Source organism: Paraburkholderia monticola, assembly GCF_001580545.1.
Lineage (GTDB): Bacteria > Pseudomonadota > Gammaproteobacteria > Burkholderiales > Burkholderiaceae > Paraburkholderia > Paraburkholderia monticola.
The window spans coordinates 57,488-172,060 of record NZ_LRBG01000039.1; the positions used below are offsets into that span (position 1 = coordinate 57,488).

A 114,573-nucleotide genomic window follows, 5' to 3' on the forward strand; every position below is an offset into this window, starting at 1 on the left:
CCGGGCCGTACGAGTGATCGACCCGCTCGACTTCCTGCTCGATGATCGGTCCTTCGTCGAGATCGTCGGTGACGAAATGCGCGGTCGCGCCGATCACTTTGACGCCGCGCGCGTGGGCCTGATGATAGGGTCTGGCGCCCTTGAAACCGGGCAGAAACGAATGGTGGATATTGATCGCGCGCGCGGCGAGCGCGCGGCTCGTTTCCGCGGACAGGATCTGCATGTAGCGCGCGAGAATCAGCAGCTCCGCGCCGGACGTGTCGAATAGTTCGAGCAGCCGGGCTTCCTGTTGCGGCTTCGTGTCGGCGGTGATCGGCAGATGATGGAATGGCAATCCGTGCTGCCGCGCTAGCGGTTCGAGGTCGCCATGATTCGAGCCGATGCCCACGATGTCCATCTTCAGCTCGCCCATGCGCCACCGAAACAGCAGATCGGCGAGACAGTGTTCGAGTTTGGACACCATGATCAGGACTTTCGGCCGGCTCGCGAGATCGTGGATGGCCCAAGTCATCCGGAAGCGCTCCGCGATCGGCGCGAACTCCTGCTTCAGCGTGGCGATCTGCAGCGCGTCGTCGCGTTCGACGTGGTGAAACACGCAGCGCACGAAAAAGCGTTCGCTGAGCTCGTCGTCGAAGACGGTGAGTTCGTCGACATAGCAACGATGCCGCTCGAGAAAGCCCGCGACGGCGGCGACCTGGCCCGCCGCGCTCGGACATGCGAGGGTGAGAACCAGTTGAGCAGGGCGGGAAATGGCGGACATATCTTCTCCACAGGGACGATCGGGCGATGCCGCGGGACGCGGCGCGCATCGTCGCAGTAGAGCAAATGGCGTGACCGAGCGGATAGAAGCTAACCGCCGTTGCGCTGGAACGGGAACGCCAGGCGGATCGGCAGGCCCGATCCGTCCTAGTCCGCGGGTGTCGCCGCTAATCTGCGTTTGAGCGTCTCGATCAACGCGCGTACTTTCGCCGGCGGGTGACTGGTCGGCGGAAACACGGCCTGAATGCTGGCCGGCGCGGTCGCCCAGTCGGGCAGCAGCCGGATCAGTCTTCCCGCGGCGACGTCGTCGCTGATCGAAAAATCCGTCAATAGACCGAAGCCGCCGCCGGCAAGCGTGGCGGCGCGGCAGGCATCGGCGGTGTTGACGCGCAAGGCCGACGCGCCGCGCACGCTGGCCGTATCGCCATCGATCTGTCGCAGATCGAGCGTCAACGGATGCGGCAGCACCGACAACGCGCAATAGGGCAGCGATTCCAACGCGGCGGGCGTGCGCGGCACGCCCCACGTCTGAACGAACCCGGGACTCGCGACGATCCATTTGACGAAGCTGCCGAGCTTCACCGCGCGATAGTTCGAATCCGCGAGACGTCCGAGCCGGATCGCGATGTCGATACCGTCGGCAATCAGATCGACGTACCGGTCACTGCTGAGCAGTTCGATGTCGAGTTGTGGATGCGTGCGGCGCAATTCGACCAGCGCGGGAGCGACCACGAGCGTGCCGTAGTCGTTCGGCGCACTGACGCGCAAGGTGCCGCTGACTGGCGACGTTTCTCCGCCGAGCGCGTTCAGCGCGTCTTCCGTGGCGCGCAGGATCTTCACGCTCGCCTCGTAGAAGGCCCGGCCCGCTTCGGTGACGCCGAGCCGCCGCGTGGTGCGCACGAGCAGGCTCGCGCCGACCTCGGCCTCGAGCCGCTGCATGTGCGTACTGACCATCGTCTTGGCGAGTCCGAGCCGCGTGGCCGCGGCGCTCAGCGAGCCCGCGTCGATGACCGCGACGAAGATCGCGAGGCGGTTCAGGTTCACGTTGCGCACGTCGGCCATGTTCGATTGTCCATCTTCGCTTGACTGTGTTTCCCGGATTATCGGGCTTCCGCGCAGTGCCGCCTACGCCTTATTCTCGGCCTGTCACTCATCGCAAACGGAGCCCGCCATGCCCACCGCCAGACCCGCCGAGCCTATCAAGCTGTATACGACGCTGCTGTCAGGCCACGGTCATCGCGTGAAGCTGTTTCTCACCCTGCTGGATCTGCCGTTCGAAGTCATCGAGTTGGACATGCAGGCCGGAGAGAACCGCAAGCCCGAGTATCTCGCGCTGAACCCGTTCGGCCAGGTGCCGACGATCCAGGACGGCGAACTGACGCTGTTCGATTCGAATGCGATTCTGGTCTATCTGGCGAAGCGCTATGGCGATGCGTCGTGGTGCCCGGACGATCCGCTCGGCGCGGCGGCGGTGCAGCGCTGGCTGTCGCTCGCGGCTGGCCAGATCGCCTACGGTCCGTGCGCGGCGCGGCTCGTCACGGTGTTCGGCGCGCCGCTCGATCACGAGCAAGCCAGGAAGATCGCCGTCAAGCTGTTCGACGTGATCGACGAGGAACTGGCCGGCAAGCCGTTCGTGGCCGGCGCGCACGTGACGATCGCCGATATCGCAGCGCACACGTATATCGCTCACGCGCCCGAGGGCGGCGTGTCGTTGCAGCCTTATCCGAACATTCGGGCCTGGCTCCGTCGCGTGGAGGCATTGCCGCGTTTCATCGCGATGCCGTCGACGAAGGTTGGCTTGCTGGCAGCGTGATTCGAGTTTGAAGCTGCCAGATTTTGCATTGGAGTCCGATCATGTCCGAGTTCGTTTTACTGAACAGTTGGGGGACCGACGTCTCGCCGTTTCACGCCGGCGAGCAGGCCGTGCAGCAGCGCGCGGGTGTGCGTGACGTGGCGGAATCGATGGGGCGTCGCGGGATTCGCCGCTTCATGCCGGAGCAGCATCGCGAATTTTTCTCGGCGCAGCCGTTCGTCGTGATCGGCGGCGTCGATGCGAGCGGTCAGCCGTGGGCGACGCTGCGCGCGGGTGCGCCGGGTTTTGTCTCGTCACCGGATGCCCGAACGCTGCGCATCGCAGGCGGCGCATTGGCCGGCGATCCGCTCGCCGCCGCGTGGCATGAAGGCTCGCTGCTCGGCGGGCTGGGAATCGAGCCGCGCACACGGCGTCGCAATCGGGTCAACGGCGTCGTGCGGTCCGTGGAGGGCGAGACGTTGCAGGTCGAAGTCATGCAGAGCTTCGGCAATTGCCCGAAGTACATCCAGAGCCGCACGCCGTCTTTCGTCGAGCGGGATGGGGACGCGGCGCGCGCGCAGCCCGAGATCGCCGCGCAACTGAGCAGTGCCGATCGCGAATTGCTCGCGAGCGCGGACACCTTCTTTATCGCCAGTGCGAATCTCAGCGAGGAGGCGGGGGTGGGGAAGGGCGTCGACGTCTCGCATCGCGGCGGCGCGCCGGGCTTCGTGCGCGTGGACGACGCGACTACGCTGACCACACCCGACTACAGCGGCAACCGTCTTTTCAACACGCTCGGCAACCTCACGCATGATCCACGCGCGGGTCTGCTGTTCATCGACTTCGCAAACGGCGATCTGCTTTATCTTGCGGTGCGAGCGGAGATCATCTGGGAAGGCGATGAACTCGCGTCGTTCGCCGGCGCGCAACGGCTCGTGCGATTTCACGTACATGAAGTGCGGCGCGGCCGGGGCGCGCTGCCGTTCCGCTGGTCGGACGCCGAACTGGCGCCGCAGTTTCTGCCGAAGCTTCGCGAAAGCGCATGAGCCGATGCGCATGCGTGCGATTTAGCGGGTTACGGGCGCCGCGCTACTGCGCATTCCTGCCGAGCCGATAAGACACACCGAGCCGGGTGGCCAACTGCCACACATACACGCGGGAGTAAGAAATGCCGAACTGACGGCTGATCAGCTCGCGCATGCGAGTGTTGCTCCAGCCGTCGGCGTCAAAGCCGTAATCGCGTGGCGAGGCCTTCAGCGCCTGCGCGAGCCAGTCCAGATCCGCCACCGCCAGCGCGGAATGGCGGCCGCCGACGCTCATGTTTCTGAGCGCTTCGAGCCCGCCTTGCTCCAGCAACTTGCGATATCGCTCGACCGTGGTCTTGGCCATACCCATCTCTTTCGCGACTTCGGCCGCCGCGGCGCCGTCGAGCAGCTTCTTTCCGGCCGCGAGACGGCGGGCGACGGTCGGTAAATCGTCATTGGGTCGATGCATCGCAGAACTCCGCCGTTGGCCTGGCTCACCGGATTGCAATCGGTCACTGGGGTAGACACAGAAAGAGGGCGTGCTACTTACAAATAATCGAAAAATCGCCGTCTGTGTCCAAAAGAATAAAAAATCAATCGCGTCTTTCCTCTGATAGAAACGACGTGACCGTGCCTAAGTCCGTCTCTCGTCCTTCCGTTTCTAAAAAATCAAAGTTCTCCTTGCGATTGAATTTAACGTTTGCTAACCTGATTGAACTGATTTAAACATAAGTATCAATCGACCGGCCGGTGCTACGATGACCCGGCAGGACCCCGCCAGAGCGCGCGTGTCAAGGCGTCTGGCGCTTTCCAGCGTGGCATTCCTGATCGTTTAAAAGCACGGTTTCCTGTTTTGCGAATGTTATTCGAATGCATTTTTCGATGCAGGGTGACATATTCTCCGGCAACCTGCGAAAACGGTGCGGACGCTTGAAAACCATTTCAGTACGGGTTTTTATCGCGATTATAGGTAATCCGGGCCTTTGTGCAGGAGGTGGCTGTGAATGCCCAGTCCAGTAATCGTCCGCTTAATTTGGCTGTGCCGTTCATCAATATCCTGAATTGCTTTACACCGAGCATGTTTTTGATCCGATACGCATAAATCAATAAAAGTGAGAGCGCTTGCATTCCCTGCAATGGGCCCGCGTGGGAGATGCAAGCGGACGGTAGGGAGAACGACATGAACACGGATAGGACCCACGATATTGCCACGATGCTGTTGCGTGCCGCGAGGCGCAAACGGCTCGTGTCCTATCAGGAACTGCACGCGCTTTTCGGTCGCGACGAACCGTTGCACAGCCGCTATCGCGCGTTGGAGGACGCGGCGCGCTCGTTGAGCGATTGCGCGTCGCTCGACTATGGCTGCCTGATGAGCCTCGATAACGGGCTGCCGGGCGATGACTTCTTTAATCGCTTCAGGCACGGCAGACCGCGTGAATACGAAAAAGTGATGGGCTTCGGCTCGGCGGGACGCTCGACGACCAAGAAACGACTGATCGCGGATGCGGAGCGTCGCCGCGTGTTCGAGCACGCCTCGCAGATGACCGTAAGCGTGAACGCAAATGGTTCGTCGGGCGCCTATGCCGCGTCGAAATGCACCTAGCCGATGCACGGTCGCTCGACGACGATACATTCGCCGCTCCGCGGAAGTGCGAGAGAAAATCGGCGCAGATCGGTAATAACGATATCGACGTTTGTCACAAAGCTTTTTCGTACCGGACCGAAGAGAGATTTACCAATTAGCTAATTTCGGCATGTCACGTACATGAATAAGCGGATATGCTCAATGGATCTAATTTCCAGGTCTTTCGATCGAGGACTTCATAAAAACGGAATGAAAATGAAAGCTTGTTTTTTATCATTGAAGCTGGCAGCACCAGTGTCAGCTGCCACCGCGAAAAGAAGCGACTTCCGGCAATGCGCGACCGCGATCGGGAATCGTCGGGCGTCGCCGGTGGCAGGCGGCTGGCGCGCCGCAGGCTGGACCGTGGCGGACGGTGAGACCCACAGCAGGGGCCGATTTTGACGAATTCATCATTTGACATAATACAAATTATCACCAAATCTGATGGGCTTCGAGATCGGCCGAGATTGCCGCTTTGCGTATAACTCGAGCCAAATCGACACCGCGCGCAGCGTACTTCGATCGGCCCAAAAATATCGATCGAACCGGTCTTAAAAAATCAGCGTAAGATTTGTTGATCCCGCTCAATCCCCTGATCGCTGTTCGTACGCTGGCGCACATTGCTTGCGGGCCGTAAAGCATATTTTTCATTGTGGTTGTGTAACAAAAAACAAATGGAAAATCGGGCTATGGACACCCTGTCAGACGTGCGTGGGAATACTGAAGCGAAGCGAATTCGACTCGACAAGAGCGTCGCTTTGAAATCTTTTGATGACGTCATTCCACTGGAGACGATCGCCGAAATCAATCAGTCACTCGACCAGTTGTTCGCCAGCGGGCCGCAGCGTTCGCAGTCCGGCGAGAAGATCGCTGAGATACTGCGTCGCGGTCAGGCCTTTCGCGAACTCGAGCAGTCGATCTGCGCCAATACGCGGGCGATGGCCGCGAACATTGGCCTGACAAATCTGCCGAAGGAGCCGTTCCACGTACTGCGCTGCGCGAGCAAGGGGACGCTGGCGGAGAGCCACTGCCGCCATTTCGACTCGCATCTGCTGACGCTGCTGATTCCGCTTCAGCTCGCCCCCGACGGCGTGCACAACGGCGACCTCGTGATGTATCGGAAGAAGCGCCTGTCCGTGAGCACGACGTCCAACCTGATCTGCAAGATGCGTCACGGCTTCCTGCACAGCCTGCCGCTCAGTTGGCGCAGTTGGCATACCTTGCACGATCTGCGGGTCGGCAATTGCAAGCGCATTCCGGTCAAACCCGGCAGCGTGTACGAATTCAACGGCTTTGCCATTCAGCATGGCAACCTCGACGTACAGAACGGGCAACGGCGCACCCTGCTGATTCACTACTACGACCCCGGTCACTCGCTCGGTCTGAGCGACGTGCTGCGACGCGGACGCATCGGCTGAAGTCCGCCTCGCAAGCCTGAAGCCGCCCGTTCTCCACCGGCGGTTCCGCAGACGCACATGGCAAGGCCTCCTGACACGAACAGGAGGCCTTGTTTTCTATCGCCATGCACCATGTCATCCGGATTTCACTTTGCTTTTGATCCGGCATAGACTGAATTCAGACTTTTTCCGTTAGCCGCTTTCTCCGCACTTGCCATGGGCGTTGCCGTGCGGGGCGACGGATGTCGTTTGTCGTGCTCCGCGAGCCGAGGTCAGCCGAGCCGGTTCGCGCCTGATCACCATTCGAAAGGAACAACTCATCATGGCGACTACCGGTTACATGGCACGCAAAAGCATTGCCGATATCGTCGGCAGCGCTGACGTCGACGAAGGTCACAGGCTGTCGAAAACGCTCGGCGCGACGAGTATCACCGCGATGGGCATCGGCGCGATCATCGGCGCCGGCATCTTCGTGCTGACGGGCACCGCCGCCGCGCAGTTCGCGGGACCGGCCATCACGCTGTCGTTCGTGCTCGGCGGCATTGCGTGCGCTTTCGTCGGCCTGTGCTATTCGGAGCTGGCGGCGATGCTGCCCGTGTGCGGCAGCAGCTACACCTACACCTATGCGACCCTCGGCGAGATCTTCGCGTGGATCATCGGCTGGGACCTGATCCTCGAATACGCGATGGGCGCGGCGACGGTCGCGGTCGGCTGGTCCGGCTACATCGTGAGCCTGTTGCGCAACGTCGGCATCGAGATTCCCCCCACCCTCTCCGCCGCACCCGGCACCGTCGTCAAACTGGCCGACGGCTCGACGGTCACGGGCGTCGTCAACCTGCCAGCAATTCTGATCATCGCGATCCTGACCACCTTGCTCGTGATGGGCACGAAAGAATCGGCGCGGCTCAACAACATCATGGTCGCGGTCAAGCTGATCGTGGTCGTCGCGTTCATCGCCATCGGCGTCTTTTTCCTCAAGCCGGAACACTGGCATCCGTTCATTCCCGCGAACACGGGCCAGTTCGGCAGTTTCGGCATGAGCGGCATCCTGCGCGGCTCGGCCGTGGTGTTCTTCGCGTTCATCGGCTTCGATGCGGTGTCGACCGCCGCGCAGGAAGCGCGAAAGCCGCAGCGCGACATGCCGATCGGCATTCTCGGCTCGCTGATTATCTGTACCGTGCTGTATATCCTCGTCGCGGGCGTGCTGACCGGACTCGTGCCCTACGGCGAGTTGAATGTTCCCGATCCGATCGCCAAGGGCGTCGACGCGATCGGGATGACCTGGTTCTCGGTCCTGATCAAAATCGGCGCGCTGACGGGGCTGACCACCGTGATCCTCGTGCTGCTCTATGGACAAAGCCGCATCTTCTTCACGATGTCGCAGGACGGCCTGTTGCCGCCGATGTTCGCGCGCGTGCATACGCGTCTGCACACGCCGTATCTGAGCCAGATGCTGATCGGCACCGTGGTTGCGATCGTCGCCGCGCTGACGCCGATCGGCGTGCTCGGCGAGATGGTCAGCATCGGCACCTTGTTCGCGTTCATCCTCGTGTGCGGCGCCGTGATCTATCTGCGGCGCAGCGACTCCGACGCGTCGCGTCCGTTCCGCGCGCCCGGCGTGCCGGTCGTGCCGATCCTCGGCATCCTGTTCTGCCTGCTACTGATGGTCGGCTTGCCGCTCGTCACATGGCTGCGGCTCGTCGTGTGGCTCGTGATCGGCATGACGATTTATCTCTCGTACGGACGCAATCATTCGACGTTGCGGCATCCGGAGTTGCGCAAGCGGTGAACGATCGGGGCCGGGCGCTTGATGGATTCCAGCGCCCCGCCCTTTCATTTCGCGCTTGCGGCATCGCTTGCCCGTTGCGTTTATTCACTCAGAACTCGCCCGCCAGACACGGCACCAGATTCCGATCCGGCAGTTCGCCAATTCCCTTCAAGCGCTGCGCCATGAATTCGCGCAGCACCCGCACCTTCGTCGAGAAGCGCCGGTTCGGCAGATAGGCCATATAAATCTGCCGCCCGGTCAGCGCGTTCTCGAGCCGATGGTCGGGCAGTACGACTTCGAGCTCGCCGCTCACGAGCAGATCGCGAATCAGCCAGATCTCGAACTCCGCGATCCCCAGCCCCGCGCGCGTCGTTTCGAGCAGCAGCTCCGAGTGATCGGATTGCAGATTGCCCGACGGCAGAAGCGATTGCACGCCCTGCCCGTTGCTCAGATGCCAACGCGGATCGCCCTCCGGATGCAGATAACGCAGGCAGTTGTGCTGCGCGAGATCGGCCGGCGTCCGCGGCCGGCCGCGTCGCGCGAGATAGGACGGCGCCGCGCACAGGATGCTGTCGTTGCGCGACAGCGGCTGCACGATCAGGTTGTCCAGATAGTTCTCGCCCTCATGGATGTCGAGATCGAACCCGCCCATCACCATGTCGTTGTGGTTGTCGGTCAGCCGCAGATCGAGCTGCACGGCCGGATAGAGCTCGAGGAACGGCGCCACGAGCGGCGCCAGATAGCGGCGGCCGAACGCGACCGGCGCGGTCAGCTTGAGCGGTCCGCTCGGCGCCGAGTCGAGTTCCGCGACAACGCGCAGCGTGTCGTCGAGGTCCGCGATCATCGACACAGCGCGCGCGTGATACAGGCTGCCCGCTTCGGTCAACCCGACATGATGGGTCGAGCGATGCAGCAACGGCACGCCCAGCATGGTTTCCAACGCGGTGATCTTGCGCGCGATCGTCGAGGTCGCCACCTTCAGCTCGCGCGCGGCGGCCGAAAAACTGCCCAGCTCGACGATCCGCACCAGCGCGCGCATGGCGCTCAGATGGTCGAGCCCGGTTTCCTGTGCGTTCTTTGAGGGCATCTTGTGTTGCGTCCAGTGCAAAACCATTTTCGAAATTACGGCTAAATGCTTTTTTTTGCAATAATTAAACTCGCCTTTGTCCGATCCAATTCAAAACGAATGCAATGACCCTCCCATCGCACGTCCCGCTCGTCGTCGCCACCCGTAATGCTCATGTCGAGCGGATCCACTGGGGCTCGGTGGCGGTGGTCGATGCCGCCGGCGCGCTGCTGGCCCACGCCGGCCACCCGCACGCGTGGGTGTTTTCCCGCTCGACGTTGAAGCCGTTCCAGGCGCTGCCCTTCGTGCGCGACGGCGGCCCCGGGCATTTCGGCTTCACCGATGCCGAGCTCGCGCTGACCTGTGCAAGCCACGGCGGCGAAGACATCCATGTCGACACGGTCACGGCGATGCTGGCAAAAATCGGCATGGCCGAGTCCGACCTGCGTTGCGGCGTGCACATGCCGGACCACTACGGCGAGAACGATCTGCCGCCGCGCGGCAGCGTGTTCGATCAGCGTCATCACAACTGTTCGGGCAAACACGCGGGCTTTCTCGGCTATTGCTGCATGCATGGCTATGCGCGCGCCAGCTATCTGGAGCGCGAACATGAGTTGCAGCAGGAGATCGGCCGCGAAGTCGCGCGGCTCGCCGACCTGTCCGCGTCCGAGCTGTGGTTCGGCATCGACGGCTGCAGCGCGCCGAACATCGGCATGCCGCTGTCGCGTCTCGCGATGATGTGGGGCAAGCTCGCCACCGGCGCATCGGGCGCGGGCGCCGCCACCGATGCGGCGCTCTCGCGCGTGTTCGCGGCCATGGCCGCGCATCCGCAAATGGTGTCGGGCACGGGCCGCTGCGATCTCGCGCTCGCCGACGCATCGAACGGCGACTGGGTCGCGAAAGTCGGCGCCGACGGCGTACACACCGTGGGCGTGCGCAGCCTCGGCATCGGCGTCGCGGTGAAGATGGCCGACGGCGACTTCAGCGCGGTCTACGCGACCACGATCGCGGTCCTGCGACAACTCGGCCTGCCGCTCGAAACCGAAGGCACGCCGCTCGCGAAATGGGCCGATCCGGTGCTGCGCAACGTGCGCGGCACGGCGGTCGGCCAACTGAAGGCCACGGTGCAACTGACATGGGCGTGAACGACAGCGCGCAGCTCGCTCGGCCCGCGGCGCTCGTCTCGCTGCGCGGCGTGAACAAATCATTCGGCGCGCAACAGGTGCTGTTCGACGTCGATCTCGACGTCGCGCCGGGGGAAGTGGTCGTCGTCATCGGGCCGTCGGGCTCGGGCAAGTCCACGTTATGCCGTTGCATCAACCGCCTGGAGACGATCGATTCGGGCGAGATCCTGCTCGCGGGCGAACGTCTGCCCGAAGAAGGCCGCGCGCTCGCGGCGATGCGCGCGCAGATCGGCATGGTGTTCCAGTCGTTCAATCTGTTCTCGCATCGCACGGTGCTGCAGAACGTCGCGATGGGGCCGCGCAAGGTGCTGCGCCAGTCGCGCAATGAAGCCGAGGCGCTCGCGCGTCGACTGCTCGCGCGCGTCGGTCTCGCGCACAAGGCCGATGCGGTGCCCGCGGAGCTATCCGGTGGCCAGCAACAGCGCGTCGCCCTCGCTCGCGCGCTGGCGATGCAGCCGAAGGTCATGCTGTTCGACGAACCCACCTCCGCGCTCGATCCCGAGATGGTCAGCGAAGTACTCGCGGTGATGCTCGAACTCGCGCAAAGCGGCATGACGATGGTCGTCGTCACGCATGAAATGGGCTTTGCGCGCCAGGCGGCGGACCGGATCGTGTTCATGGACGGCGGCCGCATCGTCGAAATCGCCGAGCCCGACGCATTTTTTAGCGCGCCTCGCTCGGAACGGGCGCGCGATTTTCTCTCCAGGATACTGGAGCACTGATTCTTATCGCTCGACCCGGCAGGGCCACCCTGCCTCGTATAACAGAGGAGATACCACCATGCGTTTGAAATCGATTGCAGTGCTCGCTTCGTGCCTCGCCGGCACCTTCTTTGCGGCGCTCGCGCCGGCCCACGCGGATACTTTTCCGGCCGACTCGACGATGGCGAAGATCCAGAAGAAAGGCAAGCTCGTGGTGGGCACGTCGCTCAATACCCTGATGTTCTCGGTGCGCAATCCGATGACGGGCCAGACCGAAGGCTTCGAAGGCGACCTCGCGCGGCTGCTCGCGAAGAAGCTGACGGGTTCCGAGGACAACGTCGAATGGGTGAAGACCACCACCGAGAACCGTCTGCCGTTCGTGCAGAACGGCCGCGTCGACGTGGTGATCGCGACGCTGACGATCAACGACGCGCGCAAGAAAGTGATCGGCTTCGCGGGTCCGTACTATGTCGCGGGACAGGACATTTTGACGAAGCGCGCTGATACGTCGATCCACAGCGTGACGGATCTGAACGGCAAGACCGCCTGCGTACTGAACGGCACGACCGTTGAAGACAACGTCAGGAAGCTCGCGCCTCAAGCGAAGTTCGTCACGTTCAACGACACGGCCGCGTGTGTCGAAGGCGTCGCCGACGGCCGCTTCGATGCGTACGTCGACGACGGCGCGACGCTCGCGGGCGAATCGCTGCGTCAGCCGAACAAATTCCGCATCGTCGGCAAGCCGTTCACGCAGGAGCCGTACGGCATGGGCGTCGCGAAGGACGACGCGGCGTTCCGTCAATGGATCGACACGCAACTCGAACAGTCGATCAAGGACGGCACGTGGAACAAGCTGTATGCGAAGAATCTCGAAGGCACGCTCGGCAAGCCGCAAGTGCCGACGATCGAGCGTTGATCTCCTGTTGATTGCATAGCCACTGCCTGCATGGACTTTCTGCATCCCCTGCTGCCGTTCGCGTGGCGCTTCATCGAAGCGATGGGCGTCACGATCGAGCTGACCGCGCTGTCGTTCGCGATGGCATTCGCGCTCGGCATCGCACTGACCGTGATGGCCGTGTGCCCGCTCACGCCATTGCGCTGGTTCGCCGCGACGTACGTCGAAATCATGCGCATGACGCCGCTGCTCGCGCTCCTGCTGCTGTTCGTGTTCGGCTTGCCGAAGCTCGGCTTCATGTACTCGTTGACCGCGTCGTCGGTGCTGGTGCTCGGCTTCTATACCGCGGCGTGGGTCGCGGAAGTCCTCAAGGCGGGGGTCAACGCGGTGCCGGCCGGTCAGGTCGAGGCGGCGCGCAGCATCGGCATGCGATTCGGCCAGGTGCTGGCGAACGTGGTGATTCCGCAGGCGATGCGCACCGTCATTCCGCCGCTCGGCAATCTGTTCGTCAATCAGATCAAGGCGTCGTCGATCGCCGCGGCGATCGGCGTGTTCGACATCACCTATACGGCGCAGCGCATCAACTTCGAAACCGCGCAGGCGGTGCCGACGTTCGCGGCCGCGATGGTCGCGTATATGGCGCTGACGATTCCCCTCGGCCTCATGATGCGACGGCTCGAACGAAAAATGGCGGTGGCCCGATGAGTCGTACACCTACGTTGTACGAACCGGCCGGGCCGCTTGGCCGCAAGCGGCAGCGGATCTTTTCGAGCGTCAGTGCGCTGGCCGTGGTCGGCCTGCTGATCGCGATCGGCATGCGCCTGCAAACGAGCGGACAGTTCGACGCCGACAAGTGGGCGATCTTCCTGCATTGGGGCACCGCGAAGTTTCTGTTCGACGGACTGGTCTCGACGATCATGGCGGCGGCCTGCTCGGCGCTGGCCGCGTTCGCGCTGGCGCTGCCGCTCGCGCTAGGGCGGCTGTCGACGCGTGCATGGCTTAGCCGGCTCGCGGGTGCCTACATCGAATTTTTCCGCGCGATTCCGCTGCTGCTGCTGATCCTGTTCATGGTGATCGAACTGCCGGCGCTTGGCTTCGACTGGCCGGCGCTCGGTTTCCTCGTGTTCGCGATGGCGCTGCATCATTCGGCGCTGACGGCCGAGGTCGTGCGCGCCGGCATTCTGTCACTGCCGCGCGGACAGCGCGAGGCGGCGCTCGCGCTCGGCATGCGGCCGTCGCAGGCGATGCTGCACGTGGTGCTGCCGCAGGCGCTGCGCAGCATGCTGCCGGCGCTGATCAGCTCGTTGCTCGCAATCGTGCAGGACACCTCGCTCGGCTATGTGATCCCCTATGACGAGTTGCTGCATCGCTCTCAGGACGTGTCGAGTTACGCGCCGCAGTCGCTGCTGCAGGCAGCCTTTATCGTCACGATGATGTATGGCGTGATCAGCGCGGTGCTGCTTTATCTGAAGCGCTGGGTGGTGCGGCGGCAGCGGCGGGCTGTAGCACGCAGCGCGGCGAAGCGTGCTGGCGCCGGTTCTGCTGATGCCGCGGAAGATTTGCGTCGTTCACAATTAGTTGTAAAAACAGACAGACTGAATTGATGGCGACGGCGAGTCCATTACACTCGCCGCGGCCAAGAATAAATTGACAAGCCACCCAGACGCGGTAGGATCAACGGAAATCTTTTCCGCGCCTTAACGCGCCCACGCGTTCCAAATAGTTAAATCGACAGCAAACCGTTAAACCGACCACCGATCTCACGCGCAAAAAAGACTGCCTTTATCAAAGGAGTTTCTCTTGCTTTGCTCCGCATTCCGCCTGCGTAGTCGTGCCGTATCGCTTCTGATCACCGGTTTGCCCCTCCTGCTTGCCGCCTGCAACGACCGGCAGGCAACCCCCACCGCCGCGTCGATGCCACCGGTACCCGTGCTGGTCGAAACGGTTTCCACCACCCCTGTCGCCGATGTCGTCGAGTTGCCGGGCCGCATCGAGGCCGTGCGCACCGCTGAGATTCGCGCGCGTGTCGATGGCATCGTCCAGCGCACGCTGTATCAGGAAGGCACGGACCTGCCGGCCAACGCCCCGCTCTTCCAGATCGACGCGAGCGACTATCGCGCGCAGTTGCAGCAGGCGCAGGCCGCGCTCTCGCGCGCGACCGCCGTGCGCGACAACGCGGCGTCGGTCGTGGATCGATTCAAGCCGCTGGTCGGCCGTCACGCGGTCAGCGCGCAGGAATACGACGCCGCGCTCGCCACCATGCAGCAGGCCCAGGCCAACGTCTCCGATGCGCAGGCCGCCGTGTCGCTCGCGCAACTGCGGCTCGATCGTTGCATCGTGCGCACGCCGATCGCCGGGCGCGCGGGCCGCGCGCTCGTCACCGAAGGCGCGCTCGTCAGCGCGGGCGCGGCCACCCTGCTCACCCAGGTCAACCAGTTGACACCGATCAACGCGGTGTTCACGCAGTCGAACACCGCGATGCTCGACGTCGAGCAGCAGATCCAGTCGGGCGCGCGCAAGCCGACCAGCATGAAGCACGTCGAGGTGCAATTGATCCTCGCGAACGGCCAGCTCTACAACGAGCCCGGCTTTCTGGACTTCGCCGATCTGGTCGTCGATCCGTCCACCGGTACGCAGACGGTGCGCGCGCAGTTCGCGAACCCGGACCGCACGCTATTGCCGGGGCAGTTCGTGCGCGGGCGCATCATCGCGGCGGGCAATCTGCAAGGCATCCGCATTCCCGAGCGCGCGGTGCAGCTCGATAACGGCATCGCGAGCGTCGCGCTGGTCGCCGACGACGGCACCGTGATCCGTCGCAACATCGATCTCGGTGAACAGGGCGAAGGACGCTGGACCGTGCGCGATGGCCTGAAGCCGGGCGAGCGGCTGATCGTCGATGGATGGCAGAAGGTGCAGCCGGGTCAGCGTGTCGACCCGCAGCCCGCGCCCGCTGCGTCGCCGACGGCGCAGTCGAACGCGTCGCCCGCCCCCGCTTCGACCGCGCACTGACGGGCTCGCCGATGAATCGATTCTTCGTTGCACGGCCGGTTTTCGCGTGGGTCATCGCCCTTTTCATCGTGCTGTTCGGCGCGATCGCGCTCGCGCTGCTGCCGGTCGAGCAGTACCCCGACGTCGCGCCGCCGTCGCTCAGCATCACCGCGGCCTTTAGCGGCGCCGACGCGAGCACGCTCGAGCGCACCGTCACCTCGATCATCGAAGACGAGATGAACGGCATCGAGAATTTTCTCTACATGTCGTCGGTCAGCCGCTCGAACGGCACGATGCAGATCACCGTGGTGCTGAAGCCCGGCACCAATCTCGACATCGCGCGCACCCAGGTGCAGGACCGTCTGAGCCGCGTCGAGCCGCGCCTGCCGCTCGAAGTCCGGCAGGTCGGCGTGCGCGTGACGAAGGCATCGTCGGGCTTTCTGATGCTGCTCGCGCTGCAGGCGACCGACGGCACCACCAGCGCCGTCGCGATGGGCAACTTCGCGTCGAACAACATCGTCAACGAGTTGCGCCGGATCGACGGCGTCGGCGACGTGCAGTTGTTCGGCTCGTCGTACGCGATGCGGATCTGGCTCGATCCGCGCAAGCTTGCGGGCTTCGGCCTGTCGGCCAGCGAGGTGCTGCAGGCGATCCAGGAGCAGAACAGCCAGACCGCGGGCGGCGGCCTCGGTGACCAGCCGATCGCGCCACACTCCGAATTCAGCGCGCAAATCGTCACGCAAAGCCGTTTCTCGACGCCCGAGCAGTTCCGCGAAATCATCGTGCGCGCGAATCCGGATGGCTCGACGGTGCGGGTGGGCGACGTCGCGCGCGTCGAGCTCGGCAACGACAGCTATGGCAATCGCCTGAGCGTCAACGGCAAGGCGTCGGCCGGTATCGCGATCCAGCTCGCGAGCGGTGCGAACGCGCTCGCGGTCGCCAACGCCGTGCGCCAGCGCATGACCGAATTGCAGCCGATCTTCCCGCGCGGCGTGACGTGGGCCGTGCCATTCGACACCACGCCGTTCATCACGACCTCGGTACACGGCGTGATCCGCACGATGGTCGAGGCGCTGCTGCTCGTGACCGTCGTGGTGTTCCTGTTCCTGCAGGACTGGCGCGCGACCGTGATCCCGACGATCGTCGTGCCGATCGCGCTGATCGGCACCTGCGCGGGGCTCTATCTGTTCGGGCTGTCGATCAACATTCTGTCGCTGTTCGGCATGGTGGTCGCGATCGGTATCCTCAACGACGACGCGATCGTCGTCGTCGAAAACGTCGCGCGCATCATGCGCGAGGAAGGGCTCAGCGCGCCGCGCGCGACCGTGAAAGCGGTCGGGCAGATATCGGGCGCGGCGATCGCGAGTACGCTCGTGCTCGTCGCGGTGTTCATTCCGATGGCGTTTTTTCCGGGCTCGACGGGCGGCATCTACCGGCAGTTCTCGGTCACGCTCGCGGTGTCGATCTTGCTGTCGACGCTGCTGGCGCTGACGCTCGGCGCCGCGTTGTGCGCGGCCTTGTTGCGCAGAGAGGCGGCCGCCAATGAGCGGCCGAAGAATGCGGCGTCGCGACTATTGCACCGCGTGTTCGACGGCTTCAATCGCGGGCTCGACGCGGGCACCACGCGCTACATCGGCGGTGTCGACTCGATGTTGCGCTCGCCTTTGCGCTGGATCCTGGTGTTCGTCGCGGCCTGCGCGATCACCGTGTTTTTCTTCATGCGGCTGCCAACCGGTTTTCTGCCGACCGAGGACCAGGGGCATATTTTCATCACGTACACCGGTGCGCCGGGTTCGACCGAGCAGCGCACGCAACATGCGATCGACCAGGTCGAGGCGTTCTTGCGGCAGCAGCCGCAGGTGCGCAACGTCGCGTCTGTGACGGGTTTCAGCTTCTTCGGCCAGGGGCAATCGGCGGCACTGTCGTTCGTCGATCTGAAGCCCTGGGACGAGCGCTCGGGCGAGGCGAATTCGGCGAGCGCGCTGGTGCGTCGCGCGAATGGCGCGTTCCGGCAGATTCCCGAAGCGATCATCTTCGCGCTCGACCCACCGCCGATCCCGTCGCTCGGCAATGCGACCGGCTTCACGATGAAGATCCAGGATCGCAGCGGCGTCGGCGGCGAAGCGCTGCAACAGGCGGCTCGGCGCATGATGATCGAGGCGTCGCAGAGTCCTGTGCTCGCGGGCGTGCGCGCCGAGGGCATGCCGGAGGCGCCGCAACTCTACGTCGAAATCGACCGCGTGAAGGCGCGCGCGCTGGGTCTGCAGATCGGTCAGGTCAACCAGGCGCTCGCGCTGACGTTCGGCTCGAACTACGTGAACGACTTCGTGTTCGAGGGCAATGTGCTGCGCGTGCTGTTGCAGGCGGACGCCGAGCAACGGATGCGCGCCGAGGATGTGACCTCGCTGCGCTTGCGCAACAACCGCGGCGAGATGGTGCCGTTCTCGTCGTTCACCCGCGTGCGCTGGATTTCCGGGCCGCAGCAGCTCGAACGCTATAACGGCTTTCCGTCGGCGACACTGTCGGGTCAGGCCGCGCCCGGCCGTTCGAGCGGCGCGGCGATCGCCGAGATGGAGCGCATCGCCTCGCACGTGTTGACCGGCAACCTGACCTACGAATGGACCGGCACCGCGTTCGAGGAAAAACAGGCGGCCGGCCAGATCGGCATGCTGCTGGGCTTGTCGCTCGTGGTCGTGTTCCTGCTGCTCGCGGCGCTGTACGAAAGCTGGGCGATTCCGGTGGCGGTGTTGCTGATCATCCCGTTCGGCGTGATCGGCGCGGTGGTGCTGACGATGCTGCGTGGACTGTCCGCGGACGTGTACTTCAACATCGGCCTCGTGACGATCATCGGCCTCGCCGCGAAGAACGCGATTCTGATCGTCGAGTTCGCGATCAAGGAGGAATCCGAAGGAAAAGACGCGCTGGCGGCTGCGAAAAACGGCGCGCAGCAGCGCCTGCGCCCTATTCTGATGACGAGCGTCACGTTCGTGCTGGGGATGCTGCCGCTCGTGCTCGCGACCGGCGCGGGCGCGGCGAGCCGGCGCGCGGTCGGCACCGGCGTGATGGGCAGCATGCTGACCGCGACGATGTTCGGCATCTTCTTTACGCCGCTATTCTATGTGGCCGCGCGCCGCTGGCTGAGCCGCAAGAAACGCAGCATCGATCTCGACGATGACGATCTGCCGACGGAGCTGGGTGGAGGACAGCGCGATGCCTAAGTGCCTTCATCAGTGCCTTCATCAGCGCCTGCTGTTACCCCTGCTCTGCTGCTCGCTCGCCGCGTGCAATTTCGCGCCGAAGTATCAGCAGCCCTCTCTGCCGATCGCCGATCACTTCGACATGACCGAGGCAGCCACGTCGGGCACCGCGCATCTGGCAGGCGAAGTCGACTGGCAGACGTTCTTCGCCGATCCGCAACTGAAGCTGCTGATCGAGACGGCGCTCGAGCGCAACCGCGATCTCGCCGCGTCGATCGCACGGATCGAGCAGGCGCGTGCGTTCTATCGCATCCAGAATGCCGCGCGTTTGCCGCAGGTCAATGCGAACGGCAGCGCGACCCGCACCAAGGCGCCGCTCGGTTCGTTCGATCCCGAGTTCGACAACACCGACATCTCGGTCCAGTTCAACCAGTACAACGTGCAGGCCGCGGTGACGTCGTTCGAACTCGACTTCTGGGGGCGCGTACGCAACTCCAGCGAAGCGGCACGGCGCCGGTATCTGGCGAGCGTCGAGGCACAGCACGCGTTCCGCTTGTCGCTGATCGGCAATGTCGCGTCGAACTACTACGCGATCCGCTCGGGCGAGGAAGGAATCGAGCTGGCGCAACAGACGCTCGAGAGCCGCCGCTACGCGCTCGACGTCGCGAAGCTGCGGCTCGACGCGGGCGTCACCTCGTCGGTCGACTACGACCAGGCCGCCATTCTCGTCACGCAGGCGCAGACGCAACTGGCGGAACTGCAACGGACCACCGCGCAGCAGCGTCATCTGCTCGAGGTGCTGATTGGCGGGCCGCTTGCCGAGTCGCTACCGCACGCGCCGCCGATCGCCGACGCCGCGCAGTTCCGCGAGCTCGATGCGGGCTTGCCGTCCGCGTTGCTGATCGACCGGCCGGACATCCAGCAGGCCGAGCAGCAGCTGCGCGCGGCCGATGCCGACATCGGCGTCGCGCGCGCGGACTTCTTTCCGCGCATCGCGTTGACGGGTAGCTTCGGGTATGTGTCGCCGGAACTGAGCGATCTGTTCGTACCGGCCAAGCAGGCGTGGTCGTTCGGCGCGCTGGTCGGCATGCCGATCTTCGACGCGGGACAGCGCCAGGCGCAACTATCGGCGGCGCGAGCGCGGCGCGACGAGCTGGTCGCGGATTATCAGCGCACCGTGCAGAACGCGTTCCGTGAGGTGTCCGATGCGTTGGTCGCGCGGCAACGCTACAAGGAGCAGATTGCGGCGCAGGAAGATGCGGTGCAAGCGCAGCGGCTACTCGCCGAAACGGCTCAGTTGCGCTACGACAATGGAATCTCGATCTATCTCGAGGTAGTGGATGCGCGACGCAATCAATTTGCCGCCGAGCAGCAACTGATCCAGCTTCGGGCGACGGCGTTGCAGAATGGGGTGTCGCTCTACGTCGCGTTGGGAGGCGGACCCGACGAGCCGCCGAACGTATCGCACAGCACGTCTCACGCGGATGGGGTCCAGCCGTCCAACTGAGGCACGCGCGCTACTTCAGCGCGCCGTGCCCGCCGCCGGCATTGCACCGGCGGGGTCTACTCATCAGCCGAGCGTCACTTCTACCGACGCTTCCGCCCCGTCGCGCACCACGGTGACGGACACGCTGTCGTCCGCCTGAGCGATCATGCGGCGCAGTTGCTCGACGCCGCGGACCACTTTGCCGTCGACGGCAACGATGATGTCGCCTGCCTGAATGCCGGCTTCCGCGGCCGGACCGGTGGCCTGCTGCACCACCACGCCGCCGGGCAACTGCGCTTCCTGCTGCTCGTCCTGGGTCAGCGGACGCACGGCGACGCCAAGACGCGGACGGTTTTGCTGCTGCGGCTGTTCCTGCTGCTGTTCGCGCGGCTCGGCCGACGCCAGGTCCGACGCCTGCTGCGTGCCCACCGTCACCGACAGCTTGCGTTCGCCGCCGTTGCGCCACACGCTGATCGTCGCTGCGCTGCCAGGCGACAGCTGGGCGACCTGCCCGACCAACTCCATGGCATTACCGATGTGCTTGCCGTTCACGCCGACGATCACGTCGCCCTTGCGCAGGCCAGCCGCCTGGGCGGGGCCATTCGGATCGACCGAACCGACCAGTGCGCCGCCCGTCGAGTCGAGGCCGAGCGCCTTCGCCTTGTCGGCGCTGAGCGGCTGTACGCCCACGCCGATGCGGCCGCGGGTCACGTGACCGGTGCTCACGAGCTGGTCTTTCACATGCATCGCTGCGTCGATCGGAATCGCGAACGACAGGCCCTGGAAGCCGCCGGTGCGCGAGTAGATCATCGAGTTGATGCCGATCACTTCGCCGTTCAGATTGAACAGCGGACCACCCGAGTTGCCTGGATTGACGGGCACGTCGGTCTGGATGAACGGGATCGGGCTGTCGTCGGACATCGAGCGCGATTTCGCGCTGATGATCCCCGAGGTCACCGTGCTGTCGAAACCGTACGGCGAGCCGATCGCCACGACCCATTCGCCGACCTTGCTGCTGTCCGGGTTGCCGATCTTCACGGTCGGCAGATTCGTCGCGTCGATCTTCACGACGGCCACGTCGGTCGCCTTGTCCTTGCCGATCACGCGCGCGTGGAATTCGCGGCCGTCGGTCAGCTTCACGCTCACGCTGGTCGCGCCGTCGACGACGTGATTGTTGGTCAGGATGTAACCGTCCTGGCTGATGATGAAGCCCGAGCCCAGCGCTTCGCCGCCGCTCTTGCGTTGACCGTTTTCGTCGACGGTCGCGGCTTCTTTCACGCCGATATGCACGACCGCCGGACCATAGCGCGACACGATGCCCGAGAAGTCCGGTGCCGACGAGCGCGAGCCGACGATATCGGCCGCCGCGTGCAGCGACGACGTCGGGCCCTGCGTGGTGTTCACGGACGCATCGGCAGTGCGATGGCTGAGCGCATATGCGCCGCCGAATGCGAGGACGACGCAGATCGCAGCGCTACCGCGCCAATAATTTTTGGTGGTCATAGTCAGGGAATGTTGCGGAGGGTTACGTGGTGGATGCGTAATTTAGGCGCCTCCACTTAAAGCAGGCTTAAAGATGGTGTTCGATCGGAATCAGCGCGCGAGCCTTGATTTATGGACCAGTTGCGCGTATTGAGCGCTTGGCGAGTATTGCGCGATTGACGCGATCGTTGCACAGGCATCGTTCGTACTTTCAGCGGCGGCGGCGCGGCGCAATGTCGTGCCGGACCAGTAATTTCCCCAGGATTGACCCCGCCGAAACCGGTTCCGATAATAGCCATATGGTGGACTTCGTATCCACAATGTGGACATGAAGTTTTTTCAGCACACTTCGCGAGGAACTTCCCCATGCCCGACGCCGATCAATCCGCCCTGACGCCTTACCAGTTGCCGTTCCCGAAGGAAGCGCAAAAGGAAATCGTCGTGCCTTTCGCGATTCCGACCGACGAACGCGTCTGGGTTCCGCAGGCCGAAAACGTGTCGTTTCGCCCGCTGTGCCTGAATGCGTCGCAGGGATACTGGATGAATCTGCTGCGTGTACGCCGCTCGGGCGTGCTGAGCCGGCATCGTCATCCGCAGGGCGTGCACGGCATGGTGCTCAAGGGCCGCTGGCGTTATCTCGAACACGACTGGGTCGCCACCGAAGGCAGCTACGTCTACGAGCCGCCGGGCGAAACGCATACGCTCTTCGTGCCCGAGGACGTCGAGGAAATGATCACGTACTTCCAGGTCAACGGCGTGATGTTCTATTGCGATCCGTACGGCAACTACACCGGCTACGAAGACGTCTTCACGAAGATCGACATGTGCCGCAAGCACTACGCGACGGTCGGCCTCGGGGAAGACTACGTCGACCAGTTCATCCGCTAGACGAGCGCGCGTGCGCACCAACAGAACAACAACGGCAGCACCATTCCCCATCAGCAGGACACCTTGCGCAGGAGACAAACATGCCTCAGAAGTCGCAGCGTCTGAAACGTATTCAGGTGGTCGCCGTCGTCTTTCTGACGGTTGCTGGCATCGTCAACTATCTCGACCGCAGCACGTTGTCGATCGCGAATCATCTGATCAGCGATGAATTGCATCTGTCCGCTTCGCAGATGGGGCTGCTGCTGTCCGCGTTCTCATTGTCGTATGCGTTCGCGCAACTGCCGGTCGGCGCGCTGCTCGACCGTTTCGGTTCGCGCGTGATGCTCGGGCTCGGCATGCTCGTGTGGTCGGTTGCACAGGTCGCCGGCGGCTTCATCCAGACGCTCAATCACTTTCTGGGCGCGCGCGTCGTGCTCGGTATCGCCGAGGCACCGCTGTTTCCGGCCGGCGCGAAAGTCGTCAGCGAATGGTTCGCGGTGCGCGAGCGCGGCACGCCGATCGGCACGTTCATCTCGTCATCGACCATTGCGCCGATGATCGCACCGCCGCTGCTCACCGTGCTGATGCTTTCCTTCGGATGGCGAACGATGTTCGTGATCATGGGGGTGGTCGGCATCATCGTCGCGCTCGCCTGGTACGTCGTCTATCGCAATCGCAGCGAAATCGCGCTGACCACGGAAGAGACCGCGCACCTGAACGAAGGTTCGACGACCCAGGACAACCCGCAGGGCTTGAGCTGGTCCGAATGGGGCGCCCTCTTCAAGCTGCGCAATACGTGGGGCATGATCTTCGGCTTCATGGGCGTGATCTACATGGTGTGGCTCTATCTGACGTGGCTGCCCGGCTATCTGGAGCGCGAGCGTCATCTGAGCATCGCGCACACCGGCTGGGTCGTCGCGATTCCGTATGTGTTCGGGACGATCGGCATGGCGAGCAGCGGCCTGATCGCCGACTACCTGCTCAAGCGCGGCATGGCGCCGATCCGCAGCCGCAAGTGGCCGCTGTGCATCGGCCTCGTCGGAGCGGCTGCGTTTACGGTGCCGGCCGCGTATACGCCGAGCACGACGCTCGCGGTCGTCTACGTGTCGCTCGCGATGCTGTTCGTGAACCTGTCGAGCGGCAGTGCATGGGCGCTCGTCAGCGTCGCGGCGCCGCGACACCTGGTGGCCTCGCTCGGCAGCATGCAGAACTTCGGCGGCTATCTGGGCGGCTCGTTCGCGCCGGTGATCACCGGCATCGTCGTCGATCGGACGCATTCGTTCGTCAATGCGCTGCTGATCAGCGCGGCCGTCGCGTTCGCGGCGGCGCTGGTCTATCTGTTCGTCGTCAAGGAAGTGGCGCCCGTGCCGCTCGCGAGCGCGATCGAAACCCAACCCACCTGAGGCGGCGTTTCACATGACCTTTCAGAACCAGCTACTCGAAGGCAAAACCGCGCTCGTGACCGGCGGCTTGTCCGGCATCGGCGCGGCGATCGCCAACGCGCTCGCGCAACTCGGCGCGCACACGGTCGCGGCCGGCCTGCCGCTGCCTGAAGGCGCGCCCGATACGCTGAATTGCGAGATCGCCCGCGTCACGCTCGACGTACGCTCGACAGAGGCCGTCACCGCCGCGGTAAGCGCGTTCGAGCGTCTCGACATCGTGATCAATTGCGCGGGTGTGATCAGCCGCGGCGAGGAGCATCGCCTCGACGTGTTCGAACGTGTGATGGATATCAACCTGAACGGCACGATGCGCGTGTGCGCGGCCGCGCGCGACTTGCTGAAGGCATCCACCGGCTGCATCGTCAATACGGCATCGATGCTCAGTTTTTTCGGCGGCGGGCTCGTGCCGGCCTATAGCGCGAGCAAGGGCGCGGTCGCGCAACTGACGAAGTCGCTCGCGCTCGCTTACGCCGCCGACGGCATTCGCGTCAACGCGATCGCGCCGGGCTGGATCGCGACGCCGCTCACCCAGGCGTTGCAGGACGATGACGGCCGCTCGCAGGCCATCATCGAGCGCACGCCGCTGCGTCGCTGGGGCACACCCGAAGAAGTCGCGCAGGTCGCGGTGTTTCTGTGCACCCCGGCGGCTTCGTTCATGACGGGCGCGATCGTGCCGGTCGACGGCGGGTATCTCGTCGCGTGATCGAGCAGGCATAATTGCGCACCCCTACCCTGCCTCTGTGCGATGTCGCGTTCCGCTTCCAAACCCCCTGCTCGCGCCGGCACTGCTGCCGCCAGGCAAGTCGACGCTAAAGCCGACACCAAGGCCGTCGCCGGCGCCGCCGCGTTCTCGAAGTTCATCGCGGTGCTGCAATTGATCGCCGACGCGCAATCGCCGCCCAACGTCGCGAAGCTGAGCGCGGCGAGCGGCTATCCGCGCCCGACCGTGCATCGCATCGTCGCCGCCTTGCAGGCCGAAGGGCTGATCGTCGCGACCGGCAGCGGCAACACGTTTGGCCTCGGCGCGCGCCTGATCAATCTCGCGAGCCATAGCTGGGAGCGCTCGGACTTGCGGCTCGCGGCCGTCGACGCGTTGATGGCACTGCGCGACCTCACCTCGGAGACGATCCACCTCGCGGTGCCGAGCCAGGGCGAGATGGTCTACATCGAGAAGCTGGAGAGCCCGCACGCGGTGCGCATGGCCTCGCGGATCGGCACGCGGGTGTCGCTGACCTCGAGCTCGGTCGGCAAGGCATATCTGGCCACACTTGGCGAGCCGGAGCGCGAGGCGCTGCTGAAGGACGCGCCGCTCGCGCGGTTCACCGAGCACACGCTGACCGATCTGGACGCCGTGCGCCGCGAGCTCGAAGCGACCGTACAACGCGGCTACGCGGAGGATCGCGAGGAGAACGAAGCATCGATCTGCTGCTACGGCGCGGCGATTCGCGGCCCCGACGGTCGCGCGCTCGGCTGCGTGAGCATCAGCATGCCGACCTTCCGCCAACGCGACGATGTGCAAGCCGCTTACATCGAGCCCCTGCTCGCGGCGTGCCGCACGATCGCGGCCCGCCTGGGCCCGGGCAGCGAAAGATAGCGGACGATGGTGCCACATCACGGCCGCGCCCGTCGATAAACTGCTATTCTTGCTGTCGCGCGGCCGCTCTTGCCGCGAGCCGCATGCAAGCGGCAGACCCCGACAGCCTCCCGGCGGCGCTCACGCGCCCGACTTTGCACAGACAGGAATACGCATGTTCGGTTTTCTGCGCGGCTACTTTTCGAACGACCTCGCGATCGACCTCGGCACCTCGAACACGCTGATCTACATGCGCGGCAAGGGCATCGTGCTCGACGAGCCGTCGGTCGTGTCGATTCGCCAGGAAGGCGGCCCGAACGGCAAGAAGATCATTCTCGCCGTCGGCCGCGAAGCGAAGCAGATGCTCGGCAAGGTGCCGGGCAACATCGAGGCGATCCGCCCAATGAAAGACGGCGTGATCGCCGATTTCAACATCACCCAGCAGATGATCAAGCGCTTCATCCAGATGGCGCACGAGTCGCGGCTGTTCGCGCCGTCGCCGCGCATCATCATCTGCGTGCCGTGCGGCTCGACCCAGGTCGAGCGCCGCGCGATCAAGGAGGCCGCGCATAGCGCGGGCGCCTCGCAGGTCTATCTGATCGAGGAGCCGATGGCCGCGGCGACCGGCGCCGGCCTGCCGGTGTCGGAGGCCACGGGCTCGATGGTCGTCGATATCGGCGGCGGCACCACCGAGGTCGGCGTGATCTCGCTCGGCGGCATCGTCTACAAGGGCTCGGTGCGCGTCGGCGGCGACAAGTTCGACGACGCGATCGTCAACTACATCCGCCGCAACTACGGCATGCTGATCGGCGAGCAGACCGCCGAGGCGATCAAGAAGGAAATCGGCTCCGCGTTCCCGGGCTCCGAGGTCATGGAGATGGAAGTGAAAGGCCGCAACATGTCCGAGGGCATTCCACGCAGCTTCACGGTGTCGAGCAACGAGATTCTCGAGGCGTTGACCGATCCGCTGAACCAGATCGTGTCGTCGGTGAAGATCGCGCTCGAACAGACGCCGCCGGAACTCGGCGCGGACATCGCCGAGCGCGGCATCATGCTCGCGGGCGGCGGCGCGCTACTGCGCGACCTCGACCGCCTGCTTGCCGAAGAAACCGGCCTGCCGGTATTCGTCGCCGAGGCGCCGCTGACCTGCGTCGTGCGCGGCTCGGGCATGGCGCTGGAGCGGATCGAGAAGTTCGGCAACTCGTTCTCCTACGACTGAAGCGCGTGCCCTCCACCGAGCGATGACGCCACAGCCCGCCTACGAGCCCCCCGTCGACGAAACCGAATTGCTGCTGAAATGGATTCGCCGCGCGCGCGAGTCGCAGATGAGCCATTACGACATGGCGGACCTGCTGTCGGCGCGCGAGCGCGGCATCGGCTGGCTCGTGACCGTGCTGACCGCGTTCGTCGGCACGGCGGTGTTCGCGTCGTTGAGCACGCCGCCGGTGTCGATCGAGATGCGGATTTTCGTTGGGCTCGTCAGCGTGGCGGCGGTGATTTCGGCCGCCTTGCAGATGTTCCTGCGTTATGCCGAGCGTGCCGAGAAGCATCGCGCGGCCGGTGCGCGCTACGGCGCGGTGCGCCGGCGGCTCGAAGCCGTGTTTGCCGGCGACGCCGACGCGCGCGAAGCGCACTACCTCACCGCGATCCGTACCGAACTCGACCGGCTCGCGGAGGATTCGCCGAATGTGCCGCCGCGTGTCTTCTATCGCACGCAGCGCACGTTGAGGGCGGACAAACCACACCGGCGGGATGTGTAAAACGCGCCGAATGCGGCTTGTCGTTTCAGTTCACAAATCGTCCGCGCTGATCCCCAGCTCCGTCGCCATGCGACGCACGACGACCTGCAGCCGGCTGACTTCATCGGCGAGGCGTTTCTGCTCGGCTTTCAGCGCCTCGAACGCGGACAGCGGCACGCTCTCGTCCTCGCTCGCGGCAGACTGCGCGATCTCGCTCACGCTGACCTCGCCGCACAACAGATGCATCCAGCGCGGCTCGCGTTCGCCCGCCATGCGCGGCAGCCGGACGACGCGAGCCGGATCGTTCGCGGCAAGCTCGTCGAGAAACGCCTCGACCGACGAAATATCGGCGAAACCATGGAAGCGCGCGCTGTTCAGGCGCAATTCGGCGGCCGTTTGCGGGCCGCGCAGCAGCAGCGTGGTCAGCAGCGCGACCGACTGTCCGGGCAGCCCGAGCACGCGGTTCATGTTGTGTTCGAAGCGCGGCACGCGGCTGCTGCTGCCTTCGAACACGAGGCTCAGGCGTTTCAATCCGTCGATGGCGGTCAGCACCTCGGCCTCGGTCGCGTTCATCACCGGCGCGCGGCCGGTCTTCTGATTGCAGCCGAGCGTCAGCGCGTTCAGCGACAGCGGATAGCTGTCGGGCACCGTGTGCTGCTTTTCGACGAGCACGCCGAGAACACGTCCTTCGAGCGTGGTCAGCGCGCGCAGCGGAGGGCGGGAAGGAGCGTCGGGAGTGGAATTCATGGGGATGCGAGGTCTCTTGGAAGATGCGCGCCGTTCGCGGCTGGAAGGCGCGTTCTGTCAGGTGGGCAATATGCTAAACGCCGCCGCTCAAGCCGTCTTCGAATACTTGAACGTGCCCTGCGCGCTCGCGATCAGCAGTTTGCCGTCCACCCATGCTTCGGCGCGCGAAAAGAAAATCGAGCGGCCTGCCCGTTCGAGAAAACCCTTCGCCGTGACCGACGCCCCGAGCCCCTTGTCGAGATAGTTGGTGGTCAGCGACAGCGTGAAGCCATGCCGCGCTGGCTGCCCCGCCGGCGCGTAAAGGCCCGCGTAGCCCGCGGCGGCGTCGAGCAGGGTCGCGATCGCGCCGCCTTGCAGCACGCCCTGACGATTGAGCTTGCTCGCGTCGATCGACATCAGCAGTTCGGCGTAACCGTCGCGCCATTGCGTCAGACGCACACCGAGCGATTCGAGAAACGGGTTGTCGATGGGGAAGTCGGACATGATTCGGGCCTTGCCAGTGTCGGATCGGATCATCAGCATACCCGCGAACGCGCGGCGGCAGCGCCGGGACGCGCACGCGCATGCGGGCAAAATCCGCGGCATCTGCTAGTGTGAGTGAATCAGCATTCCGTTTCGTGGAGAGTCGATGGCGTCCAACCGCCTGACCGATGCGCAGATCGCCGCCGAAGCGACGCGCCGCCTCGCGTGGGACGCCGCCATCCCGCCCGGCGCCGTGCTCGTGAAAGTCGCGCGGGGGCGCATCACGCTGTCGGGCGAGCTTCAGCACGAAGCCCAGCGCACCGCGATGCTCGAAGACGTGAGGCGGCTGTTCGGTGTCACCGGCATCGTGGACCGTACCGTCGTCACGACGGGCTGACGGAGCTGACGGGGCTGACGCAGGCTCAGCCGGCGCCCGCCTCCAGCAGTGCCCGGCAATGCCGCGAGATCTGTCTTTCCTCCTCCGTGTGCAGCACCCTCACCTTGCCGCCCGGCTCGTTCTCGACGAGCCCGAGGAACGCGAGCCCATCGCACACGCGCCGCCGAACCTCCACGCTGTGCTCGCCGATCCCGCCGGTCAACACGAGCAGATCGATGCCGCCGAGCAGTGCCGCGTAGCCGCCGATCGTTTTGCGCACCGCGGTCGCGAACGCATCGAGTGCGAGCGACGCGCGCGCGTCGCCTGCCGCCACGCGCTTTTCGAGCGCCTGCATATCGCTTTCGCCATCCGCATAGCCGGCGAGACCGCTGTGGCGATTGAGCAGCGTTTCGAGCGCATCGGCGTCGAGGCGTTCCGCGCGCATCAGATACAGCAGGACGCCCGGATCGAGGTCGCCGCAGCGCGTGCCCATCGGGATGCCGCCCGTCGGCGTCAAGCCCATCGAGGTATCGACCGAACGACCATCGAGCAGCGCGCACACGCTCGAGCCGTTGCCGAGATGCGCGAACACCGCGCGCGACGGCAACGCGTCGCCGAGTTGCCGCACCAGCGATTCGTACGAGAGCCCGTGAAAGCCATAGCGGATCACGCCGGCGTCCGCATAGCGGTGCGGCAACGCGAACTGCGCGGCGCGCGGCGGCAGCGTCGCGTGAAACGCGGTGTCGAAGCACGCGAAGTGCGGCGCGTCGCCGAAGATCTGCGTCGCCTCGTCGATCAACGCGAGTGCCGGCGGGATATGCAATGGCGCGAAGTGCAGCGCCTCGCGCAACTGCCGCCGCACCGCCTCGGTGATGCGCTGGTGCGTGCGCAGATGCGGGCCGCCATGCACGACCCGATGCCCCACCGCCGAGGGGCGCGCATGATGCTGTCGCGCGAGCACCTGCGAGAGCTTCTGCAAGGCGTCGGTCTGCGATTCGAGCAGATGCTCCTGCTGCAACAGCACGCGGCCGTCGGCCGCTTTGATCCGCAGCCGGCCGTCGTCGCGGCCGATGCCTTCGGCCGCGCCTTCGAGCAGCAGCGTTTCGTCGCCGTCCCGTTGTGCAAAGAGCCCGAACTTCAGCGACGACGAGCCGCTATTGAGCACCAGAATCGTCCGTTCCTGATCGTCGTTTTGCATGACGTCCTCGCTCAGCCTTTCCAGGTCCAGTTGCGGATTTCCTCCTTGTCGATCCCTTCCTCGTGCGCATACGCGAGATGCTCGATGATCTGCCCGCGCAGCCACTCCTTCGTGTGATCGCCGACGCCGCTCAACGAAGGCACGCGGTCGATCGCATCGATCGCCAGCGTGAAGCGATCGACCCCGTTGATGATCGCGAGTTCGAGCGGCGTGTTGATATTGCCCTTCTCGCGATACCCATGCACGTGGATGTTCTCGTGATTCTGACGGTTGTACGTGAGCTTGTGCACGAGCGTCGCATACGAATGGAAGTTGAAAATCACCGGCTTGCTGGTCGTGAACAGCGAGTCGAAATCGCGGTCGGACAGTCCATGCGGATGCGCATGCTCGGGCATCAGGCGGAACAGATCGACCACGTTGACGAAGCGGATCTTCAGCGTCGCAAAGCGCTCCTTCAGGATCTGCGCGGCGGCGAGCGCTTCCATCGTCGCGATGTCGCCCGCGCACGCGATCACGACGTCCGGCTCGACGCCCTGGTCGGTCGAGGCCCAGTCCCAGATGCCGATGCCCTTCGTGCAATGCGTGACGGCCGCGTCCATGTCGAGATAGGTCAGATGCGGCTGCTTGTCGGAGACGATCACGTTCACGTAGTCGCGCGTGCGCAGGCAGTGATCGGCAACGCTCAACAGACAGTTCGCGTCGGGCGGCAGATAGATGCGCACGACGTCCGGACTCTTGTTCGTGACCACGTCGAGAAAACCCGGGTCCTGGTGCGTGAAGCCGTTGTGATCCTGGCGCCACACGAGCGAGGTGATCAGCAGATTGATCGACGGCACCGGTTGCCGCCAGCCGAGATCGCGCTTGGCCTTTTCGAGCCACTTCGCGTGCTGGTTGAACATCGAGTCGATCACGTGCACGAACGCCTCGTAGGTCGCGAAGAGGCCGTGGCGGCCGGTCAGCACGTAGCCTTCGAACCAGCCTTCGAGCGTGTGCTCGCTGAGCATTTCCATCACGCGGCCAGCGGGCGACAGGTCGCCACCGTCGGCATCGCTCGCTTCGAGCCCGGCGAGCCAGGTCTTGCCCGAGGCTTCATAGACCGCCTGCAGCTTGTTGCTCGCGGTTTCGTCGGGGCCGAACAGCCGGAAGTTCGACATGTTGTTGCGCATCACGTCGCGCAGGAACGTGCCGAGCACGGCGGTCGGCGAGGTATTCTCCGCCGCCGGTTTTTTCACGGCCACCGCGTAGTCGCGAAACGGCGGCATATCGAGCATCTTGCACAGCAGGCCGCCGTTCGCGTGCGGATTCGCACTGATACGGCGCGCGCCTTCGGGCGCGAGCGCGCGCAGTTCGTCGACGAGCCGGCCGTTCGCGTCGAACAACGTGTCGGGGCCGTAGCTGCGCAGCCACTCCTCGACGATCTTCAGGCTCTTGCGGTTGGTCGCCGGATCGAGCACCGGCACCTGATGCGCGCGCCACGAGCCTTCCACCTTGTGACCGTCGACCTCCTTCGGCCCGGTCCAGCCCTTTGGCGAGCGCAGCACGATCATCGGCCAGCGCGGCCGCGTGGTGTCGTTGTTCTGCCGCGCATGTTGCTGGATCGCGCGAATTTCGCCGATGCATTGTTCGAGCGTCGCGGCCATCTGCTGATGCATCGTGGCGGGGTCGTCGCCCTCGACGAAATACGGCTTGTGGCCATAGCCGACCATCAAGGCTTCGAGCTCTTCCCGCGGAATGCGCGCGAGCAGCGTCGGATTGGCGATCTTGTAGCCATTCAGATGCAGCACCGGCAGCACGGCACCGTCGCGGATCGGGTTCAGGAATTTGTTCGAGTGCCAGGAGGTGGCGAGCGGACCGGTTTCCGCTTCGCCGTCGCCGATCATCACGGTGACGATCAGCTCGGGGTTGTCGAACGCGGCGCCGTAGCCGTGCGACAGGCTGTAGCCGAGTTCGCCGCCTTCGTGAATCGAGCCCGGTGTTTCCGGCGTGCAATGCGAACCGATGCCGCCGGGAAACGAGAATTGCCGGAAAAAGCGTCGCATGCCGGCTTCGTCCTCGCTGCGGTCCGGATAGATCTCCGAGTAATGCCCTTCCAGATAGCAGTGCGCGAGGCTCGCGGGTGCGCCGTGGCCGGGACCGGACAGATAGATCATGTCGAGGTCGAGCTTGCGGATCAGCCGGTTCAGATGCACCAGCACGAAACTCTGCCCGGCGTCGGAGCCCCAGTGACCCAGCAACCGGTTCTTGATGTGCTCGGGTTTCAGCGCTTCGCGCAGCAACGGGTTGTCGCGCAGATAGATCATGCCGACCGACAGGTAATTGCAGGCTCGCCAGTAGCGGTCCATGTTGCGCAGTGTGTCGGGGTCCAGAACTTGTGGCGGGGTGGATTGCGAGCTTGATTCGGCCATGGCGTCACTCCTCGAAAAGGACTGTCAGGCTGGTTGGCGGATGATGGTGGTGGCCGCCTCGGTGCACGAGGCGGCATGCTCGGATCGGGCATCGCACGGTCCGTTGCGCTCGAAACGAAGCCGTGCTGCGCGAGTCAAATGTATTAAGCTGCTCAAACCGGGGGCGAACGCTCGTCCCTCACAGTATGTCGCGCCGAATGTGGCATTCGTACTGCACTGCCCGTGCGCTACGTGCTTTCTTTTCGTGTTCCTTTGTCTCAGGTCAATGGCCGCCATGTCGACATCTCCCAGTGCGCTCAAAGTGCTTCTGAACCTGGTCCTTACGCTGGTGTTGCTGTGCGTGGGGCTCGCCATACCGGTCGGCATCTTCGGGCTGCTGGTCAAGCTGTTCGGCCACGGCTAGCGCGGCGGCGCGCGCGTTCGCGTGCGCACGCGAGTGCGGCTGAATGTGTATGCTCGCTGAAAGACCGGGCGCGGCGCTGGCGTCGCACCGCTTTCTCATTACACGGAGCTTGCCTTGACCGACCAGACCAATCACCCGTCCCCTGCACAGCCCGATCCAGAATTGGAGGCGCTCGCGCGGGAAGTGTTCGATCTTGCGCGACGCGGCGATGCGACGATGCTCGCCGCCGTCATCGAAAAAGGCGTGCCGCCGAATCTGCGCAACGAGCGCGGCGACACCTTGTTGATGCTGGCGAGCTACCACGGTCACGTCGACGCGGTGCGCACGCTGCTCGACCAGGGGGCGGATGCGAACCTGCGCAACGACGCGGGACAGACGCCGATCGCGGGCGCCGCGTTCAAGGGCTTCGACGAAGTGATCCAGACGCTGCTTGCGCATGGCGCGGACGTCGAAGGCGCATCGCCCGATGGCCGCACCGCGCTGATGATCGCGGCGATGTTCAACCGCACCGCGATCGTCGATCTGCTGCTCGCGCACGGCGCCGACCCGCATGCGCGCGACGCGAACGGCGTCAGCGCGGCTCAGGCCGCCGCGCGCATGGGCGCGGCTGAGACCCAGGCGCGCCTGAAAGCGCTCGGCGCCTGACGTCACGACTTTTCCGCGAGTTCACGAATGAGGCGGCGCGGCACGCAAGCGCCGCCTACTTCCCCTTCGCGCTGCGCAACAGACTCTCCAGGCTGATCTCCGCCAATTCGCCAATCCGTTCGATCGTCACGTCCGCGGGCGGATTGCTGGCGATTTCCTTCGGATCGAACGCGTAGTGCCCCTGGCGCGGAAACACGGTCGTCAGCTGGGCGCCCCATACCTTCTTCATCGCGCTCAGAATCCGCAGCTTGTCGTCGACCATCACGTAATGGCGCGCCGGATAGCAGTCCATCACCTGATCGAGCATCAGCTCCTTGTGGATGTAGATCAGCACGCGCCCGTCGACTTCGTCCCACAGGCCCGAGCGCGAAATCTTGCGCGGCTGGAACACGACGTCGCCGTCCGACAGGATCACCGTCGGCCCGTACTGGCTGACGTGCCGCAGCGCGTCGAGCGCTGCCGGGTAGAGCCGGTTGGCAAACGGATACTCGATCAGGAACGACGACATCAACAGCAGGCGCGTGTCGCGCGGATGCTCGGTCCGGTAGCGTTGCAACGCGCCGAGGTAGTCGGCGTAACCGAGCTCGACACGCAGGTTCTCGAAGATTTCCCAGTAGCGCGCGCTGTTCTCCTCGCCGAACTGGCCCATCATGTGCGCGCGCAGATCCTGCAGCACGTGATCGTTGTCGAGCAGCGTGTTGTCGCAATCGAACAGAAACACGACGTCGTGCGGCGTGGTGGTGGTGATGGGCATCGCGGCTCCTTGTGATGGGCTACTGCTTACCGCCGTCCGGCGCGGCGGGTTTTTCCGCATGGCCCCCGAAATCGTGCCGCATCGCCGACAGCACGCGGTTCGCGAAATCGGCTTCCCCGCGCGAGCTGAAGCGCGCGAACAGCGCCGCGCTCAGCACCGGTGTCGGCACGCCCTCGTCGATGGCCGCGGCGACGGTCCAGCGTCCTTCGCCCGAATCCGACACGCGGCCCGCGTAGCCTTTCAGTTCGTTGTCGCCTGCAAGCGACCCGGCGATCAGGTCGAGCAGCCACGAGCCGATCACGCTGCCACGGCGCCAGACCTCGGCGATATCCGCCAGGTTCAGATCGTATTGGTAAAGCTCGGGACGGCGCAGCGGCGAGGTCTCCGCGTCGGCTTCGCGCGCCTGCCGCCCGGCATCGGCGTGGCGCAGCACGTTCAGGCCCTCGGCATAAGCGGCCATCAGCCCATACTCGATGCCGTTATGGACCATCTTGACGAAATGTCCCGCGCCTTGCGGGCCGCAATGCAGAAAGCCCTGCTCGGCGGTGCTGGCGCCCGCCGTCCGGCCCGGTGTCGCGCTCGCCGTGCCGGTGCCCGGCGCCAGCGTCGAGAAGATCGGTTCGAGCCGTTTGACCACCTCGGCCTCGCCGCCGATCATCAGGCAGTAGCCGCGCTCGCGCCCCGCGACGCCGCCGCTCGTGCCGACGTCCACGTAATGAAGCTGGCGCGCGCCGAGCTGCTGGCCGCGGCGAATGTCGTCGTGATAGTAGGAGTTGCCGCCGTCGATCACCACGTCGCCCGGTTCGAGCAGCGGCACGAGCTTGTCGAGCGTCGCGTCGACCACGGCGGCGGGCACCATCAGCCACACGGCACGCGGTTTGGTCAGCTGCGCGACGAAGTCTTCGAGCGAACTCGCGCCGGCGATGCCTTCCTGCTTGAGCCTGTCGACCGCCGCCGCCTGCACGTCGTAGACGATGCATTGCTGAGCGCCCTTCGTCAGGCGCCGCACCATGTCGGCGCCCATCCGTCCCAATCCAATCATGCCTAGCTGCATAGCTCCCTCCGAAAGATCGCACTGCGCTGTCCGATTTTCTGGTCGTCGTGTGACGGCGGCGTGGTTGCCCTTAAGCATAGGCGCTGTGTCGTGACCCGCGCCGAATGGGTCGAAACAAGCCGCACTTTTTTGCAGAGGCGCCGCGCGGCTCAAAGTTCCGCGCGGCTGGAGACGTGGCGCGTGGGGACCAATGGGACCCCGCGGCGGCGTTACCCCGTCATTCGCTACGCTCGGGCACGCGCGTGCCGCGCCGCGCGGTCAGCTTCGCGTATTGCGCGGCCGCGAAGCGCTTCACCGCGCGCCACATGACCGGATACTGATAACCGGGCACCGCGAACAGCACGAACGCGCACAGCGCGAGCAGTCCGCAGAACAGGAACGTGCCGCGAAAGCTGAACGCCTGCACGAGCAGCCCCGACAGCACGCCCGAGAGGATCGAGCCGACCCGCGCCGCGTTGAAGAACAGCGCGGTCGCGCGGCCGGGCGAATGCGGCATCAGGTCCTGCACGTAGGTCATGCCGAGGCACGAGGTCACGGCGACCACGAACGCGTTGAGCATCTGCATCGGAATCAGCACGCTGACATTGCCCGCCAGCGACATCGCGACGAAGTACACCGCGTGCACGGCCGCGCACGCGGCGAGCCAGTTCGGCTTGTGCAGCGACGACGACTTCGCGCCCAGCGCGAGCATCATCGGGATTTCGGTCAGCGCGCCGAGTCCGAGCATCACCGACACATCCAGATGCGTGCCCTTCAGCCCATGCACGATGTAGAGCGGCAGCACGATCATCGTCGCGTTCGCGGCGAGGCCGAGCAAGGTCAGCGCGGTCACCGAGCGCATGATGTCGTTCGCCGACGCGGTCGGCAGCGTTTCGTGCGCATCCTCGCCGGGCTGCCTCAGCGGCGGCACCGTGATCGACGCGGACGGCTCCGACGCGGTGTCCTCGACCGTGTGATCGCCGAGATGGCTGCGGGGCTCGCGCATGCGCCAGACGATCAAGCCGCACGTCGCAAAGCTCGCGGCCGCGAACAGGAACAGTCCGACGAAGCTGCTGGCGGCCAGCACCAGCGCGCCGACCGAAGGCCCGAACACCCAGGCGGCCGACAGGATCGTGCGCAGCGTCGCGCTGGCGAACACGCGCTCGGCCGGGTCGGGCACGGGCAGCGCCGCGCGGCTGAACGAGAACACCATCGAAATCGCCGAGCCGCCCGCGCCGATGAACACGATGCCGACCACGAGCAGCAGCCGGTAATCGCGCACCACGCATAGCGACAGGTAGCCGAGCGCGGCGGCGATCAGGGCGGCCAGCAACAACGGTCGATGCTCCCCGCTGCGGTCGCTCCAGCGCCCGGCGAGCGTACTCGCGAGCACGCCGCTCGCGGCGATCAGCGTCATGAATATGCCGAGCCGCAACGGCGTCATGCCGGCGCGTTCGATGCCGAACAGGGACAGATACGGTGCGGTGAAGGACATCGCCACACCGAGCATCAGCGTGGCGGCGGCGAGCGGCTTGAAGCCAGGAATGCGAAGCAGGTCGAAAAAACGCGCAGTTTTCAACACGGGGACGGTGGGTCAGGTGGAGCGGGCCTCGCTGCGCATCGAAGCGCCGCAAGGCACGATAGTCGCCGCGGGTTCGGGGCCGGAACGACGGGGCATTATCGACCCGGAGCGCCGCTCGCGTAAACCCGCGCAGAGCCGTCCCAAATTCGTGTGCGCGTGTCCTGTCGTGACGATGCGTGCCGTTAGCAGCACGCTGCTCGCACGCTCGGCGCTACTTGCCCTCAGTTGCGCGCATTTGCTGCGCCTGAGCCTTGTAGTCGTAGGTCGGATAAAACTCGGTGCGATAGCCGCCCCACGCGGTCGACTCGATCGCGCGATTCACTTCGCGCAGCCGGCTCGCGGGCACGCGCAGTGTCACGACCTGGCCGATGCCCATCATCACGTACCACGACACGACTTCGATGCCGGGCGGCGGGAAGGTCTTGAAGAAGCCCTGCGCGCGTAGTTGATCGTTGATCTGCGGCAGCGGCTTCGATTCGTCGTGGCGCAGGAAGATCGTCAGCAGGAAGGTGTCGTCGGCGGGGGCCGAGGCTGGCGCGGCCGCGGTCGTGGCGGCAGGCGCTGGGTCGGCACCATAGGCGAGCGGCGCGATGGCCAACGATGCGGCCAGCGCGACCCCAGGCACGCCACGACGCAGCGACGCGCTCCACGTCGGGAACCGCTCAGCGCAAAAACCAGCGAATGCGGATGCAATCAGCATGAAACGCCTCCATGACGAATTGAATTCAGCTTCGATGACCGGCGCAGCAAGCCTCGCACCAGTGCGAGCGCCTCACACCACGACGTAACCGCGCTGTTCGAGCGTCCAGCGATGCCAGCGGTTGCCGTACACGCCGCAGCCGAGCGCGAACACGATCGACAGCACGAAGCCGAGCAGATCGGCCGTCTCGCCCCACAGACCGATGCCGAGCAGGATCACGTTGATGCCGAGCATCACGAACGCGGCGAACCACATCCGCTTCGACAGCGCCCAGATAAAGCCGAGCAGGCACGCGCCCCAGCTGAAGCCGGTCGCGACCTCGATAGGGTCCTTGTGTTGCGGATGTTGCAGATAGATTCGTGCGTTCATGGTTTGCCAGGTGCCTTGCGATGACGCGACGCGTCGATCGATCGGTCGAGCACGCGCGCCCCGCTTTTTAACACGCCGCGGCGAAACTACGCGCATCGACCGCGCATCTGCCGCGCATCTGCCACTCCCGGCCGCCGCGCTGACGATCCCCGGCATAGCTGCTACCCTTGGCAAATAACCGATCAGCAGCGGAGCACGCATGACCTCCCCGACAGCTTATTCCCCGCAAGCGCCGACTCGCGCCGAGCTCGACGCGCTGCCCGGCGTCACCGTCGTCGAATTCGGCACCAACTGGTGCGGCATTTGCCAGGGCGCGCAGCCATCGATCAGGCAGGCGCTCGCGCCGCACGCAGGCTTGCGGCATCTGAAGATCGAGGACGGTCCCGGCCGTCCGCTCGGCCGCTCGTTCAAGGTCAAGCTGTGGCCGACGCTCGTGCTGATGCGCGACGGTGCCGAAGTTGCGCGCGTGGTCCGGCCACGCAACGCCGAGGATATCGAGGATGCGTTCGCCTCGCTTTGATTCGCGTTGGGCGTAGCGGCCCGTTCTCCAACGTCGGCCCCCTCTTTTATCGTCTCCATTCGTCATGCGCCAGGTCATCCATCACTTAAGCGTCCAGGCCCGCGGCCGCGGTCTGGTTGAATTTACCGACGACGCGCGCCGCTTCGTCGACGACACGGACATCCGTACCGGCCTGCTGACGGTGTTTTGCCGGCACACGTCGGCGTCGTTGCTGATTCAGGAGAACGCCGATCCATCGGTTCGGCGCGATCTGGAACGTTACTTCGAAGCCGTCGCCCCTGAAGACCGCGAACGCTACGAGCACGACACCGAAGGCCCCGACGACATGCCCGCGCATCTGCGCACGGCGCTCACGCAGGTGCAGCTATCCGTGCCCGTCGAACATGGCCGGATGCTGCTCGGCACGTGGCAGGGGCTGTATCTGTTCGAACATCGGCGCCACCCGCAGCCGCGCGATATCGTGTTGCATCTGCTCGGCGAGTGACGCCGCGCCATCGCCAGTTCGCCCACCGTCACGCCAAGGAATCTGTCACCGCCTTCTCTGTCGCATACCGCATCGAACGGAGCCTACCCAAGGGAGCACAGCTCATGGACACCCGTAGCGAGTTGCAAGCCACCGTCAACGCAATGGTTCAACCCGGCAAGGGCCTACTCGCCGCCGACGAAAGCGGCCCGACCATCGCCAAACGCTTCAAGACGATCGGCCTCGAATCGACTGAGGAAAACCGCCGCGCCTATCGCAACCTGCTGCTGACGACCCCCGGTCTCGGCGAGTTCGTGAGCGGCGTGATTCTCTACGAGGAAACGCTCGGCCAGAAAGCCGACGACGGTACGCCGTTCCCGCAAGTGGCCGCGGCGAACGGTATCGTGCCCGGCATCAAGGTCGACCTCGGCAAGGTGCCGCTCGCGCTCGCTCCCGGCGACGAGATCACTGAAGGCCTCGACGGTCTCGCCAAGCGCTTCGTCGATTACAAGCGGCAAGGCGCGCGTTTCGCGAAGTGGCGCGCGGTCTACAACATCACGTCGAGCCTGCCGAGCCGGCTCGCGATCGAGGCGAACGCCGACTCGCTCGCGCGCTACGCCGCGATCAGCCAGGCGGCCGGCATCGTGCCGATCGTCGAACCCGAGGTGCTGATGGACGGCGACCATACGATCGAGCGCTGCGCCGAAGTGACCGAGGCCGTATTGCACGAGGTGTTTCATGCGCTGCATCGGCATCGCGTGGTGCTCGAACATATCGTGCTGAAACCGAGCATGGTGCTGCCCGGCTCCGAGCATCAGCAGCCGTCGAGCACCGCGCATATCGCGGCGGCGACCGTGCGCGTGCTCAAGCGCACGGTGCCGTCGTCGGTGCCCGGCCTCGTGTTCCTGTCGGGCGGACAATCGCCCGAGGAAGCCACCGTCAATCTCAGTGCGATGAACCGGCTCGGCGCGCTGCCATGGAACCTGAGCTTTTCGTACGGGCGCGCGTTGCAGGAGCCGCCGTTGCAGGCGTGGCGCGGCCAGCCGGGCAACGTGAAGGAAGCGCAACAGGCGTTGCTCAAGCGCGCGCGTCTGAATGGCGCGGCCGCGCTCGGCAAGTACGACGCGACGATGGAAAAGGATTGACCCAGGACTAGATCGCGATCCGCCGGCAGCCGCGTTCCTCGACGTGCGCTGCCCGGCGGATCTGTCCGCACGGCGCTTCCACGGTTTCCTCAGCGCTGCTGGCTCAGGACTCCACCCCACCCAACGCCTGCCGCTGCGACTGCGCCACGAACGCCTGCGCGTCGCGCGCGGCCTGCACCACTGCCGCCATGCCGAAGAACTCGTGCGTCGCGCCGCGATAGTTGCGATGCTCGACCGGCACGCCCGCGCCGTGCAGCTTCTCCGCGAGCTTCTCGCCGTCCGAGCGCAGCGGATCGATGCCCGCGGTCACGATCGCCGTCGGCGGCAAGCGCGCGAGGTGCGCGCTGACGACGTCGATCAGCGGACTCGTCAGATCGCTGTCGCCATTGATGACGTTCTGCAAGAACCACAGCATCATCGCCTTGTTCAGCGGCTTCGCATTGCGGTTCTCCTCGTACGAGATCGACACGATGTTGTTGCTCGCGACCGGATAGATCAGCGCCTGATGCAAGGGCATGCGCACGCCCTCGTCGCGCGCGCGGATCGATACGTTGATCGCCAGATTGCCGCCGGCGCTCTCGCCCATCACGGCGAGTCGCTGCGCGTCGCCGCCGAGCGCCACCGCGTTGTCGATCAGCCAGCGCCATGCGGCGAACGCGTCGTCGTGCGCGGCGGGCAAGCGATGCTCGGGCGCCTGACGATAATGCGCGGACACGACGATGGCCCGCGTTCGCGCGGCCATCGCGCGCGGCGTCGCGTCGTAGGTGTCGAGATCGGCGAGCACCCAGCCGCCGCCATGGAAATACAGAATCACCGGAAACGGACCGTCGCCTCGCGGCGCATACACGCGTGCCGGATTGGTGCCGGCATGCCCGTCGCCCCCGCACGGAATCACGATGTCCTCGGTACTCACCGCATTGGGCTCGGCTACAAGACGCGCGCCGAACGCTGGATCGTCGATCAGCCGGTTGACCGCGTCGGACGCCAGCGGCTGCTGTCTCGCTTCGGTGACCGAACAATCTTCGATCGGTTTGGGGTGAAGGCTTTTCAGTGCATCGAGCACGGCCTTCATATCGGCATCGGCGTGACCCGTGGGGTCGAGGCCGATCATGCCCTTCAGTGTATCGGCGAGTGTCATCTGAGCGCTCCTGATGGATAGCCGTTGGGTTCGTGATTCGACACGAAGCACGGACCCATCGGAGGCTTCGATCGCGGAACGCTCGACAGCCATGCCTGTTGTCGGCACGAGCAAGGGCTATACCCACGCCAGCGGCCTGCAAAAAAAGGCTGGAGCCGACGCGCCGGACGATGCCCAACGCGCGGCTCCAGCCGCCTTGCTGCGTCGATACCCTGCGCTTACTGCCCCTTCGTGTCGCTGCTCGCGTTCGCGCCCGGCATGTTGGTCGTGTCGGTCATGGGCTTCTTCGCCTTCGAATGCTTCTTCATGTGATGCTGGGCGGAAGATGCGGCCGCGTCGCCTCCCTCGCGCGTCGAGGTTGCGGCGTTGGTGTTCGGGTCGTTGCCGGCCGGGCCACCGCCGCCCCCGCCGCCAGCGCCCTGGGCCATCGCGAGCGACGAAGCCGCGAGCAAGGTGGAAACGAGCACTGCGTGTCTGATCTTCATGGCGATTCTCCTGGGTGTCGAGAGTGTCGGAAGGACGCGGGCGCAGGATGGCCGCGCGCCGATACCTCGCACTCTATTCAGCAAGGGGTGTGCCGCAGCACAGCAAGACAGGAGAAGCTCGTGGACGCGAAACGCAATGGGGTCGCGGCTTCAGCTGCCGCAAGCCACCAGCGCATGCAGTTCGTCGATATTGAATGGCTTCGCGAGAATCGCGATGCCGAGCCGTCGCGCGCGATCGAGTTCGTCGGCGTAACCGGTCATCAGCGCGATCTTCTGCGACGGCCAGGCGCTGCGGACCTTTTCCGCGAGATCGATACCGTTCAACCGACCCGGCATCTGAATGTCCGACAGCACGAGCTCGAAGCGCTCGCCGGCGCTCAGCACGTCGAGCGCCTGGTCGGCGGTCGGCTCGTGGCGCACCTCGCAGCCGAAGGTTTCGAGCACCGCGGTCACACCGGCCGCCACCTCCTCGTTGTCCTCGACCAGCAGGACGGCCCCGGCCGTCGTCGGCAGCGGCTCGCGCGCGTCGGCGCCGGCCAGCGCGGCGCGCTCGCGATAGCGCGGCAGAAAGATCCGCACCGTCGTGCCGCTGCCCGGCACACTGTCGATCTTCGCGGTGCCGCCGGCCTGCTCGCACATCGCCAGCACCTGGGCGAGACCGAGGCCCGTGCCCGAGCCGCGCAGCTTGGTCGTGAAGAGCGGCTCGAACGCGCGTCGCGCGACGGCGTCGGACATGCCCTCGCCGTCGTCGGAACAGGCGATCAGCACGTACTCGCCGTCCGGCAGCAGCGTATCGCTGCCCACCAGCCGATTGTTCTGGCAACGGATCACGAAGTGCCCGCCGCGCGGCATCGCGTCGCGCGCGTTCATCGCAATGTTCGTGATCGCGAACTCGAGATCGGTCGGATCGGCGAACACTTGCCATAGGCCCTCCGGCATCCGCAACGACAGTTCGATCTGCTCGCCGAGCGTCGCGTCGATCAGCGGCGCGGCGCCCGGCAACCAGCGCGCGAGTTCGACGGGCTCCTGCTTCTGCGGCTGCTTGCGCGCGACGCTCAACAGACGCCGAGTCAGCGCTTCGGCCGTGGCGGTGGCGCGCTCGACCGCGAGCATTTCCTTCTCGAGATCGTTGTAATGCTTCAGCCGCGCGAGCTCGACGTTGGCCGACACCACCATCAGCAGGTTGTTGAAATCATGTGCGACATGGGCGACCAGATTGCCGAGCGCGCCCATGCGCTGCAGCTGCCGGCTCGACGCCTCGACCGACAGCCGCATCGCGACCTCGCCCTGCCAGCGCTCCCACGCGCGCCGCTCCGCTTCGAGCTGACGCAGCGAATACAGCACCAGCGCCCAGATCGCGATGCAAGGTAAGGCCGTCAGCGCGGCGATCGTGAGGAAGTGGGTGCGCCACGCGGCCACGATCGACGCTGTCGCGTACGCGCTCATCACATACAACGGATAGTCGCCGACGCGCCGGAACGCGAGCAGCCGCTCGACGCCGTCGACGCTCGAATTCAGACGCACATGGCCAAACAGCTGCTTGTCGCGCAATGCCGACATGAACGCGCTGTGCACCGAGAGCCGCGCGCCGGACGGCCACGACGGATAGCGCACCAGCAGATTGCCGTCCTGCCGGTACAGTGCGAGCGCGAGCGACGGGTCGCCGTCGGTCAGCTCGCGATAAAAGCGCGAAAAGTATTCGTTGCGCAGCGCCACCGTGACCACGCCGAGAAACTGGCCATTCGCGCCCGAGCGGCCGATCGCGGTGGTGAACACGTCGGTCTTCGACAGCGCGCCGAACATCGGCATCGAGAAATACGGCTGCGGGCGCATCGCCTTGGCGGCGAGAAAGTCGTCGCGCTGGCCGATCGACACGGCTGGCGTCGGATAGGCGACGCTCGTGGCGAGCAGCTCACCGTTGATGCCGAGCAACGCGATCGACGCCACCTGCGGAAAATCGCCGCCGATGTTCTGCAGACGCTCGTGCAATTCGGCCGCGCGCGCGCGGATCTGCGCGTCGTCCGAATCGCCGAGCAGCTCGATCACGCGCGAGGCCATCTGCCGGTTCAGGTCCAGCACCTTGACGGCCTGCTCCTCGGCCACGCGCGCGAGGCGGTCGATCATATCGTTCGCATCGGCGATACGGCGCTGGTAGTCGAAGTAGCCGTAGCCCACGAGGCAGGCCAGCGGAAACACGATCGACACGGCCAGCACGATCAGCAGCATGCGCCGCGTCGCCGCGAAGTTGCGCGACGGCATCGGCACATCGACTGCGACACGTTCTGCTCGCTGCACGGTCACCTGCTCCATCAAATTTGCATACGGCCAGGGAAGGTATGCCTGCGAATACGCACGCTGCTGTTCGCGAGCTAATTCCCCTGCCTCGAAATTTACAGCAACTCGACCTATCTTCCCAAGCAGGTTCGCAACATCAGTTCGGCTACGCGGGCGGGCACAGCGATTGCTGCCTGATTGCTGGCTGATGGTGTGCCCATCTCCGTCACCGCTCGCGAGGCGTTCCCGTGCGCGTGCGAGCCCTTCCTTTCGCGAGGCTTCACCATGTCCACGCTTGCCCGCCGCGTCGCGCGGCTATCGGAATTGCCGGCGGACCGCGCCGTGCGCGTGACCGTGGACGACACGCCGATCCTGCTCGTGCGCGATGGCGACACCGTCCATGCGTATTCACCCGATTGCCCGCATGCGGGCGGTCCGCTCGAAGAAGGTGCGCTGTGCCACGGCCGCATTATCTGTCCGTGGCACAAGGGCACGTTCGACGTCGCGACCGGCAACGTGCTGGAGCCGCCCGCGCTGCTGCCGCTCGATCGGTACCCGGTCACGCTCGCCGGCGACGAGGTGCTGGTGTCGGCGGAAAAGATCGCTCGACCGGAACCGGCGACGCACACGCCATCCGATGCTGCCACCGCGCAAGCAAAGCACTACGTGGTGATCGGCGCGGGCGCCGCGGGTGCCGCGGCCTGCGTCACGTTGCGCGAGTGCGGCTTCGACGGCCGCATCACGCTGATCGGCGACGAAGCGCACGCGCCCTACGACCGCACGTCGCTGAGCAAATTCGTGCCGTCGTTTGAAATGACGCCCGCCGACGTGCCCCCGCTGTTGCCGCCCGACTGGTGGCAGACGCACGGCATCGAGCGGATCGTCGCGAAGGTCGCGCGGCTCGACGTGCCTGCGCGCACGATCCATTTCGAGGCCGGCGCTGGCGGCGGCGAGCCAGGCATCGAGCCGCTCACCTACGACACCGGGCTGCTCGCGACCGGCAGCACGCCGAAAGTGCCCGACCTTCCCGGCTGCGAACTCGGCGGCGTGCACGTGCTGCGACAACTCGACGATGCCGCCGCGCTGATCGAGGCGCTCGGCGAGGACGCGTCGCAAACGCGCGTTGCGATTCTCGGCAGCAGCTTCATCGGCCTCGAAGTCGCGTCGGCACTGCGCCAGCACGGCGTGCCCGTCACCGTGATTTCGCCGGACCAGGTACCGTTTGCAAAGCAGTTCGGCGAACGCGCGGGCCAGATGTTTCGCGCGCTGCACGAAAGCAACGGCGTGCAGTTTCATCTCGGCGCGAAGGTCGCGTCGATCGAGGGCGAGGAAGGCAACGTCCACACGGTGATGCTCGCGAGCGGCGAGGCCATCGCCGCCGATGTCGTGTTGCTGGGCACGGGGGTCGCGCCGGCCACCGGTTTCGTCGACGGACTGCCGTTGCAGAAGGACGGCGGCGTGGTCGTCAATGCGGGCATGCAGGCCGCGTGCGGTCTGTATGCGGCCGGCGATATCGCGGTGTTCTCGCTGCACGAGAACCAGGAGCCGGTGCGTATCGAACACTGGCGCGTCGCGCAGCAGCACGCGCGCATCGCCGCGCAGAACATGTGCGGCGCGCGCAATCGCTATGTCGATGTGCCGTATTTCTGGACCTATCACTACGGCAAGAACTTCGAGTACCTCGGCCATGCGGGCGAGTGGGACGAGATCGTCGTCGATGGCGATCTCGCGCATCCCCCGTTCATCGCGCTCTATGTGCGCGACGGCAACGTCGACGCGTTGCTCGCCTGCGAGCGCGAAGCGCTGACCGCGCGGTTCTCCGATGCGATGCGCGGCGGGCTGTCGCGCGCCGAGGCGCTCGACATCATCGGCGAGGCGAAGGCCGGGCACGACAAGCCCGCCGGTCAGACAGGCACTGGCGGATAGTCAGCCCTCCTCGTACTGCGGCTCCGCAATCATCGTTCGCGTCGCGTCGATGTGCCGGCATGCAGCGAGCATCTGCTGCAACGAGGTGACCGAGCAGTCCGCTCCCATCGAGCCTTCCGGATCGGCATTCTCATGCTCCGACTCCGCGGGCGTCCATAGCCCGACCACCACCGACACCTTCGGCAATCGCGCGCGAATGCGCCGGATCAGATAGCGCAGATGCGGAGGAATGCCGTCGATCTGCAGATACAGAATGCAGACGATGCCGACATCGTCCGCCTCGAGGCTGTCGATCGACGCGCGCGACACCGCCTCGTGCGGCAGCGAGCGCGCCGCGAAGCCTTGCTTGCCGAGTAGCTGCAACAGGATGGTCGTCGCGAGCGCGTCGAGGGGACCACGGCCCGGCAGGCATAGCACCCGGCTCGTCGGCGCATGCCACGCGACCATTGAGGCAGTGGTGGAAGGTTCGAGGATCGGCGGTTGCTCCGGAGTGTGCGTTTGTCCTGGCGTGACCGAGGTGGGACTGATGCTTTTCTTCGTGGCGTCGAGCGGCTCCGACATCTCTTGCGTGGGCTGCGTTTCGTCGGGCGGCGCAATCGGCCCCATGGCACCCCAGTTTGCCTGCGTCGTCAGCGGCGCAGGCTCGCGATCCTCGTAACCGTCGAGGCCGTCGACCAGATCGTTGGTCGTTGCTTCGATGCGCGCGAGCTGCGCGCTCGTCACGCTGCCGCGCGTCACGTCTTCGGCCGCGAGCCGCAAGCCCTTGATCGCGACATCGTCGTAGTAAGCCGACAACGAGCGATCGCGCAACAGCACTTCGGCCTGCTCGATCGCTTCATCGGGGTCGCCCGCGAGCGCGCGTTGATAGAAGTTTTCGACCGGCGTCAACGCGGGCTGATCACCGAGCAGCACGTCGAGAAACTCGAGACGCCGCACATGCCGGCCGACTACCAGCAAACACAGCGTCAGCGGTGTCGACAGGATCAACCCGATCGGCCCCCAGATCCAGCTCCAGAAGATCGCGGCGACCACCACCGAAAACGGCGACAGTCCGGTGCTGCGTCCGTACAGCAACGGCTCGACCACCTGCCCGACCGCCAGCTCGGCGACCACGAACAGCACCAGCGACCAGATCGCCATCGCCCAGCCCGGACTGACCGCGGCGGCGAGCGCGGTGGGCAGCGTCGCCGCGATCCAGATGCCGACGTAGGGCACGAGCCGCAGCAGCGCCGCGAGCACGCCCCAGAGGATCGGGCTCGGCACGCCGATCAGAAACAGCCCGGCGCCGATCATCACACCGACACCGGCATTCACGCCGAGCTGCGACACGAAATAGCGGCTCAGGCGCCGCGCGGTCTCGTCCATCACGGTGGTCGTGCGGTGCAGGTCGCGCGAGCCGAACAGACGGATCGCGCGATCGCGCAGATCGTCGCGTTGCAGCAGGATCACGATCGTGACGACGAAAACGATGAACGCGGTTTCCAGCGGACTGATGGCCGGCGACAACACCCGCCGCGCGAGCTCGAACGGCGTCGGCACCGGCTCGCGCACTTCCACCGGCACCGCCGCCGACGCGTGCGGGGTCGCCGCGGCGGCCGCGCCGTTCGGCGCGGGAGGTGGCGGCGGCTCGATCGTCGCGCGCTGCAACGCCTGCCCCGCCTCGCTCGCGAAACGGTTCAGCTTGCCGATCGTCAGGCTGTGCACGGCGTCGAGCTTGTGCTCGATGGTCGCCTGATAGCGCGGCATGCCGGCCGCGAGATCGGTCAGCTGGGTGGCGATCACGGCGCACAGCAACGCGATGACCGATACCGAGATCAGCACCGCCGCGCACGCCGACGCGACATGGCCGAGCTTGAGACGAGCCAATGCATCGGCGAGCGGCGCCACGAGAAAGCTCAGCAGGATCGCGAGCGTGATCGGAATCATCACGGCGCTCGCGACGTACAGGCACGCCACCGCGATCACGGCCACGCCGAACGTGACGAGGCCCTCGATACCGAATGCGGCGGACGCCGCCTGAATGCGCGCGGCCGGTCTCGTGCCGCGCGGCTCGGGTATGTCGTTCATTTCAGGAAGCGGAAATCCGGCAAGAGGCAATGGGCGTTTCGCCGCGCGCTGCGCGGCAGCCCATGGCTCGACTCCTCAGTACTGTTGAGCAATAACTACTTCATCGCATCGCCCGATGCCGGTCCGCTCTCGACCGGTGGCGCCTCCTTCTCGATCTCACTGCGGGCCTGCTCCCAGTACTGCTCGGGCGTGCCCTTCGGCTCGGCCGCCTGCTCCCACAGATAGTAGGCGCGCGTGCGGACCTGCTCGTCGATGCTCGGTTCCTGTTCCATTTGTTCACTCCACCCTGGCTGTTTCCGAGAGAGGGAGCAAGCGTTGTACCCGCGTTGCGGCCTGGCTGAGGAACCGATAGGCGTCGCCTACGAGCCTGATGGAACATCCGCTTCGTCGGACGTCAGCTGCTCTTCGAGGCGGTCGAACACACGCTGCGTCGCCCGGCTCGGCGCTTCGAGCGCGAACAGCAGCAGCGAGCGGCCCGTCACCTGGTAGGCGTCGCCCGCGCTGAATTGAGGCAGTTCGGCGCGCACCGGCATGTTGGTGTCGACGAGGCAGGTCCAGCGCTCGGCCTCAGGCGTGTCGGGCAGTGTGAAGTTCACCACGTCGTGATGCGCGTTCAGGACCAGCAGCAAGGTGGCGTCGGACGCGAGACGGCGAATCCCGCTCGCCTGCGCGCGGCCGTCGATCACGAGGCCGAAGCAGCGCATCGCCGGATCGGCCCACTGCTCGGCCGTGATGTCGGTGCCGTCGGGCGACATCCAGCGCGTGTCGGTCACGTCGAGCGTCTCGTTGTATTCGCCCGTCAGAAAGCGCCCGCGCCGCAGCACCGGCAAGCGGTGGCGCAGCGTGGTCAGATTGCGCACGAACTCGATCAGCGCGCGGCCGTCGTCGTCGATCGCATCCCAGTCGACCCAGCTGATCTCGTTGTCCTGGCAATACGCATTGTTGTTGCCCTGCTGCGTACGGCCGAACTCGTCGCCGGCGAGGATCATCGGCGTGCCTTGCGAGAGCAGCAGCGTCGCGAGCAGATTGCGTTTCTGGCGCTCGCGCTGCTGGCGGATGTCGGCGTCGTCGGTCGGTCCTTCGACGCCCATGTTCCACGACCGGTTGTCCGAGTGGCCGTCGCGGTTCTCCTCGCCGTTGGCTTCGTTATGCTTGTCGTTGTAGGAAACGAGATCGTTCAGCGTGAAGCCGTCGTGCGCGGCGATGAAGTTCACGCTTGCCCATGGCCGGCGTCCGCGATGGTTGAACTTGTCGCCCGACCCGGTGAGGCGCGTCGCGAGATCGGCGGCCGTGCCTTCGTCGCCCTTCCAGTACGCGCGCACCGTGTCGCGGAAGCGATCGTTCCACTCGGCCCAGCCCGGCGGAAAACCGCCCACCTGATAGCCGCCTGGCCCGCAATCCCACGGCTCGGCGATCAGCCGCACGCTGGAGAGCACCGGGTCCTGGCGGCAGCTGTCGAGAAAGCCGCCGCCCTCGTCGAAGCCATGATCCTCGCGGCCGAGGATCGTCGCGAGATCGAAGCGGAAGCCGTCCACTTTCATCTCGGTGACCCAGTAGCGCAGGCTGTCGGTCACCATCTGCAGCACGCGCGGATGCGACAGGTTCAGCGTATTGCCGGTGCCGGTATCGTTGATGTAGTAGCGCGGTTCGTCGGGTATCAGCCGGTAGTACGACGCGTTGTCGATGCCCTTGAACGAGATCGTCGGCCCGCGCTCGTTGCCTTCGGCCGTGTGGTTGTACACGACGTCGAGGATCACTTCGAGATCGGCCAGATGAAAGCGATCGACCATCTCCTTGAACTCGCCGACCGACTCGGTCAACGACGCGAAGTACCGCGGATCGGCCGCGAAAAAGCCGATCGTGTTGTAGCCCCAGTAGTTCGTCAGCCCCATGTCGAGCAGATGGCTGTCGTTGACGAAGGTCTGGATCGGCATCAGCTCGACCGAGGTGACGCCGAGGCCGCGGATGTGGTCGAGCACCGCTTGCTGTCCGAGCCCCGCGAACGTGCCGCGCAATCGCTCGGGCACCTGCGGATGGCGTTTCGTGAAGCCGCGCACGTGCGTCTCGTAGAGAATCACGCGTTCCCACGGCAGCGCGTTGCGCTCCGGATGAGTCCACGAAAAATTCGCGTCGACCACCTTGCACTTCGGCACGAAAGGCGCGCTGTCGCGTTCGTCGAACGACAGGTCCGCCTGTTCCGAATCGAGCGTATAGCCGAAGATTTCCGGCGCCCATTTCAGCTCGCCGATGTGCGCCTTCGCGTACGGATCGAGGAGCAGTTTGTTCGGGTTGAAGCGATGCCCGTTTTCAGGCTCGTAAGGACCATGCACGCGATAGCCATAGACGGCGCCCGGTTTCAGATTCGGCACGAACACGTGCCATACCTCGTCGGTGTATTCGGGCAGCTCGATCCGCTCGAGTTCATGCTCGCCGGTTTCATCGAACAGGCAGAGTTCGACCTTCGTCGCGTGCGCGGAGAACAGTGCGAAATTGACGCCGCTGCCGTTCCATGTCGCACCGAGCGGAAAAGGCGTGCCTTCGGCAACGCGAGTCGAGTAGCTGGCGGGGGATGACATAGGTGTTCTCTGTGGACCCAATGAGGTTGGCATTTTCTGCGACGGTCAGGTGCTTTTTTTCAACCGCCTTTCCAGTGTAGGCATTCAAGGCACGCGCGACGGACATTGCGCAGCGGCCAACGCAGGTGGCGGGCTGTAACAGCAACTTACGGGCCTGCCCCGGCGTGCCGGTCCTTCAGACCAAAACCGCGGCACGCGATTTGCAGCACAGGAATGGGCGCACCCGTTGCGCGCCACCGAAACGCCACGACAGCAATCAGGGAGAACACACATGATGCGCAACCTGCAGATCAAACCGCTGGCCGCTTCCGCATCGCTTCTCGCCGCCATCACGCTGAGCTCCGCGCTGGGCACGTGCGGCAACGCGTTCGCGCAAGGCGCGCCGCAGGCGATCACCGAAAAACGCACGGACGTCGTGCAGCTCGCGAGCGGCTATCGCGCCTCGAAGCTATCAGGCGCCGACGTGTACAACCGCAACAAGGACAACATCGGCACGCTTGACGATCTGATCGTGTCGCCGGGCACCGAGCGCACCACGTACGCGATCCTGTCGGTCGGCGGCTTTCTCGGCATGGGCAAGCATCTGGTTGCCGTGCCGTTCAACGACCTGCAGATCGACAACCGACGCGTCGTGCTGCCCGAGGCGACGAAGAAATCGCTCGAGGCGTTGCCGGAGTTCAAGTACGCGCCGGATTGATCGACGCGGCAAGAGACTTGCCCTCGCGTGCTCGGCAACGCAGAGGTTCGCATGGCTAAAGAAATGGAGTGACTAAGGGTGACTAAGCGAACAGAAAGATGGCGCGTAGATGGCAGGCAGATGACAAACAGGCCTGTGGAGCGTTGCGCGCGATTGCTTTGCGCTGCTCCTGCAGAAATGACAAATGACAGGAGGGTTAGCGAGTTTTCGCTAACCGCATGATTCAGAGCATCGGCGATAACAACCGCAACAACCGCAACCGCACTGTCTCAAGACGGGCAAGACGGGCAAGACGGACCCTCCGCATGCAACGCCGCCGCCGATTCAAGCACGCGCAACAGACGTTCCGGCGTCAACGGCTTCGCGCAATGCGCGTCGAAGCCGGCGGCCTTCGCGAGCGCGCGATCCTCACGCGACGCAAACGCGGTGCACGCGACCAGCAGCATGTGTGAAGTCTCCGGATGCGCGCGCAGACGCCGCGCGAGTTCGAGCCCATCGAGTCCCGGCATCTTGATGTCGAGCAGCACGGCGAACGGCTGCCATTCGCGCGCGGTCTCGCACACGGCAAACGGATCGTCGAGCGCACGGCATTCGAAGCCGTCGGCCATCAGCAGCATTTGCAGCGCATCGGCCGCTTCGCGGTAGTCGTCAACCACGAGCACGCGACGATGCGCGGCCATCGCATAGCGAATCGGTCGCCATACGAGCACGTCGTCGCTGCTGTCCATGTCGTCGTTGAACATCGTCATTTTTTCTCGCCCTTATCCATTCGCCCTGAAGGGCATCCCGCGCCACGCGCAAGATTCGAACCCATTGCGTCTGCATAACCGCGGCCAGGTGTTTGTTATTCCCGTATCGCTCGCGCGACGCCGCAGCCAGCACGCTCCGTCGAGCATTCCGGCCATGCAATGGCCTGGAATGCGGGACTCGTTGCGCCCATTCGTCACGGCGTTTGAATGACGGCGCTTGCGATGCGCGCACTGCGCAACATCGATTGGCGCTCTGTCTTTGTGCAGTCCGCCTCGGAGAGGGGCATTGCACACTATCGGTATTTCAACGGATTGAGGGAACCACGCAATGCATGCCGCTAGCGCTCTTGATGGCGCAAATCGATGACGCGGTCATAACCAAAGAATAAGCGACGATGCCGATAAAAAAATGCTCGACATGTTAGGGGTTTGCGCTCAGCGGGTTATCCCGCAGGATTCGCGATGAAGCCTTTCAGCATCGCAAGCGTATCGGCGTCGTCGATCTGTTTGTCCGTACGCCAGCGCAGCATGCGCGGAAAGCGCACCGCCACGCCGGACTTGTGACGCGAACTGGCCTGGATCCCTTCGAAGCCGATCTCGAACACGAGCGTCGGTGTCACGCTGCGCACGGGGCCGAATTTATCGACGGTAGTCTTGCGCACGATCGCATCGACCTGACGCATCTCTTCGTCGGTCAGCCCTGAATAGGCCTTCGCGAATGGCACCAGCGTCCGCACGCCATTGGCTTCGTCCCACACCGCAAATGTGAAATCGGTGTATAGACTCGCGCGCCGACCATGACCGCGCTGCGCGTAAACAAGTACAGCATCTACCGCATAAGGCTCGATCTTCCATTTCCACCACGTGCCCGACGCTTTGGTGCGGCCAACGCCATACATCGACGCGCGCTCCTTGAGCATCAATCCTTCGACGCCGCGCGCGCGGCTCTCCTCGCGCAATGCCGCGAGCGCGCTCCAGTCCGCTCCACTGACGAGCGGCGAGACGCGCAAGAGACCGTGCGCGAACGTGCCGTCCAGCGATGCGGCCAGTGCATCGAGCCGCGCGCGCCGTTCGGCGAGCGGATTCATGCGCAGGTCCTGGCCGTTCGCTTCGAGCAGGTCGTAGGCGAGGAGCGCGGCGGGCGAGTCCGCGAGAATCTTGCGCGTCAGCGTCTTGCGCGCGATGCGCGGTTGCAGTCGCGCGAACGGCAACGGCGCGACCGCGCCCGGTTCCCACGCGAGAATTTCGCCATCGATCACGTAGCCGTCGGGCAATGCTTCGCCGAGTGCCGCGACCTCGGGAAAACGATCGGTAATCAGATCCTCGCCGCGCGACCACAACCAGACGCGGCCGCCGCGTTTGACGAGTTGCGCGCGAATGCCGTCCCACTTCCATTCGATCAACCATAGCGCGGGGTCGCCGAGCGTCGCGGGATCGGTCTGCAAGGGATGCGCGAGAAAGAAGGGATACGGCAGGCCGAGGTCGCTATCGTGTCGAAACGCGTGCTGCTGCGTATCGTCGTCGCTCTGCGGCGCGATCAGCCGCAGATAGCGCGCCGCGTCGGGCTTCTGCTGCGAATCGGTCCAGCCGACCATGCGTTGCGCAATCCGCTTGTGATCGACGCCAGCCACTTCGGCCAGCGCACGCACCACCAGTTGCCGCGCGACGCCGACACGAAAGCCGCCGCCGATCAGCTTGGTCAACAGGAAGCGGCCACCCCAGTCGAGTTCGTCCCAGTAACCGAGCAAACGCGTGCGCAACTCCTCGGGCGGCAGGCCGCGCAACGGCAGCATGCGTTGCTCGATCCATTGCGTGAGGCCCAGCTCCGAAGTGCGTGGCGCGGGCGGCAGGATATGCGCGATGGTCTCGGCCAGATCGCCCACCGCGTGATACGACTCCTCGAATAGCCACTCGGGCAGCCCGGCACGCTCGCGCGCGAGTTCGGTCAGCACACGCGTCGGCACCAGTTGACGCGGCTTGCCGCCCGCGAGGAAATACGACGCCCATGCGGCGTCCTCTGGCTCGGCCGTCGAGAAATAGCTGGTCAGCGCCGCGAGCTTGTCGTGCGTCGATGTGGTGGCATCGAGCGCGGTATAGAGGGCCGCGAAGCGTTTCATTCGGTGCCCATCATGATTCGCTCGCCGCAGGCGTTTCGTCCGCGCCGGCCGCATCGGCTTCGACCGTATCGTCGCCGTATTGCGTGTCGAACGCGCTGGCCTGCAGACCCTGCTCGTTGAGCCAGCGCACCATCGGCTCGATCGAGCCGTGCGTGACGATCACGCGCGCCGCGCCGCTCTCGCGAATCGCCGTTTGCAAACCCGGCCAGTCCGCGTGATCCGATAGCACGAAGCCACGATCGACGCCACGCCTGCGACGCGCGCCACGCAGGCGCATCCAGCCCGACGCGAACGCATCGCTGTAGTCGCCGAAGCGCTTGAGCCACGCGCTGTTCTGCGCGGACGGTGGCGCGACGATCAGCGCCTGATTGAAGATCGCCTTCTCTTTCAAGGCGATCTCGCTGACCAGACCGACGGGCGGCAGATGCACGCCCGCGTCGCGATACGCGCGATTGAGCGGCTCGATCGCGCCGTGGCAGAAGATCGGCCCGATCGCCGGATCGACGCTCGCCAGCACGCGCTGCGCCTTGCCGAACGAGTAGCAGAACAGCACCGACGCGCGCCCTTCGGAAGCATTGTGACGCCACCATGAATCGATCGAGTCGAACACGCTTTGCGGTGCATCCCAGCGATAGATCGGCAGACCGAACGTCGATTCGGTGATGAAGGTATCGCAGCGCACCGGTTCGAAAGCGGCGCAGGTCGGATCGGCTTCGAGCTTGTAGTCGCCCGACGCGACCCACACGCGACCGGCGTGTTCGATGCGGACCTGCGCCGAGCCGAGCACATGCCCGGCCGGATGCAGCGACACGCGCGCCGCGCCGATCGTCAGCGGCTCGCCGTAGTCGAGCGTGTGCAGCGAGATGCCGGGCAGACGCGAGAGCAGCACGTTCGCGCCCGCGCGCGTGGCCAGATAGCGTTGATGACCGAAGCGCGCGTGATCGGAATGCGCATGCGTGATCACCGCGCGTTCGACTGGCCGCCATGGATCGATGTAAAAATCGCCGACCGGGCAATACAGTCCCTCCGGCCGCGCGACCACCAGGTCACTGGGTTGCGGCGCGGCGTCGGTCTGACGTGGCGGGTGATCCATCGGCTGTCCTCAGGAATGAAGCGCGATCCTCCGAAGCCGGCTCAAGCAAACACCATGCCGCGCTCTGGATGGCCTCGTTTCTGCTTACGGTATATAAAGCACACAGGCGTGTCGAGAGCGGCTGCCATCCGGCAGCGCCCGCCGCGCACCGCGAGGTTCCATGCCGATCCTGCTCGACCAGCATGCGTTGTACATCGCCAGACATCCCGGCCGCTTCCTGCTGCAGACGCTGAAGGCGTTTCGCGCGAACCAGGGGCTGCTGCTCGCGGGCGCGGTCGCGTATTACGCGTTGCTGTCGATCGTGCCGCTGCTGATTCTGATCGTCATCGTGCTGTCGCGCGTGGTGCCGCAGGAACTGGTGCTCGCCGCGCTCGCGCATCTGCTGCGCTGGCTTGTGCCCGGGCAATCGGCCGCGCTCGTGAGGGAGCTGTCGAACTTCCTCCAGCATCGCGCGGTAATCGGCTGGGTGCTGGTGCTCACGATGATCTTCTTCAGCTCGCTCGCCTTCACCGTACTCGAAAACGCGATGTCGCTGATCTTCGTGCATCGCGTCGTCGTCAAGCGGCGCCACTTCCTGATCTCGGCGCTGCTGCCGTACTGCTACATCCTGTTTCTCGGCGTCGGCTTGCTGATCGTCACGGTCGTGTCGAGCGCGCTCGATACGATCGGCGCCAACGGGCTCGAACTGTTCGGCCTGCATGTGCCGTTGCAGGGCCTCATGCGTCTGGTGCTATATCTGTTCGGACTCGCCGGCGAAATCTTCGTGCTGACCTCGGTGTATCTGGTGATGCCGGTCGGGCGTCCGTCGCTCAAACACGCACTGATCGGTGGCGTGGTGGCCGGCGTGTTGTGGGAAATCACGCGGCATGTGCTGGTCTGGTATTTCGCCACGCTCTCGCAGGTCAGCATCGTTTATGGCTCGCTGACGATGGCGATCGTGATCCTGCTCAGCTTCGAATGGCTCGCGACGCTGCTGCTATTTGGCGCACAGGTCATATCGCAATACGAGCGCTTCGGCCATGAACCGCTCGACGCGCCGCAGCCGACGATCGAGACGGGGTAGGCATCACGACTCATGACGCGGCAGCCGTTCGTACCAGCACGTGACTGGTAAAATGGCGCGCGCGTTCTCTGCACGCGCTCATTGGGCCTGATTCGTTGCAGGCCACCACGTCGGCCGTCAATCATGCTCACACACGTCCTCGCCGTTTCAGCGGCGCGCTACACCTCGCCATTCGCGACTTTCATCACCTTCGCATCGTCAACCATGGACGCTCTCGCCCATGCTTGATGAAACCCGTATCGCGCGCGCATTGAGCGCGCGCGGCATCACGCCCGATGCGCGTCAGCGCGAGGCCATCGGCGCGCTCGTCGGCTTGCTCGGCGCTCAACAGCGCGCGCGGCATGCATGGTCCACCGCCGCGTTCGCGCCGCAAGGCGTCTACTGTCACGGGCTGCCGGGGCGCGGCAAGAGCCTCGTCGTCGATACGCTGTTCGAGCTCGCGCCGTGCCGCAAGCGGCGCCTGCACTTCCACGAATTCCTGCGCGAGATGAACCGCCGGCTCGTCCACGCACCGCGTGGCGACGACCGGCTCGGCGACGTGTCGCGGCAATGGCTCGATGGGATCGAGCTGCTCTGCTTCGACGAATTCCATGTGCACGATATCGCCGACGCGTTCCTGATGGGCCGCTTTCTCGACACCGCGATCAACCTCGGCACGCGCATCGTGCTGACCTCGAACTACGCACCGGACGATCTGCTGCCCGACCCCGAGTTTCACGAGCGCTTCGTGCCGACCATCACGCAGATCAAACGCTGCTTCACGGTGATCCATTTCGACGGCGCGCGCGATTATCGATTCGGCGGCGAAGCGGCCGAGGTGCCGCGTTTTTTCGCGCCGCTCGATGCATCGAGCGAGGCCGCGCTGCGCGATATCTTCACGAGCCATGAACCTGGCGCGACACTGGCGCCGCTCAAACTGAGCGCGGCCGGCCGCTCGCTCCAAGCGCGCGCGGCCGGCCGCGCGCTGCTGTGGGCGGACTTCGAGCAGCTATGCGTGGCGAGCCGCTCGCACCTCGACTACCTCGATCTCGCCGAGCAATGGCAAGGCTTGATCGTCGATCGTCTGCAGACCGAAGCGCTGAGGCAGTCGCATACGCTGCAACGCCTCGTCTGGCTGATCGACATCTTCTACGATCGCAAGCGTGCCCTCTTCATCGCCTCCGATCAACCGCTCGAGACTGCGTTGATCGGTCTCGAAGGCGCGCACGATCTGTCTCGCACGCTGAGCCGGCTCGCCGAGATGCAGTCGCGCGCCTATCGCAGCACGCTCGAGCAAGGCGCCGGGGACAACGCGCAAGACGGGATCAACGCAGAAGCTCCGTAGTACGGCATCAAGCTCGCGCGCATGTCCGCAAATCTTGCAACGCGACGGTAAGGCGTGCCAACGCATTGTGACCGTTGCACGCGCCATAGCACGGCGCACGGCAACCGGGCGCCCCTGAGCGGGACCGGCCGCTTGCGTGGGAACAGGTTCTGCTACCGCTGAGCGCAGACTTCATTGTTCAGTGGATTGCCCCACTTTCACCAGCCCATGCCCAGAACCGCTTGCGTCGCCGCCGCGTTGTGCGCGGCCTGTCTCACGTCCGCCTGTGTCCATATCGGCCCCTCGCGTCTGAAGGCCGCTCAGGTCGACTATGCGCGCGCGCTCGGCGACGCGAAGAAGCGCGCGATCCTCGCCGCCGTGATCGGTCTGCGCTACGGCGACGCGCCCGCGTTCCTGACCGTCAGCAGCATCATCGCCGCCTACACGTTCGACACCACCGGCGGCGCGATCCTCAACGCCGGCTCGGGCAGCATGCCGAACTACGCGCAGGCGACCGGCAGCGTGTCGTACTCGAACCGGCCGACCTTCACGTTCACGCCGACCACCGGCGAAGCGTTCGCCTCCGCTTATATCCGGCCGCTCGCGCCGGCGCTCGTGCTGCCGCTCGCCGAGGGCGGCGTGCCGATCGACCTGCTGTTGCGCATCACCGCGCAATCGATCGGCGGTCTGCAGAACGGGAATGCGCTCGGCGGCGACAGCAGTGCGGGCGCGCCGGGCTTCTTCGAGTTGCTGCAGGCGTTGCGTCGTCTGCAACTGGCCGGCGAGCTGACCGTCGAGACGCGTCAGCTCGATGCGAAGGCCGATCTCAAAGGCGGCCAAAGCCCGGCCCTGGCGGTGTTCCTGTCGATCGGCGCAACCACGAGCGGCGGCTCGCCGGACACGGCCGCCGATGTCGCACGCGTGCGCAGGCTGCTGCATCTGTCGACGAAGACACGCAGCTACCAGCTCGTGTATGGGCCGTCGTCGACGTATCAGCGGGGAGACCGCATTCCGATGGTGACGCGCTCGGTGCTCGGCATCCTCAGCGATCTCGGCGCGCAGGTTCAGGTGCCGCCCGAGAGCGTCAGCGACGGTGCGACGAAGCCGACCGTCGGTCTGATCGGCGGTGAAACCCGGCCGACGATCATCGTGCACTCGGGCAAGACCGCGCCGGCCGACGCCTATGTGTCGATCGCTTATGGACCGTCGGTGTATTGGGTCGAGCGCAACGACTTCGATTCGAAATACGCGTTTACCGTCGTGCAGAATCTGATGGCGCTCGCGGAATCGGATACGAGCAGCAAGGCGCCGGTCGTGACAATACCGGCGAACTGAGCGTGAATGAAAAGGCCGCCAGTTCGCGGCCATAGCTTATCCGCATTGATTCACTGTGCCTTTAGCGATACCCTTAATTCGTTCGTGGTCGTCGAATGCTGTTCAACCCGGAGGCACCGTTTCGTGAACCGAGCGTGGGCTTTCTCCTGCATCCTCGCCTTCAGCGCGATCCTGGGTGGATGCAACAAGAACGGATCGCAAAACGCTGCGCCAGAACCGGCCTCAGCCGCGAGTGAGGCGGCGGTTGCGGCATCGCAGGCCGCGAGTGCCGCACCCGCCGCATCGGGCGTGCTGGGCAACGTCAGCAAGGCGCAGTTGCCGGCGGAAGCAGCCGAAACACTGCGCCTGATCAAAGCGGGCGGCCCTTTTCCTTTTAGCGAGGACGGTGTCCTGTTCCGCAACAGCGCGGGAATGCTGCCGCAGCATCCGCGCGGCTACTACCACACCTATACGGTTCGCACGCCTGGCTCGACCGATCGCGGGCAGCGCCGCGTCATCTGTGGTGGAGCGCGCAAGCAGGTCAACGATTGCTACTACACCGACGATTACTACGTCAGCTTCAAACGGATTGCGGACTGAATCACGAGCAGGTCTGGCCCAGCCAATGTGGCCATGGGTGATTCATAGGTGTTTGATCACACTGCTCGCCAGTTTGCGCAGTTCGTCGAACTGCGTGGCGAGTTGGAGGCACAGAATAAAGGCCAACGCCGCTGACGGTCCGGGGTAACGTTCCATCCATCGCAGCACAGGCGTGGCGTAGCGCGTGCGAATCGCATCGCGCGTCATGACATAGGTGATGCCGACGCCCACGAGCGCGCCGACTATCAAGTCGGTCGGGTAGTGAAAGCCGAGATAGGCGCGCGGCACGCAAATGACCAGCACCGTATAGAGAATCGCCAGCACACCGATGCGTCGCCACACGAGGAAGATTCCAGTGGCGACCGCCATCCATAGCATCGCGTGATCGCTTGGGAAGGAACTCCAACTCGACAGCTGTGCGTCCTCGATGACCGTACCCGCGAAGTGCAGATGCAGCTCGCTGCTATAGACCGGGCGCACTCTGTACGGCAACAGGTGAGTCAGCAATCTCCCGACGACGAGCGCCAGGATGCCGCTGGCAAGCGTGGCGAGCACCATTTCTCGCCGCCATTCGGTGCGCTCGCCCCGCTGAAACCACATCCACCACAGCAACGGTATGAACACGAGCCCTTTGAACGTATAGAGGTCGGCAATGACCTCTATGGTTTGGGTCGTGAGATGACCGAAGTGGATGGTGGACAGATATGTCTCGATAGCCGAATCGAAGCTATTCATCGTTTTGTAAGAAAATCGTGCTAGTCGGATCGGAAGTCAGGATAGTCCATCGAATGCGCCGCAGTTCACGATGGTTACTTTCACTGACATCTTTTACTGCACCTCTTGCTCGTTAACTTTCGCGGACGGCTCACCGCGGGCCTCCTGCCTGGGCGCCGTATGGCCGGCATTGAGCACGCCTGGCTCGATCGTTTCGGCGATGCGGTGGCATCCCTGGATGGCGAGTCAAACGATGACCGTACGGCTGCGCCCCTCTCTATCGCGTCTATGGTCGGCAACGCGAGCCGAAGAGCCTGCCTGATGCAACGCGTCGTGTGATGCCTTGTCGAGACCGTGTAACTCTCATTCGTCGTGGTCGGCCAACGTCAATGATCGAGCGTCAACGGGGACGCAGTTCATAGAGCCGATGCTCGGGTAAAGTCGCAACGAGTTGCCAACCATCAAGGTCCTCCGGTAGGCGCCGGTACGGGTCGAGCACGGCGAGATAGACCGTCGTGAACCGGCTCTGAAGGTCCGGAAAACGATCCAGTAGTTCAGTCGACCACGCACGCAACATGGCGCCATCTGCTTCGACATTCGGTTTCCGCGTAGAACTGTCGTCCTGGAACTCCCTCAGTGCTACGTTCTCGCTCCGGTAAAGCACGGGTTGCTGGCCCGCTTTGAGATACAAATCCGGCACGAGAACGTCATTCACGGTTGCGAGCGCCACCACCTTGTCCAGATAGGGGTTCCAGCGGTGAGGGTCTTTCCATGGAGACCGGTCGGCGGTGTCCTGCTTGTACTGGAACAGGACGGAACCGGGCTTCAGAGACGCGAACGTCGTGCGGTAAGCCTGAATGACAGGCCTGTCGCCCCGCCAGTCCTCAGTCACGGTCACGATCCGGAAAACAAACACCAGCGTGAGCGCGACGGCACCGATACGTTGAAGACGCGGCGCCACCGAATCCTGTATGCCAACCAGCGCAGTCAGCAAAAACGCGAAGCTGATCCCACATCGCTCGATCACACCGTAGGAAGCAAACGCGTCGAACGGTGCGAGCAGGACTACCACCGGAAGTGAGAACACGGTTATCCGGAACTCTGGCTCGCACGTCCACCATCTCCGAACGAGACCAATGACCACGAACAGGCTCAACGCCGCCACGATCGCCACATCGCCTGCACGATTGCCCACCGAGAAAACATCGATGCAGAAAGCGAGCTTCGCAAGTACGTGGGTAAGTCCGAAGTGGGTCGACCCATGAAGGCCACCGGTGCTGCTGCGGATCAACAGTGCAACGGGAAGCAGCAACGGCACCACGCTCGCGGCCGCGTGGCGAGCCAGTGAACGAATCGAGATCTTCCCCTCTCGAAGAAGACAGCCAAGTTCCCACGTGCCTGTGACCAGAGCGAAAACGGCGAGCGGAAACAGATGGCAAAAATAGATGACAAGGGCACTGCAGCACGAGACCAGGATCCGCGCGAGGATGGCCCTGCGCAACGCCACATGCGCGGCGATCGCCCAGAAGGAAAGGCCAAGACCAAACAGAAAGTTATCGTAGCCGCGTATCAGTATCCAGTTATAGAGCAGCAAGAAGCTGATCAACGGTAACCATGACCAGCGGCCATTGGCAACACGGCTCAGCACCAGACAGCCCGACGTCAATAGCCCGAGTTCGACAAGCGTAAACAGCCAGGCGGCCCATTCTACCGGTATGAACTTCGTGAACCACGGTAGTGCCAGGTCCATGGCAAGGTCTGGCACGACATCCCACTGAACGAAAAAATTTCTGGCATACGATTCGGGGTGCGAAAGGATATCGAGCCGGACGATATTGTAAAAATGTTGCCCAAGAGGAGGATATGGCGTAACGAGAAATGGCACCGATGCAACCACAGTCGCAATAAGCCACACACCCCACAGACGCACTGGCGAAATGCCAGTGTTCGATCGGTTTCTGACAGTCACCCAACACCTCGGAAGGTTGCTTTAGAACCCTCCACGCAAGGTATTCTCGATTTGTTCCGTTTGCCCTGAAGATCCCTTGCTCACGGAAGCTGTCGCGCAGCCGACTCCGTGCACGCTGTCGATCTCTCGGTGCTATATGTCAGTTTTTTGACAGCATACCCGCGCCACATGTAACTATTTGTTCGTCACCTCACATACGCACGAAGACATTCCTTCGGGTCTCGCTCGCCGAGGCACGATCGGGTTTTTGAACACGCGGAGGGAGAATGAAGCAATAAAGCAGACGAAATCGCTTTGTCGCGGTTACCGGTTCCCCGGCTACGTCAGCTTCATACGGCTTGCGGAATGAATCGGTAGCGAACTCGTTTGATCGAGTCCGCTCCGCGATGCGGTCCGAAGGCTACTCGCCCGCCGCGATGGAGACGGATGCCTCGCTCGTCAACATCAGAAACGTCAGTGTTTCGCGCAGGTAGAGTTGCACGGTGCTATCGGTGTGGCTCGTGTAGCCGATGGATAGATCCTGTCCGATATGCAGTTCGTAGTCGCCGCCGCGCGTCGACAGCACGCAGCCGCCCCGCAGCGCGGGCGCCCAGACCAGATCGCCGCTGACGATGCGCTTGATGTGCTCGATCACCGGATAGCCCTGAGCGCTCGCTTCGGCGAGCGCGGTATAGGCGTCCGCGCCCAGCAGCACCGAATACGGACCGTCGACACCCGCGAGCCGCAATTTTTCCAGTGCCTCGCTGATGGCGGTGGGATAGTCGGCGACGTCGGCCGGCAGGCCAGTCGGCTCGTTCGAGCTGCCCTGGCGGATGCCGACGATACCCGCCGCGGTGAAGCCGTCGAAGATCGCACTGTCTTCGGCGATCGCGAGTTCGCTCGCCGCGGTCTTCGCGGGTTGCCAGTCGGCGTCGTTCGAGCCGCGCTCGACGCTGTCGATCGACTCGCGCTGCAGCGTGAACGGCACCGTCAACTGCACGAGTTGCCTCACGTCGTAGAGCTTCGCGGCGACGTTCTTCCTCGGCGCCGCGATGCTGGTCTGATGCCCCGTGCCGATCGCGGACAGCGCGACGCCGCCCCCCTCCTTGACGTCGACCACGCGTCGTCCCGCGACCGAGCGCTTGAAGGTGCGTGCCACTTCGGCTTCGATCTGTTCCCAGGCGTCGTCGGAAATCGGCGCGAGTTCGCGATGCAGGTTATTCATGTTGTGAGGTTCCTTTGAGTGAGCCAATGTTCAGGACGCCGTCGCGGCGCTTGTCCTGGTGGCCGCTGTCGTGATCGCTGTCCTGGCCGGTGCTGTGCGAAGACGCGGCAGGCGCGGCGCACGGTTTGCGCTCCGGCAATTCGTCGAGCAGATCGGCAGATGGCACGAAGAACAGACCGCCCGTCACCGCGCGGCTGAAATCGAGCAGGCGGTCGTAATTGCCCGGCGGCCGGCCGACGAACATGTTCTCCATCATCTGCTCGGTCGGCCGCGGCGAACGCGCATAACCTATGAAGTACGTGCCGAACTCCTTCGCGCCGGGACGCCCGAAGGACATGTTGTGACGCAAGATCTTCACTTCCTGACCGTCTTCGTCGAGCGTTGTGAGAGAGCTGTGCGAGCACGACGGTTTGACCGCGGCATCGAGCTCCACGTCCGAGAACTTTTCGCGCCCGATGATCTTCTCCTGCTGCTCGACGGACAACGCGTTCCACGCCTCGAGGTTGTGGAGGTACTTCTGCACGATCACGTAGCTGCCGCCGCTGAAGTTCGCGTCTTCGTCGCCGATGATCGCGCACTCCACCATGCTTCTGCCCGACGGATTCTCCGTGCCGTCGACGAAACCCACGATGTCGCGCAGGTCGAAGTAGCGAAAGCCGTGTACTTCGTCGACGACGGTGACGGCGCCGCCGAGCTTGCGAAGCATTTGCGAGGCGAGCTCGAAGCACAGGTCCATGTGATCGGCCCGGATGTGCATCAGGATGTCGCCGGGCGTCGCGATGGCGCGGCGCTCGCCCGAGCCGAATTCGCGGAACGGATGCAAACCGGCGGGACGCGGGGCGCCGAACAGGAAGTCCCACGCGTCGGAGCCGAAGCCGCACACGCAGGAGAGATTGGCGGCCGGCGCGCGCGTGCCGACCGCGCGGACCAGCGCGGCGATCTCGCCACACCAGTCGCGGACCGTGGCGGCGCTGGCTTCGCCACGCGCCACCGTGGCAACGATGAAAATCGCGCTACGCGTAATGGGCTTGCAGACGGCTTGCGGTTCTGGCGTAGTGTCGGGCATGTGAATTCTTGTTCGGATGGTGAGAACGCGTGGCAACGCAAGGCATCGCGCGCGGCGTGGGACGCACACGATGGACGATGCTTTCGATCAACTGCGGGAGACGGTGCTGCCGGCGTGGTGTTGCATCTCGCCGTTGAACCATGACTGCGCGCGGCCACGCGTGGCGACCCACGAATGGTCTACGGACTCCGTCAAGCGCCGCCGGATCAAGCAGCGCGCGCGCTCGAGGCCGTCGCGGATGGCTTCCTCGGGCGTGAGCCATTCGGGCTGAACGGTCTGCGGCCACGCGTCGATCAGCTTACGGCCGCCGCGGCTGACTTCGATCTCGGCGACGTACGCGCCGCGTTCCTCGCGCCGCGTGACGACGGCAATGTCGAATCCCGCAAAGTGGTCGACGAAAGGCCTCATTTGTCCTCCGATGCGGTTGTCCCGTTCCAGTCTGGGACAACTTGGGCTCGAATGCAATCAACGTGGGCGCGCAGGCGCCGGGCGTTTCAGAGGCTGGATCGTCAGTAAGGCAAAGCCCGCTCCAGCGAACGCACACGCGGCGCAGACCAGCGCGACAGCGCGCAGCGCGTCGCTCATCGCGGCGGCTTGCGCGCGCGCCACGGCGCTCTCGCGCGGCGTCTGAGCGGCGCCCGCCGCGCTTGCGGCGGGCGCCATCGACGCCAGCAGTTGACCGGACGGGCGGGCGTCCCGCGCCACATGCAGTTCGTCGAGACGCGCCGGGAGCGCCGCGTCGTGCGACCACACGAATACGATGCCGAGCACTGCAATCGCCAGCAGGCTAGCCACCCGCGCCACGGCGTTATTGATGCCGGACGCCACGCCGGTGCGCTCGCTCGGCACCGCGCCCATCACGGTCGTGGTCAGCGGCGCGACGGTGATCGTCATGCCGATCCCGAGCACGGCCAGCGCGGGAAAGAAGCCCGTCCAATAGCTATCGCGCGCGAGCGGCAGCGCCAGCACCATGAAGCCGATTCCGGCGATGCCCGGGCCGACGCTCAACAGCACCCGCGAACCGAAACGGCTCGTCAGGCCGCCCGTGAAGCGCGACAGCAAACCGATGATGACCGGCACCGGTAACAGCGCGGCGCCCGCTTCGGTCGCGCTGTAGCCATGCGCGCGGATCAGCGTGAACGGCAGGAAGAAGAAGGCGCCGCCAAGGCCGAAGTAAAGCAGCAAGGTGACCAGGTTGGCGCCGGTGAAGTCGCGCGAGCGAAACATGTCGAGCGGCACCATCGGGTTGGCGCTGCGCGCTTCGATCATCACGAACGCGGCGAGCACCAGCACGCCGGCGCCGAGCGCTCCCAACACGAGCGGATGCGCGAAACCGCGTGCCGAGGCCTCGGTGAGGCCGAAGGTCAGCGCGCCGAGCCCCGCCGCCGCGGCGAGCGCGCCGGGCCAGTCGAGCTTCTCAGGCGCATCGGGCTTGTGGCTGTTGGGCACCGCCGCGATGGCGAGCGCGATCGTGAGCGCGGCGAGCGGCAGATTCAGAAAGAAGATCGCGCGCCACGAGAACGCGTCGACGAGCCAGCCGCCCGCCACCGGCCCCAGTGCCGAGGTGATCGCGCCGACGCCGGCCCAGGTGCCGATGGCCCGTCCGCGCGCGGCGCCGTCGAACACCGCGCCGATGATCGCAAGACTGCTGGGTACGAGCAGTGCCGCGCCGATGCCCTGAACCGCGCGCGCGGCGATCAGCACGGACGCATTCGGCGCGAACCCGCACGCGGCAGACGCCAGCGTGAAGAGCGCGATACCCGCGATAAACACCGTGCGGCGGCCGAGCAGATCGCCCATCGATCCGCCGACCAGCACGAGCGAGCCGAGAAACAGCAGATAAGCGTTGACGACCCACTGTATCGCCGCGACGCTCGCGCCGAGTTCGCTCTGAATGGACGGCAGCGCGACGTTGACGACGGAGCCATCGATGAACGCCATGCTCGACCCGCCGATCGTCGCGGCGAGCGCGAGCCGTTTGCGCGGGCACGGGCGGTCGACGGTAGTGGGCTGCGTGCGGATGACGAGTTCGTCGCACGGGCTCGCCTGCGCGGCCATGACGTGGGCCGCGTTGCGCTTGCTAGCGGGATGATCCGGGTTCGCCAAGTTCGCTCCCGTGCCGATCGAGGGTGAGTGGCGGCAAGCTGGCTCACGTGTTGACCGTCAGCCCGGCGCCGTAGCACATTGTAAGCAAGGTCGCCTCGCAGACCGGGTTTTGCGCGTTCGTGGCGTCCGGATTGCCTCGCGGGATGCCAAAGACTTCGCGGGACGGCGGTTACAGGCGATAATCGGGCGGAATCAATCGACCTGAAACAGTGGAGAAGGAATGGACAAGCAGGGTTTCACCACGGGCATCGTTCACGGCGACAGAATCGCGGGCACCGAGCACGGCGCCTTGCGCCAGCCCGTTCATACGTCCGTGCAATATGGTTTCGAGCGCGTCGAGGACCTGATCGGCGTGTTCCAGGGCACGAAGAAAGGCGGCTTCAACTACGCGCGGCAGGGCACTCCCACGACCGCCGCGCTCGAGCGCAAGATCACGAGCCTCGAGGAAGGCGTCGGCACGATCTGCTTCAGCACCGGCATGGCCGCTATCACGGCGACGTTCCTCACGCTGCTGCGCGCGGGCGATCATCTCGTGTCGAGCCGTTACGTGTTCGGCAACACCAACAGCCTGTTCGGCACATTGCGCACGCTTGGCGTCGAAGTCACGACCGTCGATGCGTGCAACGCCGACGAGGTGAAGAACGCCATCCGGCCGAATACGCGCATGGTGTTCGTCGAAACCATCGCCAATCCGGGCACGCAGATTCCCGACCTGCAAGGTATCGGTGATGTCTGCCGCGAGCACGGCCTCGTGTACTTCGTCGACAACACCATTACCTCGCCCGCCCTGTTCAAGCCCAAGGCGGTCGGCGCGAGCCTCGTCATCAACTCGCTGACGAAGACGATCGCGGGTCATGGCGCCGCACTCGGCGGCGCCGTGACCGATACGGGCCTGTTCGACTGGAGCGCGTACCCGAATATCGCCGACGACTATCGGCGTTCCGCGGCGAAGGAACAGGGGCTTCTGCAGATCCGCAAGAAGGGTCTGCGAGACATGGGTGCGTCATTGTCGTCCGAGCAGGCGCACGCCATCGCGATGGGCGCGGAAACGCTCGCCTTGCGCGTGAAGCAAAGCAGCGACAATGCGCTCGCGCTCGCGCAATTTCTCGAAGGGCACGCGGCGATCGGCAAAGTGTTCTATCCTGGTCTGGAGAGCCATCCGCAATACGAAATCGCTCAAACGCTGTTCAAGGGCGCCTCGTGGCTGCTGTCGTTCGAATTGCTCAATGCGGATCGCATGATCGACGTCGTCAACGCGCTCAAGCTGCCGGTCAAGGCGACGGGGCTCGGCGACACGCGCACGCTGATCATTCCGGTCGCGCCGACGATCTTTTTCGAAGCCGGGCCGCAAACGCGCAAGGCGATGGGGATTTCCGACGGCATGCTGCGGCTGTCCGCGGGCATCGAGGATATCGACGACCTGATCGCGGATTTCGCGCAAGCGCTAAAATTCGGAGCGTAGCTTTCGGGTTCCTGAAATCTCGGGCGAGGCGGGTGGAGTGGCCTCGCCCGTCTGGCTGCAAGCAGTGCAATGAGCAAAGTTCGCTAACCAGTTACCTCGTCTCTGGAGAACCTCATGACGGATATCGCACTTGCACGCAAAGATGCCTGCCTCGCCGTGGTTCATGCCGTATTGACGGACCTGATCGACGACAGCGATCTGATCGACGCGTCTCTCCGTGTGGCGGACTACCTCGCGGACGATCTCGAAGGCAAGATCACCGAGACCGACGCAGTGCTTCTTGCCGTCAGCGCACTCACCAAGGTCAATCGCGCGATGCGTGAATGGAACGACGTGGACGGCAACACGATGGATGCGATGAAAATCGCCAACTTCGTCATCGACGAAGAAATCCACGGGTACGACACCGCAAACAATCCACGTCAATCCACGACCTCCGAGGAAAGAATCCAGGAGCGGGAGGCCGCCGTGATCCGGCCCGTAGGATCCCCAACGCGCCCCGTTCACCACTGAGGCGCGAGCCTTGGCCGGCACGAACGGATCGGGCGCTTGCCCTCAAGCGCCCTTGCCTTTCTTCACCCGCTCGATCTGCTGCTTCGCCGCCTCATAGACGCGCTCCGGCGTAAAGCCGAACTTCTTCTTCAGATCAGCAATCGGCGCCGATGCGCCGAACGTATGCATGACGACCTGCGCACCGAGCCGCCCCGTATAGCGGTCCCAGCCGAGCGAGGCGGCCTGCTCGACCGCGACGCGCGCTTCGACGTCGGCGGGGAGCACCGACTCCTGATACGCGTCGTCCTCACGCTCGAAGATATCCCACGAGGGCATCGACACGACGCGCGCGGCGATCCCCTCGCCCTTCAGCTTCTCGTACACGTCGACGCAAAGCGATAGCTCGCTGCCGGTCGCCATCAGGATCACCTGGGGCTTCTGGCCGTCGGGCGCATCGGCAAGCACATACGCGCCGTGCTTCACGCCGCTCGCCGGCGCATAGCGACTGCGGTCGAGCGTTGGCAGCGGCTGGCGCGACACGACGATGCACGCCGGTCGATGCGGCTGCGTCAGCGCGACGCGCCAGGCCTCGGCCGCTTCGTTCGCGTCGCCGGGACGCAGCACCGTGAGGCCGGGCACGCCGCGCAACGACGCGAGTTGCTCGATCGGTTGATGTGTCGGTCCGTCTTCGCCGACGCCGATCGAATCGTGTGTGAACACGTAGATGGCCGGCACTTCCATGATCGCGGACAGACGGATCGGCGGCTTCATGTAGTCGCTGAAGATCAGGAACGTCGAGCCGTACGCACGCAGATTCGACAGCGCGAGGCCGTTGACCACCGCGCCCATCCCATGCTCGCGAATGCCGAAGTGCAGATTGCGGTCGCCGTAGTGATCGGCCTGGAAACTGCCGGCCCCTTCGAACTTCAGGTTGGTTTTCGTCGACGGCGACAGGTCGGCCGCGCCGCCGATCATCCACGGCACGCGCGCGGCGATCGCATTGAGCACCTTGCCCGACGATTCGCGCGTCGCGATGCCCTTCGGGTCGGCGGGGAAGCTCGGAATGTCGCTGTCCCAGCCCTGCGGCAATTCGTGCGCCTGCATCTGCGCGAACTCGCGCGCGAGCTCCGCATACTGCTTCTGGTAGCTGTCGAACTTCGCCTGCCATTGCTCGCGCGCCGCCTTGCCGCGCGCGCCGATACCTTCCGCGAAGCGTTGATGCACGCCGTCGGGCACATAGAAGAACTTGTCCTCGGGCCAGCCGTACGCCTTCTTGGTCAGCGCGACTTCCTCGACGCCGAGCGCCTCGCCATGCGCGGACGAACTGTCCTGCTTGTGCGGCGAGCCCCAGCCGATGATGCTATGGACCACGATCAGCGTCGGCCGGTCGGTCACGCTCTTCGCTTCGACCAGCGCCTTGTCGAGCGCGGCGGTGTCGTTCGCATCGTCGACGTGCAGCGTGTGCCAGTTGTAGCCGCGAAAGCGGGTTTCGGGATCGTCGCTATAGGCGAGGTCGGTATGGCCTTCGATCGTCACGCGATTGCTGTCGTAAATCCAGATCAGGTTCGACAGTTTCAGATGGCCCGCGAGCGACGCCGCTTCGTGCGAGATGCCTTCCATCATGTCGCCGTCGCCACACAGCGCATACACGCGGTAGTCGAACAGCGGCGCGTCGGCGCGGTTGAAGTGGCTCTCGTGCCAGCGCGCGGCCATCGCCATGCCGACGCTATTGCCGAGCCCTTGTCCAAGCGGTCCCGTGGTGGTTTCGACGCCGGTCGTCATGCGGTACTCGGGGTGACCTGGCGTGTTGCTGTCGAGCTGGCGGAAATGCTCGATGTCGTCGAGCGATACGGCGGGTTTGCCGGTCGGCTTGCCGTGTTCGTCGACGGCCTTCACGTTGGCCAGATGCAGCAGCGAATACAGCAGCATCGACGCATGCCCGACCGACAGCACGAAGCGGTCGCGATTCGGCCACAGCGGTTCGTCCGGGTCGTAGCGCAGATGGTGTTGCCACAGGTGATAGGCGACCGGCGCGAGCGCCATCGGCGTGCCGGGGTGGCCGGAATTGGCTTTTTGCACGGCGTCCATCGACAGCGTGCGGATCGTGTTGATGCACAACTGATCGAGGGCGGGATCGTTTTGCATGGAGCGCTCCTTGTTCGGCAATTCGGAAGATGGCCGGCGCGCGCTGCGGGCTGCGCGCATGCGGGTTCACGCACGAAAGCGCGCAGGAAAACCGTAGCGAAGCCCACAGATGATGCGCCTAACCGCGCAACTCTGCACGCGCTGCCGGTCGCTTCGCGAACGACGAAGTTCAGGCCGCATCCAGCCAAAGCTCGATCACGGGACCATGCTTGCCGTCGATCGGATCGAGCGGCGGAAACGGCAATGCCAGCATGTCGGCGAGTTCCTGCGGTGTCAGCGCTTCGCGGCGAAGATCCCACTGCTGCCCTGACGGATAGCCCGCCACCACCTGAAATTGCCGCTCGAACGATTGCAGACAGTGGCCGGTGCCGGCCGGCAGCAACAGCACGTCGCCCGCGTGCAGTCTCACCACGCGTCCGCCTGGGCCGCCGACGATCACTTCGGCGCTCGCCTCGGTCACGCCGAGCACCTCGTGCGCGCTCGCGTGAAAGTGATGGAAGTCGAAGATGCTGTCGCGCCACTGCGCGGGCCATGCATTGCGCTCGAACAGGATCTCGAACGCGGCGGCCAGATTGCCGCTGCCGGGTGACAGCGCGCGCCGGTACAGCACGACGGGCAGCTTGCCGTTGTTCGGCAGCCAGTCGTGCGGCGCCAGCATGAACGCTTCGTATTCGGTCTGCGCGGCGTCGAAGCCGTGCCTGGACTCGTTGAACATCGTTGGCTCCTGGCTTGTGATGCGGTTGCCGCGAACCCGCGGGCGAGCACCGCTTGTCACGCAGCTCACGCAGCTCACGCAGCGCGCCGCGTCACTGCCCGCCCGGCTGCTTGTGATGCGACTCGCGCCCCCCACCGCCCGGCGGCTCCGCGTGCCCGCCGGTGCCGAGCGGCACTTCGGCGGTTTGCCGCGGCCGCTCGCTCGAACGTGGCGGATTGGTCGCCTTGTCCACGCCGGTTTGCACGACCGGTTCGATGCCGAGCGGACTCGGCTCGACGTAGTGCGTGCCGCTTGGCCTGTTGCGGGCCTTGACTTCGTCGGACAGCGTCGGCGCACCGTCCGGCCTCGCGGACTGCTCGGCGCCTCGTGTTGCACCCTGCTGCGGGTTGTCTGTCGATTCGTGATCCTGCATGACGTCCTCCTCGATCGTTCTGCCGTCGATACGCGTGATTGCGCGCGGTATCGGACCTGCACCTGGTACATGGAGCAACAACCGCGCCTTACCCGTGAAGCGCGCACGAGTGGCGACGGGCATGGCCATGGCGAGATCGTTGCGTGATCGTTGCGTGATCGAATGGAGACGCGCTACAGAATCTCTTTGTAAAAAGGGAGAACGCCGCGCGAGAAGCGCGAGAAGTGCAAGACGCGCCGCCGTGCCCGCTCAGCTTTCCGGCGCCGCGCGATCCGCCGCGACGATTTCGCGGCCATACGCGATCGCGGCGCGGCGCGCTTCGTCGGCCGTTGCATAGGGGCCGATCTGCGGTGCGCCGTCGAACGGGAACAGGATCTTCCTGTCGGTTTTCCTCACTACCTTCAGTCCACCTATGTAACGGCCGTCGCCCGTTCCGTGATAGCTGGCGTAAATCTCGAATTCGTCGTCAGCGACGTCGGCCTTGTGTCGCGCCATGTGCGTTCCTCGTCCTGTGCTGTGCGGGTGCGAGCGCGCACGGTCATCGCCATGCGGCGCGCATGCCGGCATCCAGCAATCGACGTTCCACGCGATCGACGAGCGCGACGCCGCGGCATGACGGTTGCGCATAGGAACAAGCACTCTCTGGAGAATGGGATGGACTCAACTGACACTCTGACGCTGCATCTGCATGTGCCGATGCCGCCCGAAGTCGACCCCGACATCGCGCCGCAGACGCCGCCGCCGAACATCGACCCTGACCCGGTCCCCGACGACGATCCGCTCGAGGATCTTCGCGAAACCCCCGAGGGCGATCCACCCGCGGCACCGCCGCCCATGCGTGCATTTCGCCAGCGTGCGCCGCACGTCGCGCATTGATCGAGGAAAACGGCAGGCGAGCGAGCTGCGTCGAGGCGCCAGGCCTCGTCAGAACTGATGCATCATGCCGACGTAGGCGCCGGTCTGCGATTCGCCGACGAGCGGGTTCGTGTTGGTGCTCGAATCGCGCGGCGCGGCCTCGAGCGAGAAGTTGGAGTTACTGCCGTTGCGCACGTAGCCGAGCGTGCCGTACAGGAACGTGCGCCTCGACAGGTTGTAGGTCGTGCCGAGCACGTACATCATCGCGTGACCGGACGGGTCGTGGGCGGCGTCGCCGGTGCCTTCGCCGACGTGAATGTAATAGCCGCCTGCGGTCACCGCCCAGCGCGATGGCGGTCCATAGGTGACGCCGAGCCAGTAGTGATCGGCGGTATCGGCGACACCGGCCGGCGAATCGGGTGCCGAGTAATGCGTGTACGCGCCCTGCACCTTGAACTCGTGCACACGCAGATTCGCGCCAACGAAATATTCGCGCGACGCCTGGAAGATATTGCTGAAGCGGCCGTTGTTGTCGCGCAGCTCGTCGTAGATGCCGCGCATGTCGAAAAGCGGCGAATGATAGCTCAGCATGATGCCGTCCGAGCGGCCGAACTCGCCCGGCGCGCCGCTGTTGAACGCCCCCGCCTGATTGCCGAACGCGTACTGCCCCTGCACGTCGAAGCCCGCGAAAACCGGGCTGTGGTATTCGACGTTGTTGCTGGTCTGCTGCCAGTTGCGCCCACGCACGAGCGACGCCGACGCGAATGCCTGCTGCACGAACGGATCGAATTCCCACACGCCATCGCTATCGATGAACAGGTTACGCCCGGCCTGCAACGTGCCCCACTGCTGACTGCGCACGCCGACGAACGCGCGGCGCGACCATAAGCGTCCGCCGCTCGTCGTGCCGTCCATCACCTGCAAACCGGTTTCGAGGTTGAAGATCGCATCGAGACCGCCGCCGAGGTCCTCGTTGCCTTTCAGGCCGAACATGCTGGTGCCCCAGTTGCCGCCTTCCGCGCGCCAGCGGTTCGAACTGCTCCCCTCGCCGTTGTCGATGTGATTCAGATACTCGATGCCGGCGTCGAGCCGCCCATACATGGTCACGCTGGTTTGCGCGCGGGCGCCCGGAACCGTCGCTATCGCCCCCGCCAGGGCGAGCGCCGCGCGTACTTTTGCCGATGCTTTCATCGCTATGCGGTGGCTCCGTCAATCGCGATTCATGGGAGATCGAAAGCTGCCCAAGATAAGATAGTCGGCAATCCGGCTTCAGCCAAATCGAAATGCATCATCCGCTTCGATATTTCACTTCCTTGCCATGAGCACGCCCGACCTGATCGAACCCGAAGACGGCAACAAGGACGACAACCTGGGCCTCTATCGACGCGCGACGCAAAACGGCGCCGAATGGTGGCGCGTGAGTGTCGGCGACCGGCCCGAGACCTATCGCCTCGAACACGCCACCGACGATGACGAGAACGGCGCCGGCTCGGTGGATATCGATCTGGTCGTCGATGCGGAGAATCTGCGTGCGAAGCTGAAGAAGTGGCGTCGCGAGGGCTTCGCGCTCGAACGCGACGCGCCCGAGGCTACCGATACCCCCACGCGCATCGCGTTCATGCCTGAATTGCAGCGGGCATCGGCGCGCATGCTGGCGGCGAAGCTGCGCGATGCCGGAAACGCAGACGCGGGCTTGGGCAGTCCGGCGGACGACGCGAGCGCCGCCAGCGTCCGCATCGGCAACGTCGACGTGCGTTGCGGCTCTGCGCATCCGCTCGTGCCGCGCGTGAATCCCGCGTATCTGTTTCCAGCGCGTTTCAACGATATCGTCGCGGACATCGTCGAGAATCGCCGCGTGATGCTGATCGGTCACACGGGTGCCGGCAAGACGAGTCTGATCGAACAGGTCGCCGCGCGCTCGCAACATGGCGTGCTGCGCTCGAACATGAACGGCCAGACCACCGTCGGCGATTTCGTCGGCTTCTGGACCGTCAAGGGCGGCGAGACCTTGTGGGTCGACGGCGTGCTGCCCACCGCGATGCGCGAAGGCTTGTGGCTGATCGTCGACGAGATCGATTTCGCCGAACCGTCGATTCTCGCCGCGCTGACCGCCGTGCTCGAACCGCAGGGCCGCCTGGTGCTCAAGGAGAAAGGCAACGAGATCGTCGCGCCGCATCCGGCGTTCCGGCTGTTCGCCACCGCGAACGCGGTCGGCGCAATGAGCCAGTTCCGTCATCTGTATCAGGGCGCGAATCTGATGAACGAGGCCTTTCTCGATCGCTGGCGCGTGTACCTGCTCGACTATCTGTTGCCCGCCGAAGAAACCGACGTGCTGATCCGCACGCTCGCGCCGCATATGACGCGGCCGCTCGCCACCACGCTCGCGGCGATCGCCGCCGACTGCCGCGCCGCGTTCGCACGCGAGGACCTGTCGAGCGCCTTCTCGACGCGCCGCCTGCTCGACTGGGCCGAGTTGATGCTGCGCACCGGCGACCCCGAACGCGCGGCGGGACCGGCCATCTACGCCAAGGTGAGCCCGGAGGACGCCGCGCTGATTCGCGGCATCATCCGCCACCACATCGCGCCGGCCGCCTGAACGTACACGCCGCGATGAACGCCCGCCACCCGGCCCATCTGCAACGCGACACGCAAGGCTTCGCGTTCGAGTCGACACTCGGCAAGATCGCGCGGGTGCTGACCGGGCAATATGGCGTGACGGTCGTGTTCAGTCCCGATGGCCCGCGCGTCGAGCCCGGCCGTATCGTGATTCCGGACTACGAGGCGAACGGCGGCGTCGAACGCGATGTGCTGATCGGCCATCTGGACCTGCTGGTCGCGCGAGCGAAGCATGCCTCGCTCGCGCAGCTCGATGCGCTGCCCGCGAGCATCACCGCGAAGCTCGCACAGGTGATCGACGATCGGCGCGTGTGCGCGCAACTGCTCGACGAATATCCGGGCGCGCGCTGGTTCATCGGCAAGCTGCGCGCGCATGCGGCCGAGCGCGTGCGGCAGCGCTGGCCGACGCTTCACTGGCGCGACCGGCTCGCGTGGCTGGTCGAACGCGCGCTATGGGACGAGGCGCCGACGCGCACCGAGGCGAGCCACTCGCTGCTCGCCGCGCTGCATGCGGCGCAGGACCTGCTGCACGAAGCGCGGGCGAGCGGTTCGACCGCGCGCAGCATTGCCGTCGCGCGAGATCTGGTGGCGCGCGTGCGGTCCTTATCGGCCGGCGATGCGAACAACATGATGTTCACCGCCGGTCCGGCCGAAGACATCGACACGGAAACGGCTGCATCGTCCGCCACGTTCGGCGACGACGACACGCTATTGCCCGATCACGACGACGCGGCGCCGCCCGCCGCATCGGAACACGGCGGCGGCGCCCCCTCCAACGACGCTATCGGCATGGGCCAGACGCTCGCCGATAGCGAGACCACTTCCCACCGCGACGCACACGATACGGGTGCGCCGATAGCACGCCCCGCGCGCATGCGGCTATCGATTCCGCTCGCCACCGAATTCGACGTGATCGCCGATCTCACCGGCCAGGGCGACAGCGCCGCGTGGCGCGCGTTGCGCGCGCAGGCGCGCGCGGACACCGCGCCGCTGAAGGAAAAGCTCGAACGCGCGCTGTCCGTCGACGAACGGATTCGCTGGCGCCGCGAACAGGAGCGCGGCGAGATCGACCGCACCGCGCTGGCCAAACTCGCGACCACGCCCGGTTATCGCACGCCGTTTCGCACGCAGCGCGCCGCGAAGGGTCGCGACGTCGCGGTCACGTTGCTGATCGATCGCAGCGGCTCGATGGCCGGCCGCAAGATCGAGCTCGCGCGGCTCTGTGCCAGCGCGCTGTGCGATGCGCTGACACAGCTCTCGTTCGATTGCGAAGTGCTCGGCTACTGTTCGCTCGAAGCCGAACCGATGAAACGGCTCTACGAACGGCAGCGCGCGGCCGGCGCGGATTTGCGGCGCTACAACCGCTTCGTCGAACGGCTCGATCTGAAGGTGTACAAGCGCTTCGGCGCGACCGACCTGAGCGGGATCGCCGAAATCGACTGTGGGCACGAGAATCCGGACGGCGAAGCGCTCGCCTGGGCCGCGACGCGCCTCGCCGATCATCCGGCCGCGCGCCGCATTTTGATGGTGTTCTCCGACGGCTATCCGTCGACCGGCGACGGCGACCCGCAGGTGTTGCGCAGCGACCTGCGCGAACGCGTCGCGGCGATCGCGAAACGCGGCATCGAACTGGTGGGGATCGGTGTGCTGACCGACGCGGTCGAGGACTTCTATCCGCGCAACGTCGTGGTGAGCCGCCTCGCCGAATTGCCGTCGACGGTGTTCTCGGTACTCAGCGCGATGCTGCTCACGCGTTGATCTCTACGCCGTTTCACTAGCCCGCCGAGGGTCGCATCGTCGCGATAGGAATCAGGAACTCCGACACGCCGGTCAGGATGATCTGCACACCGATGCACAGCAGCAGAAACGCCGACACCCGCAACGCGACCTTGGTGCCCTCGACGCCGAGGTAGCGCGCGAGGATCGTCGCGCGGCTGTAGATCAGATACACGGTCAGCGCCACGAGGAACGTGATCGCAACCGACGCGATGCTCGACACCACGAACGCCGACAACTTATGCGTGCGATTCGCGGTGAGCGCGATCGCGGTCGCGATCGAACCGGGGCCGGTGGTGAGCGGCACGGTGAGCGGAAAGAATGCGCGCGACATCGCGTTCTCGGCATCGACGCGCTTGACGCCCGTCTGCTCGGCAGCCGGCGTATCGGGTGCGTTGAGCATCTGCCAGCCGCCCACGGCGAGCGCGAGGCCACCGCCGATGCGCAGCGCTTCCATCGAGATGCCGAAGAAATGCAGGATCGGCGTGCCGATGAAGAATGCGACCAGCAGGACGCAGGCCGAGTTGATCGCGATCTTGCGGGCGAGCACATTGCGCTCGTCGAGGGTCAGCGACGCGGTTCGGTCCAGAAAAACGAACGCGCCGCTGAACGGATTGATGATGCTGATCAAGCCGATAAAGCCAAACATAACGTCCGAGATCAGACTTTCGACCATGTGCGTGTCCGTGTGTCTGCGTTGGCTCGCGTGGGTTCGCTCCGCGGCTGATTAAACCGTCGGGCATCGCGCGGTCCGGAAAATGCTGCCATGCTCGCAGATGTTATCGCGCCGCGCCAGTCACCCGGCAAAAAAGCCGTGAAACGAAGTGCCTACGATGGCGCCCCCGGCCTTGCAGTGCAGCAATCCGGGCCGGAAAGATGCTTCTGCAACGGTCGAACGAATCACATTTATTTTGACCTACTTTACGGGACCGAAGTATCCGGCATACAGTCCTCAGCGAAGCCGGAATTTCAACGACACATACCTACAGGTTCGAGGAGTTGTCCACATGCTGCTTCGTGTACTTGCCGCGCTGCCGTTCATCGGCATCCTGGTCGGCATTTCGTTTGTCAATCGGGTCGAGCCGCTCGTGCTCGGCATGCCCTTCGTGCTGGCCTGGATCGTCATGTGGGTGGTGTTGAGCGCGATCATCATGGCGATCGTCTACAACCTCGATCCGTCCAACAAGCACATCGCCGCCGATGGCGAGGAGGTTCGCCCATGAGCGCACTCGTCATCATCGCTGCTGTCACGCTGTTCGCGCTGTTCCTCGGGGTGCGCGCACGGCACGGCCATGACATGAGCCTCGAACAGTGGAGCGTGGGCGGCCGCAGCTTCGGCACCGCGTTCGTGTTCCTGCTGATGGCCGGCGAAATCTATACGACCTTCACGTTCCTCGGCGGCAGTGGCTTCGCCTACGGCAAGGGCGCGCCGGTCTACTACATCCTCGCGTACGGCACGCTCGCGTACATCCTGTCGTACTGGATGCTGCCGCCGATCTGGCGCTACGCGAAAACGCATCGTCTGGTGTCGCAGCCGCACTTCTTCTCGCGCAAATACGAGAGCCAGGCGCTCGGCACGCTGGTCGCGCTGGTCGGCGTGGCCGCGCTGATTCCGTATCTGGTACTGCAATTGAAGGGCCTCGGCATCATCGTCGCGACCGCGTCGTATGGCGCGATCTCGTCGACGGCCGCTATCTGGATCGGCGCGATCGTGGTGACCTCTTACGTGATCGTCTCGGGCGTGCGCGGCTCCGCCTGGAACTCGGTGGTCAAGGACACACTGATTCTCGCGATCGTGCTGTTCCTCGGCATCTATCTGCCGCTGCATTACTACGGCGGCTTCGCCGAGATGTTCCGCACGATCGACGCCGCCCGTCCCGGCTTCCTGACCTTCCCGGCGCGCGGTTCGAGCGTCGTGTGGTTCCAGTCGACGGTGCTCCTGACCGCGCTCGGCTTCTTCATGTGGCCGCATACGTTCGGCTCGATCTTCACGGCGAAGGACGAGCGGATCTTCCGCCGCAATGCCGCGATCCTGCCGCTCTATCAGCTGATCCTGCTGTTCGTGTTCTTCGTGGGCTTCGCGGCGACGCTGCGCGTGCCGGGTCTGAAAGGCGCCGACATCGACCTGTCCCTGTTCCGCCTGTCGCTGCAGACGTTCGATCCGTGGTTCGTCGGCGTGATCGGCGCGGCCGGTATCCTGACCGCGCTGGTGCCGGGCTCGATGATCCTGACCTCGGCGTCGACGCTGCTCGCCAACGACGTCTATCGCGGCATGGTGAACCGCAAGGCGTCCGATGCGTCGGTCGCGACGATCGCGCGTCTGCTCGTGCCGGTCGTGGCGCTGGTCGCGGTCGGCTTCACGCTGAACGGCGGCGAAACCATCGTCGCGCTGCTGCTGATGGGCTACAGCTTCGTCACCCAACTGTTCCCGGCCGTGCTCTGCAGCCTGTTCCCGCGCAACCGCGCGACGAAGCAAGGCGCGTTCTGCGGGATCATCGTGGGTGTCGCGGTGGTGGCGCTGAGCACGACGCTGCACTGGAGCGTCGGTCAGTTGATGCCGTTCCTGCCCGATGCGCTGAAGGACGTCAACATCGGCTTCCTCGCACTGGCGGTGAACGTGATCGTGTTCGTGATCGTCAGCGCGGTGACGCAGCCGAGCGCGGCCGAGCAGGAGAAGCATGCCTCGGTGCATTGACGGAGCCGGCTAACGCATCGGAAGGGGCTGTTCGCTTCGGCGACAGCCCCTTATTCTTTCTGTTCGCGGCTTAGCCGCGCCCACATCGATCCACGGAGCGCCCTGGATGTCCTACGTTCTCTACTACTCGCCCGGCGCGGCCAGCATGCCCGTGCACTGGATGCTGCTCGAAATGGGCGTGCCGTTCGAAGCACGGCTCGTCGATATCGACACGGGCCAGCAACACGACCCCGAGTATCGGCGTCTGAATCCGGCCGGTCGCGTGCCGACGCTGGTCGTCGATGGCGTGCCGCGGCATGAATCGGCCGCGCTGCTGATGCTGCTCGCCGAGCGCCATGCGGACGCCGGTCTCGCGCCCGCGCCGGGATCGTCCGCGCGCGGGGAATGGTTCGAATGGATGATCTATCTCGCGAACACGCTGCTGCCCGCGATGCGCGACTGGTTCTATGCCGGCAGCGACGGCGACCCGGCGGGCGCCGAAGCGGTGCGCGCGCTTGCGCGAAGCCGCATCGAGGACGCGTGCGCGCGGCTCGACACGCATCTGGCCGGCGGACGCGACTATCTCGCGGGCGACAAGCTCAGCACCGCCGATCTGCTCGCGCTCGTGCTGATGCGCTGGACCCGCAACATGCCGCGCCCGGCGACGGTGGGCTGGCCGCATCTCACGAGCTATATCCGCAGGCTGCGCGCACGGCCCGCGTATATCGAAGTGAATGAGCGGGAAAAGCTGACTGACTGGCGCAACGACGATCATTGACGCCGAGGCAGGTTCAGAACGCCGCCTCCCTGCCCGTCTGCGCCGCGAACGCGAAGCCGTTCTTGCCGTCGCGCTTGACCTGATACATCGCCGCATCGGCGGCGGCGACCAGACGACGGTGATCGTCGACATCGTCGGGATAGCTCGCAATGCCCACGCTCGCGCGCACGCTGCCGATGCCCATGTGCTCGTCGGTGGCGACCACGCAGGCGATCAGCCGGCGCGCGATCTCGGCTAGTTCCTCATCGCCCGAGAAGCTGCGCACCAGCACCGCGAACTCGTCGCCACCGATACGCGCGACCAGATCCCCTTTGCGCACCGACGCGCGAAACCGCGCGGAAACGGCGGCGAGGAATTCGTCGCCGACGCGGTGGCCGAACGAATCATTGACCTGCTTGAAGCCGTCGAGGTCGATATAGAGCACGGCGAGGCGTTGCTCGTAGACCGCGGTGCGCGCGGTTTTCGCGGCGGCTTCGAGCGCGGCCAGCAGCTTGCGGCGGTTCGACAGGCCGGTCAGCGAGTCGTGCAGCGACGCGTGCTCGAACTCGTGCGACTGCCCCGCCAGTTGCCGGTTGCGCTTCGCGTACATGCCGAGCGCCGTGATCAGCATGCAGAACAGCAGCGCGGCGAGTGCGATCAGCGTGCGCGCGACATGCGCGATGCGCAGCCGCACGTCGGCGCTCGCCGCATCGCGTTGCGCGCGCCAGTAGTCGGAGACGCTGGCGAGCGCCTTCGCGACGGCCTCGGGGGTCGCACGGGACGTGGAAATCGCGGGAATGGGCGGCGCCGGCGACGGACTCGCGTTGATCAGCGCCGCGAGCGACGCAAAGCGCTGCGTCAGGTCGGCGCGCGCCGCGTCATAGGCGGGCACGAACGACGCGGCGGGACTCGCCGGGGTGTCGACCATCCGCTGCCACACGGCCAGCTGTTCGCGCGCACTGTCGACGCGCCCTGCGGCTTCGAGCACGAGGCCCGCGTACTCCTGCTTCAATTGATCGGAAAAGACCGTGCGGATCTGCATCGCCACGTAGAGCAGGCCGAACAGCAGGCACAACAGCGCGGCCACGGCGACGCTCGCGGGCCCCAGCCGCCAGCCGCGGACCCGCACGTGCGCGCGCGCGTTGCCGCGCAACGCGGCTGCCCCGGCTCGCCCGACGACGGCGCGCTCAGGGATGGGAATAGGTATCTTGCTGCTGTCGTCCGTTGTCATGTTGACGATAGCTCACGCGACGAAAGAACTGCCCGATCCGCGCAAACAGATCGTCCTTGTGCTTCGACGACGCGCGCCGCTCCTGCTGCGCGAGCCGCGCGTCCTTCCCGCCACGACCGGCCGCCGGATGCGCGTTGGAATCGGCGGCATTCGCGGCGTGTTTCGCTGAGCGCGGCGGTGGCGTCGGAGCGATGGGCGCCAGCGGCGTGTCGCCCGACGTGCCGACCGAGGTATCGGCTGCGTCATCGCTCGGCGTATCGGCCAGCGTGGTCGCGAGACTCGGGTCAGGCGCGCTTGGGTGGATCTTGCCGGACCAGACGGCCGGGCTGGTGTCCTCGAAGCCGCCGTTCGCGCTGGTGGCATCGAGCGCGAGGTTTGGTGGCGTGGGCTGCGCGGCCAGTTGCGTGGGTGACTGAGCCGGAGACTGCGCGGGCGACTGAGCCGCTGACTGCGCGGTGGCGTCGTCCGGCGCGTGCGCGACGGCCACCGTCGGCACCTTGCCCGAGGCCGACGAACCGAGCGCCTCGCGCGCGCCCGCGATGGCGTCCGCATAGGTCTGCTGATCCTCGTTGAACCAGACGCCATACGCGACGGTGCCCATCACGCCGAACGTCAGCGCCCCCGCCGCCGCGATGCACAGCGCGAGGCGCCCGAAGCGCGGGGGTGGCTCGCCCGGTTCGTCCGGGCCATCGCGATCGAAGCCGGCGTACCGGCTGTCCGTTGCGGAATGACGCATGTCGGTATCGTCGGGATCGGTAGCCATCGCAATAGACTCCGGTAATGCCACTTCTGGCTGACAAGCTGGCGTGCTGACGCGTCGGCGAGCAGGCGGATAAGCCGCGCTCGCGCACTGTCACGACACGCACTGACTGATGAATGTAATCCTGTCGCGAACGGGCGACAACACAGCAGCGTTGCGTTTGCGCAGCGCCTCCATCGTGCTTCGAAAGGCGCCATCCGGGGCCGCTTCCGCTGGCAAAAAAACGTGCAATTCTGGTAAAAACTGCAAGCGAACGATACCCCGACAGGCCGCCGCGCATCTGCCGTTCGCCGCTCCGCCAGATGCGACGCGGGTTCTGCGAAACGCGCCAACGAAGTCGCAGACTTGCACGCAACAACCGGGCCCGGCGGTCGGCCCGCGACCCGGCCCCCGCGCCGTACTGGGCCCAACGTCTTCGGTCAGTATAAAAATCATGTCCAACGCGTATCAGCACAAACCTCTCACGCCGTGGCGCCGCGCGCTCGCGCGCTTCTCTCTTTCCGAAACCGCCAAATACACGAAGCTGACGCTCGGCCTGTGGATCGGGTTCGGCATCCCGTATCTGCTCGGCTACCCCGACGCGGCGGTGCCGCTCGCCGGCTCGGCGATGCTGACGCTGGCGCTCGGAAGCTCGATTTCGGCGGCCAGAAGCTACTTCTACAAACGCGTGTTTTCGAACGTGGTGGCCATGCCGATCGGCACGCTGCTGATCTGGCTGACCGCGCCGCATCTGTGGCTCGGCGCGGTTTTGCTGCCGGTCGTGATCTTCGCCATCGTCGCGCTGCGGCCGTCGCTGTTCCAGATGACCAGCATCACGGTGCCGATCACGCTCGTGCTCTATACCGGCGAACATATTCCGCTGCTCGAACTGCGCCTGATCGGCGTGGTGCTCGGCATGTTCCTCGGCTTCATCCTCCAGCAGATCGCGTTTCCGCCCGACCATGGCTACTGGGCGAACACGCTCGTCAACGACGGCAACCAGCAGGCCACCGACGTCGTCGCGCAACTGGCCGCGGGCCAGCTCGACAAAGCGCAGCTCAAGCCGGCGACCACGAAGCTGCGCGCGCTGAGCACGAACCTGAAGCAGGCGCACCTACTGTTGAAGACCGACCTCGAGCAGGCGTGGACGTCGCCGCACCTGAAGCGCAACGCGGCGCGCCTGCCGGTGTTCGCCTGCTACCAGGAGACGTTCGATTCGCTGGTCAATTTTCTCGAAACGATGCATACGTTTCACGATCAGTTCGCCGCCCTCGATGCCGGGTGGCGCGAAGCGTTTCTCGCGCGGCTCGCGAAGCTCGTCGACGTGCACCGCCAACTGGCCGAGGCGGCGGACCTGCGCGTGGAGCGGCCGCCGCTCGCCGCGCCGCCGCTGCAGATGGAAGATCTGCGTCAGTTGACCGAGGATCTGCTCGCGAACAATGTGTTTACGAGCGTGTATCTCGGGCATCTGACCGGGTATGGGATTTTGCTGTGCCGGTTGAGTGACATGCATACCGCGTGAGTGGTGGGGGGTTGGGTGGGTCACTTGCCACTTCCCGCACGCCATCAATAGCTAACGCAACCCTTTACAAGATCTTGCATTCACCTTTCGCGCTCTGTGTTTGTATACGCCTTCTTGCCGTAGGGAATCAAAAAACCACCATCAACAGAGGGCGCAAATCAGCATGCCAATTCCTGCATACATGTGGCTAAGGGACGACGGCGGAGCAGACATCAAAGGCTCCGTGTCGGTTCAGGGACGAGAGGGAAGTATCGAAGTAATCGGATTCGGTCACGGCCTGAATCTGCCGGTCGATAGCAAGACTGGGCAAATTGCCGGACCGCGCACCCATTCCCCACTGAGCCTGGAAAAGGAGTTTGACGCTTCCAGCCCTTACCTCTATAAGGCCACCTCCACAGGTCAAACGTTGCAATCGGCAGAACTGAAGTGGTATCGCATCAACGACGCGGGCCATGAAGAGGAATACTTCATCATGCTGATGGAGGGCGTAAAGGTCGTTGGCGTCAACCCCGGCATGGCAAATACCAAACTCGCGGGCCTGTCGCAGCTCAATCACGTGGAGGCGGTTTCGTTGATGTATGACCGCATCACGTGGCACTACACTGACGGCAACATCAAGTTCTCCGACAGTTGGAGCGAACGGTCCTGAACATGGCGCTACAAGGAAAATTCGTTGTCGACAATCAACCGCTCTTAACGCTGGCTGTATTCGGTGTAGGGGCGTTCCCAGCTTTCTCGGGTGATGGCATTTACCGCAACCGCGGAGGATGTGCAGCGGCCGTGAACAAGGGGCCTCTACCTGCCGGGAAGTACTGGGTAGTCGAGAGACCAACCGGCGGAATTGCCTCGCAATTACAGGCGTTGCTCAAGGATGCATACAATGCCGCGCGTGGAAATCCGACTCATCATGATGAATGGTTCGCTCTTTATAGGGACGACTGTCAGATTGATGACTGGACCTGGATAAACGGCATCAAGCGCGGAAACTTTCGATTGCATCCCGTTGGCGGAGACGGTGTTTCTTTCGGGTGTATCACACTGAAGAATGTTGCGGATTTCAATAGGCTCCGACAAGCGCTTCTGGATACAACGACTATTCCAGCCGGCACTTCGGGAGCACGCGCCTACGGATGGATCGAGGTAACGACAATTGGTGACACTTGCCCATAGGTTTTGCAAGCTAGTTTTCTTTTTCGCATTGTTTTTTCTGTCAGTGCGATATGTCCATACCTACCCGTCACCTATGACGCTGGAGCAGCAGCAAATCTTGATCGAAGTATCCGAGAAACTCGGAGTGACAGATTATGAGCTGTTCTATATCGGCACGATGATAGCTGTAGACTTTATCGTGGCGATCGTTCTCTATGTGACGATCATGAAAATCTGGCAAGGCTACCGGTTGAAACAACGCTCGACGCTGGAACACTAATGAGAAGGCCCCAGGGCTCCATGGTCCAGAGCCCGCCCCATTCTGCATCATTGGGCCACAACAATGCGCTGCCGTACCCGGCCAGTCGGTGCGCAGATATCTCTGCAGCACAGCGGCGGCGTTGACACGAAGGGACTGCCCGGAAACCTGACCGACTCGACCTCGCGGAGCTATGAAAACCCACATGAAAACCCGCGCGGACTGAAACGGATCAGGGCGAGTTCGAAACCAATTCCTAACAAATCTCGAACAGTCCTTACCGGGCAAGAGTTCGACGAAAACCGCCTCACTGCACCGTAATCGTGGCCCTCATATTCGGATGAATGCCACAAAAGATCTTATAGACGCCCGGCTTATCGAACTTGAACTGAAAGGTATCGTTCTGATCGAGCGCGGCCGAGCGGAACAAACCCGCATCATTGACCACCGTGTGCGGCTCGCCATCGAGATTTTTCCATGTAACGGTAGTGCCCGCCTTGATGGTCAAGTCCGTCGGCGCGAACGCAAAGTTCTTCATGACCATCGAGTTAGGAGCCAACGCGATAGTCTGTTTCTGCGCCGTCATCGGCATCGGCATCTTCATCTGCATCGGCATCGTCGTTTGCGCGAAGCCGAGCCCCGCCGACACCGCCAGAATCGCGAGACTGCCAAGCAGAATCACGAGCGCGCGGCCCATCATATTCCTGACCATATCTGATCTCCTCAAGCGTTAGAGAGGCGCGAGCCATCAGGCGAGCGTGGTGTCGTCGAGCGTCGCCTTCAGCGGATGACGCGCGATGCTCACGCTCGTCACGCCAAGCATCTTCGGCAACTGGTCGCTCGCGACCTTCAACGGTCCCGGCCCCTCGCCGTTGCCGGCGGTCGGTTGCGGATAAGCGGTCGAGCGCGCGGTGTGGAACGTGATGTTGCCTTCGACCTTCGTGACGATCTGGTGAATATGGCCATTGAGCACCGTCACCGAACCGAAGCGCTTCAGATAGCCCATCGCCTGTCCGGCATCGCCGGTGCCCCAGCCCCACGGCTCATAAATCGTCCACATCGGCATGTGCGCGAACACGACGACCGGCGTGCTCGACGAGCGGCCCTTCAGATCGTTTTCGAGCCACTCGAGCTGCTCGTTGCCAAGGCCGCCCAGCCCGTTCGGCTTGAAATGCATCACGTTGACGAGGCCGACGAAATGCACGCCCTGATGATCGAAGCTGTAATAGCCGCGGTTCTCCGACGCCTTGCCGAAGCGGCTGAAGTACTCGGTGCCCGGGCCGTCGGTGACGTCATGCTCGCCAGGCACCGTGTGCACCTCGGTGATTTTCAGGCCAGACATCAGTTGCGCGGCGAGATCGAATTCCGAAGCCTTCGACAGATGCGTGATGTCGCCGGTGTGGATCGCGAGCGGCGGCCTCGCCGGCATCGCGTTGACGTAGTCGATCGTCTGTTTCAGCGTGCCCGCGACGTCGGGATTCGCTTCCTTGTTGAAGCCGATATGCGTGTCGCTGATTTGCAGGAACAGCGGCACGCCGGCTGCGGGCATCGCGCTTTTCGCGTCGGCCGCGAGCGCGAGCTCGACCGGCGTCAGCACGCCGCCCGACAGCATGAACACCGTGCCGAGGCCGCCGAACGCAAGACACTTCAGCGCGCCGCGACGCGCCGGATCGAATGAATGGTGTGACGACATGTTGACCTCACGATAAGGATTCGTCGAACCGAACCCGGTTCGTGAGGCATAACTGGCGTGTTGCGGGTTTTATTCCCGTGTCGTGCGAAGCGGTTCGAGCGCGGCGCCGTCAGCCTCCCACCGCCGCGATGATCCGCGCGCGCATCGCGGGGTCGGGCAGCGGCCCCGACCCCGCGCGCACGTTGTCCGCCATGTATTGCGGCCGCCCGGTGCCGGGAATCACGACCGTCACCGCCGGCTGCGCGAGCACGAACTTCAACAGGATCTGCGCCCAACTCGTGCAGCCGATCTCCGCGGCCCATCCGGGCAACGGCGTTTTCATCACGCGCGCGAGCAATCCGCCGCCACCAAACGGCTGATTGATCACGACGCCGATGCCGAGATCGGCCGCGAGCGGCAGGATGCGCTGCTCGGCCGCGCGGTCGTCGGCGGCGTAGTTGATCTGCACGAAGTCGGGCTGCTCGCTGCGCATCACCGCGGCGACGTCGTCGAACGCGCTCGATGTGTAGTGCGTGATGCCGAGATAGCGAATCCGGCCTTGGGCTTTCCAGGCGCGCAACGTCGTGAGCTGGGTGCGCCAGTCGAGCAGATTGTGGATCTGCATCAGATCGACACGCGGTTGCTGGAAACGTCGCAGCGACTCCTCCATCTGCGCGATGCCGGCTTCGCGTCCCTCGGTCCATACCTTGGTCGCGACGAAGGCCTTGCGATGCGCGTCCAGCTGCGTGAGCAGCGCACCCGCGACCGCTTCCGACGAACCGTACATCGGCGAAGAATCGATCACCGAGCCGCCCGCCGCGAACAGGATGCGCAGGACTTCCGCGAGTTGTGCGCGCGCGGTGGGATCGTCGCCGACGTCGAAGGTCCGCCATGTGCCGCAGCCGATCACCGGCAACGCTTCGCCGGTCGACGGGATCGGGCGATGGCTCATACGCGGCAAGGCGCTATGGCTTTGCGTGGGCGCCTGCGTCTGCGCGGGCGTGACGCGCGAGAGCGCGAGCGACGCCGGCACACCGAGCGCGGCGCGCAGAAAGCGGCGCCGCTGACCGTGGTTCGACCGAAGTGTCATGACCTGAAGTGTCCTCGCAGACGAAAGTTCGAGCGCCATCGGCACGGCTAAAGCACGCCGCGTCGCGCGAATTCGGTCGACAAGCCGGCTGCGTCGACGAACCGGTAGCCCTGCAAACCGGCCGCGAGCGCGCCGTCCACGTTGGCCTGGCTATCGTCGATGAACAGCGTGTCGGCCGCGGCCGCGCCGAGGTGCTCGACGCAGCGCCGATAGGTTTGCGCGGCGGGCTTGGCCGCGCCGAACGCGGCCGAGGAATAGACGTGCGGCCCGAACAGCCGCGCCACGGGCGGATTCAGATAGCCGATGTGATCGGTCAACAGCCTGCAATTGTTCGTCAGTATGGCGATGCGGCAGCGCTGGGCCGCGCGGGACGCCAACGCGATCGACGCCTCGTTCGGCGTGATCGACGCGAGCCGCGCGTCGAGCCATTCGGCGCGGCTGACCGGATAACGCAGCAGCACGGCGAGTTCGTGCAAGTACTGGTCGTCGCTGATCTCGCCGCCGTCGGCGCGCGCCTCGAGTCCCGAGTCCCAGATCGCCTGCCGCACGGTCTCGGCCGTACGACCCGTGATCGCCGCCAGCCGCTCGGCGCGCGCGGCACGGTCGTAGTGCGACAGGACCCCTTCCAGGTCGAACAGCAGCAGCGTGACGGGTGCGTTCATGCAGATGGCCTCGCGTTAGCGCGCTTTGCGCCGCAACGGCCTGAAGAACTTGCGAATTTCGGCCGCGAGCAGCGCCGGCTTTTCCAGCGCCGCGAAATGGCCACCGCCCGGCATGTCGCTCCACTGCACGACGTTGAAAGTCCTCTCGAGCCAGCTGCGCGGCGGATGATTGATCTCCTTCGGAAATAGCGCGAAGCCGACGGGCGTGTCGATGCGCTGGGCGCCGGAGAAACGCATCGGCTGCAGGCGGTTTTCCCAATACATCTGCATCGCCGGGCCGATGCACTGCGTGAACCAGTACAGCGAAATATTGGTCAGCAGATCGTCTTTCGAGAACACGCTTTCCAGTTCGCCGCCGCAATCGCTCCACGCGCGAAACTTCTCGCCGATCCACGCGGCGAGCCCGACCGGCGAATCGTTCAACGACGCGGCGAGCGTCAGCGGCTTCGTGGCGTGCTGATGGGCGTAGCCGCCTTCGAGCGCCACCCAGTCGTTCTTCTCGCGCAGATAGTCGTGCTCGGCCGGGCTCAGCGGCTGCTGCTCGGCGCTAATCGCGGGCTCGTAGGAACTCGGCAGGAAGTTCAGATGAATGCCGTCGACCGCATGCGGATGACGCGCGGCCAGCGCGATCGACACGCCCGCGCCGAGATCGCCGCCCTGCGCGCCGAAACGCTCGTAGCCCAGCCCGCGCATCAGCGCGACCCACAGGTCCGCGACCTGGAACGCGGAGGTGCCGCCCTGCGCGGGCGCCGGCGAAAACGCGAAGCCGGGCAGCGACGGCGTGACGACGTGGAACGCATCGGCGGGATCGCCGCCGAACGCGGCCGGATCGCACAACTGATCGAGCAGCGCGTGAAACTCGAAGAACGAACCGGGCCAGCCGTGCGTGATCACGAGCGGATAAGCTTCGAAGCCGGGCCCGACAGTGGCCGCGCGCCGATGCGCGAAGTGCACGGTTTGGCCGCGCACGTCGGCGAGATATTGCGGCAGCTGGTTCAACCTGCGTTCGGCCGCGCGCCAGTCGAAATGCCCAGCCCAATAGGTCGCGAGCTCGCGCAACCAGGCCCCGTCGGCGCCCTGCTGCCATGCAGGTGCGGGTGTGGCGGGCGCCCAGCGGGTGGCGCGGATGCGGCGCTGCAGATCGTCGATGTCCTCGTCGGCGATCGCAATCTCGAAGGGGTCGATCTGCATGGCGGGTCGTCCTGCATCGGTTGGCGGTTCATCGTCATCGTACCCGCCTCGCACGAAAGCCGGATAATGGACCTCCCTTCCGTACGCTTCATTCACCGACCCACAGGAGATTGACGAGATGTCCGCTGACGAATCCAAGCTGCCGCGAGTGCTGTTGACGAACGACGACGGTATCGACGCGCCCGGCCTCGCCGTGCTCGAAGCCGTCGCCGCCGAACTCGCGCACGAAGTCTGGGTGGTCGCGCCCGAGCACGACCAGAGCGGTACGTCGCATTCGATCAGCCTGCATTCGCCGCTGCGCGTGAGCCGCCAGGGCGAGCGCCGTTTCGGCGTGACCGGCACGCCCGGCGATTGCGTCGTGATGGGCGTGCGTCATCTGATGCGCGAGGCGCCGCCGTCGCTGGTGCTGTCCGGCGTCAACCGCGGTGGCAATCTCGGCATCGAAACGATGTTCTCGGGCACGGTCGGCGCGGCGATGACAGGCCTGCTGCTGGGGCTGCCGTCGTTCGCGCTGAGCCAGGTGTTCACTGACCGCGAGCGCGTGCGCTGGGACACCGCGCGCACGCTCGCACCCGGCGTGATCCGTCAATTGCTCGCGATTGAACATGCGGCCCCGACCTGCCTGAACATCAACTTTCCCGACGTCGATCCCGCCGATGCCGGTCCGCTGACGCCGACACGCCAGGGCGTCGGGCTCGTCGAAGGCATCGACGTGCTGCCGGAAGTCGACCCGCGCGGTATCGCGTATCACTGGCTGCGTTTCGAGCGCGGCCCGCGCGCGAACGATGCCGACAGCGAAACGGCGGCGGTCGCGGCGGGCCGCGTGGCGGTCACGCCGCTCGCGTTCGATCGCACCGACGAAGCGACCTTCTCGCGACTCGCCGCGTCGTTGCGCTGAAGGAGGTCAGGGGCGCGGCCCCGTTGGTTGGGGATTCCCGAACGCCGGCATGGTGCCGTTCTCACGCGCGCGCACGAGTTCGGCCTGGACCTGGGCGCGCGTCTTGGGGGCGTTGCCGGCGATCGCCGGGGTATCGGCTTGCGACGTGAGCCCACCGCGCGGTATCGGCGGTAACGAATCCGAGCCTTGCCCTGCATAGAGCGACCACTCCCCTGGCGCAACGCCGGCCGCTCTCTTTGCGGACCGTTCGGCGCTCGAACCGCTCCTGTGACTGCCGCCCCGAGCATGGTGGGAGCCCGAGGTCGTCGCAACGCTTTGCGTCGAGTGCGGTTTCTTCGAGTTGCCCGACGCGCCTTTCGTGTGTTCGCCATGCGCAACGCGGCTTTGGGGTGCGCGCTCGTTCTTTGCCGTCGACGACGTCTGGATTCGGCTCGATTTCAGCGCAGGCTGGGGCGCCGCGTTCGTCTGCTGCGGCGGGTTCGTCTCCCGCGCGAGCTGTAGCGCCGCGATGGCGAGCGCGTCGCCCGCCTGGGCGCCAATCGACTGGTTCGTCAGAGCCCGCGAGGCAGCCACGTCGTCACGCAGCGCGTGGCGGCGTAGGCCCTGTGCGCTCGCCGTCGCTCCGGGTCGGCCTTCGCTCGGCGGCGTCGCCGCGCCATCCCCGGTGACACCACGCTCGCCATCAGTGACGAGGCTCACGTCCCGACCGGACGACCAGTCGTTGTCCAACTGCGACACGTATGCCCCAATCGTCACCGCGCCGAAGGCGAGGCACGTCAACACGATCATTCTCGGTTCGCTAAACAAGGCACGCTCCCCCTTCCTACAGATCGACCGCCCAGGTCAACGCACGCGCAACGGAAGAACCCACGGATCAAAGTGTGGGCGATCCGGACTACAAGTGTTTTCCTTTTCGGCCCGACAACCGGCCAATCGGCGGATCTGGTCGGGCATGTGTCCGAAACCGACGGGTATTCGTCCGTCTAAACGGACACTTTGGTTGGAGTGCCAGGCAATTTTTTCCGACGCCGTTCTCGACCCTGTTTTCAGCGACGCGAATGCCGGTTAAACGAGCGGCCCTTCCTCGGATTTGCGGCGCATCGCGACAGCGACCGAGCTGCCGACGATCAGCGCGATGCCGAGCGCCGAGATCATGCCGATCGTCTCGCCCCATACCAGGTAGCCAAACAGCGCGGCCCACACGATGCTCGTGTAGTTGTACGGTGCGAGCGCGCCGGCGTCGGCGTCGCGGAACGCCATCGTCATCAGCAACTGCCCCGCCGTCGCGAGCGCGCCTAGCAGGGCCATGATCGCGAGCGCATCGAACGACGGTGTGCGCCACGCGAAAATCAGCGACGCCCCCATCACCAGCGTGCCGACCAGCGTGAAGTACAGCACGGTTGTGCCCGAATCGTCGCTGGCCTTGATGCGTTTGATCTGGATGATCGACAGCGCGCCGCACAACGCGCTCGCGATCATCAGCGCCGGGCCGAGCCAGCTCGATTGCGAACCGTCCGGGCGCACCACCAGTAGCATGCCGGCGAAACCGACCGCCGCCGCCAGCGCGTCGCGCGGCTTCAGGGTCTCGTGCAACAGCAGCGGCGCCAGCACGATCACGAGCAAGGTCTCCGAATAGACGATCGCGACCGCCTCGCTGAGCGGCATGAACGGCAAGCCCGCGAAGAACAGGCCCGAGGCGCCGAGCAGCGTCAGCGCGCGCACGGTCTGTCCGCGCACGTCCAGTTGCCGTAGCCGCGTGGCGAGCGGCTTGCCGCGCAGACACATCGCGACGGCCGGGAACAGGCCGAACAGCATGCGGAAAAACGTGACCTCGTTGGCCGGATAAGCGAGCGCGAGCGACTTCGCCAACGCGTCGACCAGCGCGAAGCAGAACATCGACACGAGGATCAGCGCGACGCTGCGCAACGGGACGGCGCTCGGCCGGACGGCGACGACGGGCGGCATGGAAGGGTCTGTGGGCGGCGTGGATGGGGAACTGGGATTATGCCTGCGCTCACGCGCGCCCTCGCGCGTAACTCGCGTGCCCCTCCCAGGCAAATCCGGGAATCCACTGATACTGATCAGACAAACTAATAATATTATTCATATCGATTTCCATGCGCTTACAGCGTCGTTTCAGCGTCACTCGCAGTATGCGTATTTAATAATAATTATGACCATCGACAAGACGGGAATCTCAGGAGAGACAGGTGCGCAATTACTTTGTGCTGGCCGCGCTCGCGATGCTGAGCGCGTGCGGCGGTAATGACGGTTCGCCCAACCCATCCGCATCGGCGAACAAGCAGACCAACGCGGTCGATGCGACGGCGGTTTCGCCCGCTTCTGCGGCTTCGGCCGCCGCCGCGGCTTCTGCCGACGCGGCCGATGTGAAGAAGGAATTCAAGGCCGCCGGGCCCATCCCGGTCGGCATGAAAACGACCACCCCGCCGCTCGTGATCGCGGACCCGACGCTGAATCTGGCGCCGTACACGCCCCCCGCCCCACCCGCCCCGATCTCGACGACGACTTTGTCGTTCGGCGACTTCACGAGCTACCTCGCGCCCGGTTCGGCGAGCACATGGCACCCGGGCACCAATGCCTCGACCATTGCGATCGACGCGCCGCCCGCCAACGGCACCGGCGCTGGCGATAAAGCCGTCGCGCTCGCCACGACCTACGCGAGCGCATCGTATGAAGCCGACGTGACCGTCTCCGCGCCGGTCGGCACGGGCGCCGCGAACGCGGGCTTCGTCGTGCGCACGACGAACCCGACCGCGGGCGGCCCGGACAGTCTGACCGGCTATTTCATCGGCCTCGACACCGGCACGCATACGCTGGTAGTGGGCCGCCAGAACAACAACTGGACCAACTTCATCCAGTATCCGGTCAGCACGATCGTCGGCGGCAGCACGCATCACCTGAAGGTGACGACGAGCGGCACCGCGATCCTCGTCGACCTCGACGGCCAGCGCGTGGTGAGCGTCAACGACGCGACCAACGCGCTGCCCGCGGCGTTCCAGTCGGGCAGCTTCGGTCTGCGGCGCTTCGGAGTCGGCGCGTCGTTCAGCAACATCACGATCCATACCTATCCGACCGTGACCTCGCCCGTCTATGATTTTTCGAAGGTGGTCGGCGCGGTCTATACGCCGTCCAACGCGGTCAATGCGATCGACTTCTGGCAGAACTACGATCCCGAGATCGTCAACCGCGAGCTCACGTATGCGCAGACGTACGGCATGAACACGGTCGCCGTGTACCTGCACTATCTGGTGTGGGCCAACGATCGCGTCGCCTTCCTCAGCAAGTTCGAAAACCTGCTGACGATCGCCGCGCGGCACGGCATCAAGGTCTCGCCGATCTTCTACGACGACTGCTGGAACCCCAACCCGCAATACGGTCCGCAGCCCGCGCCGGTCTGGGGCGTGCATAACAGCCAGTGGGTGCAGTCGCCGGGTACGCCGATCGAGCAGGCGTACTTCCAGGCAAGCGCGTCGAACCCGGCGATCACGTACAAGCAGAGCCTCGCGAGCTACATCACCGACTTCGTCGCACCGCATCGCAACGACCCGCGCATCATCTTCTGGGAGCCGATGAACGAGCCCGGCTGTAGCGGCAATGGTTCATTGCAGAACACCCGCGCGGTGATGATGAACGATGCGCGTATCGCGATCCTGAACGCAGGCGCCACGCAGCCGATCAACTCGCCTCAGGTGCAGGAGGACGAAGGCACGTACTTCTCGGATTTCTATGCCTTCCATCCGTACAACAATCCGTACACGGGTCCGGTCAACGGCAGCAGCCTCAGCGCGCTGAACTCCGAGACGCTGCAGCGCGGCTTCGCGGGCACGACGGGTCAGACGATGCCGGGTATCGTCGCGAACTACGGCGGCACCACGGGCTTCATCGTGTGGGAGCTGATGATCGGCCGCACCAATACGCGCTTCCACTGGGGCCAGACGCCGGGCGCGCCCGCGACGGTCGAACCGGCCACGCCGTTCCAGGGGACGTTCTACCCGGACGGCCATCCGTGGCAGACCTCGGAAACGCAGGCGCTGACGGGCGGCTTCGACGTCAAGCTGCCGGTGCTGCAGGTCGCGTACTACAACGATCCGACCTTCAGCGCGGCGCCGGTGAAGACGTCGATCACCCCGCTGATCGATTTCGACCTGAACACCGAGCGCGGCACCGATTCGCCTGATGCATCGGCGGGCGTCAATGCGACCAACTACGGCGTGCGTTGGACCGGCGCGCTGAAGGCGACGCAGGACGGCAACTACACGTTCACGATCGACAGCGACAACGTCGCGCGTCTGTGGATCAACGGCGCGATGGTGATCGACAAGACCGGCACGACGCAGGGCACCTCGAGCGCCAAGGTTCACTTCGCCGCGAATCAGAGCGTGTCGATCAAGGTCGAGTACGTGCACGGCACGGGACCCGCGAGCATGCATCTGCTGTGGTCGAACCCGGCTGCGAAGAGTCCCGATACGTTGAAGATCGTGCCGTCGGAATCGCTGGTGACGGCAAGTTGATAGGGCGTGTAGTGGTGGTTGAGCGGCACGGTGGGTTGAGACTGTGCCGCGTCGGCTAGCCCACGAAATGCAACGCGGCGCACTGGGGCTACGGTGCGCCGCTTTGTTTTGCGTGAGACGCGCTAGCGGTACTCGTCGATGTCGATGGTGCCGCCTATCGCTTCCATCATTGCGCGAATGTCGTGGGGAATATCTGGGACGCGGTTGCCGGCTTCATTGTCCCAATAGCACCAGAAGCGGGCCTTTACCCGTTCACGCGTTAGCGTCTCCCGCAGATCCGCTCGTGTGAGATCGAGTCGCCCGATGAGAAATCGCAGGTGGGGTTCAAGCGCGTCGCTGGCAACGAACTCCTTGCTGCCGAAGCCCCATAAACCCACGCGACCCGGCGTGCGACTGACGCGCCCTGAAGGTGTGGTAAACGGTTGGCCCTTGGCAATGGCAATGTCGGGCGTTACATCGAAATACCTGGTCCAGAAGGCGGGAACGACGGAATCACCCATCACGTGAAACGTGGCGTACGCCAGCTGTTGTTCAGACATTGATAATGATCCCATCAGTCAGCCCAATCATGGAAATTGGCAACGAAGTTTCCCCGGAAGTAGACGTCACCGTTATCGTGCCAAATAACGTTGTCCGCGGGGCCCAAGCCGTTGGACGGTTTGAATTCATGCAGCATCCAGCCAAACGTTTTCTGGTCGTACCCTAGCATCTTCGCGGCGTACTTCGGATTGTTTGTGCTAGCCGCCAGTTGATCGACGTCACCACCCACTATGTCGGATGTGTATTCGAACGGCTGACCATCGCTGAGTGCAAACATGGGCTGAGCAGAAGTGGCACGAACCGAGACAGCTTGCCTGGTTGTCCCACCGCCTGCCGATTCATGTTGTATCGGCGAATCCCCCCTCGTCGCCTCCCGGATTCGCTTCGCCCTTTCCCCTTCGAGGTACCAATTGACCTCCCAGTGCGGCGGAACGAAAACCAGCCTGCGGCTCCGAAGTTGCCGATGAATCTCGCTAGCCACCTCGTGGTTACTCATCATGTTGATCCGCAGCCCGCTATCGTTGACGCGCCCCAACAACCCGCGCAGGCTGTCCATATCCGCGTCACTCGACGTCCATGCCCCTGGGGTCGCCCACTTTACAAACGCCTCATGGGCGACGTTCAACGCTCGCTTTATTTCTTCGTATTCCTCTCGCGTGAGTTTCTTGATCGCGCTGTGCCACCGGAGGGCTGCGGAAAATCCCGACGCCTCCTTTATGTACATAATGTTGCGGCTAAAAAACATCAGGACTCCGCTACCTTCATCGTTACACGTGAAGCCCGCATCCTAGTAGCTCTTCAACGCCCATGAGCCCACCTTAACCAATCATTACAAACTTTTTACATCATTTAGGAATACTCTTAGCCGATCCACAAAAACGAACGCGGCGCACCGGAAAATCCGCTGCGCCGCGTTCGCTATACGCAAGATTTTTATCAAGCCGCTACGTCAGTGTCTCGAATCAAATACCCGCTTCAAACCGCATAAATTTCCCGATTATCCGCAAGCGACAGGAACTGGCCGGTCTTGCCATCGAGCGCGAGCATCTCGCCGCTTTCGATATTGAAGATCCACCCATGCAGCCTTAGCGTCTTGTTCACGAGCCCGACCGCCACCGACGGATGCGTGCGGATATTGCCGAGCTGCGCGATCACGTTGTCCTTGACCAGCGCATCGAGACGCTCCGCATCCGAGTGGTAGTGGCGCGACGCGTTGATCGCCTTGGCCGCATCGGCGTGACGCAGCCAGCTCGCGACCGCCGGCATGTGCTCGAGATTCGTGCAGGTCGAGATCGCCGTCATCGCGCCGCAGTTCGAATGGCCGCAGATCACGATGTCGCTCACGCCGAGCACGGCGATCGCATATTCGACGGTGGCCGACACGCCGCCCGGCTCCGGCCCGTACGACGGCACGATGTTGCCCGCATTGCGGATCACGAACAGCGAGCCCGGTTCGGTCTGCGTCAGCAGTTCCGGCACCACGCGGCTGTCCGAACACGTCACGAAAAGCGTGCTGGGATTCTGCGCGGTCGACAAACGCTTGAAGAGCGCACTTTGCTGTGGAAAGACCTCGCGTTGGAAGCGGATCAAGCCTTCGATGATTTCCTGCACGATATTCTCCAGAGAATCGAAGAGATGGATTTATAGATTGCCGCGACTATACAGCAGCCTTTCAATCGTCGCGCGAATCACCGTGCTAATCGTCGGACGCTCCTGCGGCGCATTGCCAGCGAAATAATGGTGTGTTTGCACGCACCATAAAAAAAGACCCGGCTGCCGGCAGCCGGGTCCAACTCTCTCGCTCACACGCGTTGTGCCATGTGTGCGTCACTACTGTAGCCGCGCCGGCGTCGCGGATACAGACGCCACGGTGGAAGAGTCCTTTCCACCGCGGCCCGAATCGCCTGAATCGCCTGAACCGATGTAATCAGGCGAGTCAATCAATCGAAGTCCCGCGTCTCGAGTTCCACGGACTGCCCCCCGTTTCGTTCGAGCACGCGCCGGGTAGCATTTTCAATACGCGCGCGGTTTGCTTCGAACGCTCCCACCAGATCGTGAGCCGAGGGGCTGCCATTACCGAGTGTGCCATTGCCGAAATGGTCATTGAGCGCGTCGAGCGACACGCTGCACCAAACGTCCTTCCCGTCCACATTGGCCTCGTAGGCAACGCGCGCAGCAGCCACGACCTCGCGGCGCCCGGTGAATTCGATCCTCATCATCGTCCTCCATGTGTCAAAGGGAAAACTGAATACGCAACGCTCGTGCCCAAACCGGCCGGTTAGCGGGCTGCCCGGGTGCGAGCACGCATTCTCCGCAAGGTGCATACTCCTGAGCGGCCGCCACGCGCGGCCGCGATGATGCGTCGCGGCAAGGCCTCCCGTGCGCCGCCGACACATTCAACATACCGATACTACGCTCTTCATGTCCCGCAGCCCTCAATCTTCACGCCCGCTCGTGATCGCCGCCGTGATGGCGTCGATGGCGATGGTCGCGATCGAAGCGACCATCGTTTCCACCGCCATGCCGCAGATCGTCTCGCAACTCGGCGACCTGCACCTATACAGTTGGGTATTCTCGTCGTTCCTGCTCACGCAGACCGCGATGACCGTGGTGTTCGGCAAGCTCGCCGATCTCTATGGACGCAAGCCGGTGATCCTCGTCGGCATCGCGATCTTCCTCGTCGGCTCGGTGCTGGCCGGCTTCGCATGGTCGATGCCGGCGATGATCGTGTTCCGTCTGATTCAAGGCATCGGCGCGGGCGCGATCCAGCCGGTCACGCTGACGGTCGTCGCCGATCTGTACCCGGCGCGCGAACGCGGCAAGGTGCAGGGCTATCTCGCGAGCGTGTGGGCGATTTCGGCGGTCGTGGGGCCGATGCTCGGCGGCTTCATCATCCACAACCTGTCGTGGGCGTGGATCTTCTGGATGAACGTGCCGATCGGGCTCGCGTCGGCGGCGGGCTTCATCGCGTTCCTGCGCGAATCGGAGCGGCATGCGCGGCCGTCCATCGATTTCGCCGGCGCCGCGTTGTTCATGGCGGCCATCGCAGCGCTAATGATGGCGCTGACCTACGCGGCCGACGACGCGTTCACGCAAGCCTCGTTCGCGGCCGGCGTCTTCGTGCTCAGCGCGCTGCTGTTCGTGCTGCAGGAGCGTCGCGCGGCCGAGCCGATGATCTCGTTCGCGCTCTGGAGCCGCCGGCCGATCGCCGCGTGCAACAGCGCGACGGTCCTGGCCGGCATGATTCTGATGGGCGCGACCACCTTCCTGCCGATGTACGTGCAGGGCGTGCTGCATCGTTCGCCCGTGGTCGCCGGCCTCGCGCTCACGATGATGATGGTCGGCTGGCCCACGGGCGCGACGTTCGCGGCGAAGTCGTTTCATCGGCTCGGGCTGAGGCGCATCCTGATCGGCGGCAGCGCGTTCGTGCCGCTCGGCGCGGTGCTGCTGCTGTTCCTGTCGCCGGGCGCGTCGCCGCTCGTCGCCGGGTTCGCGTCGCTGATCATGGGCTTCGGCATGGGGACCTCGAGCGTCAGTTCACTCGTGCTGATCCAGGAGATCGTCCGCATGGAGGAACGCGGCAGCGCGACCGCGTCGAACCTGTTCTCGCGCAATCTCGGCAGCACGCTCGGTGCGACGCTGTTCGGCGCGGTGCTGAACTTCGGGCTCAGTCATACCTCGGGCGCCGCTTCGGTCACGTCGGATCAGTTGAAAGCGCTGTTGCAGAATCGCGCGGCCGATCTCGGCGATAGCGATCTGATCCGGCTCGTGCTGCACCAGTCGCTGCATCTGACCTTCGTGTCGATGTTCGTGATCGGGCTGTTCGTGGTCGTGCTGCTCGCGCTCGTGCCGACGATTCGCATCGGCGAGGACAAGCCCGTGCCGCTCGAAGCGTTGTCGCCCATCGAGGATTGAGTCGCGCGGCGTCGCGAACGGCGCGAAGGCGCGCGTTACGAGCCGGCCGCCGGCAGTGTCGCCGCGAAGAAATCGCGTACCTGTGCGGCGGTCTGCGCATGAATCGCGGCGCGATCGACACCCGGACCGTCCTTGCAGAGCGGCGCGAGACGCTCCATCACCTCGGGCTCGCACACATCCATGAAGGTGTAGTGCGACGCGCCCGGCACCATCGTCACCGTCGCCTGCGGCATGAAGCCCGCGATGCGGTGAATGTTGGTGCCGACCGGCGCGGTGGTATCGGCCTCGCCCGCGAGCAGCGCGACCGGAATCGTCACTTCCTTGAACGACGCGCCATTAAAAGCCTCGCCGAGCGCGGGCGCAATCGCGAACGCGGCCTTGATGCGCGGATCGCGATACGAGTCGTCCGAACGCGCGCGCGATGCGTTTGTTTCCGCCGATAGCCCTTCCACGGTCAGCGCCGGCGCGCCCGGCGCGTGCGCGAGATTCGCGGCTTCGGGCGGCGCGCAGATCGCATCGGCTTCGGGCGACGTACAGAAGCGCTCGAACGCGGCGCGATCGGTGCGCGCGCCCGCGAGTTCGAGCACCGTATAGCCGCCGAGCGAGAAACCCAACGCGCCGATTCGCGCCGTGTCGACGCGCGGTCCGAAACGCGGGTCTGCGAGCATGCCGTCGAGCACTTCGCTGACATCGGTCGCGCGCTCCCACCAGAGGGTGAAACCGTCGCGCGTGCGCGGCTCCAGCGCGTTGTTGCCCGGATGATTGACGCCCGCGACGATATAACCCTGCGCGGCCAGCGACGCCGCGAGCCAGTCGAGACTGTCAGCGCTGCCGCCGGTGCCATGCGAGAGCAGCAGCAACGGGTATTTGGGCTGCGCGGCGGACAGCGGCGCATCGTCGGCGGCGGCGTGACCCAGGAAGATCGGATGGCCCGGCGCACCGAAGTCGTGTGGCGTCTCCGGCTGCGTCGCATCGGCGGGATACCAGATGCGAGTGATCAGCGCCTGCGTTTGCGCGCCGCGCCAGTTGCGGGCCACGGTGGGATGAAACACGCGACGCGTTTCGCCCACGTGCCAGTCGGCGGACGCGGTTTGAGCGGCGGCGTGTGCCGGCAACGCGGCCCATAGCGCGCCGGATAACGCCCCCGACAACGCCACCAAACACGACACCACCACCGCGCTCGACAGCGCGGCACAGCTTCGACGCATCATGGGTTAGTCCTCGCGGATGGGGATCAGTAGATCGGTGATGCAGGGATGCAGCGCGCCGCGATCCGGCGAGCTTCGATACAGTTCGAGCCCCGGCCGCTGATCGCGCCGGTAACCGCTGCGCGGCAGCCAGCCGCTGTACAGTGCCCTGAACGTCGGCGAGATCAGCGCATAGGGGCCGACGAGGCGGTGCACCGCGTACAGGCCGCCTTCGAGCCGCAACGGCTCGACGCGTGGCGGGGGCTCGGCAACGCACGCCCCTTGCGTGGTCTGCGCGAGCCGCTCCATCGCATCATCCATTGCCGACGGCGAGCCCGCGACGATTCCCGCGTGATAGCGAAAACCACCCGCCAGCGACGCGTCGCGCGCGCAGATCCCGACACGCTCCTGCAATGACGGATGCTCGTCGCAGCGCAGCGTCGTCATCAGCGTGTGAAAGGTCTGGCCGATCGTCGCGACCGGGCCGTCATGGCGAAGGCACAACACATCGAGTGGCGCGAGTTCGGCGATTTCGACGGACGGCAATGCTGAGGTGTTATCGTCGCCGTCGCCCCGCTGCCCGGCGCACGCTCGCGCCTGTCGCCGCCGGCCCACCGAAGCCGCCGGATTCGCCACCAGATGCCGCTGCCGCGTCCTGAATTCGCTCGGCGACACGCCTGTAAAGTCACGAAAGGCGCGAGCGAAAGCCTGAGGACTGTCGTAGCCGGCGTCGTGCGCGACCGCGGTCACCTGCGCGGCGTCGGTCAGCCGCTGCGCCGCCTCGGCCAGGCGCAGGCGCTTGACCGTGTCGACGACGCTCTCTCCCATCAACGCGCGATAGATCCGGTGGAAGTGATACGGCGACATATGCGCGATGGCCGCGAGGCTGTCGAGCGTGTGCCGCGCGCCTGGCTCGAGCAGAATGGCCTCGACCACGCGAGCGATCCGTCGACGGTAATCACGTTCGGTGCTGGGCTTCATCATGGCGCCACGATAGCGGTCTGCGCGCCGCAAGGCGGTGCAGAACTTGCGGACTTTCGCGTATTCGCGCTTTGCCAACATGCGGGCGGCCGGGCTCGCGCTGCGTCACATTATGAGCGACGAAGCACGCTGCTTCCTGACACCCGAAAGCCTGTCGAACCGCTGTGCTTACCCGCGCTCGCCCTTCCCATACAGCGTCGAATCGGCGAAACCTTCGGCGGCCAGCACCTGCCCGACCAGAATCAGCGCCGTGCGCTCGATCGCGCTGCCCTGCACTTTCGCGACGATATCGTCGAGCGTGCCGGTGATCTTCTCCTCGTCGGGCCAGCTCGCGCGATAGATCACCGCGATCGGACAGGCGCCGCCATAATGCGGCCGCAATTCATCGACGATGCGGGCGAGATGCCGCACGCCGAGGTGGATCGCCAGTGTTGCGCGATGCCGCGCGAGATCGCCCAACTGCTCGCCTTCGGGCATCGACGTTTTGCTGGCATAGCGCGTGAGAATCAGCGTCTGCGACACGTCGGGCAGCGTCAGCTCGCAACCGAGCGTCGCCGCGCAGGCGGCCGTCGCGGTGACCCCGGGCACGATTTCATACGGAATGCCCAGCTCGCGCAGCCGCCGGATCTGCTCGCCGATCGCACCGTACAGCGACGGATCGCCGGAATGCACGCGCGCGACGTGCTGGCCCTTCGCGTGCGCCGCGGCGAGCAGCGCAACGATCTGGTCGAGATCGAGCTCCGCGGTGTTGATCACCTGTTCGGCGCCGTGCCCTTCGAGCACCGCGGCTGGCACCAGCGACCCCGCGTACAGGATCACCGGACAACTGCGCACGAGGCGCTGCCCTTTCACCGTGATCAGCTCCGGGTCGCCTGGACCGGCGCCGATAAAAAACACCGTCATTCAGTACTCCAGTAGTTATTCAGTGCCCCATTTCCGGCTCATGCCTGCAAAGCCTCGAGCAATTCGGCAACGGTGGCGAACTCGCGATCGACATCGGGCAGAAGTGGCCGGCGCAGCATGATCACCGGCAAGCCGCGTTCGCGCGCGACCTCGAGTTTCGCCTCGGTCGCGCCGCCGCCGCTGTTCTTGCTGACGACGACATCGAACGCGAGCAGCGCGAACAGCGCGCGTTCGCCGTCGAGCGTGAACGGCCCGCGCGCCGCGAGGATGCGCGAGCGCGCAGTGTCAGGATGCGAATCGAGCACGCGCACGGTCCAGAATTGATGCGGCGGAATCTCGTCGAGATGCGCGAGCGGTTCGCGTCCGAGCGTGAAAAGCGGCCGCCTGAACGGCGCGAGCGTGCCGATCAGTTCGTGCCAGTCGCCGACCATGCGCCAGTCGTCGCCGGCTTGCGGCTGCCACGCGGGACGACGCAGCGCCCAGCACGGCACGTTCGCCGCGCGGCACGCCTGCACGGCATTCGCGCTGATTTGCGCCGCGTACGGATGCGTCGCGTCGATCACGAGGTCGATCCCTTCGCTCGCCACGTAACGCGCCAGTCCCGCGCTGCCGCCGAAACCGCCGACGCGCACCGCGCAGTTCAGGTCGTCGGGCACCTTGCCGAGTCCCGCGAGACTGTACACGTGCGCGGGACCGAGTTGACGGGCGAGCTTCAGCGCGTCGCCGGTGCCGCCGAGCAGCAGCACGCGCGTCATCGCGCGGCTCCGACGAAGTTGCCTTGCCGGTCGATCGCGAATATCTCGACCGTGACCTCCGGCGGCACGATCTCGCGTGCCACGGCCAACGCGTGTTCGCAGACGATATCGCCGAGCGGCACCTGCTGCGCCTGGGCGAGCCCGAGCGCCTGCTGGCTCGTGTTGGCCGCGCGCATCGCCGCTTGCAGCGCAGCGTCGGCGCCATGCGCGGCGCCCCACGCGGCGAGCCGTTCGAGGTCGATGCTCGAGTTGCGGCTATGCAGATCGAGATGGCCGGCTGCGAGCTTGCTGAGCTTGCCGAAGCCGCCGCAAATGCTCAGACGCTCGACCGGCGCGCGCTTCATGTGCTTGAGCACCGCGCCCACGAAATCGCCCATTTCGATCAGCGCGATATCGGGCAGGCCGTAGTGCGCGCGCATCGCGTCCTCGCTCGCATTGCCGGTGCAGGCCGCCAGATGCGTATAGCCGTTGGCGCGCGCGACATCGATGCCCTGATGGATCGACGCGATATACGCCGAGCAGGAAAACGGCCGCACGATGCCGGTGGTGCCCAGTATCGACAGGCCACCGAGAATGCCGAGCCGTGGGTTCATCGTTTTCAGCGCGAGCGCTTCGCCGCCTTCGACGCCGATCGTCACTTCGAAGCCGCCACGATACGCATGGCGCGCGGCGAGTACGACGAGGTGCTGCGTCATCATCTGGCGCGGCACCGGATTGATTGCGGGCTCGCCGACCGGCAGCGTGAGCCCCGCTCGCGTGACCGTGCCGACGCCCGGCCCCGCGCGAAACGTCACGCCGGGCTCGGACACGAGGCGCACGCGCGCGAACACGAGCGCGCCGTGCGTCACGTCGGGATCGTCGCCGGCATCTTTGATCGTGCCGGCTTCGGCGATCCGCTCGCCGTCCGCCGCGATGGCGAGGCGGCAGAACTCGAGCCGCATCGGCACATGCTGGCCCTTCGGCAACACGATTTCCGCGATCTCGCCTGGCTCGCCCGTCAGCAGCAGACGCGCGGCCGCCAGCGACGTCGCGGTCGCGCAACTGCCGGTCGTATAGCCGCTGCGCAGCGGCGCGGGTTGTTCGGGAGTTTCGTCGCGCATCAGGTATCAGTCGACGTTTTCGCGGGTTTGCTGACTTCGAGCAAGGTGATCGGCAACGCCTGGCGCCACGTGTCGAAGCCACCGAGCGGTTGCGCGTGCGCGAGCGCGATGCGCGTCAGCGTGCCGCCATGCCGCTCGCGCCAGGCGGCGAGCATCGCCTCGCCTTGCAGCGTGACCGCGTTCGCGACGAGCCGGCCGCCGTCGCGCAATTGCGCCCAGCAGGTGTCGAGCACGCCCGGCTCCGTGACCCCGCCGCCGATGAACACCGCATGCGGCGCCGGCAACTCCCGCAACGCATCCGGCGCGCGGCCAGCCACGAGTTGCAGGCCGGGCACGCCCAACGCATCGCGATTCTGTTCGATGAAGCGTTGCCGTGTTTCGTGCGCTTCGATCGCGATCGCGCGACACGTGGGATGCGCGCGCATCCACTCGATGCCGATCGAACCGCTGCCCGCGCCGACGTCCCACAACAATTCGCCGGGCGCGGGCGCGAGGCGCGCGAGCGTGATCGCGCGGACGTCGCGCTTGGTGAGCTGGCCGTCGTGGACGAAGGCGTCGTCGGGCAAACCGCAACTCAGCGGCAGACGCGGCGCGTGCGCCGCCGCGCGGCAGTCGAGCGCGATCAGATTGAGCGCGGCCATCTCGCCGGCCGGCCATTGATCCGCACGGCCATCGACACGTCGCTCCCGTTCTCCGCCGAGATGTTCCAGCACGGTCATGCGGGTCGCGCCGAAACCGCGCGCAGCGAGCGCCGCGGCCAACGCCGCGGGCGTGCGGCCGTCCGCGCTCAGCACGAAGAGGCGCGCGCCGTCATGCAGATGCGCATTCAGCGCCGCGAGCGGCCGGCCCACCAGCGACACGGTCGCGACATCCTGCAACGGCCAGCCGAGCCGCGCGGCCGCGAGCGACAACGACGACGGCGCGGGCAGCACGCGCAATTCGCCGGCCGGCAACTGCCGCGCGAGGGTCGCGCCGACGCCGAACAGCATCGGGTCGCCACTCGCGAGCACGCACACCGGCTGCGGACGCTCGGCCAGCAACGGCGCGAGGTCGAACGGACGCGGCCACGCGGCACGGCGCGCGACGAGTCGCGCGGGCAACATCGCCAGATGGCGCTCGCCGCCATACACGACCGCGGCGCCCAGCAAAGCACGCCGCGCGGGCCGCCCCAAACCGGCGAAGCCGTCGTCGCCAATGCCCACTACGGTCAGCCATGCCGGCATGCATCCATCCTCATCAGTTGCGTCGATTTTCCAGCGATTGCGCCGCGCCGCTTCATGCATGCGGCGCGTGGCAAGCTCGCACGGCGGGTTGCGAAAGTCCGCATGATACCGCCGCGATGCGGCCCGCGGGCTCGCAACGCGGCGCCTTGCGCTCGCCCAGCGGCAGCCCGCGATGGCCCACAAAGCGGCACTGGGGCCACAACGTAAAGATATAATGGCCGCTTTCATTGTTCACGGTTAGCCCGAAGCGCTTTTGCGGCCGCATGGTTCACGCCGGCCCCCAATCGGGCAGCATGCAGCGAGGCCGCAGCCATGCCGTCGCGCGACGCCAAACCCGGTGTCCTCTTGAATCGAGCTTCGCCTCCCACCGTTCCATCCCACGCGGCCACGACACCGCGGTCCTCGGCATGTCCGGGGCTGCTGCGCATCATCCCCGCGCGCGATGGCGGCATCTGCCGCATCAAACTGCCAGGCGGCGTGCTGAGCGCGACGCAGGCCCACGCGATCGCCGATGCGAGCACCCTCCATGCCAACGGCGTCGCCGAGTTGACCAATCGCGCGAACCTGCAACTGCGCGGCGTGCGCAGCGGACACGAAGCGGCATTGAGCGCGGCGTTGCTGCGCGCGGGGCTGGGACCGGCCTCCGGGCTCAGTTCCGCCGACGACGTTCGCAACGTGATGATCAGCCCCGCCGCCGGCCGCGATCCGCACGCGCTGATCGACACGACGCCGCTGTGCGCGGAGTTGCTCACGCTGCTGCAAAGCGACGCGCGCTTCGCGGCGTTGTCGCCGAAATTCGCGCTGCTGCTCGATGGCGGCGAACGGCTCGCACGAGTCGATCATCCGCACGATGTGTGGCTCGCGGCGTCGCCTGGTGAAGCAGGCGTGCGCTTCGTGTTCGGCCTCGCGGGTTGCCCGGAACCGGCAAGCGAAAACCCGAACGCCGGCGAGGATTGCGATACCCACGGCACGGGCGCGCTCGCAGCCGTGCCGCCGTCGCAGGTGCCCGCGCTCGTACGCGCGCTGCTGCACACGTTCCTCGACCTCGCCGCCGCCGACGCGACCCGCATGCGCGACCTGCTCGCCACCCACGCCGCCGATGCGCTGCTGCAGCACGCGCAACGCTACCTCGACTTCCCGCTCGCGCGCGACGCGTCGCTGCGCCACTGGGAACGCCAGCTCCCCGCCGACGCGTCGCTGCGCCTCGGCGCGCACGCGCAGCGCAGCGAAGGCATGTGGCACGTCGGCGGCCAGCCGCCGCTCGGCCGTCTCGACGCAACCATGCTGCGGGGCCTCGCCGCGCTCGCGCAAAGCCACGGCAACGGCCTGCTGCACGCCACGCCGTGGCAAAGCGTGCTGCTGCCTGACGTCGCGACGCAAGCGGTGCCCGCCGTGCTCGCACAACTGAGCGCACTCGGCCTCGCCTGCGATCCCGCAGAGGCCATCACCCACGTGATCGCGTGCGCCGGCTCGATCGGCTGCGCGAAGGGCCTCGCCGACACCAAGAGCGACGCGCTACGGCTTGCCGAGCGCTTGCCCGCCGGCGTCGACGTGCATCTGACCGGCTGCGCGCGCTCGTGCGCGGCCGCGCATTGCGCGCCCTACACGCTGCTCGCCGTCGCGCCCGGCCGCTACGACCTTTATCGACGCGACGGCCACCCCGGCTTCGGCCAATGCGTCGCGCCCCAACTGACGATCGACGAGTCCGCCGCGCTGCTCGCGCGCCTCGCCCGGAGTACCCCACATGCTTGATTACATTCGCGACGGTCAGGAGATCTATCGCCAATCGTTCGCGACGATCCGCGCCGAGGCCGACCTCGCGCGCATCCCCGCCGACCTCGAAAAACTCGCGGTGCGCGTGATTCACGCGTGCGGCATGGTCGACGTGATCGACGACCTCGCGTTTTCCGCCGGTGCCGGCCGCGCGGGCCGCGGGGCGCTCGCGCAAGGCGCGCCGATCCTGTGCGACGCGGGCATGGTCGCGCAAGGCATCACGCGCGCGCGGCTACCCGCGAACAACGAAGTGATCTGCACGCTCACGCATCCCGAGGTGCCCGCGCTCGCGCGCGAGCTCGGCAACACGCGCTCGGCCGCCGCGCTCGAATTGTGGCGTCCGCGCCTGGCGGGCAGCGTCGTCGTGATCGGCAATGCGCCGACCGCGCTGTTTCATCTGCTCGATCTGCTCGACGCCGGCGCGCCGAAGCCCGCGCTGATTCTCGGCTTTCCGGTCGGCTTCGTCGGCGCGGCGGAATCGAAAGCGGCGCTCGCCGAAGACAGCCGCGGCGTGCCCTACGTCGTCGTGCACGGACGCCGCGGCGGCAGCGCGATGGCCGCCGCCGCGGTCAACGCGCTCGCGACGGAGGTCGAATAAATGACGAGCCAGATGACAAGTCGCGGACGGCTGTACGGTATCGGCGTCGGTCCGGGCGACCCGGAACTGATCACGTTGAAAGCGCTGCGTTTGCTGAAAGCGGCGCCGGTGGTCGCGTACTTCGTCGCGAAGGGCAAGAAAGGCAACGCGTTCGGCATCATCGAGGCGCATCTGCACGATGCGCAGCAGCATCTGCCGCTCGTCTATCCGGTCACGACCGAAGCGCTCGAACCGCCGCTGTCGTACGAAGCGATCATCGCGGACTTCTACGACACCGCCGCCGAAATCGTCGCGGGCCATCTCGACGCAGGGCGTGACGTCGCGGTGATCTGCGAAGGCGATCCGTTCTTCTACGGCTCGTACATGTATCTGCACGACCGGCTCGCGGCGCGCTACGACAGTGAAGTGGTGCCCGGCGTGTGCTCGATGCTCGGCGGTGCGGCCGTGCTCGGCGCGCCGCTCGTGTATCGCAACCAGAGCTTGTCGGTGCTGTCGGGCGTGCTGCCCGAGGACGAGCTGCGCCGCCGCCTCGCCGATGCGGACGCCGCGGTCATCATGAAGCTCGGCCGCAACTTCGACAAAGTGCGGCGGGTGCTCGACGAACTCGGACTCGGAGAGCGCGCGCTGTACGTCGAACGCGCGACGATGCGCAATCAGCGCATCGTGCCGCTCGCCGAAGTCGATCCGATGGCCTCGCCGTATTTTTCGCTGCTGGTCGTGCCGGGGCAAAAATGGCAAGGATGACCGCGCCCGCCATCGTGATTCTCGGCGCCGGTGCGCTCGCGACCGCGCGACGGATTCAGGCGCTTTATGCCGAAGGCGGCGTCGCTAGCGATTGCCAGGTGCATGCGTTGCAAGGCCGTGTCGCAGCCGATGTTTCGTACACCGAGCTCGGCGCGCATCTGCGCGAGCTGTATGCGCGCGGCACGCCGATCGTCGCGTTGTGCGCGGCCGGCATCGTGATCCGCTGCCTCGCGCCGCTGCTGTCGAACAAAGGCGCCGAGCCGCCCGTGCTCGCGGTCGCCGAGGATGGCAGCGCGGTCGTGCCGCTGCTCGGCGGCCTCGCGGGCGTCAACGTGATGGCGCGCGACATCGCCGCCGCGCTGGCCGTGCAGCCCGCGATCACGACGAGCGGCGAACTGCGCTTCGGCACCTGCGTGCTCAATCCGCCCGACGGCTATGCGCTCGCCGACCTCGGTCAGGGCAAGCGTTTCGTATCGGATCTGCTCGCGGGCGAAAGCACGCGCATCGAAGGCGACGCGCCGTGGCTCGACGATGCACAGCTGCCGCGCTCGGCGTCGGCGCGTCTCGCGATTCGCGTGACGCCGCACGCGTGGGATGGGCGCGAAGACGAGCTCGTGATTCATCCGCGCTGTGTGGTGGCGGCGGTGGTGGTCAGCGATGGTGCGTATGCGAAAGCCGACACCGATGCGGCCCACGCAATCGTCGCAAGCGTGCGCGCGGCACTGAGCGCGCACGGTTTCGCGGCGCTTTCGCTCGCGGCCCTGCTCGTGCCATCGGCCAGCATGACCGACCCGGCGCTCGCGCGAGCGGCAACGCTTCTCGACGTGCCGCTGCGCTTTGCCGATGCCGGCGCCGAAGCGGGCGAGCCGAACGCCGAGACGCTGCTGCACACCGCGCTACGCGTCCCGCACGAAACGCTACCCGAGCTCGCTCACGACGCCGCCAACCTCCACGTCGCGCTAGCCCTCGCCCCGCTCGCCATCGATCCCGCGACGATCGGCCGTGCGCGCGGCCGTCTGAGCGTAATCGGCCTGGGCCCCGGACGTCCCGATCTGATGGTCCCGGCCGCGCGCACCGCGTTGAACGAAGCGACCGACATCCTCGGCTACGACACCTACGTCAAAATGGCCGGCCCGTTGCGCCCCGATCAACGCGTGCACGGCACCGACAATCGCGAGGAAATGCAGCGCGCGCGGCACGCGTTCGAACTCGCCAGCGCAGGCCGTTCGGTCGTGATGGTTTCGTCGGGCGACCCCGGCGTGTTCGCGATGGCGGCCGCCGTGCTCGAAGCGCTCGAAGCCTCACAAAACGATGCATGGGCCGCCGTCGAACTGTCGATCGTGCCGGGCGTGTCGGCCGCGCTCGCGACCGCCGCGCAGGCCGGTGCGCCGCTTGGCCACGACTTCTGCATGCTGTCGCTATCGGACAACCTGAAGCCGTGGACGATCATCGAGACCCGCCTGCGCCACGCGGCGCAAGCCGACCTCGTGATGGCGTTCTACAACCCGATTTCGCGCGCCCGTCCGTGGCAACTCGACAAGGCGCTCGATATCGTGCGGGAATATCGCGCGCCATCGACCCAGGTGGTGCTGGGGCGCGATATCGGCCGGCCCGGCGGCACGCTGCGCACGCTGACGCTCGGCGAGCTGCGCTCGGCCGACGTGGATATGCGCACGATGGTGATCGTCGGGTCGTCGCTGACGCGAAGCTTCGCTTGCGGCGATCACGGCGCGCAGTGGGTGTACACGCCGCGCTGGTACGAAGCCCTGCTCACCCCACCTTCAGATCCTCCACCGCCCGCTGCCTGACGCCGAGGTCGTCCCACAACTCCGGATGACACGTGAACACGAGGATCTGATGCCGCGTCGCCGCGTCGATCAACGCGCGCTTCAACGCGTCGCGGCGTGTGGCATCGGTATGGACCGCGGCATCGTCGAGCATCAGCAAGGTCGGGCGGCCTGAGGACTGCAACAGGTCCGCGTACGCGAGCCGTGTCAGGATGCCGAGTTGTTCGCGCGTGCCGAAGCTGAGCGCGTCGAGCAGTTCGCCACGGCCGTCGCGATCGAGCATGGCCGGAATCAGATCGTCGCCGAGCGCGAGGCTCGACTGCGGAAAAATCCGCTTCAGGTAGTGACCGAGCCGCTCGGTCAGCGGCGCGCGCAGTTGTGCGAGCGCGGCGTCGCGTTCGTCGACCAGCACTTCGTCGAGCAGACTCAGCGCGCTCGCGCGCAGGCTCAGTTCGTCCTTGCGGCGCGTCGCCTGCTCGAATTGCGCGTCGAGCGCGGCCAGCCGTTCCCCGAGGCCTGATGCGCCCATCGTTTCGAGCTGGCTGCGCAACTCCGCGATCCGCAGTTGCCGCTCGCGCTGTTCGTTGCGCGCGAGTTCCGCCGAGGCGCGATAGCGCTTCGCCTCCGCTGCCGGATCGTCGAGACGCGCCGCGTCGAGCGCGCGCTCGCGCTCGCCGCGCTGGTTCTTCAACGCGTCGACTTTCACGCGCTGCTCGACGATGTGCGCCTGCCACTGCGCGCGGTCGCGGCGAAACGCGGCGTCGTCCAGTTGCGCTTGCTTGCGCTGCAGTTGCGCGGCGAGCGATTCGGCCTTCGCGACACCGGTGGATTGCGCCCCAGCCGCCTGCGCGAGCACCTTGCGCGCGGCCTCCAACGCGTCGCGCGCGATGTCGGCGTTGCGGCGCGCGTCGTCGAGTGGCGCCGCGGCGGAGACGTCGGGCAAACCCGCGAGGCGCTCGCTCGACGCCTGCAAACGCGCCGCCGTCGATGCCAGCGCCGAGCGCAACGCATCGATGCCTTGCGGCGCATGCACTTCGAGAATCCGCGCCTGGCTCTTCTGTTGCGCGACCAGCGTTTTCCATTGCTCGTGACGTGCCTGCGCATCACCCACCGACGCGACGCCAAGCGTCCGCAGCAACTGCGCGTGCTGCGCTTCGAGCGAGGCCAGCTCCGAGAGCTGCGCCGACAGATCGGACACGCCTGGAATCACACGCAATTCGCCCAGATCGCCCAGGCCGATGCGTTTTTCTTCGTCGACGCGCAGCACGCCCGTGCCGCTGATCGCCCGATCGCCGACGCTTATCGCGCCGTTCAAGCGGTACTCGATGCGCGTCATCGCCGCTTCGGTGCGCGCGCGCAGCACGGCCAGTTCGCCGTCGAGCGCGACGAGGCGCTTGAACTGCTTTTCGTCGAGTTCGAGCGCCGCCGCGTCGCGCGCGGCCTGCAGCACCGCGGCGTTCGCCTTGTCCGCCTCGCCGATCGACGCTTCGAGCCGTTGGCTCTCGCTCCGATAGAACTCGACCTGGCTGCGCAGATCGGCGGCGGTCACCGCCGCGTTCGCGAGTTCGAGCGCACGGTTCGCCTCGGCCGAAGCCTGCTCCAATTGCGCCACACGGCTTTCGGCTTGCGCGTGCGCGGTCTGCGCGGCCGCAACCTCGGTGCGCGCCGCGTCGAGCTGTTCGCGTTCGCGCGCGATGGCCGCCTCCAGTTCGAGCGCGCCCTGCTCCTGCTGCACCGACAACGCGAGTTGCGCCTCGCCGATCTCCAGCGACTGCGCGAGTTCGCGCAGACCGCGCTCGAGCCCTTCGAGCTCCGCGGCGCGTTGCTGCGCGAGCGCGGCCTTCTGCTCGTGAAGCTCCCAGGGACGCCTGCGCTCGGCGTCGTCGAAGGCCTGCTGTTGCGTGGCGAGACGCGCGATGTTGTCGTCGAACTGCTGACGCTGTTGTTGAAGCTCATCGCGGCTCGCGCTCAGCGCGGCGAGCTTCTGCTCGGCCTCGGCGAGCGGACCGGTCGACTTCTGCGTGCGCGCGGTCAGCAGTTGCCGCAACTCGCGCTGCACGGCCGCGATCAGCGCATCTTCGCCGCCCGCTTCGCGACCGCCCGACAGTTGCGTGAGCGCGTCGCGCAGATACTGCGCCGCATGCCCGGTCGAGTCGCGCATCTCCTGCGTGCCGCCCTGCTGCACCCATAGCAGACCCGGCACGCCGGCATTCTCGGCCTTCATCGGACCGCGCGCCGCGCGCGAAAAACCAAGCAGCGCGGCGAGCTTGTCTTCGGCTTCGTCTTCGCTATAGACGGCCTGGCCGATCCTCAGCTCGCAGCGCTGGCGCGAGACGAACTGCTTCGACAGGCGGCACGCGAGCCCATCGAGCTCGAAGCTGACCTCGACCGACGGCTGCCCGCTCGCGAGCCCCCACGGCAGCAGGTCCTTCAGATGCGAAGCCTTGTAGCGTTCGAGAAACACCGTGCGCACCGCTTCGGCGATCGTGCTCTTGCCGGCCTCGTTCGGGCCGATGAACAGGTTCAGCCCCGGCTGCAGATCGTCGATCACGATCTGCTTGCCGAACTGCCTGAATTCCTGAATCGCGATACGTTGCAGCTTCATGCGCGGGCTCCTTCGCGCGGCAGTTCAGGTTGTTGCCGTTCGCGCGCCTGCTCGGGTGGTGTGGCATGTGAATCGCGTTGCTGCTGCTCGCGCTGAAAACGCGCCAGCAGCAGCAAGGCCTCGGCCGCGCGCCGCGCCTCTTGCGGATCGGCTTGCGTGTCCTCCTGCAAGGCGCGCAGCCGCGCGACCACCTTAGCTAGATAACCGCTTTGCGCGCCGAGTTCGGCGAGATCGTCGGCGGTGGGCAGCACGTGCAGGCTGGCGAGATCGGCACGCAACGCGCGCACGCGGGCGCGGGCCTCTTCGACCGCGATATGGAGCGCTTCGGCGTCGGCGAGCGCCGCCGTGCCGCCGACCTCGATGCGCAGCACGTCGTTCGCACCGAGCGCGGCGAGGCGGGTTTTCAACGCGTCGACGTCGGTCGGCACCGAGATCGTCTCGTCCCAGCGCTGCCACCGGTATTGCCCGACCCGCACAGCCTCGACCTGGGGCACCGCGCCCGGCTCGCCGACGCTCACGTCGAGCGCGAAGCCCGGTTCGTTCGCGCGAAAACGGTCCTGCTCGTGCGTGCCCGCGTACCACGTGCGTTCATCGACGCGCAGATGACCGTGCCAGTCGCCGAGCGCCAGATAGTCGAGCCGCGCGCTCGCGGCACGCGTCGGCGCGATCGGATTCGACGAATCGATGCCCTCCTGCAGAATGCCGCCGACGCTGCCATGCGCCAGCCCCACACGGTGATAGCCGGGCGGCGTATCGGTGGAATCGAAGAACGCGGTGGTGTCGTCGTAGGTGATGCGCTGCGTGAGCGGCGCGCACAGCAGCGCGCAGCGGCACGCCTCGAGCAGCACGACGCCGGGTTCCAGCACGGCGCGCACGTTCGGCGGGACGCAATTGAGCCGCTGCGCGCGGGTCCACACGCTTTCGACGAGTGCCGCGTCGTGATTGCCCGGCAGCATGATCCACGCCCCGGAGAACCCTTGCAGCGCGGCGAACAAACGCCGGATCACGGTGTCCGACACCGTCTGCAGATCGAACACGTCGCCCGCGACGAGCACCGCGTCGACGTTGCGCGCGGCCGCTTCGTCGGCAATGCGGCGCACCGTGTCGAAGCGTGCCTGCGCGAGATGCGCGGCCTCGTCCGGCTCGAACTGGCCGAATTGCGTGCCGATCTGCCAGTCCGCGGTGTGCAGAAACCTGATCACTGTGCCTCCATTGCGATTGCGTTGCGCGTATTGCGTCGTGTCGATTGCGTGGGGTTCGACGACGAGCCCAACCGGGGATGTTACCTTGCCGAAGCGTCGGCGCGTATCGCGCTCGCGCGTAGCTAGGCTGGACGCGCGCGCGGGACGTACCGCATCATTGCAA

Annotated in this window: 105 protein-coding genes and 1 pseudogene (1 of these 106 running past the window's edge); 50 read left to right on the plus strand and 56 right to left on the minus strand. The window is 65.3% G+C overall.

All coding sequences use genetic code 11. The annotated features are described in order from the left end of the window. Positions 1–760: the 5' portion of a formyltetrahydrofolate deformylase gene (gene purU, locus CI15_RS31365; RefSeq protein WP_062136474.1), read on the minus strand. It extends 116 nt beyond the left edge of the window; only the first 760 of its 876 coding nucleotides appear in the window; it begins with the start codon at positions 758–760; the stop codon falls past the left edge of the window. Positions 761–906: 146 nt separating this feature from the next. Continuing rightward, a complete protein-coding gene (locus tag CI15_RS31370) occupies positions 907–1,821 on the minus strand; it encodes a LysR family transcriptional regulator (protein ID WP_062136477.1) in 915 nt (304 codons plus the stop codon). Positions 1,822–1,930: 109 nt separating this feature from the next. Between CI15_RS31370 and CI15_RS31375 the strand changes: the two genes are divergently transcribed. Both CI15_RS31375 and CI15_RS31380 read left to right on the plus strand, forming a co-directional pair. Beyond that, positions 1,931–2,572, plus strand: a complete 642-nt coding sequence (locus tag CI15_RS31375; protein ID WP_062136480.1) for a glutathione S-transferase family protein — start codon at positions 1,931–1,933, stop codon at positions 2,570–2,572. A 41-nt stretch (positions 2,573–2,613) separates the two neighbouring features. Continuing rightward, positions 2,614–3,570: pseudogene (locus CI15_RS31380) on the plus strand (pyridoxamine 5'-phosphate oxidase family protein); the annotation flags it as partial. Between the two features lie 70 nt (positions 3,571–3,640). On the opposite strand, the gene CI15_RS31385 reads toward CI15_RS31380, so the two are convergent. Further along, a complete protein-coding gene (locus tag CI15_RS31385; protein ID WP_062136485.1) occupies positions 3,641–4,045 on the minus strand; it encodes a helix-turn-helix domain-containing protein in 405 nt (134 codons plus the stop codon). Positions 4,046–4,756: 711 nt separating this feature from the next. On the opposite strand from CI15_RS31385, the gene CI15_RS31390 reads away from it, so the two are divergent. The 3 genes from CI15_RS31390 (at position 4,757) to CI15_RS31400 (ending at position 8,386) form a co-directional block, all read left to right on the plus strand. Beyond that, on the plus strand, positions 4,757–5,179 hold the full coding sequence (locus tag CI15_RS31390; protein WP_062136487.1) for a hypothetical protein: 423 nt from the start codon (positions 4,757–4,759) through the stop codon (positions 5,177–5,179). Between the two features lie 641 nt (positions 5,180–5,820). Continuing rightward, positions 5,821–6,618, plus strand: a complete 798-nt coding sequence (locus CI15_RS31395) for a hypothetical protein (RefSeq protein WP_241495998.1) — start codon at positions 5,821–5,823, stop codon at positions 6,616–6,618. A 301-nt stretch (positions 6,619–6,919) separates the two neighbouring features. Beyond that, entirely contained in the window at positions 6,920–8,386 is a 1,467-nt protein-coding gene (locus CI15_RS31400; RefSeq protein ID WP_062136490.1) for an amino acid permease, read from the plus strand. An 88-nt stretch (positions 8,387–8,474) separates the two neighbouring features. On the opposite strand, the gene CI15_RS31405 is transcribed toward CI15_RS31400, so the two are convergent. Next, on the minus strand, positions 8,475–9,452 hold the full coding sequence (locus CI15_RS31405) for a LysR family transcriptional regulator (RefSeq protein ID WP_062138302.1): 978 nt from the start codon (positions 9,450–9,452) through the stop codon (positions 8,475–8,477). 104 nt (positions 9,453–9,556) lie between these two features. Here CI15_RS31405 and CI15_RS31410 point away from each other — a divergent pair, with 104 nt between their 5' ends. The 8 genes from CI15_RS31410 to CI15_RS31445 all read left to right on the plus strand — a co-directional run bounded on the left by CI15_RS31410 (position 9,557) and on the right by CI15_RS31445 (position 19,903). After that, complete coding sequence (locus CI15_RS31410; protein ID WP_062136492.1) at positions 9,557–10,576, plus strand: asparaginase; 1,020 nt, start codon at positions 9,557–9,559, stop codon at positions 10,574–10,576. Beyond that, complete coding sequence (locus CI15_RS31415) at positions 10,567–11,337, plus strand: amino acid ABC transporter ATP-binding protein (protein WP_062136494.1); 771 nt, start codon at positions 10,567–10,569, stop codon at positions 11,335–11,337. The genes CI15_RS31410 and CI15_RS31415 overlap by 10 nt, the downstream gene beginning before the upstream one ends. Positions 11,338–11,395: 58 nt before the next feature. Next, a complete protein-coding gene (locus CI15_RS31420; protein WP_062136501.1) occupies positions 11,396–12,232 on the plus strand; it encodes a glutamate ABC transporter substrate-binding protein in 837 nt (278 codons plus the stop codon). Positions 12,233–12,262: 30 nt separating this feature from the next. Continuing rightward, a complete protein-coding gene (locus tag CI15_RS31425) occupies positions 12,263–12,916 on the plus strand; it encodes an amino acid ABC transporter permease (RefSeq protein ID WP_062136504.1) in 654 nt (217 codons plus the stop codon). Continuing rightward, positions 12,913–13,815: an amino acid ABC transporter permease gene (locus CI15_RS31430; protein WP_082814346.1), complete on the plus strand. Its 903-nt coding sequence runs from the start codon at positions 12,913–12,915 to the stop codon at positions 13,813–13,815. The genes CI15_RS31425 and CI15_RS31430 overlap by 4 nt, the downstream gene beginning before the upstream one ends. 196 nt (positions 13,816–14,011) lie before the next feature. Continuing rightward, entirely contained in the window at positions 14,012–15,220 is a 1,209-nt protein-coding gene (locus CI15_RS31435; protein WP_062136510.1) for an efflux RND transporter periplasmic adaptor subunit, read from the plus strand. An 11-nt stretch (positions 15,221–15,231) separates the two neighbouring features. Beyond that, positions 15,232–18,417 carry a multidrug efflux RND transporter permease subunit gene (locus tag CI15_RS31440; protein ID WP_062136513.1) on the plus strand — a complete coding sequence of 1,062 codons (3,186 nt, stop codon included), beginning with the start codon at positions 15,232–15,234 and terminating at the stop codon, positions 18,415–18,417. After that, positions 18,410–19,903 (plus strand): efflux transporter outer membrane subunit, encoded by a 1,494-nt coding sequence (locus CI15_RS31445; protein ID WP_062138304.1) that lies wholly within the window; start codon positions 18,410–18,412, stop codon positions 19,901–19,903. Before CI15_RS31440 ends, CI15_RS31445 begins: the two co-directional genes overlap by 8 nt. A gap of 63 nt (positions 19,904–19,966) precedes the next feature. On the opposite strand, the gene CI15_RS31450 is transcribed toward CI15_RS31445, so the two are convergent. After that, positions 19,967–21,385 carry a trypsin-like peptidase domain-containing protein gene (locus tag CI15_RS31450; protein WP_062136516.1) on the minus strand — a complete coding sequence of 473 codons (1,419 nt, stop codon included), beginning with the start codon at positions 21,383–21,385 and terminating at the stop codon, positions 19,967–19,969. 345 nt (positions 21,386–21,730) lie between these two features. Here CI15_RS31450 and CI15_RS31455 point away from each other — a divergent pair, with 345 nt between their 5' ends. The 6 genes from CI15_RS31455 to CI15_RS31480 all read left to right on the plus strand — a co-directional run bounded on the left by CI15_RS31455 (position 21,731) and on the right by CI15_RS31480 (position 27,006). Then, positions 21,731–22,252, plus strand: coding sequence for a 2,4'-dihydroxyacetophenone dioxygenase family protein (locus tag CI15_RS31455; RefSeq protein WP_062136519.1), 522 nt, complete (start codon positions 21,731–21,733; stop codon positions 22,250–22,252). 80 nt (positions 22,253–22,332) lie between these two features. Further along, on the plus strand, positions 22,333–23,634 hold the full coding sequence (locus CI15_RS31460; protein WP_062136521.1) for an MFS transporter: 1,302 nt from the start codon (positions 22,333–22,335) through the stop codon (positions 23,632–23,634). 13 nt (positions 23,635–23,647) lie between these two features. Next, positions 23,648–24,376: an SDR family NAD(P)-dependent oxidoreductase gene (locus tag CI15_RS31465; protein WP_062136525.1), complete on the plus strand. Its 729-nt coding sequence runs from the start codon at positions 23,648–23,650 to the stop codon at positions 24,374–24,376. A 42-nt stretch (positions 24,377–24,418) separates the two neighbouring features. Then, a complete protein-coding gene (locus tag CI15_RS31470; RefSeq protein WP_062136528.1) occupies positions 24,419–25,267 on the plus strand; it encodes an IclR family transcriptional regulator in 849 nt (282 codons plus the stop codon). Positions 25,268–25,421: 154 nt separating this feature from the next. Beyond that, entirely contained in the window at positions 25,422–26,465 is a 1,044-nt protein-coding gene (locus CI15_RS31475) for a rod shape-determining protein (protein ID WP_062136531.1), read from the plus strand. 22 nt (positions 26,466–26,487) lie between these two features. After that, on the plus strand, positions 26,488–27,006 hold the full coding sequence (locus CI15_RS31480) for an SLATT domain-containing protein (RefSeq protein ID WP_062136535.1): 519 nt from the start codon (positions 26,488–26,490) through the stop codon (positions 27,004–27,006). Positions 27,007–27,036: 30 nt separating this feature from the next. Here CI15_RS31480 and CI15_RS31485 read toward each other — a convergent pair whose 3' ends face one another. Beyond that, the gene (locus tag CI15_RS31485; RefSeq protein ID WP_062136537.1) at positions 27,037–27,732 is read right to left on the minus strand and encodes a YceH family protein; all 696 of its coding nucleotides are present in this window, start codon (positions 27,730–27,732) and stop codon (positions 27,037–27,039) included. A gap of 87 nt (positions 27,733–27,819) precedes the next feature. After that, a complete protein-coding gene (locus tag CI15_RS31490) occupies positions 27,820–28,215 on the minus strand; it encodes a PaaI family thioesterase (protein WP_062138306.1) in 396 nt (131 codons plus the stop codon). 145 nt (positions 28,216–28,360) lie between these two features. Between CI15_RS31490 and CI15_RS31495 the strand changes: the two genes are divergently transcribed. Further along, a complete protein-coding gene (locus CI15_RS31495; RefSeq protein ID WP_062136539.1) occupies positions 28,361–28,591 on the plus strand; it encodes a BON domain-containing protein in 231 nt (76 codons plus the stop codon). A 25-nt stretch (positions 28,592–28,616) separates the two neighbouring features. On the opposite strand, the gene CI15_RS31500 is transcribed toward CI15_RS31495, so the two are convergent. After that, positions 28,617–29,768, minus strand: coding sequence for an acetate/propionate family kinase (locus CI15_RS31500; RefSeq protein WP_062136543.1), 1,152 nt, complete (start codon positions 29,766–29,768; stop codon positions 28,617–28,619). Between the two features lie 11 nt (positions 29,769–29,779). Then, positions 29,780–32,173 carry a phosphoketolase family protein gene (locus CI15_RS31505; protein ID WP_062136546.1) on the minus strand — a complete coding sequence of 798 codons (2,394 nt, stop codon included), beginning with the start codon at positions 32,171–32,173 and terminating at the stop codon, positions 29,780–29,782. Between the two features lie 274 nt (positions 32,174–32,447). Between CI15_RS31505 and CI15_RS38135 the strand changes: the two genes are divergently transcribed. Continuing rightward, positions 32,448–32,576 (plus strand): hypothetical protein, encoded by a 129-nt coding sequence (locus CI15_RS38135; protein WP_277621245.1) that lies wholly within the window; start codon positions 32,448–32,450, stop codon positions 32,574–32,576. Positions 32,577–32,690: 114 nt separating this feature from the next. Further along, positions 32,691–33,221: an ankyrin repeat domain-containing protein gene (locus CI15_RS31515; protein ID WP_062136552.1), complete on the plus strand. Its 531-nt coding sequence runs from the start codon at positions 32,691–32,693 to the stop codon at positions 33,219–33,221. A gap of 55 nt (positions 33,222–33,276) precedes the next feature. On the opposite strand, the gene CI15_RS31520 is transcribed toward CI15_RS31515, so the two are convergent. The 5 genes from CI15_RS31520 to CI15_RS31540 form a co-directional block, all read right to left on the minus strand. Continuing rightward, a complete protein-coding gene (locus CI15_RS31520; RefSeq protein WP_062136555.1) occupies positions 33,277–33,975 on the minus strand; it encodes an HAD family hydrolase in 699 nt (232 codons plus the stop codon). A 19-nt stretch (positions 33,976–33,994) separates the two neighbouring features. Beyond that, entirely contained in the window at positions 33,995–35,029 is a 1,035-nt protein-coding gene (gene gnd, locus CI15_RS31525) for a phosphogluconate dehydrogenase (NAD(+)-dependent, decarboxylating) (protein ID WP_062136557.1), read from the minus strand. A 217-nt stretch (positions 35,030–35,246) separates the two neighbouring features. Beyond that, on the minus strand, positions 35,247–36,590 hold the full coding sequence (locus CI15_RS31530; protein WP_062136560.1) for a sugar efflux transporter: 1,344 nt from the start codon (positions 36,588–36,590) through the stop codon (positions 35,247–35,249). Positions 36,591–36,801: 211 nt separating this feature from the next. Then, entirely contained in the window at positions 36,802–37,290 is a 489-nt protein-coding gene (locus CI15_RS31535) for a hypothetical protein (RefSeq protein ID WP_241495999.1), read from the minus strand. Between the two features lie 72 nt (positions 37,291–37,362). Beyond that, the gene (locus CI15_RS31540; protein ID WP_062136563.1) at positions 37,363–37,659 is read right to left on the minus strand and encodes a DUF2628 domain-containing protein; all 297 of its coding nucleotides are present in this window, start codon (positions 37,657–37,659) and stop codon (positions 37,363–37,365) included. Between the two features lie 199 nt (positions 37,660–37,858). Between CI15_RS31540 and CI15_RS31545 the strand changes: the two genes are divergently transcribed. The 3 genes from CI15_RS31545 to CI15_RS31555 all read left to right on the plus strand — a co-directional run bounded on the left by CI15_RS31545 (position 37,859) and on the right by CI15_RS31555 (position 39,787). Continuing rightward, positions 37,859–38,179 (plus strand): thioredoxin family protein, encoded by a 321-nt coding sequence (locus CI15_RS31545; RefSeq protein ID WP_062136566.1) that lies wholly within the window; start codon positions 37,859–37,861, stop codon positions 38,177–38,179. 64 nt (positions 38,180–38,243) lie between these two features. Continuing rightward, complete coding sequence (locus tag CI15_RS31550; protein ID WP_062136569.1) at positions 38,244–38,663, plus strand: secondary thiamine-phosphate synthase enzyme YjbQ; 420 nt, start codon at positions 38,244–38,246, stop codon at positions 38,661–38,663. A 104-nt stretch (positions 38,664–38,767) separates the two neighbouring features. Next, the gene (locus CI15_RS31555) at positions 38,768–39,787 is read left to right on the plus strand and encodes a class I fructose-bisphosphate aldolase (RefSeq protein ID WP_062136572.1); all 1,020 of its coding nucleotides are present in this window, start codon (positions 38,768–38,770) and stop codon (positions 39,785–39,787) included. Between the two features lie 103 nt (positions 39,788–39,890). On the opposite strand, the gene CI15_RS31560 is transcribed toward CI15_RS31555, so the two are convergent. The 3 genes from CI15_RS31560 to CI15_RS31570 form a co-directional block, all read right to left on the minus strand. Continuing rightward, positions 39,891–40,925 carry an alpha/beta hydrolase gene (locus CI15_RS31560; protein WP_062136575.1) on the minus strand — a complete coding sequence of 345 codons (1,035 nt, stop codon included), beginning with the start codon at positions 40,923–40,925 and terminating at the stop codon, positions 39,891–39,893. Between the two features lie 218 nt (positions 40,926–41,143). Further along, entirely contained in the window at positions 41,144–41,410 is a 267-nt protein-coding gene (locus CI15_RS31565; RefSeq protein WP_062136578.1) for a hypothetical protein, read from the minus strand. A 150-nt stretch (positions 41,411–41,560) separates the two neighbouring features. Beyond that, entirely contained in the window at positions 41,561–43,705 is a 2,145-nt protein-coding gene (locus CI15_RS31570) for a hybrid sensor histidine kinase/response regulator (RefSeq protein ID WP_241496000.1), read from the minus strand. A 264-nt stretch (positions 43,706–43,969) separates the two neighbouring features. Between CI15_RS31570 and CI15_RS31575 the strand changes: the two genes are divergently transcribed. After that, positions 43,970–45,610, plus strand: a complete 1,641-nt coding sequence (locus CI15_RS31575) for an FAD-dependent oxidoreductase (protein ID WP_062136584.1) — start codon at positions 43,970–43,972, stop codon at positions 45,608–45,610. Here CI15_RS31575 and CI15_RS31580 read toward each other — a convergent pair whose 3' ends face one another. The 3 genes from CI15_RS31580 to glgX all read right to left on the minus strand — a co-directional run bounded on the left by CI15_RS31580 (position 45,611) and on the right by glgX (position 50,253). Then, a complete protein-coding gene (locus CI15_RS31580; protein WP_062136587.1) occupies positions 45,611–47,677 on the minus strand; it encodes an AI-2E family transporter in 2,067 nt (688 codons plus the stop codon). It abuts the gene before it with no gap. A gap of 95 nt (positions 47,678–47,772) precedes the next feature. Beyond that, positions 47,773–47,949: a DUF2934 domain-containing protein gene (locus tag CI15_RS35885; RefSeq protein ID WP_075643810.1), complete on the minus strand. Its 177-nt coding sequence runs from the start codon at positions 47,947–47,949 to the stop codon at positions 47,773–47,775. Positions 47,950–48,036: 87 nt separating this feature from the next. Further along, positions 48,037–50,253 (minus strand): glycogen debranching protein GlgX, encoded by a 2,217-nt coding sequence (gene glgX, locus CI15_RS31585; protein ID WP_062136589.1) that lies wholly within the window; start codon positions 50,251–50,253, stop codon positions 48,037–48,039. A 271-nt stretch (positions 50,254–50,524) separates the two neighbouring features. Between glgX and CI15_RS31590 the strand changes: the two genes are divergently transcribed. Further along, entirely contained in the window at positions 50,525–50,950 is a 426-nt protein-coding gene (locus CI15_RS31590) for a PRC-barrel domain-containing protein (protein WP_062136592.1), read from the plus strand. A gap of 269 nt (positions 50,951–51,219) precedes the next feature. Here the strand turns inward: CI15_RS31590 and CI15_RS31595 are convergent, their stop codons facing one another. The 3 genes from CI15_RS31595 to CI15_RS31605 all read right to left on the minus strand — a co-directional run bounded on the left by CI15_RS31595 (position 51,220) and on the right by CI15_RS31605 (position 54,909). Further along, complete coding sequence (locus CI15_RS31595; protein ID WP_062136595.1) at positions 51,220–51,699, minus strand: response regulator; 480 nt, start codon at positions 51,697–51,699, stop codon at positions 51,220–51,222. Positions 51,700–52,142: 443 nt separating this feature from the next. Further along, positions 52,143–53,816 carry an ATP-dependent DNA ligase gene (locus tag CI15_RS31600; RefSeq protein WP_062136598.1) on the minus strand — a complete coding sequence of 558 codons (1,674 nt, stop codon included), beginning with the start codon at positions 53,814–53,816 and terminating at the stop codon, positions 52,143–52,145. Between the two features lie 10 nt (positions 53,817–53,826). Beyond that, complete coding sequence (locus CI15_RS31605) at positions 53,827–54,909, minus strand: ligase-associated DNA damage response exonuclease (protein WP_062136601.1); 1,083 nt, start codon at positions 54,907–54,909, stop codon at positions 53,827–53,829. A 160-nt stretch (positions 54,910–55,069) separates the two neighbouring features. Here CI15_RS31605 and CI15_RS31610 point away from each other — a divergent pair, with 160 nt between their 5' ends. The 4 genes from CI15_RS31610 to CI15_RS31625 all read left to right on the plus strand — a co-directional run bounded on the left by CI15_RS31610 (position 55,070) and on the right by CI15_RS31625 (position 59,189). Then, complete coding sequence (locus CI15_RS31610) at positions 55,070–55,972, plus strand: YihY/virulence factor BrkB family protein (protein ID WP_062136604.1); 903 nt, start codon at positions 55,070–55,072, stop codon at positions 55,970–55,972. 220 nt (positions 55,973–56,192) lie between these two features. Beyond that, a complete protein-coding gene (gene zapE / locus CI15_RS31615; RefSeq protein WP_062136607.1) occupies positions 56,193–57,296 on the plus strand; it encodes a cell division protein ZapE in 1,104 nt (367 codons plus the stop codon). A 207-nt stretch (positions 57,297–57,503) separates the two neighbouring features. Next, complete coding sequence (locus CI15_RS31620; RefSeq protein WP_062136610.1) at positions 57,504–58,610, plus strand: hypothetical protein; 1,107 nt, start codon at positions 57,504–57,506, stop codon at positions 58,608–58,610. Between the two features lie 123 nt (positions 58,611–58,733). Next, positions 58,734–59,189 (plus strand): ribonuclease, encoded by a 456-nt coding sequence (locus CI15_RS31625; RefSeq protein ID WP_062136614.1) that lies wholly within the window; start codon positions 58,734–58,736, stop codon positions 59,187–59,189. 42 nt (positions 59,190–59,231) lie between these two features. Here CI15_RS31625 and CI15_RS31630 read toward each other — a convergent pair whose 3' ends face one another. The 6 genes from CI15_RS31630 to CI15_RS31655 all read right to left on the minus strand — a co-directional run bounded on the left by CI15_RS31630 (position 59,232) and on the right by CI15_RS31655 (position 66,248). Next, a complete protein-coding gene (locus CI15_RS31630; RefSeq protein ID WP_062136619.1) occupies positions 59,232–59,924 on the minus strand; it encodes a phosphatase PAP2 family protein in 693 nt (230 codons plus the stop codon). Between the two features lie 379 nt (positions 59,925–60,303). Beyond that, positions 60,304–61,653 carry a hypothetical protein gene (locus tag CI15_RS31635; RefSeq protein ID WP_241496001.1) on the minus strand — a complete coding sequence of 450 codons (1,350 nt, stop codon included), beginning with the start codon at positions 61,651–61,653 and terminating at the stop codon, positions 60,304–60,306. 619 nt (positions 61,654–62,272) lie between these two features. Then, positions 62,273–63,076, minus strand: coding sequence for a family 1 encapsulin nanocompartment shell protein (locus tag CI15_RS31640; protein ID WP_062136625.1), 804 nt, complete (start codon positions 63,074–63,076; stop codon positions 62,273–62,275). Beyond that, positions 63,069–64,142, minus strand: coding sequence for a Dyp-type peroxidase (locus CI15_RS31645; protein ID WP_062136629.1), 1,074 nt, complete (start codon positions 64,140–64,142; stop codon positions 63,069–63,071). The genes CI15_RS31640 and CI15_RS31645 overlap by 8 nt, the downstream gene beginning before the upstream one ends. 87 nt (positions 64,143–64,229) lie before the next feature. After that, on the minus strand, positions 64,230–64,550 hold the full coding sequence (locus tag CI15_RS31650; RefSeq protein ID WP_062136632.1) for a DUF6566 family protein: 321 nt from the start codon (positions 64,548–64,550) through the stop codon (positions 64,230–64,232). 57 nt (positions 64,551–64,607) lie between these two features. Further along, complete coding sequence (locus tag CI15_RS31655; RefSeq protein WP_062136635.1) at positions 64,608–66,248, minus strand: MFS transporter; 1,641 nt, start codon at positions 66,246–66,248, stop codon at positions 64,608–64,610. 220 nt (positions 66,249–66,468) lie between these two features. On the opposite strand from CI15_RS31655, the gene CI15_RS31660 reads away from it, so the two are divergent. Further along, a complete protein-coding gene (locus tag CI15_RS31660) occupies positions 66,469–67,710 on the plus strand; it encodes a cystathionine gamma-synthase family protein (RefSeq protein ID WP_062136637.1) in 1,242 nt (413 codons plus the stop codon). Positions 67,711–67,824: 114 nt separating this feature from the next. Then, positions 67,825–68,223: a hypothetical protein gene (locus CI15_RS31665; protein ID WP_062136641.1), complete on the plus strand. Its 399-nt coding sequence runs from the start codon at positions 67,825–67,827 to the stop codon at positions 68,221–68,223. A 42-nt stretch (positions 68,224–68,265) separates the two neighbouring features. Here the strand turns inward: CI15_RS31665 and tkt are convergent, their stop codons facing one another. The 4 genes from tkt to CI15_RS31685 form a co-directional block, all read right to left on the minus strand. Beyond that, the gene (tkt, locus tag CI15_RS31670; protein WP_062136643.1) at positions 68,266–70,347 is read right to left on the minus strand and encodes a transketolase; all 2,082 of its coding nucleotides are present in this window, start codon (positions 70,345–70,347) and stop codon (positions 68,266–68,268) included. 169 nt (positions 70,348–70,516) lie between these two features. Then, positions 70,517–71,062 carry a cupin gene (locus CI15_RS31675; protein ID WP_062136645.1) on the minus strand — a complete coding sequence of 182 codons (546 nt, stop codon included), beginning with the start codon at positions 71,060–71,062 and terminating at the stop codon, positions 70,517–70,519. Between the two features lie 91 nt (positions 71,063–71,153). Then, a complete protein-coding gene (locus CI15_RS31680; RefSeq protein ID WP_062138311.1) occupies positions 71,154–71,474 on the minus strand; it encodes a hypothetical protein in 321 nt (106 codons plus the stop codon). Positions 71,475–71,723: 249 nt separating this feature from the next. After that, on the minus strand, positions 71,724–71,969 hold the full coding sequence (locus CI15_RS31685; RefSeq protein WP_062138313.1) for a DUF6723 family protein: 246 nt from the start codon (positions 71,967–71,969) through the stop codon (positions 71,724–71,726). A gap of 159 nt (positions 71,970–72,128) precedes the next feature. Here CI15_RS31685 and CI15_RS31690 point away from each other — a divergent pair, with 159 nt between their 5' ends. Next, entirely contained in the window at positions 72,129–72,350 is a 222-nt protein-coding gene (locus CI15_RS31690; RefSeq protein WP_062136648.1) for a hypothetical protein, read from the plus strand. Positions 72,351–72,398: 48 nt separating this feature from the next. On the opposite strand, the gene CI15_RS31695 is transcribed toward CI15_RS31690, so the two are convergent. After that, positions 72,399–73,520, minus strand: coding sequence for a porin (locus CI15_RS31695; RefSeq protein WP_062136651.1), 1,122 nt, complete (start codon positions 73,518–73,520; stop codon positions 72,399–72,401). Positions 73,521–73,647: 127 nt separating this feature from the next. Here CI15_RS31695 and CI15_RS31700 point away from each other — a divergent pair, with 127 nt between their 5' ends. After that, positions 73,648–74,925, plus strand: a complete 1,278-nt coding sequence (locus CI15_RS31700) for an AAA family ATPase (RefSeq protein WP_062136655.1) — start codon at positions 73,648–73,650, stop codon at positions 74,923–74,925. A gap of 14 nt (positions 74,926–74,939) precedes the next feature. Beyond that, positions 74,940–76,703: a cobaltochelatase CobT-related protein gene (locus CI15_RS31705; RefSeq protein WP_062136657.1), complete on the plus strand. Its 1,764-nt coding sequence runs from the start codon at positions 74,940–74,942 to the stop codon at positions 76,701–76,703. A 16-nt stretch (positions 76,704–76,719) separates the two neighbouring features. Here the strand turns inward: CI15_RS31705 and CI15_RS31710 are convergent, their stop codons facing one another. Then, positions 76,720–77,397, minus strand: coding sequence for a MarC family protein (locus CI15_RS31710; protein ID WP_062136660.1), 678 nt, complete (start codon positions 77,395–77,397; stop codon positions 76,720–76,722). A 331-nt stretch (positions 77,398–77,728) separates the two neighbouring features. Between CI15_RS31710 and CI15_RS31715 the strand changes: the two genes are divergently transcribed. The 3 genes from CI15_RS31715 (at position 77,729) to CI15_RS31725 (ending at position 80,173) form a co-directional block, all read left to right on the plus strand. Next, positions 77,729–77,944, plus strand: coding sequence for a DUF3311 domain-containing protein (locus tag CI15_RS31715; RefSeq protein ID WP_062136663.1), 216 nt, complete (start codon positions 77,729–77,731; stop codon positions 77,942–77,944). Further along, the gene (locus CI15_RS31720) at positions 77,941–79,416 is read left to right on the plus strand and encodes a sodium:solute symporter family protein (RefSeq protein WP_062136666.1); all 1,476 of its coding nucleotides are present in this window, start codon (positions 77,941–77,943) and stop codon (positions 79,414–79,416) included. The genes CI15_RS31715 and CI15_RS31720 overlap by 4 nt, the downstream gene beginning before the upstream one ends. Before the next feature lie 106 nt (positions 79,417–79,522). Then, on the plus strand, positions 79,523–80,173 hold the full coding sequence (locus CI15_RS31725; protein ID WP_062136671.1) for a glutathione S-transferase family protein: 651 nt from the start codon (positions 79,523–79,525) through the stop codon (positions 80,171–80,173). A gap of 13 nt (positions 80,174–80,186) precedes the next feature. Here CI15_RS31725 and CI15_RS31730 read toward each other — a convergent pair whose 3' ends face one another. Then, on the minus strand, positions 80,187–81,383 hold the full coding sequence (locus CI15_RS31730; protein ID WP_082814348.1) for a GGDEF domain-containing protein: 1,197 nt from the start codon (positions 81,381–81,383) through the stop codon (positions 80,187–80,189). Beyond that, complete coding sequence (locus CI15_RS31735; protein ID WP_062136674.1) at positions 81,340–82,146, minus strand: hypothetical protein; 807 nt, start codon at positions 82,144–82,146, stop codon at positions 81,340–81,342. Before CI15_RS31735 ends, CI15_RS31730 begins: the two co-directional genes overlap by 44 nt. A gap of 430 nt (positions 82,147–82,576) precedes the next feature. Here CI15_RS31735 and CI15_RS31740 point away from each other — a divergent pair, with 430 nt between their 5' ends. The 4 genes from CI15_RS31740 to CI15_RS31750 all read left to right on the plus strand — a co-directional run bounded on the left by CI15_RS31740 (position 82,577) and on the right by CI15_RS31750 (position 85,073). Beyond that, a complete protein-coding gene (locus CI15_RS31740) occupies positions 82,577–83,644 on the plus strand; it encodes an aromatic acid exporter family protein (protein ID WP_062136677.1) in 1,068 nt (355 codons plus the stop codon). Between the two features lie 163 nt (positions 83,645–83,807). Next, positions 83,808–84,293, plus strand: coding sequence for a type VI secretion system tube protein TssD (tssD, locus tag CI15_RS31745; RefSeq protein WP_062136680.1), 486 nt, complete (start codon positions 83,808–83,810; stop codon positions 84,291–84,293). Between the two features lie 2 nt (positions 84,294–84,295). Then, the gene (locus tag CI15_RS35890; protein ID WP_075643811.1) at positions 84,296–84,814 is read left to right on the plus strand and encodes a DUF2778 domain-containing protein; all 519 of its coding nucleotides are present in this window, start codon (positions 84,296–84,298) and stop codon (positions 84,812–84,814) included. A 73-nt stretch (positions 84,815–84,887) separates the two neighbouring features. After that, positions 84,888–85,073, plus strand: coding sequence for a hypothetical protein (locus CI15_RS31750; protein WP_241496002.1), 186 nt, complete (start codon positions 84,888–84,890; stop codon positions 85,071–85,073). A gap of 286 nt (positions 85,074–85,359) precedes the next feature. Here the strand turns inward: CI15_RS31750 and CI15_RS31755 are convergent, their stop codons facing one another. From CI15_RS31755 to CI15_RS31775, 5 genes are all read right to left on the minus strand, one after another. Beyond that, complete coding sequence (locus CI15_RS31755) at positions 85,360–85,764, minus strand: cupredoxin domain-containing protein (protein WP_082814349.1); 405 nt, start codon at positions 85,762–85,764, stop codon at positions 85,360–85,362. A 36-nt stretch (positions 85,765–85,800) separates the two neighbouring features. Continuing rightward, complete coding sequence (locus tag CI15_RS31760) at positions 85,801–86,745, minus strand: metallophosphoesterase family protein (protein WP_062136686.1); 945 nt, start codon at positions 86,743–86,745, stop codon at positions 85,801–85,803. A 109-nt stretch (positions 86,746–86,854) separates the two neighbouring features. After that, a complete protein-coding gene (locus CI15_RS31765) occupies positions 86,855–87,814 on the minus strand; it encodes an aldo/keto reductase (protein ID WP_062136689.1) in 960 nt (319 codons plus the stop codon). A 47-nt stretch (positions 87,815–87,861) separates the two neighbouring features. Continuing rightward, positions 87,862–88,476, minus strand: a complete 615-nt coding sequence (locus CI15_RS31770) for an HAD-IA family hydrolase (RefSeq protein ID WP_062136692.1) — start codon at positions 88,474–88,476, stop codon at positions 87,862–87,864. A gap of 15 nt (positions 88,477–88,491) precedes the next feature. Continuing rightward, positions 88,492–89,667, minus strand: coding sequence for an epoxide hydrolase family protein (locus CI15_RS31775; protein WP_062136694.1), 1,176 nt, complete (start codon positions 89,665–89,667; stop codon positions 88,492–88,494). A 118-nt stretch (positions 89,668–89,785) separates the two neighbouring features. Between CI15_RS31775 and surE the strand changes: the two genes are divergently transcribed. Continuing rightward, a complete protein-coding gene (gene surE, locus CI15_RS31780) occupies positions 89,786–90,565 on the plus strand; it encodes a 5'/3'-nucleotidase SurE (protein ID WP_062136697.1) in 780 nt (259 codons plus the stop codon). A 6-nt stretch (positions 90,566–90,571) separates the two neighbouring features. Here surE and CI15_RS31785 read toward each other — a convergent pair whose 3' ends face one another. Beyond that, positions 90,572–91,354, minus strand: coding sequence for a DUF4148 domain-containing protein (locus CI15_RS31785; RefSeq protein WP_062136700.1), 783 nt, complete (start codon positions 91,352–91,354; stop codon positions 90,572–90,574). Between the two features lie 276 nt (positions 91,355–91,630). Continuing rightward, positions 91,631–92,530, minus strand: coding sequence for a DMT family transporter (locus CI15_RS31790; RefSeq protein ID WP_062136703.1), 900 nt, complete (start codon positions 92,528–92,530; stop codon positions 91,631–91,633). Between the two features lie 245 nt (positions 92,531–92,775). Here CI15_RS31790 and CI15_RS31795 point away from each other — a divergent pair, with 245 nt between their 5' ends. Next, positions 92,776–95,097 carry a PA14 domain-containing protein gene (locus CI15_RS31795; protein ID WP_241496003.1) on the plus strand — a complete coding sequence of 774 codons (2,322 nt, stop codon included), beginning with the start codon at positions 92,776–92,778 and terminating at the stop codon, positions 95,095–95,097. Between the two features lie 122 nt (positions 95,098–95,219). Here CI15_RS31795 and CI15_RS31800 read toward each other — a convergent pair whose 3' ends face one another. The 4 genes from CI15_RS31800 to CI15_RS31815 form a co-directional block, all read right to left on the minus strand. Next, positions 95,220–95,636, minus strand: coding sequence for a DUF4279 domain-containing protein (locus CI15_RS31800; RefSeq protein ID WP_062136706.1), 417 nt, complete (start codon positions 95,634–95,636; stop codon positions 95,220–95,222). Positions 95,637–95,650: 14 nt separating this feature from the next. Then, positions 95,651–96,382, minus strand: a complete 732-nt coding sequence (locus tag CI15_RS37935; protein WP_241496004.1) for a hypothetical protein — start codon at positions 96,380–96,382, stop codon at positions 95,651–95,653. Positions 96,383–96,612: 230 nt separating this feature from the next. Further along, entirely contained in the window at positions 96,613–97,248 is a 636-nt protein-coding gene (locus tag CI15_RS31810) for a carbonic anhydrase (protein ID WP_062136708.1), read from the minus strand. Positions 97,249–97,577: 329 nt separating this feature from the next. Further along, complete coding sequence (locus tag CI15_RS31815; RefSeq protein ID WP_062138323.1) at positions 97,578–97,853, minus strand: DUF1488 family protein; 276 nt, start codon at positions 97,851–97,853, stop codon at positions 97,578–97,580. Positions 97,854–98,058: 205 nt separating this feature from the next. Here CI15_RS31815 and CI15_RS31820 point away from each other — a divergent pair, with 205 nt between their 5' ends. Beyond that, complete coding sequence (locus CI15_RS31820) at positions 98,059–99,552, plus strand: MDR family MFS transporter (RefSeq protein ID WP_062136711.1); 1,494 nt, start codon at positions 98,059–98,061, stop codon at positions 99,550–99,552. Between the two features lie 35 nt (positions 99,553–99,587). Here CI15_RS31820 and CI15_RS31825 read toward each other — a convergent pair whose 3' ends face one another. The 6 genes from CI15_RS31825 to CI15_RS31850 form a co-directional block, all read right to left on the minus strand. Then, complete coding sequence (locus CI15_RS31825; RefSeq protein ID WP_062136713.1) at positions 99,588–100,763, minus strand: alpha/beta hydrolase family protein; 1,176 nt, start codon at positions 100,761–100,763, stop codon at positions 99,588–99,590. A 3-nt stretch (positions 100,764–100,766) separates the two neighbouring features. Then, a complete protein-coding gene (locus CI15_RS31830; protein WP_082814369.1) occupies positions 100,767–101,723 on the minus strand; it encodes an AraC family transcriptional regulator in 957 nt (318 codons plus the stop codon). A gap of 165 nt (positions 101,724–101,888) precedes the next feature. Then, positions 101,889–102,623 (minus strand): precorrin-4 C(11)-methyltransferase, encoded by a 735-nt coding sequence (cobM, locus tag CI15_RS31835; RefSeq protein ID WP_062136716.1) that lies wholly within the window; start codon positions 102,621–102,623, stop codon positions 101,889–101,891. A 38-nt stretch (positions 102,624–102,661) separates the two neighbouring features. Beyond that, positions 102,662–103,378, minus strand: coding sequence for a cobalt-precorrin-6A reductase (locus CI15_RS31840; RefSeq protein WP_062136720.1), 717 nt, complete (start codon positions 103,376–103,378; stop codon positions 102,662–102,664). Further along, positions 103,375–104,478 (minus strand): cobalt-precorrin-5B (C(1))-methyltransferase, encoded by a 1,104-nt coding sequence (locus CI15_RS31845; RefSeq protein WP_062136723.1) that lies wholly within the window; start codon positions 104,476–104,478, stop codon positions 103,375–103,377. The genes CI15_RS31840 and CI15_RS31845 overlap by 4 nt, the downstream gene beginning before the upstream one ends. Continuing rightward, on the minus strand, positions 104,478–105,701 hold the full coding sequence (locus tag CI15_RS31850) for a bifunctional cobalt-precorrin-7 (C(5))-methyltransferase/cobalt-precorrin-6B (C(15))-methyltransferase (protein WP_062138327.1): 1,224 nt from the start codon (positions 105,699–105,701) through the stop codon (positions 104,478–104,480). The genes CI15_RS31845 and CI15_RS31850 overlap by 1 nt, the downstream gene beginning before the upstream one ends. Positions 105,702–106,013: 312 nt before the next feature. On the opposite strand from CI15_RS31850, the gene cobG reads away from it, so the two are divergent. Genes cobG through cobJ form a run of 4 tightly spaced genes read left to right on the plus strand, consistent with a single transcriptional unit; the run spans position 106,014 to position 110,624 of the window. Beyond that, complete coding sequence (gene cobG / locus CI15_RS31855) at positions 106,014–107,453, plus strand: precorrin-3B synthase (RefSeq protein ID WP_062136726.1); 1,440 nt, start codon at positions 106,014–106,016, stop codon at positions 107,451–107,453. Next, complete coding sequence (locus CI15_RS31860; protein ID WP_062136729.1) at positions 107,446–108,072, plus strand: precorrin-8X methylmutase; 627 nt, start codon at positions 107,446–107,448, stop codon at positions 108,070–108,072. The genes cobG and CI15_RS31860 overlap by 8 nt, the downstream gene beginning before the upstream one ends. After that, positions 108,073–108,816 (plus strand): precorrin-2 C(20)-methyltransferase, encoded by a 744-nt coding sequence (locus CI15_RS31865; protein WP_062136733.1) that lies wholly within the window; start codon positions 108,073–108,075, stop codon positions 108,814–108,816. After that, the gene (gene cobJ / locus CI15_RS31870; RefSeq protein WP_082814350.1) at positions 108,813–110,624 is read left to right on the plus strand and encodes a precorrin-3B C(17)-methyltransferase; all 1,812 of its coding nucleotides are present in this window, start codon (positions 108,813–108,815) and stop codon (positions 110,622–110,624) included. The genes CI15_RS31865 and cobJ overlap by 4 nt, the downstream gene beginning before the upstream one ends. On the opposite strand, the gene CI15_RS31875 is transcribed toward cobJ, so the two are convergent. Beyond that, complete coding sequence (locus tag CI15_RS31875) at positions 110,587–113,208, minus strand: AAA family ATPase (protein WP_062136737.1); 2,622 nt, start codon at positions 113,206–113,208, stop codon at positions 110,587–110,589. The two genes, cobJ and CI15_RS31875, sit on opposite strands and share 38 nt — an antisense overlap. Further along, positions 113,205–114,410, minus strand: a complete 1,206-nt coding sequence (locus CI15_RS31880; protein ID WP_062136740.1) for a metallophosphoesterase family protein — start codon at positions 114,408–114,410, stop codon at positions 113,205–113,207. Before CI15_RS31880 ends, CI15_RS31875 begins: the two co-directional genes overlap by 4 nt. Positions 114,411–114,573: the final 163 nt, after the last annotated feature.

Bases quoted from the DNA above. Each gene is read 5' to 3' on its own strand.
- CI15_RS31370 (WP_062136477.1), bottom strand. From the start codon at position 1,821: ATGGCCGACGTGCGCAACGTGAACCTGAACCGCCTCGCGATCTTCGTC.
- CI15_RS31375 (WP_062136480.1), top strand. From the start codon at position 1,931: ATGCCCACCGCCAGACCCGCCGAGCCTATCAAGCTGTATACGACGCTG.
- CI15_RS31385 (WP_062136485.1), bottom strand. From the start codon at position 4,045: ATGCATCGACCCAATGACGATTTACCGACCGTCGCCCGCCGTCTCGCG.
- CI15_RS31390 (WP_062136487.1), top strand. From the start codon at position 4,757: ATGAACACGGATAGGACCCACGATATTGCCACGATGCTGTTGCGTGCC.
- CI15_RS31400 (WP_062136490.1), top strand. From the start codon at position 6,920: ATGGCGACTACCGGTTACATGGCACGCAAAAGCATTGCCGATATCGTC.
- CI15_RS31405 (WP_062138302.1), bottom strand. From the start codon at position 9,452: ATGCCCTCAAAGAACGCACAGGAAACCGGGCTCGACCATCTGAGCGCC.
- CI15_RS31410 (WP_062136492.1), top strand. From the start codon at position 9,557: ATGACCCTCCCATCGCACGTCCCGCTCGTCGTCGCCACCCGTAATGCT.
- CI15_RS31415 (WP_062136494.1), top strand. From the start codon at position 10,567: ATGGGCGTGAACGACAGCGCGCAGCTCGCTCGGCCCGCGGCGCTCGTC.
- CI15_RS31420 (WP_062136501.1), top strand. From the start codon at position 11,396: ATGCGTTTGAAATCGATTGCAGTGCTCGCTTCGTGCCTCGCCGGCACC.
- CI15_RS31425 (WP_062136504.1), top strand. From the start codon at position 12,263: ATGGACTTTCTGCATCCCCTGCTGCCGTTCGCGTGGCGCTTCATCGAA.
- CI15_RS31430 (WP_082814346.1), top strand. From the start codon at position 12,913: ATGAGTCGTACACCTACGTTGTACGAACCGGCCGGGCCGCTTGGCCGC.
- CI15_RS31440 (WP_062136513.1), top strand. From the start codon at position 15,232: ATGAATCGATTCTTCGTTGCACGGCCGGTTTTCGCGTGGGTCATCGCC.
- CI15_RS31445 (WP_062138304.1), top strand. From the start codon at position 18,410: ATGCCTAAGTGCCTTCATCAGTGCCTTCATCAGCGCCTGCTGTTACCC.
- CI15_RS31450 (WP_062136516.1), bottom strand. From the start codon at position 21,385: ATGACCACCAAAAATTATTGGCGCGGTAGCGCTGCGATCTGCGTCGTC.
- CI15_RS31455 (WP_062136519.1), top strand. From the start codon at position 21,731: ATGCCCGACGCCGATCAATCCGCCCTGACGCCTTACCAGTTGCCGTTC.
- CI15_RS31460 (WP_062136521.1), top strand. From the start codon at position 22,333: ATGCCTCAGAAGTCGCAGCGTCTGAAACGTATTCAGGTGGTCGCCGTC.
- CI15_RS31465 (WP_062136525.1), top strand. From the start codon at position 23,648: ATGACCTTTCAGAACCAGCTACTCGAAGGCAAAACCGCGCTCGTGACC.
- CI15_RS31470 (WP_062136528.1), top strand. From the start codon at position 24,419: ATGTCGCGTTCCGCTTCCAAACCCCCTGCTCGCGCCGGCACTGCTGCC.
- CI15_RS31475 (WP_062136531.1), top strand. From the start codon at position 25,422: ATGTTCGGTTTTCTGCGCGGCTACTTTTCGAACGACCTCGCGATCGAC.
- CI15_RS31480 (WP_062136535.1), top strand. From the start codon at position 26,488: ATGACGCCACAGCCCGCCTACGAGCCCCCCGTCGACGAAACCGAATTG.
- CI15_RS31485 (WP_062136537.1), bottom strand. From the start codon at position 27,732: ATGAATTCCACTCCCGACGCTCCTTCCCGCCCTCCGCTGCGCGCGCTG.
- CI15_RS31490 (WP_062138306.1), bottom strand. From the start codon at position 28,215: ATGTCCGACTTCCCCATCGACAACCCGTTTCTCGAATCGCTCGGTGTG.
- CI15_RS31495 (WP_062136539.1), top strand. From the start codon at position 28,361: ATGGCGTCCAACCGCCTGACCGATGCGCAGATCGCCGCCGAAGCGACG.
- CI15_RS31500 (WP_062136543.1), bottom strand. From the start codon at position 29,768: ATGCAAAACGACGATCAGGAACGGACGATTCTGGTGCTCAATAGCGGC.
- CI15_RS31505 (WP_062136546.1), bottom strand. From the start codon at position 32,173: ATGGCCGAATCAAGCTCGCAATCCACCCCGCCACAAGTTCTGGACCCC.
- CI15_RS38135 (WP_277621245.1), top strand. From the start codon at position 32,448: ATGTCGACATCTCCCAGTGCGCTCAAAGTGCTTCTGAACCTGGTCCTT.
- CI15_RS31520 (WP_062136555.1), bottom strand. From the start codon at position 33,975: ATGCCCATCACCACCACCACGCCGCACGACGTCGTGTTTCTGTTCGAT.
- gnd (WP_062136557.1), bottom strand. From the start codon at position 35,029: ATGCAGCTAGGCATGATTGGATTGGGACGGATGGGCGCCGACATGGTG.
- CI15_RS31535 (WP_241495999.1), bottom strand. From the start codon at position 37,290: ATGCTGATTGCATCCGCATTCGCTGGTTTTTGCGCTGAGCGGTTCCCG.
- CI15_RS31540 (WP_062136563.1), bottom strand. From the start codon at position 37,659: ATGAACGCACGAATCTATCTGCAACATCCGCAACACAAGGACCCTATC.
- CI15_RS31545 (WP_062136566.1), top strand. From the start codon at position 37,859: ATGACCTCCCCGACAGCTTATTCCCCGCAAGCGCCGACTCGCGCCGAG.
- CI15_RS31550 (WP_062136569.1), top strand. From the start codon at position 38,244: ATGCGCCAGGTCATCCATCACTTAAGCGTCCAGGCCCGCGGCCGCGGT.
- CI15_RS31555 (WP_062136572.1), top strand. From the start codon at position 38,768: ATGGACACCCGTAGCGAGTTGCAAGCCACCGTCAACGCAATGGTTCAA.
- CI15_RS31560 (WP_062136575.1), bottom strand. From the start codon at position 40,925: ATGACACTCGCCGATACACTGAAGGGCATGATCGGCCTCGACCCCACG.
- CI15_RS31565 (WP_062136578.1), bottom strand. From the start codon at position 41,410: ATGAAGATCAGACACGCAGTGCTCGTTTCCACCTTGCTCGCGGCTTCG.
- CI15_RS31575 (WP_062136584.1), top strand. From the start codon at position 43,970: ATGTCCACGCTTGCCCGCCGCGTCGCGCGGCTATCGGAATTGCCGGCG.
- CI15_RS31580 (WP_062136587.1), bottom strand. From the start codon at position 47,677: ATGAACGACATACCCGAGCCGCGCGGCACGAGACCGGCCGCGCGCATT.
- CI15_RS35885 (WP_075643810.1), bottom strand. From the start codon at position 47,949: ATGGAACAGGAACCGAGCATCGACGAGCAGGTCCGCACGCGCGCCTAC.
- glgX (WP_062136589.1), bottom strand. From the start codon at position 50,253: ATGTCATCCCCCGCCAGCTACTCGACTCGCGTTGCCGAAGGCACGCCT.
- CI15_RS31590 (WP_062136592.1), top strand. From the start codon at position 50,525: ATGATGCGCAACCTGCAGATCAAACCGCTGGCCGCTTCCGCATCGCTT.
- CI15_RS31595 (WP_062136595.1), bottom strand. From the start codon at position 51,699: ATGACGATGTTCAACGACGACATGGACAGCAGCGACGACGTGCTCGTA.
- CI15_RS31600 (WP_062136598.1), bottom strand. From the start codon at position 53,816: ATGAAACGCTTCGCGGCCCTCTATACCGCGCTCGATGCCACCACATCG.
- CI15_RS31605 (WP_062136601.1), bottom strand. From the start codon at position 54,909: ATGGATCACCCGCCACGTCAGACCGACGCCGCGCCGCAACCCAGTGAC.
- CI15_RS31610 (WP_062136604.1), top strand. From the start codon at position 55,070: ATGCCGATCCTGCTCGACCAGCATGCGTTGTACATCGCCAGACATCCC.
- zapE (WP_062136607.1), top strand. From the start codon at position 56,193: ATGCTTGATGAAACCCGTATCGCGCGCGCATTGAGCGCGCGCGGCATC.
- CI15_RS31620 (WP_062136610.1), top strand. From the start codon at position 57,504: ATGCCCAGAACCGCTTGCGTCGCCGCCGCGTTGTGCGCGGCCTGTCTC.
- CI15_RS31630 (WP_062136619.1), bottom strand. From the start codon at position 59,924: ATGAATAGCTTCGATTCGGCTATCGAGACATATCTGTCCACCATCCAC.
- CI15_RS31635 (WP_241496001.1), bottom strand. From the start codon at position 61,653: ATGGACCTGGCACTACCGTGGTTCACGAAGTTCATACCGGTAGAATGG.
- CI15_RS31640 (WP_062136625.1), bottom strand. From the start codon at position 63,076: ATGAATAACCTGCATCGCGAACTCGCGCCGATTTCCGACGACGCCTGG.
- CI15_RS31645 (WP_062136629.1), bottom strand. From the start codon at position 64,142: ATGCCCGACACTACGCCAGAACCGCAAGCCGTCTGCAAGCCCATTACG.
- CI15_RS31650 (WP_062136632.1), bottom strand. From the start codon at position 64,550: ATGAGGCCTTTCGTCGACCACTTTGCGGGATTCGACATTGCCGTCGTC.
- CI15_RS31660 (WP_062136637.1), top strand. From the start codon at position 66,469: ATGGACAAGCAGGGTTTCACCACGGGCATCGTTCACGGCGACAGAATC.
- CI15_RS31665 (WP_062136641.1), top strand. From the start codon at position 67,825: ATGACGGATATCGCACTTGCACGCAAAGATGCCTGCCTCGCCGTGGTT.
- tkt (WP_062136643.1), bottom strand. From the start codon at position 70,347: ATGCAAAACGATCCCGCCCTCGATCAGTTGTGCATCAACACGATCCGC.
- CI15_RS31675 (WP_062136645.1), bottom strand. From the start codon at position 71,062: ATGTTCAACGAGTCCAGGCACGGCTTCGACGCCGCGCAGACCGAATAC.
- CI15_RS31680 (WP_062138311.1), bottom strand. From the start codon at position 71,474: ATGCAGGATCACGAATCGACAGACAACCCGCAGCAGGGTGCAACACGA.
- CI15_RS31685 (WP_062138313.1), bottom strand. From the start codon at position 71,969: ATGGCGCGACACAAGGCCGACGTCGCTGACGACGAATTCGAGATTTAC.
- CI15_RS31690 (WP_062136648.1), top strand. From the start codon at position 72,129: ATGGACTCAACTGACACTCTGACGCTGCATCTGCATGTGCCGATGCCG.
- CI15_RS31695 (WP_062136651.1), bottom strand. From the start codon at position 73,520: ATGAAAGCATCGGCAAAAGTACGCGCGGCGCTCGCCCTGGCGGGGGCG.
- CI15_RS31700 (WP_062136655.1), top strand. From the start codon at position 73,648: ATGAGCACGCCCGACCTGATCGAACCCGAAGACGGCAACAAGGACGAC.
- CI15_RS31705 (WP_062136657.1), top strand. From the start codon at position 74,940: ATGAACGCCCGCCACCCGGCCCATCTGCAACGCGACACGCAAGGCTTC.
- CI15_RS31710 (WP_062136660.1), bottom strand. From the start codon at position 77,397: ATGGTCGAAAGTCTGATCTCGGACGTTATGTTTGGCTTTATCGGCTTG.
- CI15_RS31715 (WP_062136663.1), top strand. From the start codon at position 77,729: ATGCTGCTTCGTGTACTTGCCGCGCTGCCGTTCATCGGCATCCTGGTC.
- CI15_RS31720 (WP_062136666.1), top strand. From the start codon at position 77,941: ATGAGCGCACTCGTCATCATCGCTGCTGTCACGCTGTTCGCGCTGTTC.
- CI15_RS31725 (WP_062136671.1), top strand. From the start codon at position 79,523: ATGTCCTACGTTCTCTACTACTCGCCCGGCGCGGCCAGCATGCCCGTG.
- CI15_RS31730 (WP_082814348.1), bottom strand. From the start codon at position 81,383: ATGACAACGGACGACAGCAGCAAGATACCTATTCCCATCCCTGAGCGC.
- CI15_RS31735 (WP_062136674.1), bottom strand. From the start codon at position 82,146: ATGGCTACCGATCCCGACGATACCGACATGCGTCATTCCGCAACGGAC.
- CI15_RS31740 (WP_062136677.1), top strand. From the start codon at position 82,577: ATGTCCAACGCGTATCAGCACAAACCTCTCACGCCGTGGCGCCGCGCG.
- tssD (WP_062136680.1), top strand. From the start codon at position 83,808: ATGCCAATTCCTGCATACATGTGGCTAAGGGACGACGGCGGAGCAGAC.
- CI15_RS35890 (WP_075643811.1), top strand. From the start codon at position 84,296: ATGGCGCTACAAGGAAAATTCGTTGTCGACAATCAACCGCTCTTAACG.
- CI15_RS31750 (WP_241496002.1), top strand. From the start codon at position 84,888: ATGACGCTGGAGCAGCAGCAAATCTTGATCGAAGTATCCGAGAAACTC.
- CI15_RS31755 (WP_082814349.1), bottom strand. From the start codon at position 85,764: ATGGTCAGGAATATGATGGGCCGCGCGCTCGTGATTCTGCTTGGCAGT.
- CI15_RS31760 (WP_062136686.1), bottom strand. From the start codon at position 86,745: ATGTCGTCACACCATTCATTCGATCCGGCGCGTCGCGGCGCGCTGAAG.
- CI15_RS31765 (WP_062136689.1), bottom strand. From the start codon at position 87,814: ATGACACTTCGGTCGAACCACGGTCAGCGGCGCCGCTTTCTGCGCGCC.
- CI15_RS31770 (WP_062136692.1), bottom strand. From the start codon at position 88,476: ATGAACGCACCCGTCACGCTGCTGCTGTTCGACCTGGAAGGGGTCCTG.
- CI15_RS31775 (WP_062136694.1), bottom strand. From the start codon at position 89,667: ATGCAGATCGACCCCTTCGAGATTGCGATCGCCGACGAGGACATCGAC.
- surE (WP_062136697.1), top strand. From the start codon at position 89,786: ATGTCCGCTGACGAATCCAAGCTGCCGCGAGTGCTGTTGACGAACGAC.
- CI15_RS31785 (WP_062136700.1), bottom strand. From the start codon at position 91,354: ATGATCGTGTTGACGTGCCTCGCCTTCGGCGCGGTGACGATTGGGGCA.
- CI15_RS31790 (WP_062136703.1), bottom strand. From the start codon at position 92,530: ATGCCGCCCGTCGTCGCCGTCCGGCCGAGCGCCGTCCCGTTGCGCAGC.
- CI15_RS31800 (WP_062136706.1), bottom strand. From the start codon at position 95,636: ATGTCTGAACAACAGCTGGCGTACGCCACGTTTCACGTGATGGGTGAT.
- CI15_RS37935 (WP_241496004.1), bottom strand. From the start codon at position 96,382: ATGTTTTTTAGCCGCAACATTATGTACATAAAGGAGGCGTCGGGATTT.
- CI15_RS31815 (WP_062138323.1), bottom strand. From the start codon at position 97,853: ATGAGGATCGAATTCACCGGGCGCCGCGAGGTCGTGGCTGCTGCGCGC.
- CI15_RS31820 (WP_062136711.1), top strand. From the start codon at position 98,059: ATGTCCCGCAGCCCTCAATCTTCACGCCCGCTCGTGATCGCCGCCGTG.
- CI15_RS31825 (WP_062136713.1), bottom strand. From the start codon at position 100,763: ATGATGCGTCGAAGCTGTGCCGCGCTGTCGAGCGCGGTGGTGGTGTCG.
- CI15_RS31830 (WP_082814369.1), bottom strand. From the start codon at position 101,723: ATGATGAAGCCCAGCACCGAACGTGATTACCGTCGACGGATCGCTCGC.
- cobM (WP_062136716.1), bottom strand. From the start codon at position 102,623: ATGACGGTGTTTTTTATCGGCGCCGGTCCAGGCGACCCGGAGCTGATC.
- CI15_RS31840 (WP_062136720.1), bottom strand. From the start codon at position 103,378: ATGACGCGCGTGCTGCTGCTCGGCGGCACCGGCGACGCGCTGAAGCTC.
- CI15_RS31845 (WP_062136723.1), bottom strand. From the start codon at position 104,478: ATGCGCGACGAAACTCCCGAACAACCCGCGCCGCTGCGCAGCGGCTAT.
- CI15_RS31850 (WP_062138327.1), bottom strand. From the start codon at position 105,701: ATGCCGGCATGGCTGACCGTAGTGGGCATTGGCGACGACGGCTTCGCC.
- cobG (WP_062136726.1), top strand. From the start codon at position 106,014: ATGCCGTCGCGCGACGCCAAACCCGGTGTCCTCTTGAATCGAGCTTCG.
- CI15_RS31860 (WP_062136729.1), top strand. From the start codon at position 107,446: ATGCTTGATTACATTCGCGACGGTCAGGAGATCTATCGCCAATCGTTC.
- CI15_RS31865 (WP_062136733.1), top strand. From the start codon at position 108,073: ATGACGAGCCAGATGACAAGTCGCGGACGGCTGTACGGTATCGGCGTC.
- cobJ (WP_082814350.1), top strand. From the start codon at position 108,813: ATGACCGCGCCCGCCATCGTGATTCTCGGCGCCGGTGCGCTCGCGACC.
- CI15_RS31875 (WP_062136737.1), bottom strand. From the start codon at position 113,208: ATGAAGCTGCAACGTATCGCGATTCAGGAATTCAGGCAGTTCGGCAAG.